108 protein-coding genes and 2 riboswitches (1 of these 110 only partly in view) are annotated in these 110,436 nt (G+C 67.2%); of the genes, 58 read left to right on the top strand and 50 right to left on the bottom strand.

From position 1 onward, the window contains the following. The 4 genes from DXK93_RS10050 to DXK93_RS10035 all read right to left on the bottom strand — a co-directional run. Nucleotides 1–2,790, bottom strand: the 5' portion of a protein-coding gene (locus DXK93_RS10050; protein ID WP_119449986.1) for a hypothetical protein. It extends 1,383 nt beyond the left edge of the window; 2,790 of the gene's 4,173 nt are visible here — the first part of the coding sequence; it begins with the start codon at nucleotides 2,788–2,790; the stop codon falls past the left edge of the window. 376 nt (nucleotides 2,791–3,166) lie between these two features. Beyond that, on the bottom strand, nucleotides 3,167–4,603 hold the full coding sequence (gene bioD / locus DXK93_RS10045; RefSeq protein WP_119449985.1) for a dethiobiotin synthase: 1,437 nt from the start codon (nucleotides 4,601–4,603) through the stop codon (nucleotides 3,167–3,169). Beyond that, nucleotides 4,600–5,256 (bottom strand): alpha/beta fold hydrolase, encoded by a 657-nt coding sequence (locus DXK93_RS10040; RefSeq protein WP_233564529.1) that lies wholly within the window; start codon nucleotides 5,254–5,256, stop codon nucleotides 4,600–4,602. Before DXK93_RS10040 ends, bioD begins: the two co-directional genes overlap by 4 nt. A gap of 26 nt (nucleotides 5,257–5,282) precedes the next feature. Then, nucleotides 5,283–6,470, bottom strand: a complete 1,188-nt coding sequence (locus tag DXK93_RS10035) for an aminotransferase class I/II-fold pyridoxal phosphate-dependent enzyme (protein WP_054452865.1) — start codon at nucleotides 6,468–6,470, stop codon at nucleotides 5,283–5,285. A 145-nt stretch (nucleotides 6,471–6,615) separates the two neighbouring features. On the opposite strand from DXK93_RS10035, the gene DXK93_RS10030 reads away from it, so the two are divergent. The 10 genes from DXK93_RS10030 to DXK93_RS09985 all read left to right on the top strand — a co-directional run bounded on the left by DXK93_RS10030 (nucleotide 6,616) and on the right by DXK93_RS09985 (nucleotide 14,671). Then, the gene (locus DXK93_RS10030; RefSeq protein WP_119449983.1) at nucleotides 6,616–7,884 is read left to right on the top strand and encodes an adenosylmethionine--8-amino-7-oxononanoate transaminase; all 1,269 of its coding nucleotides are present in this window, start codon (nucleotides 6,616–6,618) and stop codon (nucleotides 7,882–7,884) included. A 98-nt stretch (nucleotides 7,885–7,982) separates the two neighbouring features. Then, nucleotides 7,983–8,957, top strand: a complete 975-nt coding sequence (locus DXK93_RS10025; RefSeq protein WP_119449982.1) for a hypothetical protein — start codon at nucleotides 7,983–7,985, stop codon at nucleotides 8,955–8,957. Continuing rightward, nucleotides 8,954–9,115 carry a cbb3-type cytochrome oxidase assembly protein CcoS gene (ccoS, locus tag DXK93_RS10020; protein ID WP_042794347.1) on the top strand — a complete coding sequence of 54 codons (162 nt, stop codon included), beginning with the start codon at nucleotides 8,954–8,956 and terminating at the stop codon, nucleotides 9,113–9,115. Before DXK93_RS10025 ends, ccoS begins: the two co-directional genes overlap by 4 nt. A 149-nt stretch (nucleotides 9,116–9,264) precedes the next feature. Next, nucleotides 9,265–10,752: a cytochrome-c oxidase, cbb3-type subunit I gene (ccoN, locus tag DXK93_RS10015; protein ID WP_054452861.1), complete on the top strand. Its 1,488-nt coding sequence runs from the start codon at nucleotides 9,265–9,267 to the stop codon at nucleotides 10,750–10,752. Between the two features lie 10 nt (nucleotides 10,753–10,762). Next, a complete protein-coding gene (gene ccoO / locus DXK93_RS10010) occupies nucleotides 10,763–11,497 on the top strand; it encodes a cytochrome-c oxidase, cbb3-type subunit II (RefSeq protein WP_054453668.1) in 735 nt (244 codons plus the stop codon). Between the two features lie 2 nt (nucleotides 11,498–11,499). Next, entirely contained in the window at nucleotides 11,500–11,676 is a 177-nt protein-coding gene (locus DXK93_RS10005) for a cytochrome oxidase (protein WP_054452859.1), read from the top strand. Beyond that, nucleotides 11,673–12,623: a cytochrome-c oxidase, cbb3-type subunit III gene (gene ccoP, locus DXK93_RS10000; RefSeq protein WP_054452857.1), complete on the top strand. Its 951-nt coding sequence runs from the start codon at nucleotides 11,673–11,675 to the stop codon at nucleotides 12,621–12,623. The genes DXK93_RS10005 and ccoP overlap by 4 nt, the downstream gene beginning before the upstream one ends. A 75-nt stretch (nucleotides 12,624–12,698) precedes the next feature. Then, nucleotides 12,699–14,189, top strand: coding sequence for a cytochrome c oxidase accessory protein CcoG (gene ccoG / locus DXK93_RS09995; protein WP_054452855.1), 1,491 nt, complete (start codon nucleotides 12,699–12,701; stop codon nucleotides 14,187–14,189). Nucleotides 14,190–14,209: 20 nt separating this feature from the next. Further along, the gene (locus DXK93_RS09990; protein WP_054452853.1) at nucleotides 14,210–14,419 is read left to right on the top strand and encodes a FixH family protein; all 210 of its coding nucleotides are present in this window, start codon (nucleotides 14,210–14,212) and stop codon (nucleotides 14,417–14,419) included. 15 nt (nucleotides 14,420–14,434) lie between these two features. Continuing rightward, nucleotides 14,435–14,671 (top strand): hypothetical protein, encoded by a 237-nt coding sequence (locus tag DXK93_RS09985; RefSeq protein ID WP_054452851.1) that lies wholly within the window; start codon nucleotides 14,435–14,437, stop codon nucleotides 14,669–14,671. A 46-nt stretch (nucleotides 14,672–14,717) separates the two neighbouring features. On the opposite strand, the gene DXK93_RS09980 is transcribed toward DXK93_RS09985, so the two are convergent. Both DXK93_RS09980 and DXK93_RS09975 read right to left on the bottom strand, forming a co-directional pair. Next, nucleotides 14,718–15,059, bottom strand: coding sequence for a zinc ribbon domain-containing protein YjdM (locus DXK93_RS09980; protein ID WP_119449981.1), 342 nt, complete (start codon nucleotides 15,057–15,059; stop codon nucleotides 14,718–14,720). Between the two features lie 109 nt (nucleotides 15,060–15,168). Then, nucleotides 15,169–16,101: a LysR family transcriptional regulator gene (locus DXK93_RS09975; RefSeq protein WP_054452847.1), complete on the bottom strand. Its 933-nt coding sequence runs from the start codon at nucleotides 16,099–16,101 to the stop codon at nucleotides 15,169–15,171. A 125-nt stretch (nucleotides 16,102–16,226) separates the two neighbouring features. Between DXK93_RS09975 and DXK93_RS09970 the strand changes: the two genes are divergently transcribed. The 6 genes from DXK93_RS09970 (at nucleotide 16,227) to DXK93_RS09945 (ending at nucleotide 22,179) form a co-directional block, all read left to right on the top strand. Further along, nucleotides 16,227–17,201, top strand: a complete 975-nt coding sequence (locus DXK93_RS09970) for a tripartite tricarboxylate transporter substrate binding protein (RefSeq protein ID WP_119449980.1) — start codon at nucleotides 16,227–16,229, stop codon at nucleotides 17,199–17,201. 7 nt (nucleotides 17,202–17,208) lie between these two features. Continuing rightward, a complete protein-coding gene (locus tag DXK93_RS09965; RefSeq protein ID WP_119449979.1) occupies nucleotides 17,209–18,243 on the top strand; it encodes a 4-hydroxythreonine-4-phosphate dehydrogenase PdxA in 1,035 nt (344 codons plus the stop codon). A 45-nt stretch (nucleotides 18,244–18,288) separates the two neighbouring features. Beyond that, on the top strand, nucleotides 18,289–19,461 hold the full coding sequence (locus tag DXK93_RS09960; RefSeq protein ID WP_118932506.1) for an L-rhamnonate dehydratase: 1,173 nt from the start codon (nucleotides 18,289–18,291) through the stop codon (nucleotides 19,459–19,461). Between the two features lie 2 nt (nucleotides 19,462–19,463). Continuing rightward, the gene (locus DXK93_RS09955) at nucleotides 19,464–20,393 is read left to right on the top strand and encodes a dihydrodipicolinate synthase family protein (RefSeq protein ID WP_119450098.1); all 930 of its coding nucleotides are present in this window, start codon (nucleotides 19,464–19,466) and stop codon (nucleotides 20,391–20,393) included. 104 nt (nucleotides 20,394–20,497) lie between these two features. Beyond that, nucleotides 20,498–21,421, top strand: a complete 924-nt coding sequence (locus DXK93_RS09950) for an ABC transporter ATP-binding protein (protein ID WP_054452839.1) — start codon at nucleotides 20,498–20,500, stop codon at nucleotides 21,419–21,421. Continuing rightward, nucleotides 21,418–22,179: an ABC transporter permease gene (locus tag DXK93_RS09945; protein ID WP_042794334.1), complete on the top strand. Its 762-nt coding sequence runs from the start codon at nucleotides 21,418–21,420 to the stop codon at nucleotides 22,177–22,179. Before DXK93_RS09950 ends, DXK93_RS09945 begins: the two co-directional genes overlap by 4 nt. 25 nt (nucleotides 22,180–22,204) lie before the next feature. Here DXK93_RS09945 and DXK93_RS09940 read toward each other — a convergent pair whose 3' ends face one another. From DXK93_RS09940 to DXK93_RS09930, 3 genes are all read right to left on the bottom strand, one after another. Continuing rightward, complete coding sequence (locus tag DXK93_RS09940; protein WP_119449978.1) at nucleotides 22,205–22,903, bottom strand: glutathione S-transferase family protein; 699 nt, start codon at nucleotides 22,901–22,903, stop codon at nucleotides 22,205–22,207. Nucleotides 22,904–22,992: 89 nt separating this feature from the next. Further along, nucleotides 22,993–23,544, bottom strand: coding sequence for a GNAT family N-acetyltransferase (locus DXK93_RS09935; RefSeq protein ID WP_233564528.1), 552 nt, complete (start codon nucleotides 23,542–23,544; stop codon nucleotides 22,993–22,995). 82 nt (nucleotides 23,545–23,626) lie between these two features. Continuing rightward, nucleotides 23,627–24,121 (bottom strand): DUF2938 domain-containing protein, encoded by a 495-nt coding sequence (locus DXK93_RS09930; protein ID WP_119449977.1) that lies wholly within the window; start codon nucleotides 24,119–24,121, stop codon nucleotides 23,627–23,629. Nucleotides 24,122–24,201: 80 nt separating this feature from the next. Here DXK93_RS09930 and DXK93_RS09925 point away from each other — a divergent pair, with 80 nt between their 5' ends. Then, on the top strand, nucleotides 24,202–24,642 hold the full coding sequence (locus DXK93_RS09925; protein ID WP_119449976.1) for a helix-turn-helix domain-containing protein: 441 nt from the start codon (nucleotides 24,202–24,204) through the stop codon (nucleotides 24,640–24,642). A 40-nt stretch (nucleotides 24,643–24,682) separates the two neighbouring features. On the opposite strand, the gene DXK93_RS09920 is transcribed toward DXK93_RS09925, so the two are convergent. Both DXK93_RS09920 and DXK93_RS09915 read right to left on the bottom strand, forming a co-directional pair. Continuing rightward, complete coding sequence (locus DXK93_RS09920) at nucleotides 24,683–25,096, bottom strand: DUF4168 domain-containing protein (protein WP_119449975.1); 414 nt, start codon at nucleotides 25,094–25,096, stop codon at nucleotides 24,683–24,685. Between the two features lie 209 nt (nucleotides 25,097–25,305). Next, nucleotides 25,306–26,118: a sulfite exporter TauE/SafE family protein gene (locus DXK93_RS09915; protein ID WP_119449974.1), complete on the bottom strand. Its 813-nt coding sequence runs from the start codon at nucleotides 26,116–26,118 to the stop codon at nucleotides 25,306–25,308. A 151-nt stretch (nucleotides 26,119–26,269) separates the two neighbouring features. Between DXK93_RS09915 and DXK93_RS09910 the strand changes: the two genes are divergently transcribed. Both DXK93_RS09910 and DXK93_RS09905 read left to right on the top strand, forming a co-directional pair. Further along, entirely contained in the window at nucleotides 26,270–27,037 is a 768-nt protein-coding gene (locus DXK93_RS09910) for a helix-turn-helix domain-containing protein (protein WP_119449973.1), read from the top strand. Nucleotides 27,038–27,100: 63 nt separating this feature from the next. Continuing rightward, the gene (locus tag DXK93_RS09905; protein WP_119449972.1) at nucleotides 27,101–28,288 is read left to right on the top strand and encodes an NAD(P)/FAD-dependent oxidoreductase; all 1,188 of its coding nucleotides are present in this window, start codon (nucleotides 27,101–27,103) and stop codon (nucleotides 28,286–28,288) included. Between the two features lie 18 nt (nucleotides 28,289–28,306). Here DXK93_RS09905 and DXK93_RS09900 read toward each other — a convergent pair whose 3' ends face one another. Further along, nucleotides 28,307–28,951, bottom strand: a complete 645-nt coding sequence (locus tag DXK93_RS09900) for a hemolysin III family protein (protein ID WP_119449971.1) — start codon at nucleotides 28,949–28,951, stop codon at nucleotides 28,307–28,309. A 209-nt stretch (nucleotides 28,952–29,160) separates the two neighbouring features. Between DXK93_RS09900 and DXK93_RS09895 the strand changes: the two genes are divergently transcribed. Then, complete coding sequence (locus tag DXK93_RS09895) at nucleotides 29,161–30,243, top strand: PHB depolymerase family esterase (RefSeq protein ID WP_054452817.1); 1,083 nt, start codon at nucleotides 29,161–29,163, stop codon at nucleotides 30,241–30,243. 113 nt (nucleotides 30,244–30,356) lie between these two features. Then, the gene (locus tag DXK93_RS09890; protein ID WP_119449970.1) at nucleotides 30,357–30,878 is read left to right on the top strand and encodes a DUF1993 family protein; all 522 of its coding nucleotides are present in this window, start codon (nucleotides 30,357–30,359) and stop codon (nucleotides 30,876–30,878) included. Here the strand turns inward: DXK93_RS09890 and DXK93_RS09885 are convergent. Together DXK93_RS09885 and DXK93_RS09880 are read right to left on the bottom strand one after the other, a co-directional pair. Continuing rightward, the gene (locus tag DXK93_RS09885) at nucleotides 30,875–31,378 is read right to left on the bottom strand and encodes a VOC family protein (RefSeq protein WP_119449969.1); all 504 of its coding nucleotides are present in this window, start codon (nucleotides 31,376–31,378) and stop codon (nucleotides 30,875–30,877) included. The genes DXK93_RS09890 and DXK93_RS09885 overlap by 4 nt on opposite strands. A gap of 51 nt (nucleotides 31,379–31,429) precedes the next feature. Beyond that, on the bottom strand, nucleotides 31,430–31,786 hold the full coding sequence (locus tag DXK93_RS09880) for a DUF1428 domain-containing protein (protein WP_054452811.1): 357 nt from the start codon (nucleotides 31,784–31,786) through the stop codon (nucleotides 31,430–31,432). A gap of 170 nt (nucleotides 31,787–31,956) precedes the next feature. On the opposite strand from DXK93_RS09880, the gene DXK93_RS09875 reads away from it, so the two are divergent. Then, nucleotides 31,957–32,937 (top strand): GlxA family transcriptional regulator, encoded by a 981-nt coding sequence (locus DXK93_RS09875; protein WP_054452809.1) that lies wholly within the window; start codon nucleotides 31,957–31,959, stop codon nucleotides 32,935–32,937. Between the two features lie 64 nt (nucleotides 32,938–33,001). Here DXK93_RS09875 and DXK93_RS09870 read toward each other — a convergent pair whose 3' ends face one another. Beyond that, nucleotides 33,002–33,556, bottom strand: a complete 555-nt coding sequence (locus DXK93_RS09870; RefSeq protein ID WP_054452807.1) for a hypothetical protein — start codon at nucleotides 33,554–33,556, stop codon at nucleotides 33,002–33,004. 360 nt (nucleotides 33,557–33,916) lie between these two features. Here DXK93_RS09870 and DXK93_RS09865 point away from each other — a divergent pair, with 360 nt between their 5' ends. Then, complete coding sequence (locus DXK93_RS09865; protein ID WP_119449968.1) at nucleotides 33,917–34,396, top strand: thioesterase family protein; 480 nt, start codon at nucleotides 33,917–33,919, stop codon at nucleotides 34,394–34,396. 27 nt (nucleotides 34,397–34,423) lie between these two features. Here the strand turns inward: DXK93_RS09865 and DXK93_RS09860 are convergent, their stop codons facing one another. Then, entirely contained in the window at nucleotides 34,424–35,299 is an 876-nt protein-coding gene (locus DXK93_RS09860; RefSeq protein ID WP_054452803.1) for a TauD/TfdA family dioxygenase, read from the bottom strand. Nucleotides 35,300–35,313: 14 nt separating this feature from the next. Beyond that, entirely contained in the window at nucleotides 35,314–36,282 is a 969-nt protein-coding gene (locus DXK93_RS09855) for a tripartite tricarboxylate transporter substrate binding protein (RefSeq protein WP_119449967.1), read from the bottom strand. 94 nt (nucleotides 36,283–36,376) lie between these two features. Here DXK93_RS09855 and DXK93_RS09850 point away from each other — a divergent pair, with 94 nt between their 5' ends. Further along, nucleotides 36,377–37,024 (top strand): IclR family transcriptional regulator, encoded by a 648-nt coding sequence (locus DXK93_RS09850; RefSeq protein WP_225589268.1) that lies wholly within the window; start codon nucleotides 36,377–36,379, stop codon nucleotides 37,022–37,024. A 15-nt stretch (nucleotides 37,025–37,039) separates the two neighbouring features. On the opposite strand, the gene DXK93_RS09845 is transcribed toward DXK93_RS09850, so the two are convergent. Then, entirely contained in the window at nucleotides 37,040–37,444 is a 405-nt protein-coding gene (locus DXK93_RS09845; RefSeq protein WP_054452797.1) for a RidA family protein, read from the bottom strand. 140 nt (nucleotides 37,445–37,584) lie between these two features. Between DXK93_RS09845 and DXK93_RS09840 the strand changes: the two genes are divergently transcribed. Beyond that, complete coding sequence (locus tag DXK93_RS09840; protein ID WP_119449966.1) at nucleotides 37,585–38,505, top strand: LysR family transcriptional regulator; 921 nt, start codon at nucleotides 37,585–37,587, stop codon at nucleotides 38,503–38,505. A 34-nt stretch (nucleotides 38,506–38,539) separates the two neighbouring features. On the opposite strand, the gene DXK93_RS09835 is transcribed toward DXK93_RS09840, so the two are convergent. Together DXK93_RS09835 and DXK93_RS09830 are read right to left on the bottom strand one after the other, a co-directional pair. Further along, nucleotides 38,540–40,255, bottom strand: a complete 1,716-nt coding sequence (locus DXK93_RS09835; RefSeq protein WP_119449965.1) for an amidohydrolase family protein — start codon at nucleotides 40,253–40,255, stop codon at nucleotides 38,540–38,542. 28 nt (nucleotides 40,256–40,283) lie between these two features. Beyond that, entirely contained in the window at nucleotides 40,284–41,294 is a 1,011-nt protein-coding gene (locus tag DXK93_RS09830; RefSeq protein ID WP_119449964.1) for a tripartite tricarboxylate transporter substrate binding protein, read from the bottom strand. Between the two features lie 160 nt (nucleotides 41,295–41,454). Here DXK93_RS09830 and DXK93_RS09825 point away from each other — a divergent pair, with 160 nt between their 5' ends. Further along, nucleotides 41,455–42,411, top strand: coding sequence for a LysR family transcriptional regulator (locus DXK93_RS09825; RefSeq protein WP_054452788.1), 957 nt, complete (start codon nucleotides 41,455–41,457; stop codon nucleotides 42,409–42,411). Between the two features lie 38 nt (nucleotides 42,412–42,449). Here the strand turns inward: DXK93_RS09825 and DXK93_RS09820 are convergent, their stop codons facing one another. Beyond that, nucleotides 42,450–42,905 (bottom strand): DUF1801 domain-containing protein, encoded by a 456-nt coding sequence (locus DXK93_RS09820; RefSeq protein WP_054452786.1) that lies wholly within the window; start codon nucleotides 42,903–42,905, stop codon nucleotides 42,450–42,452. 125 nt (nucleotides 42,906–43,030) lie between these two features. Between DXK93_RS09820 and DXK93_RS09815 the strand changes: the two genes are divergently transcribed. Continuing rightward, nucleotides 43,031–43,615 carry a cyclopropane-fatty-acyl-phospholipid synthase family protein gene (locus DXK93_RS09815; protein ID WP_119449963.1) on the top strand — a complete coding sequence of 195 codons (585 nt, stop codon included), beginning with the start codon at nucleotides 43,031–43,033 and terminating at the stop codon, nucleotides 43,613–43,615. A gap of 19 nt (nucleotides 43,616–43,634) precedes the next feature. Here DXK93_RS09815 and DXK93_RS09810 read toward each other — a convergent pair whose 3' ends face one another. The 3 genes from DXK93_RS09810 to ppk2 (DXK93_RS09800) all read right to left on the bottom strand — a co-directional run bounded on the left by DXK93_RS09810 (nucleotide 43,635) and on the right by ppk2 (DXK93_RS09800) (nucleotide 45,334). Next, a complete protein-coding gene (locus DXK93_RS09810; protein WP_054452782.1) occupies nucleotides 43,635–44,081 on the bottom strand; it encodes an SRPBCC family protein in 447 nt (148 codons plus the stop codon). 133 nt (nucleotides 44,082–44,214) lie between these two features. After that, entirely contained in the window at nucleotides 44,215–44,469 is a 255-nt protein-coding gene (locus DXK93_RS09805; RefSeq protein WP_054452780.1) for a hypothetical protein, read from the bottom strand. A 43-nt stretch (nucleotides 44,470–44,512) separates the two neighbouring features. Further along, a complete protein-coding gene (gene ppk2 / locus DXK93_RS09800; RefSeq protein WP_119449962.1) occupies nucleotides 44,513–45,334 on the bottom strand; it encodes a polyphosphate kinase 2 in 822 nt (273 codons plus the stop codon). A 246-nt stretch (nucleotides 45,335–45,580) separates the two neighbouring features. Here ppk2 (DXK93_RS09800) and DXK93_RS09795 point away from each other — a divergent pair, with 246 nt between their 5' ends. The 7 genes from DXK93_RS09795 to nadB all read left to right on the top strand — a co-directional run bounded on the left by DXK93_RS09795 (nucleotide 45,581) and on the right by nadB (nucleotide 53,540). Further along, on the top strand, nucleotides 45,581–47,128 hold the full coding sequence (locus DXK93_RS09795) for an efflux transporter outer membrane subunit (protein ID WP_054452776.1): 1,548 nt from the start codon (nucleotides 45,581–45,583) through the stop codon (nucleotides 47,126–47,128). Beyond that, complete coding sequence (locus tag DXK93_RS09790; protein WP_054452774.1) at nucleotides 47,121–48,230, top strand: HlyD family secretion protein; 1,110 nt, start codon at nucleotides 47,121–47,123, stop codon at nucleotides 48,228–48,230. The genes DXK93_RS09795 and DXK93_RS09790 overlap by 8 nt, the downstream gene beginning before the upstream one ends. Then, complete coding sequence (locus DXK93_RS09785; RefSeq protein WP_119449961.1) at nucleotides 48,220–49,278, top strand: DUF2955 domain-containing protein; 1,059 nt, start codon at nucleotides 48,220–48,222, stop codon at nucleotides 49,276–49,278. The genes DXK93_RS09790 and DXK93_RS09785 overlap by 11 nt, the downstream gene beginning before the upstream one ends. A gap of 13 nt (nucleotides 49,279–49,291) precedes the next feature. Next, nucleotides 49,292–49,789: a transporter suffix domain-containing protein gene (locus DXK93_RS09780; RefSeq protein ID WP_119449960.1), complete on the top strand. Its 498-nt coding sequence runs from the start codon at nucleotides 49,292–49,294 to the stop codon at nucleotides 49,787–49,789. Between the two features lie 93 nt (nucleotides 49,790–49,882). Further along, nucleotides 49,883–50,671, top strand: a complete 789-nt coding sequence (locus DXK93_RS09775; protein ID WP_119449959.1) for a PhzF family phenazine biosynthesis protein — start codon at nucleotides 49,883–49,885, stop codon at nucleotides 50,669–50,671. Between the two features lie 146 nt (nucleotides 50,672–50,817). Beyond that, nucleotides 50,818–51,957 carry a quinolinate synthase NadA gene (gene nadA / locus DXK93_RS09770; RefSeq protein ID WP_119449958.1) on the top strand — a complete coding sequence of 380 codons (1,140 nt, stop codon included), beginning with the start codon at nucleotides 50,818–50,820 and terminating at the stop codon, nucleotides 51,955–51,957. A gap of 20 nt (nucleotides 51,958–51,977) precedes the next feature. Next, nucleotides 51,978–53,540: an L-aspartate oxidase gene (gene nadB, locus DXK93_RS09765; protein WP_119449957.1), complete on the top strand. Its 1,563-nt coding sequence runs from the start codon at nucleotides 51,978–51,980 to the stop codon at nucleotides 53,538–53,540. Between the two features lie 34 nt (nucleotides 53,541–53,574). Here the strand turns inward: nadB and DXK93_RS09760 are convergent, their stop codons facing one another. Continuing rightward, nucleotides 53,575–54,429, bottom strand: a complete 855-nt coding sequence (locus DXK93_RS09760; protein ID WP_054452761.1) for a helix-turn-helix domain-containing protein — start codon at nucleotides 54,427–54,429, stop codon at nucleotides 53,575–53,577. A gap of 258 nt (nucleotides 54,430–54,687) precedes the next feature. Here DXK93_RS09760 and DXK93_RS09755 point away from each other — a divergent pair, with 258 nt between their 5' ends. After that, entirely contained in the window at nucleotides 54,688–55,470 is a 783-nt protein-coding gene (locus tag DXK93_RS09755; protein ID WP_119449956.1) for an alpha/beta fold hydrolase, read from the top strand. A gap of 65 nt (nucleotides 55,471–55,535) precedes the next feature. Continuing rightward, the gene (locus DXK93_RS09750; protein WP_119449955.1) at nucleotides 55,536–56,846 is read left to right on the top strand and encodes an amidohydrolase family protein; all 1,311 of its coding nucleotides are present in this window, start codon (nucleotides 55,536–55,538) and stop codon (nucleotides 56,844–56,846) included. 37 nt (nucleotides 56,847–56,883) lie between these two features. On the opposite strand, the gene DXK93_RS09745 is transcribed toward DXK93_RS09750, so the two are convergent. Then, entirely contained in the window at nucleotides 56,884–58,113 is a 1,230-nt protein-coding gene (locus tag DXK93_RS09745; RefSeq protein WP_119449954.1) for a D-amino acid dehydrogenase, read from the bottom strand. Nucleotides 58,114–58,157: 44 nt separating this feature from the next. Next, nucleotides 58,158–58,249: riboswitch (glycine riboswitch) on the bottom strand. A gap of 1 nt (nucleotide 58,250) precedes the next feature. Continuing rightward, nucleotides 58,251–58,342: riboswitch (glycine riboswitch) on the bottom strand. 128 nt (nucleotides 58,343–58,470) lie between these two features. On the opposite strand from DXK93_RS09745, the gene ampC reads away from it, so the two are divergent. Continuing rightward, complete coding sequence (gene ampC / locus DXK93_RS09740; RefSeq protein WP_370126432.1) at nucleotides 58,471–59,631, top strand: class C beta-lactamase; 1,161 nt, start codon at nucleotides 58,471–58,473, stop codon at nucleotides 59,629–59,631. A 5-nt stretch (nucleotides 59,632–59,636) separates the two neighbouring features. On the opposite strand, the gene DXK93_RS09735 is transcribed toward ampC, so the two are convergent. The 3 genes from DXK93_RS09735 to DXK93_RS09725 form a co-directional block, all read right to left on the bottom strand. Beyond that, nucleotides 59,637–60,632, bottom strand: a complete 996-nt coding sequence (locus tag DXK93_RS09735) for a 3-hydroxybutyryl-CoA dehydrogenase (protein WP_119449952.1) — start codon at nucleotides 60,630–60,632, stop codon at nucleotides 59,637–59,639. A gap of 16 nt (nucleotides 60,633–60,648) precedes the next feature. Further along, complete coding sequence (locus tag DXK93_RS09730; protein ID WP_119449951.1) at nucleotides 60,649–61,746, bottom strand: NAD/NADP-dependent octopine/nopaline dehydrogenase family protein; 1,098 nt, start codon at nucleotides 61,744–61,746, stop codon at nucleotides 60,649–60,651. A 116-nt stretch (nucleotides 61,747–61,862) separates the two neighbouring features. Next, nucleotides 61,863–62,873 (bottom strand): AraC family transcriptional regulator, encoded by a 1,011-nt coding sequence (locus DXK93_RS09725; RefSeq protein ID WP_225590295.1) that lies wholly within the window; start codon nucleotides 62,871–62,873, stop codon nucleotides 61,863–61,865. Nucleotides 62,874–62,995: 122 nt separating this feature from the next. Here DXK93_RS09725 and DXK93_RS09720 point away from each other — a divergent pair, with 122 nt between their 5' ends. The 7 genes from DXK93_RS09720 to DXK93_RS09690 all read left to right on the top strand — a co-directional run bounded on the left by DXK93_RS09720 (nucleotide 62,996) and on the right by DXK93_RS09690 (nucleotide 69,834). Further along, entirely contained in the window at nucleotides 62,996–64,372 is a 1,377-nt protein-coding gene (locus DXK93_RS09720; RefSeq protein ID WP_082400869.1) for an MFS transporter, read from the top strand. A 137-nt stretch (nucleotides 64,373–64,509) separates the two neighbouring features. After that, entirely contained in the window at nucleotides 64,510–65,340 is an 831-nt protein-coding gene (locus DXK93_RS09715; protein WP_119449949.1) for a DUF2242 domain-containing protein, read from the top strand. 93 nt (nucleotides 65,341–65,433) lie between these two features. Continuing rightward, nucleotides 65,434–65,859 (top strand): CopD family protein, encoded by a 426-nt coding sequence (locus DXK93_RS09710; protein ID WP_054453660.1) that lies wholly within the window; start codon nucleotides 65,434–65,436, stop codon nucleotides 65,857–65,859. A gap of 155 nt (nucleotides 65,860–66,014) precedes the next feature. Then, nucleotides 66,015–66,830, top strand: a complete 816-nt coding sequence (locus DXK93_RS09705) for a MetQ/NlpA family ABC transporter substrate-binding protein (RefSeq protein ID WP_054452716.1) — start codon at nucleotides 66,015–66,017, stop codon at nucleotides 66,828–66,830. Nucleotides 66,831–66,845: 15 nt separating this feature from the next. Then, entirely contained in the window at nucleotides 66,846–67,952 is a 1,107-nt protein-coding gene (locus tag DXK93_RS09700) for a methionine ABC transporter ATP-binding protein (protein WP_119449948.1), read from the top strand. Further along, nucleotides 67,933–68,589 (top strand): methionine ABC transporter permease, encoded by a 657-nt coding sequence (locus DXK93_RS09695; protein ID WP_054452712.1) that lies wholly within the window; start codon nucleotides 67,933–67,935, stop codon nucleotides 68,587–68,589. The genes DXK93_RS09700 and DXK93_RS09695 overlap by 20 nt, the downstream gene beginning before the upstream one ends. A gap of 54 nt (nucleotides 68,590–68,643) precedes the next feature. Continuing rightward, nucleotides 68,644–69,834, top strand: coding sequence for a PLP-dependent aspartate aminotransferase family protein (locus tag DXK93_RS09690; protein WP_119449947.1), 1,191 nt, complete (start codon nucleotides 68,644–68,646; stop codon nucleotides 69,832–69,834). Here DXK93_RS09690 and DXK93_RS09685 read toward each other — a convergent pair. Beyond that, nucleotides 69,809–70,270 (bottom strand): hypothetical protein, encoded by a 462-nt coding sequence (locus DXK93_RS09685; protein WP_175163106.1) that lies wholly within the window; start codon nucleotides 70,268–70,270, stop codon nucleotides 69,809–69,811. The two genes, DXK93_RS09690 and DXK93_RS09685, sit on opposite strands and share 26 nt — an antisense overlap. A 187-nt stretch (nucleotides 70,271–70,457) precedes the next feature. Here DXK93_RS09685 and ppk2 (DXK93_RS09680) point away from each other — a divergent pair, with 187 nt between their 5' ends. Then, a complete protein-coding gene (ppk2, locus tag DXK93_RS09680; protein WP_119449946.1) occupies nucleotides 70,458–71,690 on the top strand; it encodes a polyphosphate kinase 2 in 1,233 nt (410 codons plus the stop codon). A gap of 4 nt (nucleotides 71,691–71,694) precedes the next feature. On the opposite strand, the gene DXK93_RS09675 is transcribed toward ppk2 (DXK93_RS09680), so the two are convergent. From DXK93_RS09675 to DXK93_RS09665, 3 genes are read right to left on the bottom strand one after another with little or no spacing between them, the layout of a single operon-like run. After that, nucleotides 71,695–72,048, bottom strand: coding sequence for a DOPA 4,5-dioxygenase family protein (locus DXK93_RS09675; RefSeq protein WP_119449945.1), 354 nt, complete (start codon nucleotides 72,046–72,048; stop codon nucleotides 71,695–71,697). 19 nt (nucleotides 72,049–72,067) lie between these two features. After that, on the bottom strand, nucleotides 72,068–72,427 hold the full coding sequence (locus DXK93_RS09670; RefSeq protein ID WP_054453658.1) for a translation initiation factor Sui1: 360 nt from the start codon (nucleotides 72,425–72,427) through the stop codon (nucleotides 72,068–72,070). A 57-nt stretch (nucleotides 72,428–72,484) separates the two neighbouring features. Then, nucleotides 72,485–75,181 carry a LuxR C-terminal-related transcriptional regulator gene (locus DXK93_RS09665; protein ID WP_054452697.1) on the bottom strand — a complete coding sequence of 899 codons (2,697 nt, stop codon included), beginning with the start codon at nucleotides 75,179–75,181 and terminating at the stop codon, nucleotides 72,485–72,487. Between the two features lie 179 nt (nucleotides 75,182–75,360). Between DXK93_RS09665 and DXK93_RS09660 the strand changes: the two genes are divergently transcribed. From DXK93_RS09660 to DXK93_RS09650, 3 genes are read left to right on the top strand one after another with little or no spacing between them, the layout of a single operon-like run. Beyond that, a complete protein-coding gene (locus DXK93_RS09660; RefSeq protein ID WP_054452695.1) occupies nucleotides 75,361–76,584 on the top strand; it encodes an ABC transporter substrate-binding protein in 1,224 nt (407 codons plus the stop codon). Beyond that, nucleotides 76,581–77,657, top strand: a complete 1,077-nt coding sequence (locus DXK93_RS09655) for an alcohol dehydrogenase catalytic domain-containing protein (RefSeq protein ID WP_054452692.1) — start codon at nucleotides 76,581–76,583, stop codon at nucleotides 77,655–77,657. The genes DXK93_RS09660 and DXK93_RS09655 overlap by 4 nt, the downstream gene beginning before the upstream one ends. Nucleotides 77,658–77,661: 4 nt before the next feature. Next, the gene (locus DXK93_RS09650; RefSeq protein ID WP_181953319.1) at nucleotides 77,662–79,095 is read left to right on the top strand and encodes an aldehyde dehydrogenase family protein; all 1,434 of its coding nucleotides are present in this window, start codon (nucleotides 77,662–77,664) and stop codon (nucleotides 79,093–79,095) included. A 54-nt stretch (nucleotides 79,096–79,149) separates the two neighbouring features. On the opposite strand, the gene DXK93_RS09645 is transcribed toward DXK93_RS09650, so the two are convergent. Further along, the gene (locus DXK93_RS09645) at nucleotides 79,150–79,530 is read right to left on the bottom strand and encodes an RNA-binding S4 domain-containing protein (protein WP_054452689.1); all 381 of its coding nucleotides are present in this window, start codon (nucleotides 79,528–79,530) and stop codon (nucleotides 79,150–79,152) included. A 184-nt stretch (nucleotides 79,531–79,714) separates the two neighbouring features. Between DXK93_RS09645 and DXK93_RS09640 the strand changes: the two genes are divergently transcribed. After that, nucleotides 79,715–81,571: an ABC transporter ATP-binding protein/permease gene (locus tag DXK93_RS09640; RefSeq protein WP_119449944.1), complete on the top strand. Its 1,857-nt coding sequence runs from the start codon at nucleotides 79,715–79,717 to the stop codon at nucleotides 81,569–81,571. Between the two features lie 18 nt (nucleotides 81,572–81,589). Here the strand turns inward: DXK93_RS09640 and DXK93_RS09635 are convergent, their stop codons facing one another. Next, nucleotides 81,590–82,393 (bottom strand): aspartate dehydrogenase, encoded by an 804-nt coding sequence (locus DXK93_RS09635; RefSeq protein ID WP_119449943.1) that lies wholly within the window; start codon nucleotides 82,391–82,393, stop codon nucleotides 81,590–81,592. A gap of 176 nt (nucleotides 82,394–82,569) precedes the next feature. On the opposite strand from DXK93_RS09635, the gene DXK93_RS09630 reads away from it, so the two are divergent. After that, nucleotides 82,570–83,067 (top strand): GNAT family N-acetyltransferase, encoded by a 498-nt coding sequence (locus DXK93_RS09630; protein ID WP_054452677.1) that lies wholly within the window; start codon nucleotides 82,570–82,572, stop codon nucleotides 83,065–83,067. Here the strand turns inward: DXK93_RS09630 and DXK93_RS09625 are convergent. The 4 genes from DXK93_RS09625 to DXK93_RS09610 all read right to left on the bottom strand — a co-directional run bounded on the left by DXK93_RS09625 (nucleotide 83,040) and on the right by DXK93_RS09610 (nucleotide 88,145). Next, on the bottom strand, nucleotides 83,040–83,996 hold the full coding sequence (locus DXK93_RS09625) for a BMP family ABC transporter substrate-binding protein (protein ID WP_054452675.1): 957 nt from the start codon (nucleotides 83,994–83,996) through the stop codon (nucleotides 83,040–83,042). The genes DXK93_RS09630 and DXK93_RS09625 overlap by 28 nt on opposite strands. Beyond that, complete coding sequence (locus tag DXK93_RS09620) at nucleotides 83,993–84,970, bottom strand: tripartite tricarboxylate transporter substrate binding protein (RefSeq protein WP_054452673.1); 978 nt, start codon at nucleotides 84,968–84,970, stop codon at nucleotides 83,993–83,995. The genes DXK93_RS09625 and DXK93_RS09620 overlap by 4 nt, the downstream gene beginning before the upstream one ends. 148 nt (nucleotides 84,971–85,118) lie before the next feature. Next, the gene (locus tag DXK93_RS09615) at nucleotides 85,119–86,507 is read right to left on the bottom strand and encodes an amidohydrolase (RefSeq protein ID WP_088156934.1); all 1,389 of its coding nucleotides are present in this window, start codon (nucleotides 86,505–86,507) and stop codon (nucleotides 85,119–85,121) included. Between the two features lie 144 nt (nucleotides 86,508–86,651). Next, on the bottom strand, nucleotides 86,652–88,145 hold the full coding sequence (locus DXK93_RS09610; RefSeq protein WP_119449942.1) for an MFS transporter: 1,494 nt from the start codon (nucleotides 88,143–88,145) through the stop codon (nucleotides 86,652–86,654). Nucleotides 88,146–88,289: 144 nt separating this feature from the next. Between DXK93_RS09610 and DXK93_RS09605 the strand changes: the two genes are divergently transcribed. Beyond that, a complete protein-coding gene (locus DXK93_RS09605) occupies nucleotides 88,290–88,922 on the top strand; it encodes a TetR/AcrR family transcriptional regulator (RefSeq protein WP_119449941.1) in 633 nt (210 codons plus the stop codon). Between the two features lie 38 nt (nucleotides 88,923–88,960). Here DXK93_RS09605 and DXK93_RS09600 read toward each other — a convergent pair whose 3' ends face one another. The 4 genes from DXK93_RS09600 to DXK93_RS09585 all read right to left on the bottom strand — a co-directional run bounded on the left by DXK93_RS09600 (nucleotide 88,961) and on the right by DXK93_RS09585 (nucleotide 93,343). Then, on the bottom strand, nucleotides 88,961–89,911 hold the full coding sequence (locus DXK93_RS09600; RefSeq protein ID WP_119449940.1) for a tripartite tricarboxylate transporter substrate binding protein: 951 nt from the start codon (nucleotides 89,909–89,911) through the stop codon (nucleotides 88,961–88,963). A 73-nt stretch (nucleotides 89,912–89,984) separates the two neighbouring features. After that, nucleotides 89,985–91,253 carry a carboxylesterase family protein gene (locus tag DXK93_RS09595; protein ID WP_119449939.1) on the bottom strand — a complete coding sequence of 423 codons (1,269 nt, stop codon included), beginning with the start codon at nucleotides 91,251–91,253 and terminating at the stop codon, nucleotides 89,985–89,987. Between the two features lie 145 nt (nucleotides 91,254–91,398). Then, nucleotides 91,399–92,349: an adenosine deaminase gene (locus DXK93_RS09590; RefSeq protein WP_119449938.1), complete on the bottom strand. Its 951-nt coding sequence runs from the start codon at nucleotides 92,347–92,349 to the stop codon at nucleotides 91,399–91,401. Between the two features lie 58 nt (nucleotides 92,350–92,407). Next, a complete protein-coding gene (locus tag DXK93_RS09585) occupies nucleotides 92,408–93,343 on the bottom strand; it encodes a LysR family transcriptional regulator (RefSeq protein ID WP_054452654.1) in 936 nt (311 codons plus the stop codon). A 207-nt stretch (nucleotides 93,344–93,550) separates the two neighbouring features. Between DXK93_RS09585 and DXK93_RS09580 the strand changes: the two genes are divergently transcribed. From DXK93_RS09580 to DXK93_RS09555, 5 genes are all read left to right on the top strand, one after another. Beyond that, complete coding sequence (locus tag DXK93_RS09580) at nucleotides 93,551–94,228, top strand: hypothetical protein (RefSeq protein WP_082400867.1); 678 nt, start codon at nucleotides 93,551–93,553, stop codon at nucleotides 94,226–94,228. Nucleotides 94,229–94,282: 54 nt separating this feature from the next. Continuing rightward, entirely contained in the window at nucleotides 94,283–95,668 is a 1,386-nt protein-coding gene (locus DXK93_RS09575) for an MATE family efflux transporter (RefSeq protein WP_119449937.1), read from the top strand. A 415-nt stretch (nucleotides 95,669–96,083) separates the two neighbouring features. Next, complete coding sequence (locus tag DXK93_RS09570; RefSeq protein ID WP_119449936.1) at nucleotides 96,084–97,724, top strand: lytic murein transglycosylase; 1,641 nt, start codon at nucleotides 96,084–96,086, stop codon at nucleotides 97,722–97,724. 203 nt (nucleotides 97,725–97,927) lie between these two features. Then, nucleotides 97,928–98,500, top strand: a complete 573-nt coding sequence (locus tag DXK93_RS09560; RefSeq protein ID WP_119449935.1) for a GNAT family N-acetyltransferase — start codon at nucleotides 97,928–97,930, stop codon at nucleotides 98,498–98,500. 9 nt (nucleotides 98,501–98,509) lie between these two features. Further along, nucleotides 98,510–98,695, top strand: a complete 186-nt coding sequence (locus DXK93_RS09555) for an oxidoreductase-like domain-containing protein (protein ID WP_054452636.1) — start codon at nucleotides 98,510–98,512, stop codon at nucleotides 98,693–98,695. Nucleotides 98,696–98,718: 23 nt separating this feature from the next. Here DXK93_RS09555 and DXK93_RS09550 read toward each other — a convergent pair whose 3' ends face one another. The 7 genes from DXK93_RS09550 to DXK93_RS09520 all read right to left on the bottom strand — a co-directional run bounded on the left by DXK93_RS09550 (nucleotide 98,719) and on the right by DXK93_RS09520 (nucleotide 106,963). Then, a complete protein-coding gene (locus DXK93_RS09550) occupies nucleotides 98,719–99,156 on the bottom strand; it encodes an acetyltransferase (RefSeq protein WP_054452633.1) in 438 nt (145 codons plus the stop codon). Between the two features lie 63 nt (nucleotides 99,157–99,219). Next, the gene (locus DXK93_RS09545) at nucleotides 99,220–100,959 is read right to left on the bottom strand and encodes a peptidase M14 (RefSeq protein WP_119449934.1); all 1,740 of its coding nucleotides are present in this window, start codon (nucleotides 100,957–100,959) and stop codon (nucleotides 99,220–99,222) included. 34 nt (nucleotides 100,960–100,993) lie between these two features. Further along, the gene (locus DXK93_RS09540; RefSeq protein WP_118934718.1) at nucleotides 100,994–101,863 is read right to left on the bottom strand and encodes an ABC transporter permease; all 870 of its coding nucleotides are present in this window, start codon (nucleotides 101,861–101,863) and stop codon (nucleotides 100,994–100,996) included. A gap of 5 nt (nucleotides 101,864–101,868) precedes the next feature. Continuing rightward, nucleotides 101,869–102,792 (bottom strand): ABC transporter permease, encoded by a 924-nt coding sequence (locus DXK93_RS09535; protein ID WP_054452620.1) that lies wholly within the window; start codon nucleotides 102,790–102,792, stop codon nucleotides 101,869–101,871. Between the two features lie 207 nt (nucleotides 102,793–102,999). Further along, nucleotides 103,000–104,532: an ABC transporter substrate-binding protein gene (locus DXK93_RS09530; RefSeq protein WP_054452617.1), complete on the bottom strand. Its 1,533-nt coding sequence runs from the start codon at nucleotides 104,530–104,532 to the stop codon at nucleotides 103,000–103,002. 55 nt (nucleotides 104,533–104,587) lie between these two features. After that, nucleotides 104,588–106,441: a dipeptide ABC transporter ATP-binding protein gene (locus tag DXK93_RS09525; RefSeq protein ID WP_119449933.1), complete on the bottom strand. Its 1,854-nt coding sequence runs from the start codon at nucleotides 106,439–106,441 to the stop codon at nucleotides 104,588–104,590. 9 nt (nucleotides 106,442–106,450) lie between these two features. Further along, a complete protein-coding gene (locus DXK93_RS09520; protein ID WP_035360603.1) occupies nucleotides 106,451–106,963 on the bottom strand; it encodes a winged helix DNA-binding protein in 513 nt (170 codons plus the stop codon). A gap of 445 nt (nucleotides 106,964–107,408) precedes the next feature. On the opposite strand from DXK93_RS09520, the gene DXK93_RS09515 reads away from it, so the two are divergent. Together DXK93_RS09515 and DXK93_RS09510 are read left to right on the top strand one after the other, a co-directional pair. Next, nucleotides 107,409–109,115, top strand: a complete 1,707-nt coding sequence (locus tag DXK93_RS09515; RefSeq protein ID WP_119449932.1) for a ShlB/FhaC/HecB family hemolysin secretion/activation protein — start codon at nucleotides 107,409–107,411, stop codon at nucleotides 109,113–109,115. A 55-nt stretch (nucleotides 109,116–109,170) separates the two neighbouring features. Then, on the top strand, nucleotides 109,171–110,436 hold a 1,266-nt coding region (locus DXK93_RS09510), incomplete at its 3' end, for a filamentous hemagglutinin N-terminal domain-containing protein (protein WP_233564527.1).

Raw genomic sequence — 110,436 nt, 5'->3', positions numbered from 1 at the left:
CGATTGCCGCAGGCCATCAGGCAAGTGCGCGCCGTTCACCTGCGCGTCCGCCGCGGTGCTCAACGCCCGCGCGGCATCGCGCGCGGCGGTGAGCACGGCGGGCAATCCCGGCAGCGCGGGCGCGGCGTCGAAGGACAGTCCGGCCAGCAGCGCGACCTGCGCGCGCACGGCGTCCAGCGCGGCGATCAGATCGTTGACGCGGGCCTTTGCGTCCTGCACCAGGTTCTGCGCGTAGGCCTGCGCCTGGCCGAGCAGATCCTGCAAGGTGTCTTTCAACACCTGCAACGCGGCCTCGGCGATGCGGCCTGGTTGCTGCGCCAGGTCCGCCACCAGGGCGTAGAGCCGGCCCATTTCGTTGACCAGGCTTTCCAGCTGGGAGCAGGCTTCCGATACGAAGCGCGGCACCCGCTCCGGCGTGCCGGCGGCGTTGGACACCGCTTCAATCACGTCGCCCAGCGGTATGCAGCCGAACAGCAGCGGAAAGGGCAGGTCCGAGGACATGACCTTGGGGAAGATATCCGGGCCGCTCATCTTGCCGGCGACGAAGTCCGAGACCTTGCCGCTGACCGGACCCGCCATGCGCGACAGCGCCGTGGGGCGCAGATTCGGCTGGACGAAGCCGCCCGCGCGGTCGCCCTGCGCGGAGAAGTTCAGCACCGCGTCGCCGCGATAGCCGGGCTCGGCGTCTATGTTGCCGAAGACCTGGCCGACGTTGCCGGAATCGAATCCGAACCGGAGGTAATGGTCGTTCCAGCTCAGCACGCTGTTGCTGTCGCTGCCGGTCAGTTCAGCCAGCGCGGCGATGCGGATCTCGGCGCGCTTGATGCCGGGATAGAACAGCGGGCCGTTCAAGGAGTCGCTGTAGGCGCGCAGCTGGGTATTGCCCGGATCGACCAAACCGTCGAACTCGATCGTCTCCGCTTGCGCGGCGGTATCGCCGGGCTTGAGCGGGGAGGCGAACGTGACGCGCTGCTGCTTGAACTGCGCGGTGCGGCGGCCGGATTCGGCATCGCGCCAGGCCTTGCGCGTCTGCTTCGCGAAAATCTCCGCGTTCACGTAGTCCGGCGTCAGCCATTGGCCGCTGAGCTTGCGCGGGCAGGCATGGCCGCCGTCCATGAAGATCATGGGCAGGTCGAACTGCACGATGCGGCCATCGATGTCGGTGGCCGAACAGGCGAAGCGGAAGGGGGTTCCGCCTATGCACGGCCAGAACAGCAATTGTCCCAGGCCATCGATGTTGCTGGCCTGGGAGGTAGGGGCATCCAAACTTGGCGTGACGGTGGTCAGGATGCGCACGCTGGAGAATGGCATCTGCCGATGCAGGAAGATCACGTTCCCCGAGTCGTCCCGCGCCTGCAGTTGCGGATCGGCATACACGCGTTCGCGCTGGCGCACGATGATGAACAGGCGTTGGCGCAGGTAGGCCGGGTTACCCGCCCTGGCCGTATGGAACTTGCGTTCGCTGACCTTCACCAGCGAAGCGCGGTGGCCGAAGGGGAACAGCAGGCCCTTGTAGACCACGCGGACGTAGTGGTCGCGGCCCATGGCGCCGCGATGCGTCCATTCTTCCAGCGACAGCCCGGGCGCGTCCCAGTTGCCGCGCGAGTCCAGCCAGGCGCCCAGCGCGGACAGCATCAGCAGCTTGGCGTCCACCGGCTGCGGCGTGTAGTTGGCGACGGAAAAATTCGACGACAGGTGCGCGATCTGGAACCGGTCGAAATCGTCCATCGGCATGCGGAAGGGCGAGGTGTTCGGTTGCGGCAGATAGGTCGTCGCCGGCACGGGAAACGCTGCCTGCATGGGCTTGGTCGTGCCTTCGCCGCCCAGCGCCCAGATGGCGCGCAGGGTCGGCTTGGGATCGTCCGCCTGCGGCGCCGTTGCGCTGTTCTGCGGCTGCGCGGCCAGCAGCTGGGTATGCCAGAGCTCGGTGTGCTGCGTGGCGGCGGAAGTCGCTGGCGCCTTGGCGTGGCGCCAGCGTTCGTCCGCATGCGGGCTGAGGATCAGCCGCCACGGCAGTTCTATCGCCGTCTGCTGCGCGGCGGGCAGCGCGGGTTTGGGGCCGCGCCTGAGGATTTCGATCAGGGCGCTGGTGCGCTGAACCTCACGGACCGGCGCGCCGCCGCCCAGGCGCAATGCGCGCAGGCCTGGCGCGCCGCCGGCCTGCCGCAGCAACAGCGCACCGGGCGCGTTCTGCTGCGTGGCGATGCGTGCGCTGCGCAGCGCGAAGCTCGATAGCGCGGCGCGTTGCACCGGCGAGAGCTTGTCGATGCGGGTGTCGAACAGATCGCGCAGGTTCAGGCGCGGCGCGCTGGGCCCGGGCGGGCGCGCATTGGCGGCCACGGTCAACGGCAGCGACTCCATCGCGGCCAGCACGCCTTCCAGCGTGTAGGGCACGTCGAAGCCGTCGGGAACGTCAAAGGCCAGCCGCGATTCGCCGGCGATACGCGCGCGCACCGGCGGACCGGTGGGATCTTCCACGCCGCCTGGTTCCGGCTTGCCCGGCGTGGGACGGGGCGGCGGCTGGTTGGCGGTGCCGGGAGGCGGACGTTCGAAGAACGTCTCTTCGCTGATCGACTGCGGCGGGAAGTGGACGATGAGCGTGGCGGCCCCGTCGCCAGCCTTTTTCAGGCGAGGAGGTTGGCCCGGCGTGACCGTCAGGTTGCGCAGCTCCAGCCGCAAGGCCAGCAGATCGGCCGGGCGCAGCACGGCATGGCCGGGGCGGGTGCCGTCGAAGAAATTACGGTTGGGATTGGGGGCCAAAACAGGAATGTTCAGCCTTCTGGTGACCATGCCAGTTCTCCTGCAAATAAGGAAACCCAGGAACGAAATCCTGCACGTCCAGCTACCTGCGAATCGAACTGCCAATGTGGCGAAAATTATCGTTGTGTTGCGTTAGTAGTCAACAACGCACGAGCATGCGGCCGCCGTCGCCGCGGCCGCGCCGGCTTGAGAATCCGGATGTGGCTGAAAGATGTAGGAGAGGCATGCTTACGCGGGGGAAGTTCATGCTTTGCATGAGACTTTTGCCGCCATCCTTAGCCACGCGAAGTGCTGCGGCGGAACCTGTCCGCGTGGGGGACGGGTGGCCGTCAGCGGAATTTATTTTGTACGAATGCGTAACGGCTACGGCCCCGGAAATCACGCCATCCGCGGCCGCGCCAGGATCTCAACTGGCGACCGCGGGCGCACCGCCCAGCGCCTGCAGGCATTCCGCCAGCGGAGGAATGGCGCTGGCCAGGGCCTGGACGGTTTGCGCGTCGACCTTGGCCAAGGGCGGAATCTCGGCCAGCACGCGGACGTCGCCAAAGCGCTCGATGGCTTCCTTGTTGCCGGCCGAAAGCGGTCCGCTCATGATCACGCCCAGAACCGGAATGCCGCGGCGCTTGAGGGCCTCCAGGCTGAGCAGGGTGTGGTTGATGGTGCCCAGTCCGCTGCGGGCGGCCAGCACCACCGGCATATCCAGCCTGGCGATCAGGTCGATCATCATGTGGGTGTCGTCGATCGGCACGTAGAGGCCGCCCGCGCCTTCCACGATCAGCGGCGCCTGCGTGGCCGGCGGGACGATGCTGGTGGCGTCGACGATGGTGTCTTCCAGCGTGGCCGCGGCCCAGGGCGACAGCGGCGCCTGCAGCACGTAAGCGGGCAGGTGCAGGCGTTCGGGCGGCAGCCCGGCCAGTTGCGCCACGGTCTCGGTGTCGCCGGGTTCTTCCGCCACGCCCGTCTGTACGGGCTTCCAGTAGTCGGCGTTCCAGGCGCGCGCCAGGATCGCGGACACCAGGGTCTTGCCGATGCCGGTATCAGTGCCGGTCACGAAAACGCCGGCGGGGGACTGGTTCGATTTTTTCCACATACCGTAGGCCAGGTGATAGGTCACCCCGGCTCCTTGTTCGTCAAACGCCGCCAGCACCCGCCGCAGTTGCGCCGCGCCCAGCGGCGCGCGTCCTGGAGCGGGCGTGGTGGCGCCTATGCCTTTCAGGGCGCGCAGGAAATGCAGCCCGTCAGGATGATTTTGTATCAGCCGTTCGCTGCGCACGCCACCCGCCAGATTGCCCCTGTCCGGATGGATGGAGGCGGCGGCCGGGTAACGCGGCGTGGCGGCGGCAAGCCCTGCCGCAGCATGGGCGGCCTGCCATTCCTGGAATGTGCCGTCCGCCAGCGTCGCCACGGCCAGGCAGCCGCCCGGGGCGAGCAGCGCGGCCAGCCGGCCCAGCCCGGCATTCAGGTCGGAAAACCATTGCACCGCCAGGCTGGAGCAGATCAGGTCGTAGCCGCCTTCGAGCCCCGCGGGGTGCTCGCCGTCCAGCAATTGATAGCGGGCCTGGCCTGGCAATGCGGGGCCGCGCTGCGCGGCCGCGAGCATGCCGGCAGCGATGTCGGTGACGGTCCAGTCGGCGGGACCGATGCGGCGCGCCAGCGCCTGGGTCAGCAGGCCGGTGCCGCAGCCGATCTCCAGGATGCGCGGGCGGGATGGCAGGGGCAGCAGCGCGATATCGCCGGCCAGCCGCTCGGCTGCCAGCCGCTGGACGGACGCGTGGTTTTCATAGGCGGGGGCGGCGGCGCCAAAGCGCGCGCCGATGCCAGCGTTGCGGGGGGCTTGCGTCATGCGGCGTGCGCCAGTCCGGCAACGAAGGCGCGGATCCGCTCCGCGCACCAGGGCGCATCCGACGCCGGCAGCAGGTGGCCGCCGCCAGCCCGCTCATGGATCTCCGTGTCGGCCTTGCCGGCAAAAACTGCCTGCGTCATGGCCGGGGGCACGATGGGATCGTCGGCGCCAGCCAGGACCAACAGCGGCACGGGCAGCGCCGCCAGGGCCTCGCGCCGGTCCTCGTCGCGCAGGGCTTGCAGGTCGCGCGCCAGCGGCGCCAGCTGCGGCTCGCTGAAATCGGTGGCGTCGCCGCAGCGCTGGCGGAAGTCGCCCAGCACCGCCGCGGGGTCGGAGGACAGGCGCCTGGACATGCGATCCAGCACGCGCGGCGCCACGCCGGCCTCGAAGCCGGGGCCGGCGGAAAAGCGGGCGAAGCCGTTGATCGACACCAGGCCGAGGCAGTCTTGCGGCAGTTCGCGCAACAGGCGCAACACGCCCAGCGAATGGCCGATGGCGATCACCGGGCCGGCCATGGCAGGCCCCTGCGCCAGCCCGAAGTAGCCCGCGTCGAAGACGGCTTGCGGCCAGTCTGCGAGTTCGGCGCGCAGCGGCGTCCAGACGGAGGCGTCGAAGGCCCAGCCGTGTACGAACAGCAGGGTGGGGCGGGGCATGCCGGCTTGCATGGGAACGGCGGCCATCACGCCAGCGCGGCGGCGAAACCGTCGATCAGCCGCGCCACGTCCACGTCGCGGTGCGCGGCGCTCAGCGTGACGCGCAGGCGGCTGGTGCCGGCGGGGACGGTGGGCGGGCGGATCGCCACGGCCAGCAAGCCGCGCTGTTCCAGTCCCGAGGCCAGCGCCAGGGCGCGGGCTTCGTCACCCACGATGGCCGGCACGATCTGGGTGGAGGATGCCCCCGTGTCCAGCCCCATGCCGCGCAGCGCGGCGCGCAGGTTGTCGCCCGCGGCCGCCAGGCGGGCGCGTTCGGCGTCCAGCGTGGGCACCAGGTCCAGCGCCGCGTCCATGGCGCCCAGCACCGCGGGCGGCAGCGCCGTCGTGTAGATGAAGCCCGAGCAGGCGTTGACCAGGTAGTCGCACAGCGCGCGCGAACCGGCGACGTAGGCGCCGAATCCGCCCAGCGCCTTGCTGAACGTGCCCATGGCCAGGTCGATGCGGCCGGGCGCCAGCCCTGCCAGCCCCATGCCGCGGGGGCCCAGCACGCCGGTGGCGTGCGCTTCGTCCAGGTAGACGAAGGCGCGGTAGCGGTCGGCCAGGGTTGCCAGCCGTTCCACGTCGGTCCGGTCGCCGTCCATGCTGAACACGCTTTCGGTGACGATGAATCGCGATACAGGCTGGCCGGCCGCGCTGTCCGCCCTGGCGGCCAGCAGGCTTTCCAGATGGTCCAGGTCGTTGTGCCGGAAGCGGATCTGCTTCACGCCCGCCGCCTGGCAGCCATGGTGCAGGCTGGCGTGGTTGAGCTTGTCGGCATACAGCTCGACCTCGCCCTGGCTGGCGGCCGCGCGCAGCAGGGCGGGCAGCACGGCGGCGTTGGCTTGCCAGCCCGAGGCCAGCAGCAGCGCGGCTTCGGTGCCTTTCAGCCGGGCCAGCTTGGCTTCCACCTGTTCGTGCAGGTCCAGGTTGCCGGTCACCAGGCGCGACGCCTGGGCGCCCGCGCCGTGGCGGGCTGCCCATTCGCGCGACCGCTCGACCAGCAGCGGATGCCGCGACAGGCCGAGGTAATCGTTGCTGGAGAAGTTCAGGACCGGCTCGCCCTCGAGGACGAGGCGTCCCGGGGCGGCGGCGGAGGCCGTGCGCAGGCGGCGGCGCACGCGGCGCGCTTCCGCGCGCGCCAGCTCGGAGGAGAAAAGCGGATCCAGCTTGGACATCTATATTTCCGGCAGCGGCCGGGCAGGGGGAGGCCGCGCCAGGCCGTAGAATGCGGGCCATTGTAGTGGAGGCGGACGCTGCCCCCGTTCCGGCCGGATGCGCCGGGCGGACCCGGCTCGCGCCGCCGGTATCGAGAGGTGAATCATGCACACGCCCGACTGGGTGGCCCAGGGCCAGCCCCATATCTGGCTACCCTATGCCCAAATGAAGACGGCCACGCCGCCGCTGCCCGTGGTGCGCAGCCATGGCAGCCGGCTTGAGCTGGCCGACGGCCGCAGCCTGATCGACGGCGTCGCGTCCTGGTGGACGGCCTGCCACGGCTACAACCACCCGCACATCGCCCAGGCGGTGCGCGCGCAGCTGGACGCCATGCCGCACGTCATGTTCGGCGGACTGACCCATGAACCCGCATTGACCCTGGCCCGCCGCCTGGCCGGCATGCTGGGGCCGGGACTGGACCGCGTCTTCTATACCGATTCCGGCTCGGTGGCGGTGGAAGTCGCCATGAAGATGGCGTTGCAGTTCTGGCTCAACCAGGGCGAACGCGGCCGCAGCCGTTTCCTGGCGTTCCGCGGCGGCTATCACGGCGACACCTTCGGCACCATGGCGGTGTGCGATCCGGACGAGGGCATGCACAGCCTGTACCGCGGCATGCTGGCCGAACACGACATCGTCGACCTGCCGCGCGGCGAAGCGGAGCTGGTCGCGCTGGAGGCCCACCTGGAATCCCATGGCTCGCGGCTGGCCGGCATCCTGGTCGAGCCGCTGGTTCAGGGCGCGGGCGGCATGCTGCTGCACGACCCGGAAGTACTGCGCCGTCTGCGCCGTTTGGCCGACCGGCACGGCCTGCTGCTGATCTTCGACGAGATCTTCACCGGCTTCGGCCGCACTGGCACCATGTTCGCCTTCGAGCAGGCCGGCATCCGGCCGGACATCGTGACCTTGTCCAAGGCGCTGACCGGAGGCACCCTGCCGCTGGCCGCCACGGTGGCCAGCGGCCGGGTATTCGAGGCGTTCTGGTCCGACGATCCTTCGCACGCGCTGATGCACGGCCCCACCTTCATGGGCAATGCGCTGGCCTGCGCCGCAGCCAACGCCTCGCTGGATCTCTTTGAGACCGAACCGCGGCTGGCCCAGGCGCAAGCGATCTCCGCGAGCCTGACGGCCGGCCTGGAACCGTGCCGCGAGCTGCCCTGGGTGCGCGACGTGCGCGTGCTGGGCGCGATCGGCGTGGTGGAACTGGACGGCATCGCCGACCGCGAGGGCCTGAAGCGGCGCCTGGTCGAAGCCGGCGTGTGGGTGCGGCCGTTCGGCAATGTGGTCTATCTCACGCCGGCGTTGACGATCGCCGACGGCGAACTCGCCAGCCTGATGCGGGCGGTAGTGGACGTGCTGCGCCGCCAGCGTCCCTGAGCCGGATCGCGCCCGGTCGGCGTTGCCGGGGCAAACCCGCCAGATCCGCCTTGATCCAGATCAAGGCGGCTTTGTAACGCGCTGAGTAACATCGGCGCATGCGAGCAAAATCGATCTTCGCCGTCCCGGCCGGCCTGTCCGACGCCGACCGCCAGCAGCGCCGCCATGCGCTCGTGCGCCTGTCGCTGGCGTGGCTGGCGATGATGCAGGTGATGATGTTCGCCTGGCCCGGCTACCTGCGGCATGAAAGCATGCCCGCCGATGCGCTGGAAACGCTGGACTGGGCCATCGTGCTGATGAACTGGGCCAGCTTTGCGCTGACTGTGCCGGTCGTGGTGTATTCGGCCTGGCCGATCTGGCGCCACGCCGGCGACAACCTGCGCCATGGCCGCGCCGGCATGGACGTGCCGGTGGCCCTGGGCATCGTCGCCGCCTTCATTCCCAGCGTCCACGCCACCTACACGGGGCGCGGCGAGGTCTACTTCGATTCGGTCACGATGTTCGTGGCCTTCCTGTTGACCGCGCGCTACCTGGAGCTGTGCGCCCGCCAGTCCTTCGGCGGCGCGGCAGGCGGCTTGCGCCACGAGCGCGTGGAGGCGCAGCGCCTGGAACTGGGCGCGCGCGCCGACCGGCTGGCCTCGCGCTTCGTCATGGTCCAGGTCGCGCTGGCGCTGGCCGCCGCGGCCGCCTGGGCCTACATCGATCCGGCGCACAGTATCCCGGTGATGGTGGCGCTCCTGGTGATGAGCTGTCCCTGCGCCATGTCGATGGCGGTGCCCACCGCCATGGCCTCCGCCCATTCGGCGCTGGCGGCCCATCCCAACATGTCCGATGCGGCGCTGGACGAACTGCTGGGCGAGGCGCGCCGCCGCGCTCGCCAGAACCTGAACGGATCGGTGGTCTGGCACCTGCTGATGACCCCGCTGGCGTTGGTCGGCTGGGTCACGCCATGGCTGGCCGCGATCACCATGCTGGTGTCCTCGCTGGCGGTCGCCTACAACTCGTGGCGCCTGTGCCGCCGCGACTGGGCTGGCGCGCCCGCGCCCGCCGCCGCGCTGGAAGCGGCGCAATGACCATCCTCTATCTGCTCCTGCCCCTGTCCCTGCTGTTCGTGCTGGCCATCGGGGTGTCGTTGTGGTGGGCCGTGTTCAACGGCCAGTATGACGACACCGATGACGCCGGCCGCGCCATCCTGCTCGATGACGACAGCGGCCCCGCCAGCCGCGGCTGAGCGGCGCGCTTGATTTCGCGCCTGGACCCGTTGCGCCGGCGCCGCGTTCCCCGCCGTGTAACCAGATGCTTGATCCAGATCAACGCTGCCTTGTTTGACTAGTCCCATCATTGCAGCCTGGAGCTATCTGTAACTTTAGGGGAAGGGCGATGAACGATTGCGCCGCAATCGCAAGCAAGGCCGATACCTTCAACTACAAGATCGTGAGGCAATTCGCGCTCATGACGGTAGTGTGGGGCATCGTCGGCATGGCTGTGGGCGTTTTTCTCGCTGCGCAGCTTATCTGGCCGCAGCTGAACTTTGACACCGCATGGCTGAGCTACGGCCGCCTGCGCCCGCTGCACACCAACGCGGTGATCTTCGCCTTCGGCGGCAGCGCGTTGTTTACGACGTCGTACTACGTGGTCCAGCGCACCTGTCAGGCGCGCCTGTTCTGCGGCCCGTTGGCCGCCTTCACGTTCTGGGGCTGGCAGATCGTCATCGTCGCCGCCGCCATCACCTTGCCCATGGGCTTCACCAGCAGCAAGGAATACGCCGAACTCGAATGGCCCATCGACATCCTGATCACCCTGGTCTGGGTGGCCTACGCCATCGTGTTCTTCGGCACCATCATCAAGCGCCGTTCCAAGCACATCTACGTGGCCAACTGGTTCTTCGGCTCGTACATCCTGACCATCGCCATCCTGCACATCTTCAACAACATTGAAATGCCGGTGTCGATGTGGAAGTCCTATTCCGCCTACTCGGGCGTGCAGGACGCCATGGTGCAGTGGTGGTACGGCCATAACGCCGTGGGCTTCTTCCTGACCACCAGCTTCCTGGGCATGATGTATTACTTCGTGCCCAAGCAGGCCGGCCGTCCCATCTATTCCTACCGCCTGTCCATCGTCCACTTCTGGGCGCTGGCCTTCACCTACATGTGGGCGGGCCCGCACCACCTGCTGTACACCTCGCTGCCCGACTGGACCCAGTCGCTGGGCATGACCTTCTCGCTGATCCTGCTGGCGCCGTCCTGGGGCGGCATGATCAACGGCATCATGACCCTGCAGGGCGCCTGGTACAAGCTGCGCACCGATCCGATCCTGAAGTTCATGGTGACGGCGCTGTCGTTCTACGGCATGTCGACCTTCGAAGGCTCGATGATGTCGATCCGCACGGTCAACGCGCTGTCGCACTACACGGACTGGACCATCGGCCACGTGCACTCCGGCGCGCTGGGCTGGGTCGCCATGATCTCCTTCGGTTCGCTCTACTACCTGATCCCGCGCCTGTACGGCCGCGAGAAGATGTACAGCGTCAAGGCCATCGAACTGCATTTCTGGATCGCGACCATCGGCGTGGTGCTGTACATCGCCGCCATGTGGATCGCCGGCGTGCAGCAGGGCCTGATGTGGCGCGACACCGCCAGCGACGGCACGCTGGTCTACAGCTTCGTGGAAGAGCTGAAGACGCGCGTCCCGTACTACCTGATCCGTTTGCTGGGCGGCACCTTGTTCCTGTCGGGTGTGTTCGTCATGGCCTGGAACGTGTGGATGACGGTGCGCGGCGCGCAGCCGGTCAACCCCGCCATTCCGCAAGACGATCCCCATGCCGCACGCCAGCCGGTTCCCGCGACCGCTGTGCCGGCCACTGTTTGACGAGGACATCATGGCCAACAATAAATCTGGTTTCTTTTCGCACCAGACGCTCGAGAAGAACATCGGCTGGATGATCATCGCCAGCATCCTGGTGGTGTCCTTCGCGGGCCTGGTCCAGATCGTGCCGCTGTTCTTCCAGCACAGCACGACCCAGCCCATCGCGGGCGTGGAACCCTACAGCCCGCTGCGCCTGATGGGCCGCGACGTCTACATCCGCGAAGGCTGCGTCGGCTGCCATTCGCAGCAGGTGCGGGTGCTGGCGGCCGAAGTGCAGCGCTACGGTTCGTACTCGCTGGCCTCGGAATCGGTCTTTGACCATCCCTTCCTGTGGGGCTCCAAGCGTACCGGTCCCGACCTGGCGCGCGTGGGCGAACGCTATTCCGACGATTGGCACCGCATCCACCTGCGCGACCCGCGCAAGGTGGTGCCGGAGTCCAACATGCCCGCCTATCCCTGGCTGGAAAAGACCGTCATCACTGGCGAGAACGTGAGCGACCGCATGCGCGCCCTGCGCAAGCTGGGCGTGCCCTACACGGACGAGGAGATCGCCGAGGCGCCCAAGGCCATCGAAGGCAAGACCGAGGAAGACGCGCTGGTCGCCTACCTGCAAGGGCTGGGCGTGGGCGTGCGCAAGGCCAAGCAGGCCGAGCAGGCCAAGAAGGCGGAAGAGGCCAAGAAGGCCGCCGCACAACCTGCGGCGCAACCCGCCACCCAAGCCGCCGCGCCCGCGGCCGCGGGAGGCTGACCATGCTGGGCTATCTGAGCGCCGTCGTCACCGCCATTTCGATGGCAACTTTCTTCGGCATCGTCTGGTGGGCCTGCTCGCGCGGCCGCCAGAGCGCCAACCGCGAATCGGCCATGCTGCCGTTCGCACTGCCCGATGAGTTCGGGCAGGGACAACAAGATGGAGCGAATCGGTCATGAGCGATTTCGTTAGCGGCTTCTGGGGGTATTTCATCTCGATCGTCGCCGTGGGCGGCGTGGTCTGGTGCGTGTGGCTGCTGTACACGCAGCGCCGCTGGCTCAGCACCAAGCCGGCCAACGGCAAGGTCGAGGACACGGGCCACGTCTGGGACGGCGACCTGACCGAGCTGAACAACCCGGTGCCGGGCTGGTGGACCTGGATGTACCTGCTGGCCTGCGCCTTCGCGCTGGGCTATCTGTTCTTCATGCCGGGCCTGGGTGAGTACAAGGGCCAGCTGGGCTACAGCAGCACCGAGGAAGTGGCCAGGCAGCAGGCCAAGATGGCCGAAGCCGTGCGTCCGATCTACGCGCGCTTCGAGACCATGGACATTCCGCAGATCGCCCAGGATCCAGGCGCTCGCGAAATCGGCCAGCGCCTGTTCCTGAACACCTGCGCGCAATGCCATGGCTCGGACGCCAAGGGCGGCCCCAGCTTTCCCAACCTGGCCGACGGCGACTGGCTGCACGGCGGCTCGCCTGAAGCCATCATGCAGACCATCACGCAGGGCCGCGTGGGCGTGATGCCGCCCTGGAAGGCCGCGATCGACGCCAAGACGGCTGCCGATATCGCCCAGTACGTGCGCTCGCTGTCGGGCCTGACGGCGGATCCGGTCCGCGTGTTCCGCGGCAAGCGCGAGTTCGCCAATTACTGCGTGGCCTGTCACGGCGTCGACGGCAAGGGCAACCAGGCGCTGGGCGCGCCCAACCTGACGGACGACGTCTGGCTCTACGGCAGCTCTGAAGCGACCATCGTCAAGACCATCCTGGATGGCCGCGACAATCGCATGCCGGCGCATGGCGACATCCTGACGCCGGAGCAGATCAAGATCCTGACGGCCTGGGTCTGGGGCTTGTCGAACAAGCCCGAAGCGACGGCCAGCGCCGCGCCGGGCACGGCAACGAAGTAAAGGCTTTACAGCGCGTTTTGGGGGCCGCGCCTGGCGTGGCCCCCATATCACTGGACATACAGCAGGGAGCAGGAAATGGAAGATGGGTCAGCCGCAAGGGTCGGCACTACGCCTGACGGTGACCCGCCGCCCTGGCGGCCGCATGTGAGGCCGCCGCGTCCGGGGACGGAAACCCTGGAGCAGACGCTGGCGGGCGTGCGCAGCAAGATCTACCCGCGGTCCGTCAGCGGCATCTTCGCGCGCTGGCGCATCGCGTTCGTCTTTCTGACCCAGCTGATTTTCTACGGCCTGCCATGGCTGCAATGGAACGGCCGCCAGGCCGTGCTGTTCGACCTGGGCGCGCGCAAGTTCTATCTCTTCGGCCTGGTGCTGTGGCCGCAGGACGTGGTCTACCTGGCGGTGCTGCTGGTGATTTCGGCGCTGGCGCTGTTCCTGTTCACCGCGGTGGCGGGGCGGCTGTTCTGCGGCTACGCCTGTCCGCAGACCGTGTACACCGAGATCTTCATGTGGATCGAGCGCAAGGTCGAAGGCGACCGCGTCGCGCGCATCCGCCTGGACGAATCGCCCTGGACCTGGCGCAAGGTGCGCCTGAAACTCACCAAGCATTTCCTGTGGATCGCGCTGGCCTGGTGGACGGGCTCCACCTTCATCGGTTATTTCGCACCCATCCGCGAACTGGGCCATGAGCTGTTCGCGCTGCAACTCGGCCCCTGGCAGTGGTTCTGGATGCTGTTCTACGGCTTCGCCACCTGGGGCAACGCCGGCTTCATGCGCGAATCCGTGTGCAAGTACATGTGCCCGTACGCGCGCTTCCAGAGCGTGATGGTGGACCCCGACACCTTCGTGGTCACCTACGACAAGCGCCGCGGCGATCCGCGCGGCGGCCGCTCGCGCAAGGTGGACCACAAGGCCGCCGGGCTGGGCGACTGCGTCGATTGCAGCCTGTGCGTGCAGGTCTGTCCGACCGGCATCGACATACGCGACGGCCTGCAATACATGTGCATAGGCTGCGGCGCCTGTATCGACGCCTGCGAACAGGTCATGGACAAGATGCAGTACGAGCCCGGCCTGATCCGCTATACCTCGGAACGCGCCATGTTGGACGGGCTGTCCGCCAAGAGCGCCCGCTCCCATCTGCTGCGTCCGCGCGTGCTGATCTACGGCACGCTGATCCTGGCGCTGGCCATCGCTTTCGTGGCGTCGCTGGCCATGCGCAACCCCTTGCGGGTGGACGTGATCCGCGACCGCGGCGCGCTGGGACGCGAAGTGGCCGGCGGCATGATCGAAAACGTGTACCGCCTGCAGATCATCAATACTTCCGACCAGCCGATGCGCCTGCAGCTCTCGGTCGAGGGCATGCCCGGCCTGAAGGTGATGATGGGACAGCAGGGCTCGGACACGGTCGACGTCGAGGCGGCGGCCAACAAGCTGGTGCCCATGGTGATCCGCGCGCCGGCTGGCGCCGAGCCGGGCGCCCATGCCATCACGCTGCGCGCGCGCGGCCAGGACGGCGAGAGCCGTCCGGTCGAGACCGACGAGCCCGCCAGCTTCTACGTACCCGATTGAATACTGAAAAGGACAAGCCCATGACCGCCGCCCAACCCGCCAAGACCGCCAAGCCCTGGTACCGCGAGCCCTGGCCCTGGATCCTGATGGCCGGCCCGTTCGTGGCCATGATAGGCTGCTTCGTCACGATCTATTTCGCTTTCACCAACTTCAGCAATCAGCCGATCCAGGAGGGCGTGGTCAAGCGCGGCCTGGTCATCGAGCAGGCCGCGTCCAGCGCCAATCCGTAATCGGGGAGAACACAGATGGGCTTGCGATCATTGATGTGGATCCTGTGGCCGTCCTTCATGGCGGCCGCGGCGGGGAGCGCGCTGATCTTCGCCCTGATCGACCCCCTGGATGTGGCGATCTTCGGGCATGTGCCTACCGGACGCACCGGCTTCTACACCGTGTCTTTCTTCGTGCTGTGGGTGATGGCGGGGTTGTCCAGCACGCTGACCGCGTACCTGATGCCCAAGGCCGAGGAACCCGAGGACCTGTAGCCGGGGCGCGGCGTGGCCGCGGCCCGGGGCCGTCGCAAGCGGCGGCCTATACCTTCTTCACGAACTCCGACTTCAGGCTCATCGCCCCGAAGCCGTCGATCTTGCAATCGATGTCGTGGTCGCTATCGACCAGGCGGATGCCCTTGACCTTGGTGCCCATCTTGACCACGCCGCCGGAACCCTTGAGTTTCAGGTCCTTGATGACAGTGACGGTGTCGCCGTCCTGCAGCACATTGCCGGCCGAGTCGCGGTAGACGCGCGCGGCTTCATCGGCAGATTCCGCGGCCTGCGCCGGCCATTCATGCGCGCATTCCGGGCAGACGTAGAGGGCGCCGTCTTCATAGGTGTATTCGGACTGGCATTTGGGACAGGCGGGCAGTGCGCTCACGTGTGGACCTCAGTGTAAAAAACGCGCGATGCGCAACACGCGATTGTACTGCGCGGCATGCTGTTTTCCCCTGCGCCGCGAGAGTTTTCCCCCTTTGCATTGCGCGCTCTCAAGCTGTTGCGTCGCCATGCAGCAAGCCCACGAAATGCCGCGCGGCGGCGCTCAGCGGACGGTCGCGCGGCACGATGCTGCCGAAGGCCGTCAGACTTTGCCGGATCTGGTAGGGCAGTATCGCCAGCAGGCCATGCGCCGCGTAACGGCTGGCCACCGATTCCGGAATCACGCCCAGCATCGTCGATTTCATCGCCAGGTTCGTCGTGGTCAGGATGGACGCTGATTCGATCAGGCCCCTGGGCGTGGAGGCGTTGTGCGAACGGAACTCCTGTTCGATGACGTCGCGCATCGGACTGCCATGCGGCTGCAGCACCCAGGGATAGTCCAGCATGGCGTCAAAGCTCACGCGCTTGCGGCCGGCCAGCGGATGGTCCACCGACGCGATCACCGACAGCGCCTCGTCGCCGATCGGGCGAAAGACGTACTGGCTGTCCGACAGGGTCAGCATGCGGCCGATCACCACGTCCAGCTTGCCTTCGTTCATGCGGCCGATCAGCAGGTCGCTGGTGCCGGTGGAGATTTCTACCGCCAGCAGCGGATAGGTCTGTTTCAGGCGCAGCAGGGCGTCGGTCAGATGGCCGGGCGATGCGGCCATGATGCTGCCGATGAACAGCTTGCCCGCGCTGCCCAGGCGCAGCTCCTCCAGTTCGCGCGCCAGCGACGAGACCGTGCCGCGCATGCCCCGGAAGTACCCCATCACGCATTCGCCCGCCGCGGTCAGCGCCAGCCCGCGGCCGACCCGTCCGTATAGAGGCTGGCCGATGGCCAGTTCCAGCTCGTGCAGCATCTTGCTGGCCGCGGACTGGGTCATGTTGAGCTGGCTGGCGGCGGCGCGCAGCGTGCCGCGTTCCTCGATCGCCAGCAACAGGACGATCTGCCGCATGCGCAGCCGGGCCAACAGGGAAGGGACGTGGATCGCGCGTTCCATGATTGATCGCCTCAGGTGAACGATTAGTGCAAAAGTTTCATTTTACGGAAACAGCGCTTCTTTCTAAGATGGACTCACAAAAGATTGCCTCTTCAACGGGCAAAAAACCAACCAAGGAGACAACCATGAAGACTAGGCTATTGGCCGCGATGGCGGCCGGCGCCCTGTGCCTGTCGGCCCTGGCGCCCGTCCAGGCGCAGACCGCCGACTGGCCCAACAAGCCCCTGCGCCTGCTGGTGGGATCCGCGCCGGGCGGCGGCACCGACGCCATGGCGCGCGCCGTGGCCGACAAGCTGGGGCCCTTGCTCAAGCAGACCGTGGTGGTCGAGAACAAGCCGGGCGCGTCCAATACGCTGGCGGCCGACCTGGCGGCCAAGTCCACGGACGGCCACACCATGGTGATGGGGGTCTCGACCGCCCATGCCATCGCGCCGCACCTGCTGAAGCTGGGCTATGACAACGACCGCGATCTGACGCCGGTGGTGTTCGTGGGCGCCGTTCCCAACATCCTGGTGGTCAACAACGACGTGCCGGCCAAGTCGGTGCAGGAACTGATCGCTCTGCTCAAGAGCAAGCCTGGCACCTACAACTTCGCCAGCAGCGGCTCGGGCAGCACCCAGCACATCGCCGCCGAGCTGTTCAAGGACGCCACCGGAGTGCAGATGATCCACATCCCGTACCGCGGCAGCGGCCCGGCGCTGGTGGACCTGATGGGCGGGCAAGTGCAGATCGCGTTCGAGACCGCGTCTTCCGTGATCCCCCACATCAAGAGCGGCAAGGTGCGCGCGCTGGCCGTGCTGAGCGCCAAGCGCAACGCCCAGTTGCCCGACGTGCCGACGATGGCCGAGGCCGGCGTCCCAGGCGTGGAAATGAGCGCCTGGTACGGCATCTACATGCCCAGCGCCACGCCCGCCGCCAACCAGAAGCGCATCCATGACGCCGTCAACGGCATCCTGGCCCTGCCCGACACGCAGGCCCGCCTGCAGGCGATCGGCGCTGACATCAACCCGATGAGCCAGGAGCAGTTCGCGCAGTTCCATAAGAGCGAAAACCAGCGCTACGCCGGCGTCATCAAGAAGAACAACATTTCCGTGGAATGACCCAGACATGAGCAAGCAGCAGAAACCCGTCATCGCCCTGACCCTGGGCGACCCCGCAGGCATCGGCGCCGAACTGATCGCCCGCCTGCTGGCCAGACCCGAAGCCATGCAACAGGCGAACATCGTGCTGGTGGGCGACGAGTGGCTGTGGCGCGAAGGCCAGCGGGTGGCAGGCGTGCAGGTCGCCACCCAGCCCGTGGACAGCATCGAGGCGGTGCGCGGCCGGCCGGACACCGGCGCGCCCGCCTGGCTGGGGATGGATACCATCGACCCCGGCCAGGTGCATGTCGGCCAGGCCGAGGCCGCGGGCGGCGCGTCGGTGCTGCGGGTGCTCAACGCCTGCATGGACGCCGCGCGCGACGGCCACGTCGACGCCATCTGTTTCGCGCCCCTGAACAAGTACGCCATGAAGCTGGGCGGCCTGGGACACGACGACGAACTGCACCACTTTGCGCAGTACCTGGGCGTGACCGGCTATTTCTGCGAGTTCAACACCCTGGGCGACCTGTGGACTTCGCGCGTGTCCTCGCATATTCCGTTGAAGGACGCGGCGGCGGCGCTCAGCATCGACGGCATCAAGGACGCTACCCGGCTGATCTACCGTTCGTTGCAGGCCAACGGCATTGCCGAGCCGCGCGTGGCGGTGGCGGCCTTCAATCCGCATGGCGGCGACGGCGGCACCTGCGGCCGCGAAGAGGTGGACATCATCGCGCCCGCCGTGCGGCAACTGAACGATGAGGGGCTGCCGGCGCAGGGCCCGTTCCCCGCCGACACCATCTTCCTGAAGGCCCAGGCCGGCGAGTTCCAGGCCATCGTCACCATGTACCACGACCAGGGCCAGATCGCGATCAAGCTGCTGGGCTTTTCGCGTGGAGTGACGGTGCAGGGCGGCCTGCCCATTCCCATCACCACGCCGGCCCACGGTACCGCCTACGACATCGCCGGCCAGGGCCGCGCCAATCTGGACGCCACCTGGCAGGCCTTTCTCATCGCCTGCCGCATGGGCCTGTCGCACCGCGCATCGCGCACGCGGGCGGGCTGATCCGCCGCTTTCATTCCATACCCTTATTCCAAGCAGGAAATCCTCATGAAGATCAAATCCGTCCGCGCCCGCGTCTACGAGTGGACCGGCAAGACCGTGCCGCCGCAGGGCAATTTCTGCTCCAACGCCATGGACCTGCTGTATTCCAAGCAGGAAACCATGAGCACCTTCCGCTTCCACGGCTGGACCGTGGTCGAGGTGGAGACGGACGACGGCATCGTGGGCCTGGGCAACGTGGCGCTGGCGCCGCGCGTGGCCAAGGCCATCATCGACCAGTACCTGGCCCCGCTGGTGATCGGGCAGGATCCCTGGGATTACGAATACCTGTGGCAGCGCATGTACCGCTCCACCCACGCCTGGGGCCGCAAGGGCGTGACCATGGCCGCGATTTCGGCGGTGGACCTGGCCATCTGGGACATCCTGGGCAAGTCGGTGAACAAGCCCGTCTTCAAGCTGCTGGGCGGCCGAACCAAGGAAAAGATCCCGGTCTACTACTCCAAGCTCTACCGCACCGACCTGAAGGCCATGCAGGAAGAGGCCCAGACCTATCTGGACCAGGGCTTCACGGCCTTCAAGATGCGCTTCGGCTACGGTCCGGCGCACCTGCAGAAGGGCGTGTCGGAGAACCTGAAGTCGGTGGAGGCGGTGCGCGAGGTGATCGGCTACGACACCGACCTGATGCTGGAGTGCTATATGGGCTGGAACCTGGAGTACGCCAAGCGCATCCTGCCCAAGCTGGAAAAGTTCGAGCCGCGCTGGCTGGAAGAGCCCGTCATCGCCGACGACATCGACGGCTATGCGGAACTGAACCAGCTGACCTCGATCCCGATCTCCGGCGGCGAACACGAATTCTCGCTCTATGGCTTCAAACAGTTGCTGGACCGCAAGGCGGTGTCGGTGGTGCAGTACGACACCAATCGCGTGGGCGGCATCACGGCGGCGCACAAGATCAACGCGCTGTGCGAGGCCTACAGCGTGCCGGTGGTGCCGCATGCCGGCCAGATGCACAATTACCACCTGACCATGAGCACGCTGGCCTCGCCCATGAGCGAGTACTTCCCCATGTTCGACGTGGAGGTCGGCAACGAGCTGTTCTATTACATCTTCGACGGCGAGCCGGTGGCCAAGGAAGGTTTCATCGACCTGGACGACGACAAGCCCGGCCTGGGCCTGACGTTGAAGACGGAATACCTCAAAGACTTCAACATCATCGAATGAACATGGCTACCTACCAGAACCCGCGTTATCGCGGCATATTCCCGGTCGTGCCCACCACCTTCACCGAATCCGGCGAGCTGGATCTGCCCAGCCAGAAGCGCGCGGTGGATTTCATGATCGACTCGGGCGTGGACGGCCTTTGCATCCTGGCCAATTTCTCCGAGCAGTTCGTGCTGTCGGACGACGAGCGCGAAATCCTGACGCGGACCATCCTGGAGCACGTCGCCGGCCGCGTGCCGGTGATCGTGACCACCACGCACTTCAGCACCCAGGTCTGCGCCGCGCGCAGCCGGCGCGCGCAGGAGCAGGGCGCCGCCATGCTGATGATCATGCCGCCTTACCACGGCGCGACGATCCGGGTGTCCGAGGAACAGGTGGTGGGATTCTTCCAGCGCGTGTCGGACGCGGTGGATATCCCCATCATGATCCAGGATGCGCCGGTCGCAGGCACGCCGTTGTCGGCGGCGGCGCTGGCGCGGATGGCGCGCGAGATCGAGCACGTCGCCTACTTCAAGATCGAAACCGCGGGCGCGGCCAGCAAGCTGCGCGACCTGATCGCGCTGGGCGGCGAGGCCGTGGAAGGGCCCTGGGACGGCGAGGAAGCCATCACCCTGCTGCCCGACCTGGATGCCGGCGCCACCGGCTCCATGACCGGCGGCGGCTTCGCCGATGGCCTGCGGCCCATCATCGAGGCCCATCGCGCAGGCAGGCGCGACGAGGCCTACCGCCTGTACGAGCGCTGGTTGCCCCTGATCAATTACGAGAACCGGCAGGGCGGCATCCTCACGGCCAAGGCCTTGATGAAGGCCGGCGGCGTGATCGCGTGTGATGCGCCGCGCCACCCTTGGCCGGCCATGCGCGCGGAGGTCCGGCAGGGCCTGCTGGAGACCGCGAGCCGCCTTGATCCGCTGGTCCTGCGCTGGGCACGCTGAGCAGGGATTGATCAGCCTGCCAAACACACTGTTCCGTCACGGCGAACAAGCCTGTCACGCGTGACGGTTAAAATCCCTGGCTATCCATCCAGTCGGGGGCGCGTGTGCAGCCGGTCATTTCAGTTCAGGATCTATCCAAACGGTACGCATCCGGATTCCAGGCGCTCAAGAGCGTGAACCTGGATATCCGGCGCGGCGAGATCTTCGCCCTGCTCGGGCCCAACGGCGCGGGCAAGACCACGCTGATCAGCATCATCTGCGGCATCGTCAATCCCACCGCCGGCCGCGTGCTGGCAGACGGCCACGACATACTCACGGAGTTCCGCGCGGCCCGCGCCAAGATCGGCCTGGTGCCCCAGGAAATTTCCACCGACGCGTTCGAAAGCGTCTGGAACACCGTCAACTTTAGCCGCGGCCTGTTCGGCAAGCCGACCGACCACGCCTACATCGAAAAGGTGCTGCGCGACCTGTCCCTGTGGGACAAGAAGGACAGCCGCATCATGGCGCTGTCGGGCGGCATGAAGCGCCGCGTCATGATCGCCAAGGCGCTGTCACACGAACCCGCGATCCTGTTCCTGGACGAGCCCACCGCCGGCGTGGACGTCGAGTTGCGGCGCGGCATGTGGGAAATGGTGCGGCGCCTGCGCGAAAGCGGCGTCACCATCATCCTCACCACGCACTACATCGAGGAAGCCCAGGAAATGGCCGACCGCATCGGCGTGATCCGCAAGGGCGAGATCATCCTGGTCGAAGAGAAGCACGCGCTGATGGCCAAGCTGGGCAAGCGCCAGCTGGCGCTGACGCTGAAGGCGCCGCTGCCGGGCATCCCCACGGCGCTGGACGCCTTCCAGCTGGACCTGTCCGACAACGGCCACAAGCTGGTCTACACCTACGACAACCAGGGCGGCGGGGAAATCTCCCGGCTGCTGCATGAGCTCTCGCGCCTGGAGATCGAATTCACCGACCTGAATTCGTCGGAAAGCTCGCTCGAGGATATCTTTGTCAGCCTGGTGCACGGTCAATCATGAACTTCTACGCCATCCGCGCTATCTACCTGTTTGAAATGGCCCGCGCGTGGCGCACGCTGATGCAAAGCGTGCTGTCGCCCGTGATCTCCACCTCGCTGTATTTCGTGGTGTTCGGTTCCGCCATCGGTTCGCACATGGTCGAGATCGACGGCGTGAGCTACGGCGCCTTCATCGTGCCCGGCATGATCATGCTGTCGCTGCTGACGCAAAGCATCGCCAACGCGTCCTTCGGCATCTACATGCCGCGCTTCTCGGGCACCATCTACGAAATCCACTCGGCGCCCATCTCCTACGTGGAGATCGTCATGGGCTATGTGGGCGCTGCCGCCAGCAAGTCCATCATCCTGGGGCTCATCATGCTGGCCACGGCGCGCCTGTTCGTGTCGTTCGAGGTCGCGCATCCGTTCTGGATGCTGGGTTTCCTGGTGCTGACGGCCGTGACCTTCAGCCTGTTCGGCTTCATCATCGGCATCTGGGCGGATGGCTTCGAAAAGCTGCAGATCATCCCGCTGATGATCATCACGCCGCTGACCTTCCTGGGCGGCACCTTCTATTCCATCAAGATGCTGCCTCCGTTCTGGCAGACCGCCACGCTGTTCAATCCGGTGGTGTATCTGGTCAGCGGCTTTCGCTGGGCCTTCTATGGCGTGGCGGACGTCAGCGTCGGCGTCAGCGTGGGCATGACGCTGGTGTTCCTGCTGGCCTGCCTGATCGGCGTGCGCTGGATCTTCAAGACCGGCTACCGGCTGAAGACCTAGCGCAGACGGACAGGGGGACGGTGGCTCAGGCTTGGGCCGCCGGCGCGCGGCGGGCCAGGCCGTCATGGGCATCGAGCAGGCGCTCGCGCCAGGCGTGGACCGGATCGTCCTGGGCCAGCAGTTCCAGCGTGCTGGTGCAGCGCGCCCACATGAACATGCCAAACACCGCGTAGTCGGCATAGGCCGGCTGCGCGCCCGCCAGATAGGGCTGCTTGCCCAGCATCTGCCGCAAGGGCAGCAGCGCCGCGCGCAGCGCGGCGATCTGGTCTTCATAGCCCGCCGGCAGGTCTTCCAGCCGGCCGAAGCGCTTCTCCCGCGTGGCGCGGAAATAGTCCCGGTCCTTTTCATGGATCAGGCCGTGGATGCTGGGCAGCAGCAGCCGCGCCAGCGTCGGCACCAGGGTCGTGTCCGACCATGAATTCACGAACAGGCTCAGCGCGCGGCCGCTGGCGCCGCCGAACAACGAGGGGCGCTCGGGGAAGGTGTCTTCCAGGTAGCAGGCGATCTGCCAGGAATCGCTGACCACATGTTCGCCATGCACCAGCACCGGCACCAGCTTCTGGCCGGAAAAGTCTATGGCTTCCTTTTCGGTGAAGCGCCAGGGTACGGTCGCCGCGGTCAGGCCCTTGTGGGCCAGGGCCATGTGGGTCTTCCAGCAATGCGGGCTGAAGCGCAGCGAGGCGTCGGCGCCCGCCAGGTCATAGAGAGTGAGATCCGGGGTCAAGATACTGCGCTCCTTCTACGTGTCGGTGAGGGAATCCGGAACAGGATAACCGGTTGCGCAGGGCGGGTGGCTCAGGCTTGCCGGACCCGCTATTTGCCGGCGTCGGGCCGGGCCAGCGTGCGGCCTAGCAATTGGCCGGGCCAGCCATTCACGTCGAAGGTCGAAATCCGTTCGTAGCCGCAGGATTCGTAGAAGCGCACCAGAGCGCCGCTGCCGCCGCCGTAGCAGTCCACCCGCATGCGTTCCACGCCGGCGGCGCGCGCCTGCTCATCGGCAAATGCCAACAGGCGCCGGCCCAGGCCGCGCGCCCGGTCGTCGCGCGAGGCCACCAGCAACCTTACGTAGATTTCTGGTGCGGTCGCCGCAGGCACATAGGGCATGGATGCGCCCAGCACCAGCGCGCCATGGATGCCCCCGCCCGGTTCCTCGGCGACCCACGCCCCGGGCAGCGCGCAGGCTTCGGTCACGTTGGCGATGCGCTTGGGCAAGGCCGACCAGGGCTCGCTGCCCCATTGCCCCTCATTGCCCATGTCCACGAACCAGGCGATCACTTCGTCGAAGACCCGCAATACTGCGGGGGCATCTTCCACGCGTGCGCGGCGGATCGTCAGCTGGTTTGTCTCGTTTGCCGTCAAGGTCACAACGCCTCCTGGTTCCTTTCGCTCGGGTATCCCGAACTGGCGTCATCATAGTTGCGCCGCCAGGAGCCTGGGCGATTCGCGCTCAGTTCCACAGCAGCCTGAGCGCCGCCGCCGACAGATAGAGGCCGCAGCCGAACACCGCATGCGTCGCCAGGCTGCGCAGGCGGTTCCTCCAGGGCGTGGGCGTGCGGGACGCTGCAATCCCCGCGCCCATGGCGGGCTGCATGACGAAAAACGGCATGACGACGGTTGCCACGCCCACGGCCAGCGCGGGCAGCCATGTGGGATCACGCAACCATGCCGCGCCCTGGATGCCGACGAGCAGCGCGGCGAAGGCTACGCCCACGGCGTAGTGGATCGTCCACCCCAGCGCCGATTCGCCCGCGATGGGCTCGGCCCGGCCGATATTGGCGTGGGCGAGCTTGCCCCGGCACAGGTGGCCGGCCCACCGGCCGACCAGCGCGTAGCCCAGCGTGGGCATGCCCAGCGCTTTCTGGAGCATGCCCCACAGGTCCATCACGACCGTCGCGCCGATCCCGATCAAAACCACTTTCGCCGCCAATTCCATCGATTCCATGTCCTGTTCCTTCCGTTGATGACCGCATCGTTTGCAGGCATGATAGAAGTTGAAGTCAACTTCAAGTCAAGGAGGATGCCATGGATATCTCGGAAGTCGCCCGGCGCACGGGCCTGCCGGCCTCCACGCTGCGCTTCTATGAAAACAGGGGCTTGATCGCGGCGGTCAGCGCCGCCGGCGAGCGCCGGCGCTTTGCGCCCGGCGTGCTGGATCAACTGGCGCTGATTGCGCTGGGGCAGGCCGGCGGCCTGTCGCTGGACGAGATCCAGGCCATGCTTGCGCCCGACGGCGCGTTGCGGGTGGACAGGCAGTTGTTGCTGGACAAGGCCGACAGCATAGATGCGACCATCAAGCGCCTGCGGGCGATGAGTCAGGGCCTGCGCCATGCGGCGGTATGTCCTGCCGCCAACCATGCGCAATGCCCGACTTTCCAGCGCTTGCTGAAGGCGGCTTCCGGCAGGGTGAAGCAAAGCAGAACGGCTCCGGCCGCCGCAAAGAAAAAAAACGCCATCCGTTCCTGAGGACGGATGGCGCCAACACTAGCTCTCGGAGAGCCTTACCCTACTTCGCGGCGGGGGCGCCCTTGCCCATGCTCATCAAACGTTGCTTGAGCTGGGGGTCCTGCTGGATGGCCTGGCCGATGCCGTTGAATTCCTCGACGCTCAGGCCGTCGGCCTGCACCAGCTTCACCATCTTGGCGTCGGCTTCCTCGACGACCTTCTGCTTGGCGGCATCTGTCTTGGCGGCGTCGACCTTGGGACGGTATTCGTCGACGACGCCGGAAATCTTCTGCGAAGCCGAAGCGAAACGCTGCAATTGCTGGTCGGTCGGCTGGATCGCGGGTGGGGGCGCCATGCGCGGTTGAGCCTGGGCCTGGCCTTGCGCCTGGCTGGCTTGCTGCGCAAGGGCGGGAGCACCGGACAGCGCCGTCGCCAGCACGGCGGCGGACAGGAATGCATAAGTGGAACGCTGCATGAAACCTCCTTGTTCCGGTTGAATGTCGGGCCATGATGACGACCGGGGCGGTGCGGGGGCAAGTTTCGCGATGTGTTTTCCTGTTTCGGCAGGCCACGGGATCGGCGCGCGCCCCGGGAGGGAGTCCCCCGGGGCGCGGCGGAAACGTTTTGCGCGGTTTCGTAGTCGCTGCTGGCCGCGATGTTTCCTTAAATTTATGCGGGACGGGTCTACACGATCAGCATGCTCAGCATTACCAGCGCCAGCAGCAGCACGTAGACGCGGGCGTGCAGGCGGTCGGGGATGCGCGGGATCAGCGGCGCGGCCAACCGGATGCCGACCAGCGAGCCCAGCGCCAGCGCGGCGAAGGCCAGCAGGTCCACATAGCCCACGATCCAGGGCGCCAGCGGTTCGGCCAGGCCGCCGGCCGCAGCCATGTAGGCCAGCGTTCCCACCACCGCCACCGGCAGCGTCAGCGGGTTGGCCATTGCCGCCGCCTTGGCCATGGGCAGGCCGCGACGGCGCAGCAACGGCACCGTCATGACGCTGCCGCCCACGCCCAGGAAGGCCGCCACCGCACCGATGATCACGCCGCCGCCGACCAGGACGCCACGGTCCAGGGGCTGGGGAGACGCGTCCTGCTGCGCCATGAAACCCTGGCGCAGCAGGCAATCCAGGATGGTCACGCCCAGGTAGGCGATGAAGGCGTAGCGCACGAAGTCGCCGCTGGCGCGCGTGGCGGCGAGCGCGCCCAGCGCCGCGCCTGCGGCGATGAAGCCGGCCAGGGGCCAGACATAGGCCCGCAGGATGTTGCCGGCGCGCTGGTGCTTGCGCGTGGCCGCCACCGAATTCACGATCATGACGCAGGTGGAAGTGGCCACCGCGATGTGCATGGCCGCCAGGCCGATGGCGTCGTGCGCGCCGTGCGCGGCCGTCAACACCGCATACAGCACCGGCACCACGACAAAGCCGCCGCCAAAGCCGAACAGCACGGTCGTCACGCCGCTCAAGCAGCCGAACAGGGCCAGAACTAGATAAAGCATTGCTGCGTCCTTCCAGGGGAAAACGCCACGATACGGCGGCCGGCCTTGGCCCGCTTTCGAGGATGAGACAATAATGTTCGAGTTTCGGCCAATCGACCCGCCGTGAAGGCGCTTGAACGGGCCATGATTCCCAGGCTATGCGCCCCAGGCTATGCGCAATACCCACATCGACCGCTACGACCATCTGAACCGCGCCGTCGTCGCCATCGGCAACGACTATCCGCCTGGCCGGCTGCTGCCGGCCCACGCGCACCGCCGCGCGCAACTGCTGTATGGCGCCACCGGCGTCATGCACGTGGTCACGCGCGACGGCAACTGGGTGGTGCCGCCGCAGCGCGCGGTGTGGATCCCGGCGGGCGTGACGCACCAGGTCCGCATGCTGGACGTCAGCACGCGCAGCGCCTACATCGAGCCGGGAGCGGCGCGCGCGGACCGCGAGGCCTGCGAAGTGATCGAGGTGTCGCCGCTGCTGCGGCAGCTGCTGCTGGACGCGGTCGACATGCCACCCGCCTACGATCTGGCGGGGCGTGACGGCGCGCTTGCAGCGCTGCTGCTGCACGAGGTCGAGCGCGCGCCGGTGCTGCCGCTGCATATCCCGCTGCCGCGCGACAGGCGCCTGGCGCCCTTGTGCAAGGCCTTCATCGCCGCGCCTGACGCGCGCGCGGCGCCGCAGGCCTGGGCCGAGCGCCTGCACATGAGTCCGCGCACCTTCAGCCGCCATTTCCGACAGCAGACGGGCATGGCGTTTTCGGAATGGCGGCAGCGCGCCTGCGTGGTGCTGGCCCTGGCCCGCCTGGCCTCGGGCGAGTCGGTAACCGCCATTGCGCTGGATTTCGGCTACCAGAGCCCGGCGTCGTTTTCGACGATGTTCCGGCGGGTGCTGGGCCGTCCGCCCACGGAGTATCTGCGCGAGGGCTGAGGGCAGTTGGTACTATGCCGGCTCCCGTGGCGGCCCCTTCGGGCCGCCGGGCCACGCCATTCCATGACCATTACACATACGCCGCTATCCATCGGCATCGCCGGCGCGGGCAGCGCCGGACTGGCCGCCGCGCTGGCGCTGGCGCAAGCTGGCCATCAGGTACGCGTCTTTGAAAAGCACCAGGGGTTCACCACCCTGGGCGCGGGGCTGCTGCTGCAGCCGCCCGGCGTGCGCGCGCTCAAATCGCTGGGCGTCGACGTCGCGGCGCTGAACGTAGGCGCGCCGATCGACCGCCTGCTGGGCCTGTCGCATCGCGGCTGGCGGGTCGTGGACATCGATTACGTGGGCGACGGCGCGCGGGCCGTGACGCGGGCGGCGCTGGGCGGGGTGCTGTTCGAGGCCGCGCGGCGCGCGGGCGCCGAGTTCTCGTTCGGCTGTCCGGTCGAGACGCTTGCGACCCGCGAGGGCAGGGCGCACGTGACGCATGGCTCGGGCGCAGCCCGGGCCGAGTCCAGTTTCGATGTGTTCGTGGTGGCCGACGGCGCCGCGTCCGCGCTGCGCGAGCAGGTCGGATTGGCGGCAAGTTCGCGCGCCTATGCCTGGGGCGCGTTGTGGGGCCAGTTCTGGACGCCCGGATGGCACGGCGCGACGCAGCTGTTGCAGCGCTTTCGCGGCACCCGCGAAATGATGGGCTTGCTGCCCACCGAGGTCGGCCCGCAGGGCGTGCGGCTGTCGCTGTTCTGGAGCATCCGGCACGACGCCTTGCCGGCCTGGCGCGCCGCGCCCATCGGCGCCTGGAAAGACCGCATGCTGTCGCTGTGGCCGGAGGCCGCGCCCGTGGTCGATCAGATTTCGCGGCACGACGACCTGGCGGTGGCCACCTACCGGCACACCTGGCCGCGCGGATTGGCGGCGGGCCCGTATTGCGCCGTGGGCGATGCGGGCCACGCGATGAGTCCTCAGCTGGGATTGGGAACGACGCTGGCGGTGCTGGATGCGATGGCGCTGGCGCGGGCCCTGGGGCAGCATGGCGCCGCCGCGGGACCCGCGCGCTACGCCCGCAGCCGCTTATTGCCTTCGCGCCTGTACCAGAGCCTCAGCCGGGCGCTGACACCGTGCTTCCAGGCTTCAGGGCCGGGGTTGTGGCGCGACCTGCTGTTCGGCGGCGGGCTGCTCGTGCCGGGGATGAAGTCATTGATGAAGCGCGGCCTGCTCGCCATGCCGCAGCCGGGGGAATCGGGCCGCGGCTGAGCGGCCGCGCGGCGGCCCTCAGGCCGCGTACCAGAGCACGGCGAAGAAGTGGCACACGGTGCCGGCGAGCACGAACAGATGCCAGATGAAATGGCTGTAGCGCCAACGGTTGTCGAGCACGAAGAAGGCCACGCCGCCGGTGTAGGCCAGTCCCCCCGCCACCAGCCACCACAGGCCGCCCGTGGGCACGCGCTCGATCAGCGGATTGACTGCGATGATCACCAGCCAGCCCATCGCCAGATACAGGCCCGTGGAGATGGCCGGGCGGTTGAGCCGCTTGCTGGCTTTCAGCCCGACTCCCAGCAGGGCCATGCCCCAGACCAGGCCGAACAGGGTCCAGCCCCAGGGGCCGCGCAGGGCGCCCAGGGCGAAGGGCGTGTAGGTGCCCGCGATCAGCAGATAGATGGCGGAATGGTCCAGCACGTTGAAGAGCTGCTTGGCGCGGCTTCTGGGCAGCGCGTGATAGATGGTGGACGCCAGGTACAGCAGGCACATCGTCGCGGCGAAGACCGCGGCGCCCGCGATGAAGGCGGCATCGCCCTGGCGCACGGCGGCCAGGATCAGGATGGGGGCAGAGGCCACGGCGCCCGCGGCGCCGACGCCGTGGCTGATGGCGTTGGCGATTTCCTCGCCCAGGGTCTGGGGTCTGTCGTTGGGAAACATGAATGCGTCTAGGTTGGTTTAGCCTACACCTTAGGCGCTTTGGGGCGGCGGCTCAAGGCGGCGTGCCGGTTGGCCGCGGTCGAGGCGGTATCCGTTTGATCTACTGCAAATCGACCTGCGCGTCGGCGTCCCGAAAGCGCTGCCTGGAAGTTACTCTGTGATACATTCAGCGCGCAAGCAAACGCAGGTTTACTGGCCGAGGCCCAGCAATGGCGCGCAGTTTCACCAACTTGTTTTTCAAGGCCGCGAAGAAAATCGGCAAGCTGCAGCGCGCCGCCATGCGCATGGCCACGCCCAAGGCCGCCAAGAAGCGCAGCGCGCCCAAGCGCCGGGCCGCCAAGCCCGCTGCGGCCTCCGCTTCCCGCAGCGCCGCCGCGCCTTCGCTGGGGACGGGCCGCTGGGAAGCCTCCCGGCAATTCTCCGACGCCCAGGGCCGCCGTCTCACCTTCGCGCGCTACACGCCCGCCGCGGCGCCGCGCGCCGGCATGCCGCTGGTGGTGATGCTGCACGGCTGCAGGCAGACGGCGCTGTCGTTCGCCCGCGGTTCGCGCATGAATCAATGGGCCGACGCGGGCGGCTTCATGGTGCTGTATCCGCAGCAATCCATGACCCGTCAGGTGCAGCGTTGCTGGCGCTGGTTCCAGCCCGACGACGCGCACGGCGGGGCGGAAGCCGACCTGATTGCCGCCCTGATCCGCGCGGAGTGCGCCAGGCATGCGCTGGACCCCGAACGCGTCTACATCGCGGGGCTTTCGGCCGGGGCCGGCATGGCCGCGCTGGTGGCATTGCGGCATCCGCGCCTGATTGCCGCCGTGGCCATGCATTCCGGGCCGGTCGCGGGGGACGCCCACAGCGCCACCGGGGGCATAGGCACCATGCGGCGCGGCGCGCTCAAGCCGTTATTGCCCTTGCTGGAAAAGGTCGCGGACCCGGCGGTGTTCCGCCTGGGCATGCCCGCCATGATTCTGCAGGGGCAGCTGGATCCTACGGTGGCGCCGCGCAACGCGCGGCAGTTGTTCGAACAGTTTCGCGCCGTGAACGATCTGCCGCCCGAAAGCGTACCGGTCGAGCGCGTGCTGGGGTTGGGCACGGATAAGTCATACCGCCGCGTCGACATGCTGCGCGGCAGCCGCACGCTGCTGCGGCTATGCGAAATCACGCTCGTGGAGCACGCCTGGAGCGGCGGCGACGCCTCGGTACGCTATCACGCGCGCAGCGGGCCGGATGCCTCGGCGCTGATCTGGCGCTTCTTCCAGACGCACCGTCGCGTGGCGCGCGGGCAGGCGGAATAGGCCTGGGGCAGCCCGCGCAGCGGGTGGCGGTTCCGTAACCGCCTCGGCAGTAAGATCAGCGTGTTCCCGGCGTATTCCGCGCCAACCGCCTCGTCCCTGTAGGGAGCTCCGACATGTCACTATCCATGTATCAGGCCAGCGTGCCTGCCTTCGTCCGCGGCCTGAAGGTGCTGGCCGCGCTACTGCAAAAGGCCGCCGACCACGCGGCCGCCGCCGGCATGGATCCGGCCGAACTGATCAATGCCAGGCTGGCGCCGGACATGTATCCGTTGAGCGGCCAGATCCAGCGCGCCAGCGATGCGTCCAAGTTCGCGGTGCAGCGCCTGTCGCGGGTGGAAGCGCCCAAGTTTCCGGATGAGGAAACCACGTTCGAGCAATTGCAGCAGCGCATCGCCGCCACGCTCGCGTATCTGCAGGACGTGCCGGCGGACCGGCTGGATGGCGCCGAAGGCCGCAAGGTTTCGCTGGCGTTCGGCGACTTCAAGCAGGAGTTCCGCGGCGACGACTACCTGCTGACGTTCGCGCTGCCGAACTTCTACTTCCATGTCACGACGGCCTACGCCATCCTGCGCCACGCGGGCGTGAAGATCGGCAAGCTGGATTTCCTGGGGCCGTATCCGCAGCCGGCCGCTTAACCCTGTTTCTTGGACGCGTCGCCGCAGCCTTCCATCGGTCCCATCTTCGCCATGTTCTCCTGCACTTCTTGCGGCGTCAGGTCGAACTTGTGCGTGGCGATGGACCAGCGGTGCCCGCAAGGGTCCACCACCTGGCCGTAGCGGTCGCCCCAGAACATGTCCGCCACGGGCATGGTCACCTGGGCGCCGGCCGCCACCGCCTGTTTCATCGCCGCGTCCACGTCGGCCACGTACAGGTGCAGGGTGACGGGCGTACCTTTGAGCGCCTTCGGGCCCAGGCTGCCCCATTCGGGGAAGTCGTCCATCAGCATCATGACGGAATCGCCGATGCGTATGGCGGCATGCATGATCTTGCCGTTGGGGCCGGGCAGCCGGGCCAGCTCCTCGGCGTTGAAGGCTTTCTTGTAGAAGTCGATGGCCTGCGCCGCGCCTTCGCACACGATGTGCGGGGTGAGCGTATGCATGCCTTCGGGTATGGGTTTGCTTGCAGGGTTAGCCATGAGGTATCTCCAGATTGTTGCGTTTGAACGGGCGGGAAAGATCCTGCCGCCTCAGTTGCCTACCAGTGTGGCGAAGCCGCCCCAGCACATGCGCTTGAAATCGAACACGCCTTCGCAGCAGTTCTCGGCCAGGCGCGGGTCCGACATGACCTTGGCGTTGATCCGGTCGCGCTCCGCCTTGTTGGCGTAGGTGATCCAGGCGAACACCACCGTCTCGTCCTCGCGCGCGCCGGCAGCGGCGCTGAATGCGGCGAAACCTTCCTTGTCGATCTCTTCGGCCACGCATTCCCGGTAGTCGAGGGCGCCGTGCTCCAGCCACACTGTCTGCGCCTGCTGCGCCATCTTCCGGTAGGTTTCGAGGTTGGCCTTGGGCACGGGCAGCAGGAAGCCGTCTACATACTTTTCCATCAGTAACTCCTTGATCCACGTTGTTCTGTTCCGCGCCAGGACGCCCCGCAAGCCGCCCCTGGCGCTGCCCGGATCTCATTCCGGTAAGTGTCACTGTATCGGGATCGGCGGCGATCTCAGATAGGCGATTGCGACAATCTTGAGGGTGGATTGCGACAGCTGGCAGGCGTATGCTTTGCAGGATGAAAAACGTCGCCTTCCTACTGCCCCTGGGGGCGAACATCGCCTCGCTGGAAACCGCCAGGCATGGCTTCCTGGTCGCTAATGAATACCTGGCTGCGCATGGGCGCGAACCCCGGTTCACGGTGCGCACCCTGGCCGTGAACCGCGAAGTCCGCCTGGACCAAGGCCGCATCACGGTGCAGGCCGACATGGTCCTGGCCGATGCCCACGACATCGACATCTGCATCGCGCCGCCGCTGCTGGGCTCGGTGTCCGACGCGGTGTTGTCCAACCGCGAACTGATCGAATGGCTGTCACGCCATCACCGCGATGGCGGCGAAGTCGCCAGCCTGTGCATGGGCGCCGCGTTGCTGGCGGCGGGCGGCGTCCTGGACGGCCAGCAGGCGGTGGTCCACTGGGTGGCGCAGAACCTCTACGCCAGCCTGTTTCCCAACGTGCAATGGGTCAGCGACCGCGTCGTCATGGCGGACAACGGTATCTACACCAGCGGCGGCGCGTTCTCAGCCGCGCACCTGGTGCTGCATCTGATCGAAAAATACACCGACCGCGACACCGCCATCTGGTGCGCCAAGTACTTCCAGCTGGACTGGAGCCGCCAGAGCCAGTTGCCATTCGCGGTGTTCGTGGGGCAGAAGGCCCACGCAGACGAGGTCGTGCGCGCGGTGCAGGATTACATCGAAGGCCGCTACACGGAAAAAATCACCGTCGAGGAACTGGCGGACCGCCACGCCATGGGACGCCGCACGCTGGAGCGCCGCTTTCGCCAGGCAACCGGCAACAGCATCGTCGAGTACGTGCAGCGGGTGCGCGTGGAAGCGGCCAAGAAGCGCCTGGAGACCTCGCGCAAGAGCGTGGCCGAAGTCATGTACGAAGTCGGCTACAACGACACCAAGGCCTTCCGGGATATTTTCAACAAGTACTGCGGCATGTCGCCGGTGGGCTATCGCGAGCGCTACCACTTCCAGTAGCGGCTTTAGCGCAATGCGGTGCGACCGCGTATCGCGCGCCGCGACATCTGCGGGTTCGGGCGCGCTACCTTAGCGTGGTCGCCGACACCCTGTCCGGATACCAAGCGGTGAATTTCATTGCGCCGGCCAGCGCCGCCACCGTCACTGCGATGGCGACCGCCTGCGGCAATTGGGGCTTGTACAGCAGCAGCGCGTCGGCCGCCACCATGCTCGCAAACGCCAGCGCCCAGGCCGTGGCCACGGCATAGTTCATGCGGGCATAGCGGCGGTTCTTCCAGACGTATTCCGGCTCTTTTTCCCGCGCATATTCCAGTGTGAACGGCCGGCGCAGCGCCAGGGTCAGCAACACCAGGACCAGTATTCCGGCGTCGACCCGCAGGCGCGCCTGGGCGATCGTCCAGGAATCCCCGTCCGCCATCGGGGCATACAGGGTCAGTCCTGTGAACAGCAGCAGCGTGCCGGTTTCCAGGATCTTGATGCGCCGTTCGGGGCTGAGCCAGTCGCGAAGCACCAGCCCGGCGGATACGAAGGTGCCGGCAGCAAGCCCTTCCAGCACACCGACGGTTCTTTCAATGATGACAAACACGATGAACGGCGCGAACGCCAACAGGATATTCATCTTGGTTCCCCGACCTCGAGCGCGCGCCCCCGCGCGTTGTCAGCGTCGCCTTGAGAATCAAGACGCGAACTTGTCTATTTACGCCTGTCCGCCAGGGTGCGGGATATGACGCCGTTCGCCTATCGGCAAGGTGACCGTGTTCGTATGGACTATTGTTCCGGCGGCGCAGCGATGCATCGGCCGTCTGGCCGGCGCCGGCTGGCGCAAAGAAGTAGTTCGATGGGCGATGGCCGGCTGGCGCGCGGCGCACAGGACGGACCACCTTCGGCGGACCTTCCGCCGCGACGACGCAGACGTTGATCCGCCAGCGGACGTCGGCTAAGGTCATGGGCTGATTACAACCCCGCCGCCGAGGAAACCATGACATCAGCCCTTCCGTCCACGACCCTGAGCGTGGATCCCGCCTGGATCGACGAGTACGGCCACATGAATGCCGCCCATTACGTGGGCATCTTCGACCGCGTCGGCTTCCAGTTGCTGCGCGAGGTCGGGGTGGGGCTGGACTACACCGAGGCCACGCGCTGCGGCATCTACACGATGAACGTGCACGTGGCTTATCTGCGTGAAGTGCTGGCGGGCGATCCGCTCGCGTTGCGCATCCGGCTGCTGGAAGCGGACGACAAGCGCCTGCTGTGCCTGATGGAGCTGATGCAGACCCGCGACGGTTACGTCGCGGCCACCATGGAGCAGCTGTCGCTGCATGTGGATCTGGAAACGCGGCGCGCCAAGCCGTTTCCGCCGGAGTTGGCGCAGCGGCTGGCGCGCACCGTCACGGAGCACGCCGCCCAGCCGCTGCCGGCGGGCTACCGGCGGCTCTTGCCGCTGAAGCCGCCGCGTTGAGTCATCCCGCCTGACCGGCCCGACCGTTCAGCGCGCGACCGCGATCGGCCGGTCGCCCGAGATCGTGGTGCGGTGCATCTCGCGGTCGAAGCCGTCATAGTCGTTCATGGCCAGGTGCTGGGTGCAGCGGTTGTCCCAAAGCGCCAGCGAGCCCGGCGCCCAGCGGAAGCGGCAGGTGAACTCCGGCCGCGCCGCGTGGCGGTACAGGAACTGCAGCAGGGGTTCGCTTTCTTCCTGGGTCATGCCGTCAAAGCGCAATGTATAGGTGCTGTTCACATACAGCGCCTTTTTGCCGGTGGCCGGGTGCACGCGCACCACGGGGTGGACCACTTCGCTGGCGGCGCGGTCGTCGGTGCGCACGTCCATCTTGTGGGCCGGGTCGCCGTTGTTCACCACCGCGCCACCCGCGCCATAGGAGCGCACCGCGCTGTGCACAGCGCCCAGCCCGTCCAGTATCTGCTTCAGCCGGTCCGACAGCGCGTCGTAGGCGCGGTACATGTTCGCCCACATGGTGTCGCCGCCGTAGGGCGGAATGACGCGGCCGTATAGCGCCGAGCCCAGCGGCGGCTCTTCGGCATAGCTCATGTCCGTGTGCCACAGGCCGCCGAACAGGCGCCGGGTGGTTTCCGCGCGGCCTTTCATCACGGGCAGGATGGTCGGGTGTCCTTCCAGCGCCCGCACGAAGGGCACTTCCAGCAGCTCGCCGAAGCGCGAGCTGAAGTCGATGTGCTGCTGCGGCGTCAACTGCTGGTCGCGGAAGAACACCACCAGGTGCTCGTGCAGTGCGTTGCGCACTTCGTCGAACTGATCGTCCGATAGCGGCCGCGACAGGTCGATGCCGCGGATCTCGGCGCCCAGCGCGCCGGCTATCGGTTGGGTTTCCAGATGGCGATACGTGGTCATGCTTGTCTCCTTGCCTATTGAAGCTTGATCTGCGCCTTGCTCACCAGCGCGCCCCACTTGTCGGTTTCCGCCGCGATGTAGCGGCCGAAGTCCGCCGGCCCTTCGGCCGAAATGATGCCGCCCATGGCGCCTATCTGTTCGCGCACGTCGGGCATGGCCAGCACGGCCAGCAGTTCCTTGTTCAGGCGTTCGATGATGGGCTTGGGCGTGGCGGCAGGCGCCAGCACGCCGAACCATCCGGCGATCTCGTAGCCCGGCAGGCCTGCCTCGGCCATCGTCGGCACGTCGGGCAGCTGCGGCGAGCGCGCCGTGCTGGTGATCGCCAGCGCGCGCAGCTTGCCGGCCTTCACCAGTTGCAGCGCCGAGGGCATGTTGTCGAACATCATCGGCACGTGGCCCGCCACGGTGTCGTTCAAGCCCGGCGCGCTGCCGCGGTAGGGCACGTGGGTCAGGCGCACGCCCGCCGACGCGGCGAACAATTCGCCCGCCAGGTGCAGCGAGGTGCCCGCGCCGGGGGTGGCGTAGTCCAGCGGCGCTTTCGATTTCTTCGCGTAGGCGATCAGTTCCTGCACCGAACGCACCGGCAACGCGGGATTGACCACCAGCAGGTTGGGCACGCTCATCAGCATCGTGACGGGCGCCAGGTCCCGCTGCGGCTTGTAGGGCAGGTCCGGGTAGAGGGCGGGGTTGATGGAAATGGGGCCGATATTGCCCATCACGATGGTGTAGCCGTCGGCCGGCTGCTTGACCGCGAAATCGGTGCCTATGTTGCCGCCGGCCCCGGCCTTGTTCTCGACGATGACTGGCTGGCCCAACCGTTCGCCGAGCTTGTGGCTGACCAAGCGGGCCAGCATGTCGGTCGATCCGCCCGGCGGGTAGGGCACGATCCATTTGACCGGCTGCGCGGGCCAGCTTGCTTGCGCTGCGGCGGATCCCGTACAGAACACGAGACCCGCCGCCAAGGCGAGTGCGATGCGTTTCATAGCTATGTCTCCTTCCCGGGCTCGCCGGTCTTGCCGGGAGCATCGTTTATGTGTATTGTTCACCTAGTGATCAATACGTTTATCAGGTGAACGATTGAAGAATAATAGATCGATTCAGCGGTGTCTATCCATCATGCGGGCCTTCCGCGGCAACGGCCGACCCACGCTGGCCGAACTTGCGCGCGCGGTCGACCTGCCGCACGCGACCGTGCTGCGGTTTCTGCAGACGCTGGAAGAAGAGGGCTACGCGGCGCGCGAAGACAGCCGCTGGCGGCTTACGCCGCTGGTTTTCGAGCTGGGGTTCGCGGCCATGGAGAGCCTGGGAGTGACGGACGCCGTGCAGGAGATCCTGCAGAACCTGGCCGACGCCTATTCAGGCACGTCCAACCTGGGCGAGGCCAACCCCGAAGGCGTGATCATCATCGGCCGCGCCATGGCGCCGGCCGAGCGCCGCCGCCTGGTGGTGATGAACCTGCGCGTGGGCAGCGTGCTGCCGCCGGCGAGCGCGTTGGCCGGCGGCTTGCGCCTGGGGCCGGGGGAGTGGACCCGGTTCGACTACCCGGACAGCAACCAGGTGTCGGTGGCCGTGCCCGTGCCGCAGGCCGGCTCGCGCCTGTTGTCGGTGGGGATTTCGGTGGCCGCCCCGGAAGTGGCAGGGAACCGGCTGGAAGCGGACATGGTGCCCGCCTTGCAACAGGCGGCGCAGACCATCGCTGGTGTGATCCGGGTCGGCGTGGTGTGAGCGCGACGGCCCGGATCAGTCCTGGGCCGTCTGCGGCAGTTTCGCGATCACCTTGATCTCGAAGTCGAAACCATTGAGCCAGGTCACGCCCACCGCGGTCAGGGCCGGGTACGGCGCCACGCCCCAGAATTCCGGCACCACCTGCCAGATCGTCTCGAACCGGGATGCCGGGTCGACCATGAACACCGTCACGTCGACCACGTCATCGAAGCTGCTGCCGGCCGCCGCCAGGATGGCTTGCAGATTGCGGAACGCAAGCCGCACATGCTCCTGCAGGTCGGGCTCGGGCGTGCCGTCCTCGCGGCTGCCCACCTGTCCCGAGACGAACAGGAATCCATTGGAACGAATTGCGGGTGAATAGCGGTCGCGCTCATACAAGGCGTGACGCCCCGGGGGAAAAACAACGTCGCGTTGGGTCATGGCTATCTCCATCTATGGGCCGCATCCGGCCCGGGATTGACGATGTAGGCACTTTAGGTGCCCCCGTTGCCGCGATAAACGGGCAAGTCCGTCCATCACTGTTTGTAGAATCCAAATAATCAGGAAGAGCGGGAGCAGAGATGGACCGTTTCGACGCGATGCAGGCCTTCGCCCGCGTGGTGGAATCCGGCAGCTTCACCAAGGCGGCCGAGACCTTGCACATGAGCAAGACCAGCGTGACGCAACTGGTGCAGCAGTTGGAGGCGCGCTTGCGCGTCAAGCTGCTGAACCGCACCACCCGCAAGGTCAACGTGACCGCCGACGGCGCCGCCTACTATGAGCGCGTGCTGAGGCTGCTGGCCGACATGGACGATGCCGAGACCAGCCTGTCCGGGGCGTCGGCGGTGCCGCGGGGGCGTTTGCGCGTGGACGTGCCCAGCCCGCTGGCGCGCATGATCCTGGTGCCGGCCTTGCCGGCGTTCCATGCGCAATATCCCGACATCCAGCTGGACATGGGCGTGAGCGACCGGATCGTCGATCTGATCGGCGAGAACGTCGACTGCGTGGTGCGCGGCGGCGAACTCACCGACCAGTCGCTGATGGCACGGCGCGTGGGCGACTTGCTGCTTGGCGTGTACGCGGCGCCGGAGTACCTGAAGCGCGCAGGCACGCCGGCGCATCCGCGCGAGCTGGAGGACACGCATCACCGTATCGTGGGCTTTCTGTGGGCGCGCAACGGCAAGGCTTTGCCCTACGCCATGCGCCGCGGCGGCGAAAGCCTCAAGGTGCACGGGCGCTATGTGCTGGCGGTCGACGACGGCAACGCCTATCTGGCGGCCGGCCTGGCCGGGCTGGGCGTGCTGTGGTTGCCGGACTACATGTCACGCGCTCACGTCGACAGGGGCGAGCTGGTGCCGCTGTTCCAGGACTGGCGCCTGGATTCCATGCCGATGTACGTGGCGTTTCCGCCCAACCGGCACGTGAGCGCCAAGCTGCGCGTGTTCATCGATTGGGTCGCCGGGCTGTTGGGGCAGTACACGCCGGACCGACCGCGCGCCTGAGACTGGCGCGCGGCGCGGGCCGGCTTCGCGTCTTTCAAGCCTGCTGGCTGCGCGCTCCGCGCAGCAGCTTGCCCGGCAGTTCGCCGGTGGCCGCGCCGCCTTCGAAGATGGGCAGGCCATTGACCAGCGTGGCCACGTAGCCGTCGGCGCGCTGGATCAAACGGCGGCCGCCGCCCGGCAGGTCGAACACCATCTCCGGGCAGTGCACGCGCACCGCATCGGGATCGATGATGTTGACGTCGGCCTTGTAGCCGGGCTGCAGCAGGCCGCGGTCCAGCAGCCCGTACACGCTGGCGGTGTCGCGCGTCTGGCGCTTGACCACATGCTCCAGTTCCAGCAGCGGGCCGCGGCGGCGGTCGCGGGTCCAGTGGCTGAGCATGAAGGTGGGCATGCTCACGTCGCAGATGTAGCCGCAATGCGCGCCGCCGTCGGACAGGCTGTTGACCGTGTAGGGCTGCTGCATCAACTGGTGCAGGTGGTCCAGGTTCTCGTACGAATAGTTGAAGGACGGGTAGTAGAGGATCGCCTGGCCCTCGTTCTCCAGCATCAGGTCATAGACGATCTCCAGCGGCGCGCGGCCGCTGCGTTGCGCCATTGCGGCCACGCTTTCCTCGGGCAGCGGTTCGTAGTCGGGATCGCTGCCCAGGCGGAAGATCTTGTGGAAGCTGCTGAACAGCGTTTCAGCGCGGCGGTCCAGAAGGCCGCGCTGTTCGTTCATGATGCGGCTGCGCGTGGCGGGGTCGCGCAGGCGGGCCAGCTTTTCCGCCAGCGGCAGGGCATGCAGCGCCTGATAGCTGGGATGCGCGATGAACGGGTGCAGCGTGCTCTGCCACGAAAACAGGATGCCCAGCGGACGTCCGCTGATGCCTGCCAGCAGCGGCACGCCTGCGCGGTGCGCGCGGTCCAGGCTGCCGGCGATCTGCTTCCAGACGTCGGGCGCGGCGTCGGTCTGCTGCAGGTTGAACAGCACGGGCAGGCGGTTGTGGCGCGCCAGCTGCTCCAGCCACGGCATTTCGCCTTCCATGGCGGGATGGTTGGCGGTCATCTGGAACACGCCATGCCCGACTTCGCCCATGACCGAGCCCAGGGCGGTGATCTCCTCGCCGGTGGCGAAGGTGCCGGGCGGATACTTGCGTTCGTCGTACTTGTGCAGGAAGGTGCGCGAGGTGGAGAAGCCCACCGCGCCGGCGGTCAGCGCTTCGCGCACCACTTCGCGCATGGCGATCAGGTCGCTGGGCGAGGCCTCGTCGTGGTGGATGGCGCGTTCGCCCATCACGTAGGCGCGCACCGCGCTGTGCGGGATCTGTGCGCCCACGTCCAGGGCCTTGGGGCGGCGGTCCAGCGCGTCCAGGTATTCGGGAAAGGTCTCCCAATCCCACTGGATGCCTTCGGAAAGCACCGAGCCGGGTATGTCCTCGACGCCCTCCATGACCTTGATCAGCCATTCGCGCCGTTCGGGTTTGACGGGGGCGAAGCCCACGCCGCAGTTGCCCATGATGGCCGTGGTGACGCCGTGCCAGGTGGAAGGGCTGAGATACGGGTCCCAGGTGGCCTGGCCGTCGTAGTGGGTGTGGATGTCCACCCAGCCCGGGGCCACCAGGCAGCCGTCGGCGCGGATCTCGCGGCGCGCCGCGCCGGCCCGGCCTTCGGCCTGGACCACGCGTCCGTCCTCGATCGCCAGGTCCGCCTGGTAGCGGGGCCGTCCCGATCCATCGACGATCGTGCCGCCGCGTATGACCAGATCATGCATTGCGCTCTCCTTTCGATACGTGCCGCGGTTACTGGAGGACCAGGCCGATGCGCTTGATCACCGCGCCCCAGCGTTCGCTGTCCTGCTGGACGATCTGCGCGAACTCCTTGGGACCCGCGCCGCTGACTTCATTGCCCTGGGACACGATGCTCTGGGTTACGTCGGGCGAGTCCAGCGCCTCGCGGAACACCTGGGCCACGCGCTCGGCCAGCGCGGGCGGCATGTCGCCGGGGCCGAAGATGCCTTGCCAGCCGACGATGTCCAGCCCGGGTATGCCTTGCTCCTTCAGGGTGGGCAGGTCCGGCAGCACGCTCAGGCGGCGGTCGGTGGCCGGGCCCAGCAGCTTGACCTTGCCGGCGCGCGCGTTTTCCACGGCGGTGGCCGTGCCGTCGAAGTAGACCTGGACCTCGCCCGCCAGCAGCGCGCGGCTGGCGTCGGCCGTGCCCTTGTAGGGGACGTGCACGATGTCGATGCCGGTCTGCTGCTTGAGTATTTCGCCGTTCAGATGCGAGGTGGACCCCGGGCTGTAGGAAGCGAAGTTCAGCTTGCCAGGATTGGCCCGCGCGTAGTCGATCATCTGCGCCGTGGTCGAAAAGGGCGCGTCCTTGTTGGCGACCAGCACGGTGGCCGAGCGCACCACCTGGATGACCGGAGTGAAGTCCTTGACAGGGTCGTAGGGCAGCTTCTTGTACAGATGCGGATTCTGCGTGTGCGTGACGACGATGGTGTAGAGCAGGGTGTAGCCATCGGGGTTGGCGCGGGCCACTTCCTGCGCGCCTATCATCGTGCCCGCGCCGGGCTTGTTGTCGACGATGACCGGCGCCCCGGTGCGTTGCGTGACCTTCATCGCCAGCATGCGCGCCAGCGCGTCGGACCCGGACCCGGCCGGAAACGGCACTACCAGGCGGATGGGCTTGCCGCCGCCAGGCCAGGGCGGCGCCTGGGTGACGGGGGCGGCGGCCGCCGAAAGACAGGCCAGGGCGCCCAGCATGGCAGCCCCGCCGCTACCCAACAGCTTCAAGAACGACTTGCGGTTCATCTTGTCTCCTCCTGGGGGTAGGCAATGTCTGGCATTGCTCTGGAATGAGGTTCACCACAGGGCGCCGGTGCTGCAATCTTCCGTCGCTGCAAGTCTTTTGTAGTCTTGCCTTTGCGCTCAATCAAATGCATATTTGGCGCAATATTGATGAGAAAAATACATGAGCCTCACAATACGGTCGCTCCAGCACTACGCCGTGCTCGTCGAGGAAAAGCACTACTCCCGCGCGGCGCAGCGGCTGCATCTGACGCAGTCCGCGCTGACGCGCAGCATCCAGTCGCTGGAGGACTCACTGGGCCTGGTGCTGGTGGACCGGGCGTCCACGGGCGTCACGCCCACGCAGGCCGGGTGCATGGTGCTGGAGCGCGCGCAGCGCATCCTGGCAGAAACCCGCGACCTGCGGCGCGAAGCCGAGTTGATCCGCGGCCACGACACAGGCCGGGTGAACCTGGGCGTGGGGGCGTTTCCGGCGGCCGGATTCCTGTCGCCGCTGCTGGTGCGCATCGCGCGCGAGCATCCGGGCCTGAGCGTGCACGTCGAGATCGAAAGCTGGCAGCGCCTGCTGGACAAGCTGCTGCAGGACAAGCTGGATTTCGCGGTGGCCGTGACGCACAGCCTGCCGCCGCCCGACGACTTTTCGGTGCGGCCCTTGCCTCCGCAGCATGGCGGCCTGTTCACGCGCGCCGGCCATCCGCTGCAGGGCCTGGGCAAGCCGCGCCTGCGCGCCGCGCTGGCGCAGTACCGGCTGGCCGCCACCGACCTGCCGCTGCGGGCGCGCGAGTACCTGGCCCGGCTGTATCAGGTGGCACGGCCGGAAGACCTGCCCATCGCCTTCGAATGCGATAGCGTCGCGACGTTGCGCGAGGTGGCGCTGGGCAGCGACGTGGTGCTGTTCTGCACGCGCGAGGCTATCGCGTCCGAACTTGCGCAGGGCGTGCTGGAGCCCTTGCCGCTGTCCTATCCCGCCGCCGGCCCGCTGACCTACAGCGTCATCCACCGCGCGCGCCGTACCCTGTCCCCGACCGCCGAGCGGGTCATCGAGCTGGTGCAGGACCTGCTGTCGGGCGCGGCCGCGCCGCAGGCCGTCTCCGGGAAAACGCGCCGGGCGCGGCGCTAGCGTCGCGGCCCAAGGGGGCTGAATGCCTGGGGCCGCGCCTACATCCGCTCGCCGGGCAGCGCGCTGGCCTGCTGCACCCAGTCCATGAACTGCGCTTCGTCCAGCTCATCGTCCTCACGGATATCCAGATAGCGCGTGTCCTGGCTCTTGGACGGTCCCGGCGGCACGGGCCGCAGCTGCGCGCCGCGAAAGAACGCCACCTTCACGTACTTGGTAAAGCAATGGATGCTCAGGAACCAGGCCTGGCCGTCCATGCCATACAGCGGCGAATTCCACTTGACCGCCTTCTGCACGCCGGGCGCTGCGCGCTCGATCAAGGCGTCCAGGCGGCGTCCGAGATCGCTCTTCCAGCCAGGCATGGCCGCGATATAGGCCTGCACCGGCGCGTCGCCCGCGCCCTTGGCGATCTGCGGATTGCCGCCGGACAGCAGGACGGGTTGCGAATCTGCTTTCTTGGTGGCCTTCACGGATTTCGCCGTGGATTTTTCTGCCATGCGTGGGCTCCTTTCGCTTGACCTCAAGTCGACTTTAAGTGAAAGACTATCTGCATTCCGGCACGAGACGGACGGGAGTGTTCCCTTGCCCTGAGCCGTGACCAACAACCTGGGAGTTCAAGCATATGTGGGATGAACGCTACGCCGTCGACGAATACGTGTATGGAACCGAGCCGAACGCTTTCCTGGCGGAAAACGCCGGCTTGCTGTCCGGGCCGGTGCTCAGCCTGGCCGAGGGAGAGGGGCGCAACGCCGTCTTCCTGGCCTCGCTGGGCCTGGACGTGCTTGGTGTGGACGGTTCCGCCGTTGGACTCGCCAAGGCGCGCAGGCTGGCGGGGGCGAAGGGCGTATCGATCCGCACCGAAACGGCGGACTTCGCCGGGTACGAGCCGCCGCCGGCATCCTTCGGCGCGGTGGTGTCGATCTTCGCCCACATGCCCAGCCACGTGCGCAGGAGGCTGCACCGCCTGGCGGAACGCTCCCTGCGGCCAGGCGGCATCATCCTGCTGGAGGCATACCGGAAAGCGCAGTTGGGTCGCGGCACGGGCGGGCCTCCAGATGCGGACATGCTCATGGCGCGCGAGGACCTGGAGCAGGACTTCCCGAATTGCCAGGTGCTGCTTTCGCAGGAAATCGAACGCGACGTGGTCGAAGGCATATTCCACACGGGTCCGGCATGCGTGGTGCAGTTCATCGCCAGAAAGACGTGAGGGCGGCCAGGCCCACTCCTCAATCGGGAATCTCCGGTTCGACCAGCCGCATCAGCTGCGCCAGCGATTCCTGCCAGCCCAGGTAGCACATCTCCGGCGGTATCGCCGCCGGTATGCCTTCCTGCACGATGCTTACCTCCGTGCCGCAGGCGACCTGCCGCAGCGTAACGGTGGTCTGCATGCGGCCGGGCAGGTTCGGATCGTCGAACTGGTCCGAGTACCGGATCTTCTGGCCCGGCGACAATTCCAGGTACTCGCCGCCGAAGTCATGGCTGTGGCCCGTGCCGAAGTTGCGGAACGACATCTTGTGCATGCCGCCGACCTTTGCATCCAGTTGATGGACCTGGCAGGTGTAGCCGTAAGGAGGGAGCCAGCGCGCGATCGCGTCGGGTTCCAGGAAGGCCCGATAGATGCGTTCGGCCGGCGCGCGCATGACGCGATGCAGGGTTACGGTTCCGGTAGTCATGGTAAGTCCGCCTTTCAGGAAAGTTGTGCGTACTGACACGACGTACGAGTTGACCGGAAATCGACAACCGAAATCCTGGGGGAAACCCTTAAACGGCACATCTGGTCACGATTGACCGGCCCGATGCGGCCCTTTATTCGATGGGCTCGCGCATCACCAGCACGGCGATCGTGTGGTTCTTCCAGAACACCTGATGTATGCGGGGCGCCAGCGCGCGCAGCTCCTCGGGCCCGGCGCCATCGAACGTCACCAGGACCGCGGGCCGTTCGCCCTCGCTAGGCACCCGCTGGATGCGGTCGCAGGATGGAAAGCCGTATTTCATGAGAAAACCGCGGATGTCCTCGTCGGAGGTGCTTTCTTCCACATGGTTGATCAGCAGGGCGGCCATGAGCGTTCTCCTTGGAAGCCTGCGGGCGTCAGAGGCGCACCGCTCAGAATTTGGCGGGGACCATGCGCAAGGGATGTCCCGGGTCGCGGTAGCCGCCGGCTTTCTGCCGCTTGGGCAGCTTCACCTTGGCCCGCGGCATGCGCTTGTAGGGGATGCGGGCGAGCAGGTGGCTGATGATGTTCAGGCGCACCTTTTTCTTGTCGTCGGATTGCGCAACATACCAGGGCGCCACGCCGGTATCGGTGGCCGCGAACATGTCGTCGCGGGCGCGAGAGTAGTCGTACCAGCGGCTATACGAATCCAGGTCCATTTTGGTCAGCTTCCAGATCTTGCGCTCGTCGTTGATGCGGGCCTGGAGCCGGCGGGTCTGTTCTTCTTCGCTGACTTCCAGCCAATACTTGAGCAGGATGATGCCCGAGCCCACGATGGCCCGTTCGACCAGCGGCACGCCTTTCAGGAAGATCTTGACGTCGTCCTTGGAGCAGAACCCCATTACCCGTTCGACGCCGGCCCGGTTGTACCAACTGCGGTCGAAGATCACGACCTCGCCCGCCGCCGGCAGGTAAGGCAGGTAGCGCTGCATGTACATCTGGGTTTTCTCGCGGTCCGAAGGGGCGGGCAGGGCGATCACGCGGAAGACGCGCGGGCTGACCCGCTCCGTGATCGCCTTGATCGTTCCGCCTTTGCCGGCGCCGTCGCGTCCTTCGAAAATGATGCAGACCTTGGCGCCCGTCTGGCTGACCCATTCCTGGAGCTTGACCAGCTCCACGTGCAGCCGGGCCAGTTCCTCGGCGTATTGCTTTCCCGAAAGCTTGGCTTGCGCCGGCTGCTTGTCCTCTGCTGCTGCCTTCTTCTGAGCGTTCATGATGGCACTCCAGAATATGCTGCGGGGAAACGGTCGGAACGTTGGAATTTTTCACTTTAGCGCCGACCGTTGCCCCTTGTACACAGGCAGGTAGGAGCAGTTCGTTTTATTTAGTGCTTGCGTCGAAACTATCCTCTGGCGAGAAGCGGAAAAGGCCAATAGAATCAATTCGCGCACAGCGCTCCGGCAAGGTCGGAGCTGCGTCGTGGACCATGGCGGTCAGGCTCTACACGGACCCGATAACCGATGTCGCCGCTGATCTGTTTGAATCGGCTGTTGCTGATCGGCATGCTCTGCCTGGGCGGCTGCATGCGTGTGGGGCCGGACTTCGAGCCCCAGCGCACCAGCTGGGTCGCGGACTGGAGCACTCCCGCGCTGCAGCAGGCCAGCCTCCAGCAACAGCAGCCGGACGCCCGGCAGTGGTGGCAGATTTTCGGCGACCCCGTCCTGGAAGCCCTGATCGCCCAGGCCGATGCCAACAACGCGGGCCTGCGCATCGCCGGCCTGCGCATCATGGAAGCGCGCGCGCAGCTGGGCATCGCCCAAAGCGGACGCTACCCGCAATCCCAAGTGATCGGGGCCAATGCCCTGTATCAGCACCGGTCCTCGCGCTCGGCCGAAGGCAATCCGCGCCCCAGCAGCTTCTGGCAATACAGCGCCGGCTTCGACATAGGCTGGGAGCTGGACTTCTGGGGCCGGTTCAGCCGCGCCATCGAGTCGGCCGACGCCCTGTACTTCGAGGCCCAGGCCAATCGCGACGACGTGCTGGTGCTGCTGCACGCCCAGGTGGCCGAAAGCTACTACGCGCTGCGCACCGCCGAGGCGCGGCTGCGGATCGCCCGCGACAATGCCGCCATCCAGAAGCGCAGCTACGAGATCACGCAAAAGCTGTTCCGCAGCGGCGAGACCGACGAACTGGACCTGCAGCAGGCCCGCACGCAGTACCTGAGCACGCTGGGCACCATTCCCGAATTCGAAAGCCAGATCATGCGGACCCGCAACGCCCTGGCGGTCCTGGTCGGCCGGCCGCCCGGACCCATGCCGGAACTGGACAACAAGACGGCGGAGGTGCCGCTGATCGACCGCGCCGTGCTGCAGGACGTGCCCGCCAACCTGCTGCTGCGCCGTCCCGACATCCGCGCAGCCGAACTGCGCATCGCCGCGCAGTCGGCACAGGTGGGGGTGGCCGCAGCGGACCTCTATCCTTCGCTGACCCTGCTGGGCAGCATCGCCTGGTCCGCCACCTCGCTGGCGGGCACGGCGGGCGGCGCGGCGCTGCTGGCCGGCCCGGTCCTCAGCTGGAACGTATTCGACCACGGCCGCCTGCAGAACAATGTGCGGGTGCAGGATGCCCGGCTGCAGCAACTGATCGTGGCCTACCAGGACGACGTCCGGCAGGCGGCGCGCGAAGCCGACGACGCGGCCAGCGGCCTGATCAAGGCGCTGGAGCGCGACGGCATCCTGCAACAGTCGGCGCAGGCCGCGGGGCGTTCGCTCACGCTGGCCAACGCGCTCTACCGCGAAGGCTATACCGATTTCCAGCGGGTGCTGGACGCGCAGCAGGCACTGGCCGTCCAGCAGGACGCCTACGTCGTGAACCGGGGCGGCGCCGTAAGCGATCTCATCGCGCTGTACAAGGCGATGGGTGGCGGCTGGTATAGCGCGGAACCGGTGCTCGACCCGGCGACCCGCGAACAGATGCGGCAGCGTACCGATTGGGGCGATCTGCTATCCGAGCCGGCGCCTGCTTCCCCAACTGCCCTGTCCGCGCAAAAGGTGCGACCCGATGAGTGACTCGCCGTCCCAGCCCGCCGCAGCCCCCGCGCCGGATCCCGCGAAAAAGGGCGTCCGATGGACGGTTCTGTTCATCGTGCTGAGCCTGGCCTGGTATCTGCTGGCCGACCGCTATACGCCTTACACGCAGCAGGCGCGGGTGCAGGCCTTTGTCGTGCCGGTGGCTTCCGAGGTATCGGGGCGCGTGACCCGGGTGTACGTGCGCAACAACCAGGATGTCGAGGCCGGCGCGGCGCTGTTCGACGTCGACCCGGAGCACTACCGCATCGCCGTGGATCGCGCCCGCGCCGACCTGGAGTCCACGCGCCGGCAGATCGGCGCCGGCACGGCGGGCATCGATTCGGCACAGGCTTCCTTGCGCGCGGCGCAGGCCAATGAGCTGAAGGCCCGCCAGGACAGCACGCGGCTCGAACGGCTGTACCGCGAGGACCAGGGCACCGTATCGCTGCGGCGGCTGGAAATCGCGCGGGCGAATTTGACGCAGGCCATCAGCCAGGTCGCGGCCGCGCGCGCCGAGGTGCAGCGCGCGCGCGAACAGGAAGGCGGCAGCGAGGAAGACAACGCCAAGCTGCGCAGCGCCGCCGCTGCCCTGGAAAAGGCCGAGCTGGACCTGGCCAACACGCAGGTGCGGGCGCGTTCGGCGGGCCTGATCACCGACCTGCGCACCGACACCGGGCAGTTCGCGGCCGCCGGCAACCCCGTCATGACGCTGATCGCGATCCACGACGTCTGGATCAGCGCTGAAATGACCGAGAACAACCTGGGCCACGTAGAGCCCGGCACGCCGGTGTCCATCATCCTGGACGCGCTGCCCGGGCAGATCTTCAAGGGCCGCGTGCGCAGCGTTGGGTATGGCGTCAATGTGGGACCGGGCACGCCGCCCGGCGCCTTGCCCACGGTGCAGAACAGCCGCGACTGGCTGCGGCCCGCGCAGCGCTTCCCCGTGATCGTGGAATTCGATCGCGACGACCTGCCGGCCTTGAGCGGCGTGCGCGTGGGCGGCCAGGCCGAGGTCATGGCGTTTCCCAGCTCCGGCAATCCGCTCAACCTGCTGGGCCGCGCGTACATGCGGCTGATGAGCTGGCTTTCCTATGCGTACTGATCCCGATCCTCGCGGACGCCGCGCGCTGCGTGTGGGCGCGGGCGCGGCTTTCTGCACGGCCATCAGCTATGGCCTGGACCTGCCCATCGCCATGGTCGCGCCGGTGCTGGGCGTCATGTTGCTGGCGTCGATGAACCGGCCCCTCTCGTTCAAGAGCGGGCTGGGCCTGATGCTGATGGCGCTTCTTACCACCGCGATCGGATTGCTGCTGAGTCCCTTGCTGCGCTACTACCCCTTTAGCGGCGTGCTGCTCATCGCGCTTTGCCTTTTTTTCGCTTTCCGCCACGGGCTGCGCGGCGGCAATGGACTGTTGTCGACCTTCCTCATCATCGGGCTGACCATGATCTCCGCCGCCGGCACCGTCGACTTCGCCTTGGCTTCCCTGGTGATCGAGGCGCTGGGCAAAGGGTTGCTGGTCGCGGTCCTGGTGTTGGGCGGCTGCCACCTGCTGTTTCCCGAGCCGGCGGCCGCGCCCGCGCCGCCGGCGGCGCCCGTGCTGCCGCCCGACCAGGCCAGCCGCCTGGCCTTGCGCGCCTCGCTCGTTGTGATGCCGGCGTTCCTGCTGGCGCTGACCGACCCGCTGGGCTACATGCCCATCATCCTGAAATCGGTCAGCCTGGGGCGGCAGAGCTGCGTCACCGCCGCGCAGGGCGCGGCCCGCGAACTGCTGGGCTCGACCCTGCTGGGCGGCGCGCTGGCAGTGGCTTTCTGGTGCGCCCTCAGCCTGTTCGTGAATCTCTGGATGTTCTTTCTCTGGATGCTGCTGTTCGGCCTCATCGCCGCGCGCAAGCTCTACCGGCTGAGTCCGACCCGCCATCCCCCCAGCTTCTGGCTGAACACGCTGGTGACGCTCATCATCCTGCTGGGCCAGTCGGTGCAGGACAGCGCCGCCGGCAAGGACGTCTATACCGCGTTCGCGGTGCGCATGGGCTTGTTCATCGGCGTCACGCTCTACGCCTGCCTGATGCTGCGCCTGCTCGAATCGCGGGCGTCGGGCAGCCCGAAGCCTGGGGCGAATCCTTCAACCGCAGTCCCCTCAAACGCTTGACCAGGAGGCAGCCATGCCATTGCCAGACGAACCGGTCCAACCCGCGCCCGCAGCGGGCTGGCGCTTCAAATGCGGGATAGGTTTGTTCATCATCGCCTTCGCCCTGTGGTTCCTCATCCCGGTGGCGGGCTACCTGGACGTGCCAGGCCCGCGCATCGCCGCGCTGACCGGCACCATCTTCATCGCCAACAAGGTGCTGCTGCTGAGCTGCATCGCCGTCATGGGCAAGGAAGGCTTTCAGCGGCTGAAGTCCATCGTGTTCGGCCATGCCAAGAAGCTGGCACCCGTGCAGAAGGTCGGCCCCGTGCGCCATGCCATCGGCCTGGTCATGTTCTTCCTGCCCATCCTGACCTCGGTGCTGGAACCCTACATCGACGAAATGTGGCCGGGCCTGCGGCCCAATCTGTGGCAGGCCCAGCTGGTCGGAGACATCATGCTGATCGCCAGCTTCTTCGTGCTGGGCGGGGATTTCTGGAGCAAGCTGCGCGGCCTGTTCGTGCGGACGGTGTAGCGGGCGGGCCGCCACGGCCGGAGCCGGCGTTTTCATAGGAAAATGCCGGCTTGCGTTCCGACGCGTAACCTCAGCCATCAACCAGGATCCGCTATGCCGCAACTCGACATCTATCAGGTAGACGCTTTCACCGCCGCGCCCTTTGGCGGCAATCCGGCGGCGGTCGTGCCGCTGCAGGCATGGCTGCCGGACGAAACGCTGCAACGCATCGCGGAAGAAAACAACCTGTCCGAAACCGCCTACTTCGTGCGCAAGGGCGATGTCTACGAGCTGCGCTGGTTCACGCCCGCGGTGGAGGTGGACCTGTGCGGCCATGCCACGCTGGCGTCGGCCTGGGTGCTGTTCGAACAGCTGGGCGCAACGGAAGACGTGCTGCGCTTTGCCACGCGCAGCGGCGAACTGCAGGTGCGCCGCGCGAGCGACCGGCTGGCGATGGATTTTCCGGCCAAGCGGCCCGAAGCGCAGGAGATCCCGCCGGGTCTGCTGCAGGCGCTGGGCCTGCCGGGCGCGCAGGCGTTCTACAAGACGGACGACTATCTGGTGGTGATCGACGATGAAACGCGGATCGATGCCTTGAAGCCGGACTTCGCCGCGCTGGCGGCTTTCGAGACGCGCGGCGTGGCGGTGACGGCGCCGTCGGCGCAATTCGATTTCGTGACGCGCTGGTTCGGGCCGCGGGTGGGCGTGAACGAGGATCCGGTGACCGGATCGGCGCACACCTCGCTGGCGCCGTACTGGGCCCAGCGCCTGGGCAAGCGCAGCCTGAGCGCGCAGCAGGGCGGGGCGCGCAAGGGCCAGTTGCAATGCGAGGTGCTGGATAACGGCCGGGTGATCATCAGCGGCCAGGCGGCGTTGTACCTGCGCGGCTCGATCTTCATCTGAGGCCTAACGGGCCGCGGCGCAGGCGCGCGGCGGCGTAACAAAAGAGACGTTGACACGGTTTATGCTCAACACTAGCATAAACCGTGCTCTTTTTTTGACCATTAAATGCTCAATATGAGCATAATATTTCGCGAGGAGACGCGTCCATGGACACCCCCAACCGCCGGTACGTCGAATTCGATCTGCCTGCCACGACTAGCTGCCCCAGCGCCGTCGGCCAGGCCTGGGCCCGCGTGCCCGAACCCTTGCCAGCCAATGAACGCGCCGCCTGCGTGGCGCGCATACGCGAACTGCTGGCGCGTGAACGCGCCGTGCTGGTCGCCCACTATTACGTCGATGCGGAGTTGCAGGAGCTGGCCGAACAGACCGGCGGCTGCGTCGGCGACTCGCTGGAAATGGCTCGCTTCGGCCGCGACCACGAGGCCCGCACGCTGATGGTGGCCGGCGTGCGCTTCATGGGCGAGACCGCCAAGATCTTGAGCCCGGACAAGCGCATCCTGATGCCGGACCTGGACGCCACCTGCTCGTTGGACCTGGGCTGTCCGGCCGCCGATTTCGCCGCCTGGTGCGATGCCCATCCGGACCGGACGGTGGTGGTCTACGCCAATACCAGCGCGGAGGTGAAGGCGCGCGCGGACTGGGTCGTCACCTCGTCGATCGCGCTCGACGTGATCGCCGACCTGCATGCGCGCGGCGAGAAAATCCTTTGGGCGCCGGACCGCCATCTGGGCGACTACGTGCAACGCCAGACCGGCGCCGACATGCTGCTGTGGCAGGGGTCCTGCCTGGTGCATGACGAGTTCAAGGGCACCGAACTGGAGCTGCTGCGCGCCGAGCATCCCCAGGCCAAGGTGCTGGCGCATCCGGAATCTCCCGCGGCGGTGCTGGCGCAGGCGGACGTGGTGGGCTCGACCACCCAGCTGATCGAGGCCGCGCGCAAGTTCGACGCCGGGCTGCTGATCGTCGCGACCGACCAGGGCATCCTGCACAAGATGCGCGCGCAGGCGCCCGGCAAGACCTTCCTGGCCGCGCCCACCGCGGGCAACAGCGCCAGCTGCAAGAGCTGCGCGCATTGCCCCTGGATGGCGATGAACGCCTTGGGCAACCTTGCCGAGACACTGGAGCACGGCCGCAACGAGATCACGCTGGACCCCGCGCTGGGCCTGCGCGCCAAGGCGCCGATCGACCGCATGCTGGACTTCGCGGAACAACGCAAGCGCCGCGTGCAGGCCAGCGGCGACTTCGCACGCGACACGGCGCTATACGCCAGCGTCGGGCCGGCCTAAGGACTACCGGAGGTCCGCTCATGGAATTCGACGTCATCATCATCGGCAGCGGCCTGGCCGGCATGGCCGCGGCGCTGGAACTGGCCCCGCGCAGGCGGGTCGCCCTCGTGTCGAAGGGCGAGTTGCGCGACAGCGCCAGCAACCGCGCCCAGGGCGGCATCGCCGCGCCGCTGGGCGCGGACGACAGCATCGAGGCGCATGTCAGCGACACCCTGGTCGCGGGCGCAGGCCTGTGCGACTTGCCGGCCACGCGGCACATCATCTCCCGGGCCTGCGGCGCGATCGTCTGGCTGCAGGAGCAGGGCGTCGCGTTTACCCTGGAGCAAGGCGGCTTGCATCTGACGCGCGAAGGCGGGCACGGCCTGCGCCGCATCGCGCACGCGGCGGACGCGACCGGCAGCGCCATCGTCGCGGCGCTGGAGGACCGAGTGCGGCGGCAATCCGGCATCACGCTGCTGCAGGCGCATTGCGCCGTGGACCTGATTCTGGACGGCGCCGCGGGTACGGCCGCGGCGCGCTGCCGCGGCGTGCGCCTGCTGGACCTGCGCAGCGGGCGGATCTTCGACGCAACGGCCGGCCATGTCGTGCTGGCCACGGGGGGCGCGGGGCAGGCATACCAGACGACGACCGCGCCGCCGGCCGCGACCGGCGACGGCATCGCCATGGCCTGGCGCGCGGGCTGCCAGATCGCCAACATGGAGTTCACGCAATTCCATCCTACCGGCCTGCACCACGCGCAGGCGGGCGGATTCCTCATCTCCGAGGCCGTGCGCGGCGAGGGCGGTGTGCTACGCCTGCCCAACGGCGCGCGCTTCATGCCGGCGCACGATGCGCGCGCCGAGCTGGCGCCGCGCGACATCGTGGCCCGCGCGATCCAGGGCGAGATGGAACGCCATGGGTTGGAATGCGTGCAGCTGGACATCAGCCACCAATCGCCGCAATTCCTGCGGGAACACTTTCCCACCATCCGGGCGCGCTGCCTGGCGCTGGGCATCGACATCACGACGGCTTCCATCCCGGTTGCGCCCGCCGCGCATTACACCTGCGGCGGCATCGCCGCCGACATGGCCGGGCGCAGCAACCTGCCCGGCCTGTACGCGGTGGGCGAGGCCGCCTGCACCGGGCTGCATGGCGCCAACCGCCTGGCCAGCAATTCGTTGCTGGAATGTGTGGTGACGGGGCGGGCTGCGGCGCAAGACATACTCGGGCAGAAGCGGGCCGATGTTTCCCGCAGAACTCCGGCACCCGACGCAATCGCCGTGCCGGCGTCGCCCGATCTGGCGCGGCTGCGGCGCGACCTGCGACAACTGATGAGCCGGGACGTGGGCGTGCTGCGCAGCGATGCATCGCTGGCGCGTGCGGCGGCCTTCATTGGTCCGCTGCGAGCACAGACGGAAGCGCGGCTGTTGCGCGAGGGCTTGAGCCTGGAACTGCTGGAGCTGCGCAACCTGGCTCTGGCGGCTGATCTCATCGTGCGGGCGGCGAGTGCGCGGGGTGAAAGCCGCGGGGCGCATTTCAACCGCGATCGTCCGGGCCAGGACGCCGTGGATTTGCGGCTGCGCGCGCCTGCCGCAACCGCCTAGGCGCGGGCAGGGCAGTGTCCGGCCGGCCAGCGGCTCAGGAAACCCCGGTCAGCAGATGCTGCGCCGCGCCCGTCGCCGCGCGCCTGAAACGCGACGGCGACACGCCCATGTGCTCGCGGAAGAAGCGGGAGAAATTGCCGGGCGTGGAGAAGCCCAGGTCCAGCGCTACGGAGGTCAGGGGCTGCTCCTGGTGTACCAGCAGGCGCACGGCTTCTTCGACGCGCACGGCGCTCCAGAAAACTTGCGGCGTGGTGTTGAGCTGATCGCGGAACAGCGCGAAGAAATGGCCGCGCGACAGGCCCACGCGGCTGGCGACTTCTTCGGCCGTGATGGGTTCATGGGCGTGCTCGCGCATGTAGGCGATCGCCGCGCGCAGCCGGCGGTCCAGCGCCGGCGTCGCGGGCATCTGGTTGCGTGGGCGCTCCGGTTCGATCGACGATTCGATTGCCGCTTGCAGCAAGGCCTCGACTTCGGCATCCAGGTCCGCGCCGGGGTGGTCCTGCGGCGCCACGATCTTGTCCAGCAAGCGCCAACAGCCCTGGCGCACCGCCGCGTCGATGGGCACGCCCGGCGCGGCGAAGTGGAATGGCCGCCCCGTGGCGGCCCGCCGTTCGTCCAGCCAGGGCTTGGCGATGTAGAGCACCAGGAAGATGGCCGGGCCCGACCGTTCGAGCAGCCTGGCGTCGTGCGATTCGTACGTATTGGTGCCTAGCGCCAGGTGTTCGCTGTAGGGGACCGGAGTCTGGCCGACATGCCCCAGCACGCGCGCGCCGCCCAGCCACAGGGCCAGCTGCACTTCCGCATGCGCGTGCGCGATCAGGTCGTCGCGCAGTTCCAGCACAACGGCGCGGCCGAACGCGCCTTCGTGCAAGGCGTAGGTCTCCTGCATGTCTGTCTCCCGTTTTTCTTATCGCCTCGTCGCGCAAGCCAGGGCCTGCGTGCGGGCGGGTGCGGCGCTCAGGGAATTTTATGGGCGTTTACGCGTTTGTCCGCGCTAGGTGTATTCACTAGGCACAAAATCTGACTCTGCGATAAGTCCGCGCACGCAGCGATAAGCGCGCCACCGCCTGCGCCGATACAGTCCTGAAAAATTGCCGGCGCGGTGCCGATGCAAACAGCGACTGTTCAGATAAAGGGAGGCGGCAGCATGAGCACGCAACACGTCAACGGCATGGCCGTGGAAATCGACGGCGAAGGGCCGGCACTGTTGTGCATACACGGCCTGGGCGGTTCATCGAATACCTGGACGCCCGTCATGGGCGCCTTCGACGGTTTCCGCGTGATCCGTCCTGATCTACCGGGCAGCGCTCGTTCGCCGCTGGGCGAAAAGCGCCTGTCCATCGCTATCTACGTGGACGCGTTGGTCGGACTGCTGGACGCATTGGATATCGATGTGGCGCATGTCGCCGCCCATTCGCTCGGAACCGTCGTGGCCCAGCATCTTGCCGTGGTGCATCCGGGCAGGGTCAAGTCGCTGGCCCTGTTCGGCCCGCTGGCCGCTCCGCCCGACGCGGGCCGGCCCGGCATCCGCGCGCGTGCGGAGCTGGCGCGCGGCGGCGACGCGGCCATGCAGGAGATCGCCGACGCCATCGTCAAAGGCGCGACCAGCGCCCAGACCAAGCAGGATCAACCCGCCGTGCTGGCGCTCGTGCGCGAGAGCGTGATGCGCCAACCGCCGCAAGGCTATGCGCAGAGCTGCGAGGCGCTGGCGGATGCGCAGCCGGCCGCCGTCGAGACTATCGGCGCGCCGGCCCTGCTGGTCACCGGCGATCAGGACGGCGTGGCGCCGCCCGGCAATGTCGAGGCCCTGGCCGCGCGCATGCCAGGCAGCCGCCGCATCGTGCTGGACGGATGCGGCCACTGGACCACCTACGAAAAGCCCCAGGCCTGCACCGAGGCCCTGCGGGAGTTCCACGCGGCGCTGCGCTAAGCCACGTTTTCCTGGCGTTTCAACATAAGAAATCGGCCCCAAACGCGGGCCGGAGGAGACCTGTCATGTCCAGAATTGCCATTACCAACGTCGTCATCTTCGATGGCAGCGGCAAGCAGCCTTTTCAAGGCGAGGTGCTGATCGACGGCGCGCGCATTTCGCAGGTCGCGCGCACGCCCGAGCAGGTGAGCCGGGAGAGCGCGCGCATCATCGATGGGCGCGGCCGCTTCCTGATGCCGGGCATGACGGAAGCGCATACGCATTTTTCCTGGAACGACCAGCCCACGCTGGCCGCGATCCAGTTCATGCCGCCGGAAGAGCACATACTCTGGTGCGTGCGCGTGGCCAAACGCTATCTGGAAATGGGCTGGACCTCGGCCATCGGCGCGGCCGCGGCCAAGCCGCGCCTGGACGTGGTGCTGCGCAATGCCATCAATGCCGGCGAATGCCCGGGGCCGCGCTACCTGGCGGGCAGCCAGGAGATCACCACCATAGGCGCGCTGGGCGACAACTCGCTGCCGCACATGCCGTTCGACGAACTGAGCTTCGGCAGCGTGTGCTGTGGCCCCGAAGAGATCCGGCGCTCGGCGCGCACCTTCATCAAGTACGGCGTCGACCACCTGAAGATCAACCTGTCGGGCGAGTACATCGCCGGCCTGCCGGCCGAGATGTCGCCCTTCGCCGAAGACGAGATCGCCATGCTGGCGAACGAGGCCAAGCGCTATGGCAAGCGGGTTGCGGCGCATGCGCGCTCCAGCGAGTCAGTCAAGCAATGCGTGCGCCATGGCATCGAGATGATCTACCACGCCAGCTTTGCCGACGAAGAGGCCCTCGACATGCTGGAAGCCAACAAGGACCGCCATTTCGTTGCGCCCGGCATAGGCTGGCTGATCCGCACCGCCTTCAACGCTTCCGAATACGGCATCACGCCCGCCATCGCCGAACAGATGGGCTACAAGCGCGAGCTGGAAATCGCCTCGGAGTCGCTGCGCAAGATGCACAAGCGCGGCATCCGCATCCTGCCCGGCGGCGACTACGGTTTTGCCTGGATGCCCCACGGCACCAACGCCCGCGACCTCCAGTACTTCGTGGACTACATCGGCATGACCCCGACCGAAGCGCTCGTGTCCGCCACCCGGCTGGGCGGCGAGATCATGCAACGTCCGCACGAATTGGGCATGCTGCGCCCTGGCTATCTGGCGGACGTGGTCATGGTCGATGGGGATCCGCTGAAGGATCTGTCGTTGCTGGTGGATCCGGAGCGGATCTTGCTGGTGATGAAGGATGGGGAGGTGTGTAAGGACATTTCCCGGCAGGGGTTGGATGCGGAGCCGCTGCGTGCCGAGGCGGGCAGGGAAGCTGCGCTGGTGTTGTGAGTCTGGCGGCGCCTTTCCAGGCGCCGCGTTCACCCGCTCAAGCCTCTCCCACCCCCTCCCTCACGCTAGCTGCCAGCATCTGCGCCGTCGCCGCCGACAAGGTCCAGCCCAGGTGCCCATGCCCCGTGTTGTAAAACACGCCGGGCCGCCTGCCCGGGCCGACGCGGGGCATCATGCTCGGAGTCATGGGCCGCAGCCCGCACCACGGCACCACGCGCGAAGTTCGGATGCCGGGGAAGTGCTTGCGGGTCCAGTCCACCAGGGGCTGCACGCGCTCCGCGCGGATGTCCATGTTGAAGCCATTGAACTCCGCCGTGCCGGCCACGCGGAAGCGGTCGCCGAGGCGGCTGGTGACGATCTTGGCGGCTTCGTCCAGCAGGCTGACGCGCGGCGCGGCCGCCTGGCTGGCGGCGTCGTCCAGATGCACGCTGATGGAGTAGCCCTTGACCGGGTAGATATTGAGCGTGTCGCCCAGCTGCCTGGCGAACTGCCGGCTGACGGCGCCGGCGCAGACGACGATGGCGTCGGCCTCGTGCTGTTCGCGGCGCGTGCCGCCTTCGCGTACGACGTCGAGCACGTAGGGCGCGCCGTCCAGGCTGATGTTGCGGATGTCCGCGTCCTGCGCGAAGCGCACGCCGCGGCGTTCGCAGGCGCGAGCCAGGCCGCTGGTGAACTTGTGGATGTCGCCGGTGGCGTCCGAAGGCGTGTAGAAGCCGCCATGGCAGGCGGTTTGCAGCGTGGGCTCGATGCTGCGCGCTTCCTCGGGCGAGACCGCGTAGCGCTCCAGCCCGCCTTCCTGCAGCAGGGCATTGGCGCGGCGCGCGGTCTCGAAGCTGGCGGCGTCGTGGTAGATGTGCAGGATGCCGCGGCGCTCCAGGTCGAAATCTATGCCTTCTTCTTCCGCCATGGCGTACAGATGCTGGCGCGCGGCGATGGCCAGCCGGGTGGTCTCGATCGTGTTGCGGCGGTAGTTGCGGATCTGTCCGATGAACTGCGCCAGCCAGGAGTACTTGTGCCAGCTGAAGCGGGGATTGAGCAGCAGCGGGGCGTTGTGGCGGCCGAGCCAGCGCAGGCCTTTCATGATGGTGGCGGTGCTGTTCCAGACCTCGGCGTTGCTGGCCGACAACTGGCCGCCGTTGGCGTAGGAGGTCTCCATGGCCGGATAGCGCTGGCGGTCATAGACAGTGACGTGATATCCCAGTTTGCTCAAGGCATAGGCGGACGTGACGCCGGTGATACCGGCGCCAATGATGGCGATGCGGGGCATGATGGCTCCAGATTGAGTGGCCGCGGCCACCCGGCCGCAGCACCCCATCTGTCTCTGTACCTGAGAGCTTCACCCGCGGCGCAGACGGCGGCGGGTTCCCCTTCGGTGGGCGCGCTTGGCGCCTCTCTCCAGATTGTCTAGACCGCGCAGTCCTGTTTGCCTGAGAGTTTCCGGGGCGGTTGCTCCGTCGGCGCCTGCCGCGGGGGCAGGTCTCTTCTGCGGGGTTTTGGATCGACGAGGCGAGAATAGCCAAAATCCCCTGGGATGAGACTAAGGGTTAGTACCAATAAGGCGTCGCATCGCGCTACGATGCATGCGCGCCGCCGTCGCGGCGCCACGGATCCGACACGACAGGGAATGACGAGAATGCGCTTGAACAGCATGCTGCGCACGGGATTGTTTGCGCTGATGGCCGCAGGCTGCGCGCTGGCGCAGGCCGGCCAGGCAGAGACGGACCGCAAGGTCGACGAGGCGGTCCAGGCCGTCATGCGCGAACACGGCATTGCGGGCATGTCGATCGCCGTGACCCGCAACGGGACACAGCATTTCTACAACTATGGAGTGGCGTCCAGGCAGACCGGCAGGCCTGCCGGCAGCGATACGCTGTACGAGATCGGCTCCATCAGCAAGACCTACACGGCAACCCTGGCAGCCTATGCACAGGTGCGCGGCCGCCTGGCCTTGAGCGACAGTCCGGCCAAGTACCTGCCGGAGCTCGCCGGCAGCGACTTCGCCAAGCTGAGCCTGATCAACCTGGGAACGCACACGACCGGCGGCTTCCCCTTGCAGGTGCCCGACGCGATCAAGAACCAGGCGCAGCTGATGGCCTATCTCAAGGCCTGGAAGCCTGAGCATGCCGCTGGCACGTATCGCACCTACGCCAACCCCAGTATCGGCATGCTGGGCATGGTGGCGGCCAAGAGCCTGAACCGGCCGTTCAAGGCGGCCATGGAGCGGGACCTGTTTCCCAAGCTGGGCCTGACCAGCACCTACATCGACGTGCCCGCCGCCAGGATGGCGGACTACGCGCAGGGCTACAACAAGCAGAATGCGCCCGTGCGCGTGAATCCGGGCGTGCTGGCCGACGAAGCCTACGGCGTGAAGACCAGCGCACGCGACCTGATCCGTTTCGTCGACGCGAACATGGGCTTGAACCTTGCGGATGCCGGACTGCGCGGCGCAATCGCGCAGACGCACGTCGGTTATTACCAGCTGGGCGACATGACCCAGGACCTGGCCTGGGAGCAATTGCGCTATCCGGCAACGCTGGACGCGCTGTTGACGGCCAATGCCGGCAACTACAACAGCCAGAGCCAGCCTGTGGCGGCGTTGAGCCCGCCGCTGCCGCCGCAGGAGGCCGTGTGGATCAACAAGACGGGTTCGACCAATGGCTTCGGCGGCTATGTGGCGTTCGTGCCGTCGAAGAAGCTGGGCATCGTGATACTGGCCAACCGGAATTATCCCAACGAGGCCAGGGTCCGCCTGGCGTACCGGATCCTGGGCGAGCTGGAGCAATAGGCCCGCTATCGCGCGGGCGGCTGCCTCGCCGCGCCGTAGCGGGGCAGCAGGTCCATCACTTCCAGGCGCTTGCACAATTGCGCCAGCCGCTCCATCTTGTAGGCATTCACGTCCATGCCGGCGTAGTCATAGAAGCCCTGGCCGTCGCGCAGCCCGTTGCGCCCTTGTTCCATATTGCGGGCGATGACCGCAGGCGAGGCGAAGCGCGGGTCGATGGCATCGGCGAGGTAGCGCGAGGCGTAGTAGAGAATGTCGCCGCCGCCCCAGTCGATGAACTCCAGCAGCCCCAGAACCGAAAAACGCAGGCCGAAGCCCAGGCGCACGGCCGTGTCGATGTCTTCGGCGCTGGCCACGCCTTCCTCCACCATGCGGGCCGCTTCGTTCATGGCCAGGGCCTGGATGCGGGGCACGATGTAGCCCGCGGCGGGGGCGCACTGCACGGGCTTCTTGCCCGCCAGGCGCAGCGCTGCCAGCAGCCCTTGCATCGCGGCCTCGCTGGTCTGCGGGCCGCGGCTCACTTCCACCAGCGGTATCAGGTAGGCGGGGTTGAGCCAGTGCGCGTTCAGGAAGCGCTGCGGGTTTTGCACCAGTTCCGCCAGCTCGGTGACCAGAAAGGTGGACGTGGTGGACGCGATGATGCTGTCCGGCGCGCAGGCCGCTCCCAGCCATACAAAGGCATCGCGCTTGGCGTCCAGGCGTTCAGGCACGGCTTCGAACACCACGCGCGCCTGCCGCAGGTCTGCCTCCGCATCCTCGCGCGTGCATAGGCGCACGCGCGCCAGCGCAATCTCCGCCTGCGCGGCGTCGAGCAAGCCCAGGCTGCACAGGATGCCGAGCTCGCGGCGCAGATCGTCCCGCACGCGGGCGAAGTACCCGGCCTGCTCGGCGGGCGTGCGCGATTTGATGTCTATCAGCGTGACGTCCAGTCCGGCATGGATGTATGACAGCGTGATGCCCACGCCCATGCGGCCGGCGCCGACTACGCACATTTTTTCATTCATGGCTTGTATCTCCGTGTCAGCAGCCTTCGGCCAGAAGCTGGCGCATGTCCGCGTGCGACAGGCGGTCCAGGCCCAGGCGTTCGAATGTGCGTCCTTCCGCGTAGAGGTCGCGGCCGGTGACCGCGCTGGCCAGGCTCAGCAGGCCTTGCGCGACCGGCGTCGGCACGCCCGCCCAGCGGCCGGCGGACACCAGGAATGACAGGCCGAGCCGCGTGTCTTCGAGCATGTAGCGGTGCGTGTGCAGGTCTATGTCCTCGCGCCAGTCGCCGCTGTCGGTGAGCTTGCCATGGGCGCCGCGGCCGTACATCCATTCATCGCCTTCGGCGGCATAGTGGTCGGCCAACGGGAAGTGGGGCGCGGCATAGCCCAGGGCCACACGGATGGCGATGCGCTCCGCGTCCAGCGCGTCGGTCACGCGCCGTATGGAGGCCTGGGTGCCTTCGTTGTGGATGTCCCATTTGTCGAAGTGTTCCAGCGGCCCTGCATTCATCATGATGAGCGGCGGATGGATGATGGGGCCGGCGTTCATCAGTGCGCCCGAAAGTCCGTCCTCTATCGGTTCGATGCTGGGGTAGGCGCGCTGGACCACGGCCAGCGCCTGCTTCGACAGCCGCCGCGGAAAGACGCCGGTGGGCAGACGGGTGGCGTAGCCGCTGATCACGACCTTTTCGCCATGCTTGCGGGCCAGATAGGGCAGGGTGCCGGTTTCGGCGAAGGCCGTATCCGCGACGTTTCCCGCGTCTTTCATGGCGCGGGCGAAGACGTAGCAGCCGAAGGTGCCAGGCGGCAGGAACACGACCTGGCCGTCGCGCAGCAGCGGCGCCAATTCCCGCGCCAGCGCTTCGTGGGTGGTGGAAGGCAGGGGAATGACCAGCAGCTCCGCATGCTCCACGGCTGTGGCCAGGTCGCGCACCAGCTGCAACTGCCGCGGTCCGTCGCCCAGCGGAACCTGGCGGCTGCCGCGATAGTCGGTGACCGTCAGCGCGCCCGCATCCCGCAAGCCCTGGAAGGCCGACCAGTCCCTGCGCCACCAATGCACGTGATGGCCTTTTTCAAACAGCTCGGCCGCTGCCGCGTAGCAGCCGTGGCCGCCGCCTATGACGCTGATTCTCATGGTCAAGCTCCGTCAGATGGAGCCTTGATCCTAGCGGCGGCGTGCAGGCGGGGCTGCGCCGAACGCGCAAGCGGCGTTCCGATCCGGCAAGCGAATCCGGCGCTGCCGTGCGACGCCTAATGCCTGCTTTGGCGCAGGGTGTCCGACGGCAGGCAGCCGTAGCGCTTGCGGTAGTGGGTGGCGAAATGCCCGAAGCTGGAAATGCCGTGCCGCAGCAGGATGTCGGTGACGCTATCGCCTTCGCCGGCTTGCGCAAGCGCCGCGTGCACCTGGGCCAGCCGCTGGTTGCGCACGTAGTCGCTGGGACTCTGCTTCAGGAACTGCGAAAAGCCGTTTTGCAGCGTGCGCACGGAGACGCCGCAGTAGGCCGCCAGGTCCATCAGCGATAGCGGCTGGTCCAGATGGCTTTCTATGTAATCGCGCGCGCGCCGCACGTGCAGCGGCAACGGCTGGCGGCGGTCTGCCTGCAAGGCCTCGGAGTAGTTGTGCGGCAGCTGGGTCAGCAGCAGCGTCAGCAGGTAGTCTGAAAAGCCGGCGGCCAGCGTTTGCGTGACGCCTTCAATGGCGGGATGGCGGTACAGCCGGCACAGATAGTCCAGCGTTTCGCGCACCGCCACCGGTCCGGAAGCGTCGGCATCCATTTGCAGGTCGAACACCAGCGCCTGCTTGATAGGGCGTTCAAGCAGCCGCTGCAGCTGGCGCTCCAGCGCCTCGCGCTCGATGCGCAGGATCAGGTTGCGGCAGTCGCGGCCGATGCGGATCACGCTGCGCTCGGACGGCGAGGAAATGGTAAGGCTGCCCGCGCTCATCGACGCGCTGCGCTTGCCCAGCGTGATCAGCCCGGAGCCTTGCAGCGTGATTCGGATCAGGTAGTAGCTGGCGATATCGCCGGCGTCGATCTCGACTTCCGCGCCATAGTGCAGATCGAACAAGGCCGCATTGCCGAAGAAGACGCCGTACAGGCGGGATTGCAGGGGTTTTCCCGGGGGGACGCACATGCGGTGCGACCAGAGGTGCTGGCTGACCTGGTCCTTGATCTCGGCGATGTTGCCCGAGTCCAGCAAGCAATGGCGGTCCAGCGGATTGGTGTCGTTGAACATGCTTTCCTGCGCAGCGGGAACAGTCATTGCGTCAGGCGTATAGAGGCTGGCTGCGCAAAGACCTACAAAAGATGGGCCTGCAAGCAAGTGAGACGCGACCCGGTCCTTGGGCATGGGCAGATCTCACCACCATACAAGGGAAACAAACCATGACTGACGGCAGCCCGCGGCACGGATCAAAACCTAGCTACGCCTACGAGTGGTACGTCGTGGTGATATGCATGCTAGCGTACATATTTTCCTTCGTCGACAGGCAGATCCTGGCGCTGATGATCGAGCCCATCAAGCACGACCTGCAGCTGTCCGACACGCAATTCAGCTTGCTGCACGGCCTGGCGTTTTCCTTGTTCTACGCCTTCATGGGCATACCGATCGCCTTGCTGGCGGATCGCTATTCGCGGCCCAAGATCATCGCGATCGGCGTCGCATTCTGGAGCCTGGCCACGGCGGCCTGTGGCCTGTCGCGCAATTTCGCGCAGATGTTTCTTGCGCGGATCGGCGTGGGCGTGGGCGAGGCGGCGCTGTCGCCTGCCACGTACTCCATGCTCAGCGACATGTTTCCGCGTGAAAAGCTGGGGCGCGCAGTCGGGATATATTCGATCGGCTCGTTCATCGGCGGCGGCATGGCATTCCTGATCGGCGGCTACGTCATCAACCTGCTCAAGAGCGTGGATACCGTTGCCTTGCCCTGGATAGGCGCGATGCGGCCCTGGCAGGTGACCTTCTTCATTGTGGGATTGCCAGGCCTGCTGATCGCGCTGCTGATCCTGCTGACGGTGCGAGATCCGCAGCGGCTGGGCTTGCGGCGCAATGCCTCGGGGCAGGTGCAGAAGCCCGCCATGAAAGATACTTTCCGCTTCCTGGGCCGCCACCGCAGCACCTTTTTCTGCCACTACCTGGGCTTCTCGTTCTATGCGATGGTGCTGTTCGCGCTGCTGGGCTGGACGCCCGCGTTCTACATGCGCAAGTTCGGCATGTCGCCTTCGGAAGCCGGCTACATGCTGGGCGTGGTGGTGCTCGTCGCCAACACCGCCGGGGTGTTCTGCGGCGGCTGGCTGATGGACTGGCTGGCCAAGCGCGGCTACAGCGATGCGCCGCTGCGCGCCGGCGTGATCGGCGCGGCCGGCATGGCCTTGCCGGCGGTGATCTTCACCCAGGTCGATTCCCTGTGGTGGTCGGTGGGCTTGCTGCTGCCGGCCATGTTCTTTGCCTCGTTCCCCATGCCGACCTCGACGGCTGCGATGCAGATCCTGCCCCCCAATCAGCTGCGCGCCCAGGTGTCGGCGCTATTCCTGCTGATCTCGAACCTGATCGGGCTGGGCCTGGGCACCACCGCCGTGGCCATGCTGACTGATCGGTTGTTCAAGAACCCGGCGGCAGTCGGGCAATCCATCTCGGTCCTGATTGGCGTGGCCGCGGTGTTGTGCATCGGCCTGCTCGCCGCTGGCTGCAAGCACTACCGGCGTAGCCTGAACCTGGAGGCGCAGGAGGCGCCGCCGCTTGCGCCGGCGCGCGTGTCGCCCTGAACGTGGCTGCCCGGGTCGCGATGCGGCCCTTTTTTGAACTCTGTTACCTCTCCGTTGAACTGCACATTCCTCGTAAAAGAAATGGTGCCGGGGATGCGCTATAACGGACGCTTGACGCATTACTGTTCCTCCAATTCATGCCCCGTTTTTCCCGCAGTTCGTCGCTGGCCCTGTCCGTTGCCCTGGTGGGCGTCCTGGCGGGATGCTCATCCCCCAAGCCAGAGTTCGAAAAAGAAGACTTCACCCAGAACAACACCTACTCGCGCACCGTCGAAGCAAGTAACGTCGCCGCCTGCGACGCGGGCCGCCGCGCCTTGCTGAGCCAGGGCTACAACATCGACAAGTTCGAGGGTTCGCGGGTCACGGGGCACAAGAATTTCCAGGACGAGAACGGCCAGCATACGCAGATCGCCTTCAACATCGAATGCGCCTCCGACGGCAGCGCGAACGAGCGCGCCACGGTGTTCGCCAACGCGGTGCAGGACCGCTATTCGATCAAGCGAACCAACAGCTCGGCCAGTGTGGGGGTGAGCGTGCTGGGGCAGGTGTCCATGCCGTTCGGCTCCAGCGACGATTCGCTGGTGAAGACGGGCAGCCAGACGGTTGCGCGACCCAAGTTCTACGAAGGTTTCTTCCAGTTGCTGCAGCGTTTCCTGCCGGACGCGCAGGCGGCCGCCGCGCCTCATCCGCCCGCGAGCCGTGCCAAGGCGCAGCCCAAGGCCGCGCCGGCCGAGCCCGCGGAATCTCCGGACAAGCCAGCCGATACCCTGAATCCGGCCGCGGCCAACGGCGGTAGCGAATCTCCAAAAGCGCCTGCACCTGGTGGGCCCGCGTCCGCCGCTCCGGCAAGCGCCGCGCCGGCAAGCGCCGCGCCGACATCCGCCGCGCCCGCTTCGACCGCTCCCGCTCCGGCGTCGGCCCCTGCATCCGGCGCGGCCGCCCCGGCCAGCCCCGAGGCGGCCAAGTAAGGCAGCCTTGCCGGGCACCGCTTGCCGTAGCGCAAACGGATGCGCCGCGCCGACTCGCGGCGCGGTCCGCATCCGGCGATAATCGCGGGCATCATGACCTATCAACTCCTGAAAATGCTCCACGTGGCGGCCGTGGTCGCCTGGCTGGGCGGATCGCTGTTCGTGTCCTTGTTCCTGCTGTCCTCGCAGCCGCAGGACAGCGAAGAAGCGCCCAAAGAACGCAAGATGCTGGGCGCGTTGCGCCGTTGGACGCTCTACGTGACCACGCCGGCCATGGTGCTGACCTGGCTGGTCGGCCTGCACCTGGCCATGACTTTCGGCTGGTTCGCGATGACCTGGATCTGGGTCAAGGTTGGCTTCGCGCTGGCGCTGTCGGCGCTGCTCGGCATCCAGAGCGCGGCATTGCGGCGCATGGCCAATGGCAGCGCCAAGCGTCCGCCGCTGGTGGATCTGTACGCGCCTTTCACCGTCATCGCTTCCGCGGCCATCGTGACGCTGGTGGTCGTCAAACCCTTCTGATCTGCGCGGCGGCGCATGTGCCGGGACCATATGCCCAGCCGCCATAACCAAACGCCCCTGTAATAAGGACTCAACGAACTATTCGTTCGCGGGGTCCGTCCCCCTCCCTAGAATCGTTTCTCTCATAACCGCATAGCCTGAGAGGCGATTCCAACATGACTTCCCGTTTCTTCAAGCGCCTGCTGGGCGCGGTGCTGGCTTCGGCGGCAATGTTCCATGGCCCGGCATTCTCGGCCGATCCCAAACCCCTGAAGGTGGGCGTGCGCGGTGGCGTCGACGAGCAGATCTGGGAGGTGGTGGCCCAGGTCGCCAAGAAGAACGGCCTGGCCGTGGAGCCCGTGGTGATCACAGGCACCGCCAGTCCGAACGAGGCGCTCAACAACGGCGACCTGAACGCCAACGCTTTCCAGCACATCCCCTTCCTGAACGACCAGATCAAGCAGCGCGGCTACAAGCTCGTATCCGTGGCCAACACGCTGATCTCGCCCATCGCGTTCTACTCCAGGAAGTACAAGTCGCTCAATGAGCTGCCCGAAGGCGCCCGCGTCGGCATTCCCAACGACCCCAGCAACCAGACGCGCGCGCTGGTCATCCTGCGCGACCAGGGCCTGATCACGTTGAAGGACGGTTTCGATCCGGCCACCGGCACGGCGACCTTGGCGGACGTGACCTCCAACCCCAAGAAGCTCAATTTCGTGGAAAGCGCCTCCGTGGTGCTGGCGCGCTCGCTGCCGGACGTGGACACCGCGGCCATCGTCAACAGCTTCGCCTATCAGGCCGGGCTGATCGCCACGCGCGACGGCATCGCGGTGGAGAAGAAGGAAAACAACCCCTACGTGAACATCATCGCGGTTCGCGAACAGGACAAGAACGCGCCCTGGGTGCCTGAACTGGTCAAGGCCTATCACTCCGAGGAAGTGCGCCAGTTCATCCTGAGCAAGTACGAAGGCTCGGTGATTCCGGTTTTCTGAGATCGGAATCGGGCAATGATGCAACACGAATTCTCCATGGCCGAGCTGGCCGACGCCGCACCGCGACCGCAGGCCGTTGGTGCGCACATCGTGTTCGAAGGGCTGCAGAAGCACTACGAGGGCGCGCAGGGGCCGGTGGCCGCGCTGTCCGATGTGTCGTTTTCCATCGCCCGCGGCGAGGTCTTCGGCATCATCGGACGCAGCGGCGCAGGCAAGTCCACGCTGCTGCGTTCCATCAACATGCTGGAGCGGCCCAGCGCCGGCCGGGTGCGGGTGGACGGCGTGGATGTGGGCGGCCTGGACGAGAACGCGCTGGTGGGGCTGCGCCGTCGCATCGGCATGATCTTCCAGCACTTCAACCTGCTGTCGGCCAAGACCGTGGCCGAGAACGTGGCCTTGCCTTTGCGCGTGGCGGGCGTCAGGCCCGCCGCGGCGCGGGCTCGGGTGGAGGAACTGCTGGAACTGGTGGGGCTGCGCGACAAGGCCGATGTCTATCCGGCCAAGCTGTCCGGCGGCCAGAAGCAGCGGGTGGGCATCGCCCGCGCGCTGGTGCATGAACCGGAGATCCTGCTGTGCGACGAAGCCACGTCGGCGCTGGACCCGGAAACCACGCAGTCGATCCTGGCCTTGTTGCTGGACATCAACCGCAAGCTGGGCCTGACGGTGGTGCTGATCACGCACGACATGGCGGTGATCCGCGAGGTCTGCCACAGGGTGCTGGTGCTGGACGGCGGCCGCAAGGTCGAGGAAGGCGAGGTCTGGCGCGTGTTCGGCAATCCCCAGGCCGATGCCACGCGGGCCTTGCTGCGGCCCTTGCAGCACGACTTGCCCGCCGATCTTGCCGGCAGGCTGGTGCCCGACCTGCAGGGCCGCGCGGGCGTAGCGGTGCTGCGGCTGCGCTTTACGGGGCAGGGGCGTCCGGATGGCGTGTCCCTGCAGGCGTTGGCCGCGCTCGGCGCCGGTGCGACGTTGCTGCATGGCGGACTGGACCGCTTGCGCGGCCATGCGCAGGGCAGCCTGCTGGTGTCCGTGCCTGCGGACGCATTACAGGAAGAGGCCGCGCGCGCCGCGCTGGTGGCCGATCAGATCAAGGTGCTGGGTTATGTCGCTGCCGATGCTTGATAAATACCTGCAGGCATTCCTGCAGACCCTGGCGATGGTGAGCGTCTCTGCCGTCATCGCCATCGTTTTGGGCCTGACGCTGGCTGTGGTGCTGACCGTCACCGCGCCGGGCAATCTCTATCCCAGGCCGCGCTTCAACAAGGTCCTGTCGGTGACGGTCAATACCTTCCGCGCCATCCCCTTCATCATCCTGCTGGTGGCGATGCTGCCGTTCACGCGCTTCCTGGTGGGTACCACGCTGGGCACGTGGGCCGCCATCGTGCCGCTGTCGGCCAATCTGGTGCCGTTCTTCGCGCGCATCGCCCAGGTCAGCCTGAACGACGTGGACCACGGGTTGGTGGAGGCCGCCAGGGCCATGGGGTGCCGTCGCTGGCACATCGTGCGCCACGTGCTATTGCCGGAAGCCTTGCCGGGCATCATCGGCGGCATGACCGTCAGCGTCATCGCAATGATCAACGCCTCGGCCATGGCAGGCGCCGTAGGCGCCGGCGGCCTGGGCGATCTGGCGATCCGCTATGGCTACGAACGCTATGAGACGCGCGTGATGTTCGAGGTGATCGTGATCCTGATCGCGCTGGTTTCCATCGTGCAATTCACCGGTGAATGGCTGTCGCGCCGCGCCGACCACAAACGCTGATTCCGCGCCGGGGCTGTGCGCCCCGGCCTTACCCGAACATACAGGAACGCTGAAATGTCCGAGTCCCCGCAACACGGTTTTGCCACGCGCGCGATCCACCTGGGCTATGACCCGCTGGACGAGCAGGGCGCCTTGGCTCCGCCCCTCTACCTGACTTCCACATACACCCAGGACAGCATCGAATCCTTCGACCAGATCCGCCTGGGCGAAAAGCAGGGTTACGTCTACGGCCGCACCCGCAATCCGACGCAGGCGCTGCTGGAAGAGCGCCTGGCTTCGCTGGAAGGCGCCGAAGCCGGCGTGGTGACCGCGTCCGGCATGGCGGCGATTTCGGCGACCCTGTTCTCGCTATTGCAAAGCGGCGATGAAATCGTCGTGGACCAGATCGTGTACGGCACCGCCTTCACCCTGTTCACGCAGGGACTGGCGCGCTTTGGCGTGCGCGCGGTATTCGCCGACTTCACCCGCCCCGAGACCGTAGCCGCGGCCATCGGTCCCAAGACACGCGCGGTCTATTTCGAGACGCCGGCCAATCCCAACCTGCGCCTGGTGGATATCGCGGCGGTGTCCGCCATTGCCCGCGGCAAGGGGCTGCTGACCATCGTCGACAACACCTTCGCGACGCCGGTGCTGCAGCGTCCGCTGGAGCATGGCGCCGACATTGTGCTGCATTCGGCCACCAAGTACCTGGGCGGCCACGGCGACCTGCTGGCCGGCGCCGTGCTGGGGCGCAAGGAACACATCGACGCCATCCGGCTGCAAGGGCTGCGCTACTTCACGGGCGCCACCTTGTCGCCGTTTACCGCCTTCCTGGTGCTGCGCGGCATCAAGACGCTGGAGCTGCGCGTGGCGCGCCACAGCGAATCCGCCTTGAAGGTGGCCAGGCTGTTGCGCGAGCATTCCGCGGTGGCCGACGTGTTCTATCCCGGCTTGGCGGATACGGCGGGCGCGGAGATCGCGCGTCGCCAGCAATCGGCCGGCGGCGGCCTGGTCGCGTTCGAACTCAAGGGCGGACTGGCGGCGGGGCGCGCGCTGCTCAACAACCTGAAGCTCGCGCGCATCGCGGTCAGCCTGGGCGATCCCGAAACCCTGATCCAGCATCCCGCGTCCATGACGCATGCCAGCTACTCGGCCGAGGATCGCGAACGCTACGGGCTGTCGGAGGGCTTGCTGCGGCTGTCGGTGGGCCTGGAGACGCCCGAGGACATCCTGGCCGATCTCAAGCAGGGCCTGGACCGGGTGTAGCGGCTGCGCGCCGCCACGCCACCCATTCCCCACTGTCCTCGAAGTTGCGTGGCCCGCGCGCGGCGGCGGCCAGCCCCGCGCGCAGTGCGTTCATGTCCAGCCCGGGCATGTTCCGTTGCAGGGCGGGAGGCAGCCGTTCGGCGTCCAGCGTGGCCTCGTCGAACTCCATGGCCATCAGCCCGCCGCCGTCGCTGGGCACGCGCAGGAACCACAGGCCTTCCATGTAGTCGCCCGACCAGGGGTCGGGAAAGACGGCCTGCGTATAGCGGAAGCCGAATTCATGGATCTCGCTCCAGGGCCAGAATTCCCGCTGGCCCAGCGCGCGCGCCAGTTCGCTGCTGCGCGTGAAGCCGGCTTCATCGAAGCTCAGGGTTTCGCGCAGGGGATCTTCGGGCGGGGTCGGGCCGGCTAATAGCCGTTTGATGAATGACCACATGGCGCAGGGGCGGGTGACGGGAGGCCAGTGTAGCGGCTGTGCGCTCTGCAAAAATGTTACAACGTTTGATCGAAGTCAAATCCGCAGGGCAGGGCTCGGAGTAGCGTTTGCGCTTTTCCCGACAGCGGCCCCAGGCGCAAGCCTGACAGGCGCGGACAGGACGATCAGCGTAGCGAGGACAGGATCGATGACAGACAAGACAACGCCAGCCACCGAACAAGCCGTAGCCGAGACGCCGCGCAAGCGCGCGGCCAAGCGGACCGCAGGCGCTGCCACCAGGGCGGTAACCAAGCCGGCCGTCAAGACGGTAGTCAAGACCGTCGTCACGCCAGTGACCACCAGCCGCAAGCCGCGCGCGGCCAGGACGCCCGCGGCTGGCGACGCCGTGTCGGCCGCGGCCGCCGCCGAGCCGGCTCTCGATGTGCGCAAGCGCGTCGTCGCGCGCCAGGACGCCGCGCGTCAGGAGACGGTGGCCGTGCTGGCCGATATCGCCCGCCGCTACAACGTCAGCGCACCGGCCCAGGCGCGCGAGGCGCTGCGCTCGGTCATCGAGGAACTGTCGCCGGACGACGCGCAGGCCGTGCATCGCGCGTTGCTGGAAGCCAATTCGGCAGCGCCGCGCACGCGCCGCAATCCTGACGATGAACTGGCCGCGGACTGGCGCGAAGGCATCTATCCCTATCGCCACCGCATGCTGCGCCGTAACTACGAAAAGCAGAAGTACAACCTGCAGGTCGAACTGCTGAAGCTGCAGGCCTGGGTCAAGGCCACCGGCCAGCGCGTCGTGATCCTGTTCGAAGGCCGCGACGCCGCCGGCAAGGGCGGCACCATCAAGCGCATGATGGAACACCTGAACCCGCGCGGCGCGCGCGTGGTCGCATTGGAGAAGCCCTCCGATACGGAAAAGGGCCAGTGGTACTTCCAGCGCTACGTGCAGCATCTGCCCACCGCGGGCGAGATCGTCATGTTCGACCGCTCCTGGTACAACCGCGCCGGCGTGGAGCGCGTAATGGGCTTCTGCACCCAGAACGAATACCTGGACTTTCTGCGCCAGGTGCCGGATTTCGAGCGCCATCTGGTCAGCAGCGGCATTCACCTGATCAAGTTCTGGTTCTCGGTCAGCCAGGAAGAGCAGCGCCGCCGTTTCCTGCAGCGCAAGGTGCATCCGCTCAAGCAGTGGAAGCTCAGCCCGGTGGACCTGGCCTCGCTGGACAAATGGGACGACTACACCCGGGCCAAGGAGGCGATGTTCGCGCACACCGACACGGCCGATGCGCCCTGGGTGGTGGTCAAGTCCGACTGCAAGAAGCGCGCGCGTATCAACGCGATGCGCTACGTGCTCAGCCGCCTGCCGTACGAAGGCAAGAGCAGCGATCCCATGATGGCGCTGGATTCGCTGATCGTGGGCCGCGCGCTGTAGCTGCTCAGGCGCCCAGCGCCTGCAGGTTCAGCGTGTAGCTGCGTCCGATCCACACCGCGCAGTCGCGGTGGTCGCGCAGGGAGTCGCCTGTGTTGGGATGCATGAAGACATCCAGCGCCCCGTGGTGCAGCGTCAGCCAGGTGGCGATCTCCGCGAAGCGCTCGGGCGTGAAGGCAATCTGGTAGCTCCACTGGGGATGCGGGCCGACGGGGCGCTCATGGAAGCGCCCCAGTTCCATCTGGCCGGCAAAGCGCGCGGCGATCCGTTCGCGCAGGGCGTGGGCGGCGTCGCGGCTGGCGGCGTCGAAATAGACATGGGCGTGCCAACTGGCGACGGCGCTGGTTTGGGGTTCGGTCATTGCTGGTGCTCCGTCGGTGTCAGCCGCCCGCGCGCTTGGCGCGGATGCCTTGTTTTTGCAGGGATTCCATGACGCGCTCGCAGTGGTCGCCCTGGATTTCGATCACGCCGTCCTTTACCGTTCCGCCGGAGCCGCAGGCGTTGCGCAGCTGTTTGCCCAGCGCATTCAGCGCCGCGCCGTCCAGCGCCAGGCCCTTGATCACGGTGACGCTCTTGCCACCGCGCCCCTTGGTTTCGCGCGACACGCGGGCCACGCCATCGCCGGCGGGAATCGTCTGTGCCTGTTTGCACAGGCACTGCGCCAGCGGCTTGCGGCATTCGGGGCACATGCGGCCGCCGTCTGTGGAATAGACCAGGCCGCCTGTAGAACTGCTTTTCATGATGGACACGCGCAAAAGTCCCTATCTTAATCGCCGGCAGGCCAGCCAGTCCCGGCCTTACAGCAGACCGGCTTCGCGCGCCAGGGCCACGGCGCGGGTGCGGCTGTCGGCGCACAGTTTTACGTTCAGGTTGCGCAGATGGGTGCGCACGGTGCTTTCGGATACGAACAGGCGCTGGGCGATGGCGTTGTTGGAATGGCCGTCCGCGACCAGGCGCAGCACGTTCAGTTCCTTGGCCGTCAAGGCGTCGGCCGGCGCGCGCTCGGCGGCTGGCGCGGCCGGGCTGGAGTCCACGGGCATCCCGGCATGGCGTTGGAAACGGTTGAACCAGGCCTGGGCTGACGCGCAGCCATTCAACCATGCGCAGCCGACTGGCGAGGAGAAAAAGCGCGGCAATAGCGAGAGGAAGGCGCTGCCTTCGTCAGCCAGCACGCGGCATAGTCCCTCGCGCTGCGCCGTGTCCAGCAAGGTTGTCAGCTGCTGGTGGGCTTGCGCTTCATCGCCCGCGCGCGCCAGGGCGACGGCGCGGAATATCCCCAACTTGTAGGCGCGCCGGACGCGGCGGGCCGATACGGCGCGCGCAATGTCCGCATCCAGCTGGCGCAACGCATCCCCGGGCCTGCCCGTGTAGGACTGCACGCGCAGCATCCCCAGCCGCGGGTACAGCAAGTCGTTGGAAGGCAGGCGCAGCGTTTCGATGCGAGCCCACAGATCGTCGTCTTCCGCGCGCCTGAGCTCGTCGTGCGCGGCCTGCGGGTGTCCTTGCAGCAGCAGCACGCGCGCGCGCTCCACGCGAGCGCTGCCTGCAATCCGGGGCAGGCGGCGTTGATGGCCGAGGTACTCCAGTTCGCCCAGCAGATAAAAGGTCTGCACGATGTCGCCCGACAGAAAGGCGATGCGCGCCAGCATCACATAACCGAGTATCAGATGGTCCGGGTGTCCCGTGTCCCGCCCCAGCGGCACGTAGACGCGCAACAGCCGGGCAGCCTGCTCCAGATCGCCGGCTTCGTATACCCCGGCCGCGTACAGCACGCCGGCCCAGGCGTTGCCGTTGGCCTGGCCGTACGCGCCTTTGCGGGTGGAGTGGACCGCCATGCGGAAATGCGCGCCAGCCTGACGCATGCGGCCCTCCTGCAAGTCGATGATGCCCTCCACCGCTTCGGAGTACATCTGATTGAAGGCGCTGGCGGCTAGGCTCTGCGCGCGGCGGGCGGCATCCAGCAGTTGTTGCGCTTCCTGGTAGCGGCCAAGCACGGCTGCGACGTTGGCCATGGCGTTGGCCAAGGCAGTCGCGGCGAAGGTGGATGCGTTTGCCGCGGCGGCGATGCCGGGCATGCCGAGCGCGTAGGCCTCTTCGTGGCGATCGGTCATGGAGAGCAGCAAGGGCCGCAGGGCCTGCACATGCGCGCGGACGTCGGGATCGGGGCTGCAAGCCAGCCTCAGCTCGTCCATTTGCAGCGAAGCCTCGCTGGCGCCCCGCGTAAAACAGGTTGCCCACACCTGCACCGCCTGCAGCGCCGGGCGGCGGGCCAGGACGGCCGCGGGCAATTGCGTGAACCAGCGGGAGAGCAGCCGCATGCGCCCCTCGGCCAGCAGCGCTTCCGCGTGTGTCGCCAGCAAGGCGAGGGCCTGATCGAAGTCGCCGCCTTCGATGGCATGATCAATGGCAGGAACGGGACGGCCCTGCTCGGCGTACCAGCGGGAGGCCGCCAGATGCAGCGCGGGAATGTCCGCTGGATCCTGCTGCCGCAGTCTGGATTGCAGATAGCTCGCGAACAGGCCGTGGTAACGGTATTGAGCCGCATCCGCGGAGGAGCGCGACAGCAGGATCTGCCCGTCTTCGAGTTCGCGCAGGATGCTGCCGCAGTCCAGGTCCGGCAGCAAAGCCTGGCATAGCGCCGCGTTCAGTTGCTTCAGGATGCTGGTGCGCAACAGAAAGCGCCGCAACTCGGGCGTCTGTCCGGCGAGCACATCCTGAGCCAGATAGTCAGAGACGGACTGGTCGCTGCCCGAAAAGCGTTCGATGAACGCCGAGGCGGAGTCCTGTCGCGCCAGTGAGGCGCAGGCCAGCCAGAGCGCGGCGATCCAGCCTTCGGTCTTGTGATGAAGCTGGCCGATTTCGGCGCGCGTGATCGCAGGGTTGCGCCGGGCGAAGAACAGGGTGGTCTCGTCCAGCGAAAAGCAAAGCTGGGCGGCGTCGATTTCCAGCAGCCGGCCGTCGGCCCGCAAGCGTCCCAGTTCCAGGCCGGTGGCGTGACGCGACCCGATCAGCAGCCGGCCCTGTGGCGGCAGGCGGTTGATCAGGTTCTGCACGAAGTCCAGCACGCCTGGCGCGACGATGGACTCGAACTCGTCCAGCACCAGCGCAAAGGGGGCGGTTTGCGTAGCGATGGCTTCGATGAGGGCGAGCGCCAGCGCGTCGTCGGCCTCCATGTCCGCCAGCGCCCCGGGCGGTGCGGCCAAGGGTTCCAGCGCGGCGGTCAGGCATCGCAGAAAGCGCGGCAGATCGTTATCGCCGCGGTCCAGCGTCAGCCACGCACCGCGCACGGATTGCGCGCTCAAGCGGGCCAGGCACTGGGCTAGCAGCGTGGTCTTGCCATAGCCGGCGGGGCCGCGCGCGAGGACGATCTTGGGACTGCCGGGCGCACAGACCAGCGCGCACAGCGATTCACGCGGGATGTGGTCGGCGTGGGCAGCGGGGATGCCGAGCTTGCCGCTGGCCAGCGCATGTCCGGGCGAAAACAGAGGGCGCATGATCTGCCTGTTGGGTGAGGAACGACTGCGCGCCGGCTCGGGGGAAACCCGCAAGCAACACGAAAATCGTCGCTTTGGACGAAGCTGAAAAATGCGTGCCTACGATACAAAAGGACTCGGGCCGGGGCAATAGGCCAGTTGCTGCGCAAATGGCGTTTACTCATAACGGAGACATATCGATGGCAATCGTGAAAACGGTGTACGCGTTGGCGGGCGCCGCTATCGTTGCGGCAGGCGCACAAGCGCAGCCAGCCGGCGGCCCAGTGAAGATCGGCGTAATGGCGGACATGAGCTCGGCGTATTCCGACATCGGCGGCAAGGGCCTGGTAGAGGCCGCGCGCATGGCGGTGCAGGATTTCGGCGGCAGCGTGTTGGGCCAGCCGGTCGAGCTGGTGTACACCGATGGCCAGAACAAGGTCGACGTCGCCAGCGCGGCGACGCGGCGCTGGTTCGACCAGGATGGCGTGGACATGGTCACCGACTTGCCCACGTCGGCGCTGGCGCTGGCCATCAGCGAACTCGGCCGCGAAAAGAAAAAGATCGTCATGGTGACGAGCGCGTCGACCTCGGAATTGACCGCCAAGGCGTGTTCGCCCTACACCGTCCATTGGACCTACGATACCTACGCGCTGGCCAACGGTACGGGCGCGGCGGTGTCCGCACAGGGCGGCAAGGAATGGTATTTCATGACCGCGGATTACTCGTTCGGCTACGCGCTGCAGGCCGACGCCTCCGCGGTCATCGAGAAGAACGGCGGCAAGGTGCTGGGGGCTGTGCGTTCGCCCCTGAATACGCCGGACTTCAGTTCCTATCTGCTGCAGGCGCAGACTTCCAAAGCGGGCATCATCGGCCTGGCGCTGGGCGGCAACGACGTGATCAGCGCGATCAAGCAGGCGGCGGACTTCGGTATCGGCCGGCCGGGCGGCCAGCAGAAGCTGGTGGCGCTGCTGGCGTTCCTCTCGGACGTGAAGTCCATCGGACTGCCCCTGGGCCAGGGGCTGCTGTTGACCGAGGCGTTCTATTGGGACCAGAACGACGCCACGCGGGCCTGGTCGCAACGCTTCCAGGACAAGGTCGGGCGCAAGCCGACCATGACCCAGGCCGGTACCTACGGCGCGGTGCTGCATTATTTGAACGCGGTCAAGGCGGCCGGCACCAAGGACGCCGACGCCGTGATGGCCAAGATGCGGGAGACGCCCATCAACGATTTCATGACGCGCAACGGACGGCTGCGCGCGGACGGGCGGGTGGTGCGCGACATGTATCTGTTCGAAGTGAAGAAGCCGGAGGAATCCCGCGGCGAGTGGGATCTGTACAAACAGGTGGCGGTCATCCCGGGCGACGTCGCATTCCGGCCCGAAGACCGCGGCGGCTGCCCATTGATCAAGCAGGCGATGCGATGATCAGCTATGACGTAACCGACTTTGGTCAGCCGCTGGTTCCCATCGAGCGCCCGGCGCCCGAACCGCAAGGCGCGCAGGTGTTGCTGCGGGTGCTTGCCGCGGGCGTATGCCATACCGACGTGCATACGTGGGAGGGCTACTACGATCTGGGCGGCGACAAGCGCCTGCGCGTGGAGCAGCGCGGCGTCACGCTGCCGTTGACTCTGGGCCATGAGACAGCGGGCGTGGTGGTCGCCGCCGGGCCAGATGCAAATGGGGTTGTCGCGGGACAGCGCTTTCTGGTGTATCCATGGATCGGTTGCGGCGACTGCAAGGTCTGCCGGCGCGGTCGCGAAAACCTGTGCGCCGCACCGCGCTTCCTGGGGATCTTTCGGCCGGGCGGCTATAGCGACCATATTCTGGTGCCGGACGCCCGCTACCTGATCGATATCGGCGACCTGCGACCAGAGCAGGCCGCGCCCTACGCATGCTCGGGCCTGACGTCCTACAGCGCCATCCGCAAGATTGCGCCGGAGGTGCTGCAGGCGGAAACGGTCGTAGTGGTCGGCGCAGGCGGCCTGGGCCTCATGTGCGTGAGCTTGCTGCGCGCCTTGGGGTGTCCGCAGGTGATCGTGCTGGAACCCGATGGCGCGCGCCGGGGCGCCGCGCTGGCCGCCGGCGCCAGCCTTGCCGTGGACGCGCATGCCGCAAACGCGCTGGACGAGGTTCGACGCGCCGCGGGCGAGATCTGGGCGGTGATCGATTGCGTGGGCGCGGCGGGCACGGTGAAGCAGGGCATGGATCTGCTGGCCAAAGGCGGGCAATTGATTTTGATCGGGCTGTTCGGCGGGGAATTGCCGCTGTCGCCGGCCTTGGTGCCCATGCGTGCCATCAGCATCGAAGGGTCCTACATCGGCACGCTGGCCGAATTGCAGGAACTCATGACCTTGGTGCGGGAACGCGGGCCGCGCGCCATTCCGATTTCCTGCCGCTGCCTGCAGGACGCCCAGGCAGCGCTACTCGATCTGGCGGCTGGGCGCGTGGTGGGGCGCCAGGTCCTTTGTCCCGAACAACCCAACGCGAAACAGGCATAGAACCATGCAGCTGAATCTGGATTCCGGTTACACCATGACGGTGGATGGCCGCGCGGAAACGTCGGTGCAAACCTTCGATGTGCTCAATCCCGCCACGGAGGAACGCATTGCCACCGTGCCGGACGCGTCGCTGGCGCAGTTGAACGAAGCAGTTGCGGCTGCGACGCGCGCATTTGCGCAATGGAGCGAGACGGCCTTGGAACGGCGCCAGGCAGCGCTTCTTGCCATGGCTGACAGACTGGAGGAATACACCGAAGGCTTCATGCGCCTGCTCACGCGCGAGCAGGGCAAGCCTCACGCCGACGCGCGTGCCGAGGTCGGCCGTTGCGTCGCCTGGCTGCGCGCGACCGCGGCGCGCGATCTGCCCGCCACGCGGCTGAACGACGGCGCCGGCCGCGTGTTCGAGACTCGCCATGTGCCTATCGGCGTGGTGGCGGCGATCGCGCCTTGGAATTTTCCGATGACGCTGGCCATCTGGAAGATCGCCCCGGCCTTGCTGGCGGGCAACACCGTCGTGTTGAAGCCGTCGCCATTCACGCCGCTGACTTCGCTCAAGATGGGCGAACTGTTTCGCGACCTGCTGCCGCCAGGCGTGCTGAACGTGGTGTGCGGCGGAGACCGGCTGGGGCCCTGGCTGACCGAGCATCCGGGCATCGACAAGATCGCCTTTACCGGCTCGACCGCGACGGGCAGGCGCGTCATGCAGAGCGCATCCGGCAGGCTCAAACGCATCACGCTGGAACTGGGCGGCAACGATGCCGCCATCGTGCTGCCGGACGTGGACGTGCGCGAGACGGCTGCCAAGCTGTTCTGGGGAGCGTTCCGAAATTCCTCGCAGTTTTGCCTGGCCACCAAACGGCTGTATGTGCATGAATCCATCTATGACGAGTTCGCCGCGGCGTTGGTGGAACACGCACGGGGCGTGGTCATGGGAGATGGCGCGCAGCCGGGGACAGGGCTGGGGCCGATCCAGAACCGCCCGCAGTACGAGCGGGTCAAGGATCTCATCGCGGATGCGCATCGCAACGGCGTGCGCTTTCTGGCCGGTGGCGACATTCCGCAAGGCAAGGGCTATTTCGTGCCGGTCGCCATCCTGGACAATCCGCCGGACGATGCGCGCAGCGTGGTGGAAGAGGCGTTCGGACCGGTGCTGCCCTTGCTGAAATACCGGGACATCGACGAGGTCGTCCAACGCGCCAATGACACAGACTATGGACTGGGCGGGTCGGTGTGGTCCAAGGACCTGGCGCTGGCGCGGTCCATCGCGCGGCGCCTGGAAACCGGCACGGTATGGATCAACCATATCCACGCCATGTCGCCGGACGTGCCGTTCGGCGGGCGCAAGCAGTCCGGCCTGGGCGTGGAGAATGGGCTGGAAGGGCTGCTGGAGTACACCAGCGTGCAGACAGTGGCGGTGTTGGCGGACGAGGCTGCTTGAGCGCCGTGGAAGGCGGCCGGGACATGCGTACGCGTTCCGGCGGCGCCCGGGGAATTACTTGCCCCGCATCTGGTCTATCAGCCGCCGGTCGCGCTTGGTCGGGCGTCCGGCTTCTATGCCCAGCGCGGGCTCGGGCGCCAGGCGGCGCATTTCCGCTGCGCGCTCACGCGCCGCCACGCTTTCGGGCGTTTCCTCGTAGAGCTGGCGCGCGACGGGGGCGGGGCCGCGCACGCCGCTGACGGCCATCACCCGTACATGCAGCGCCGGGTCCTCCTTGCGCACTGTGACCAGATCGCCTGGCGCGACTTCGCGCGCGGGCTTGGCGGGCTGGTCGTTCACCAACACCCGGCCCTTGCCGATTTCCTGCACGGCCAGGCTGCGCGTCTTGTAGAAGCGCGCGGCCCACAGCCACTTGTCTAGCCGGATCTTGTCCATGGTTCCTTACCTGCCGGTATTGCTGCTCAGGCGCTCATGATAGCCGCCGTGGCCCGTCTTGCTGTCAGACGGCTTTCGATCGCCCCGCCGGAACGCTTAAGCCAGGCTTAAAACGGCTCCTGCGCCGGAACTCGATGCGTGCGTCTCGTCTAACCAGAAACGCGTATCGGAGGGCAATCGACTCATGGACCTGAACTGGCAGCAGCAACTGGCGGAAAGCGGGCTCTGGTTGGCGCGCGCGTTCGGCATTTCGGCCGTCGCGCTGGTGCTGGTCGGGGGCTTGCTTGCGCGCTACACGGACTGGGGACGCAAGTTCTGGCGGTTGGCGCGTCCGTATCTCGATCCCAGGCGCAGCTGGCGGCCCTTGGTGACGCTGGCGCTGCTGTTGTTCCTGGCGATGTTCGCCGTGCGCATGACGGTGTTGTTTTCGTTTTGGTACAACGGCTTCTACAGCGCGTTGCAGGCATTGGATCAGAGCGCCTTCTGGCGCTTTTTGGGCATCTTCTCGGTGCTGGCCTGTGTGCACGTGATGCGCACCCTGGCCGACAGTTATGCCGGGCAGGCTTTCGACATCCGTTGGCGCGTGTGGCTCAACGACAGGCTGACCCGCGACTGGCTGGGCGCGGGCGCCTACTACCGCGGCCATTTCGTCGACTCTCCGGTCGACAACCCCGATCAGCGCATCGAACAGGACATCGCCATGTTCGTGACGGGGTCGCGCACGCTGGCGATCGGCGCGCTGAGCGCGGTCGTCTCGCTGGTGGCGTTCACGTCCATCCTGTGGGGCCTGTCCGGCGCCTTGACGGTGGCGGGCGTGGAGATCCCGCGCGCCATGGTGTTCATGGTGTACCTGTATGTGATCGTGGCGACGCTGTTCGCGTTCAAGATCGGGCGTCCGTTGATCAAGCTGAATTTCCTGTCCGAGCGCCTGACGGCGAACTTCCGCTACGCGCTGGTGCGCCTGCGCGAGAACGCCGAGAACGTGGCGTTCTATCAGGGTGAGAACGTGGAGCGTGCCACCTTGTGGACGCGTTTCTCGGCCTACATCGCCAACTTGTGGGCGCGCGTGTACCGGGGGCTGAAGTTCGACGGCTTCAACCTGTCGGTGAGCCAGGTGGCCGTGGTGTTCCCATTCATCCTGCAGGCGCCGCGCTTTTTCAGCGGCGCGATCAAGCTGGGCGACGTGATCCAGACTTCGCAGGCCTTCGGGCAGGTGCAGGATTCCTTGTCGTTCTTCCGCACCTCCTACGACACCTTCGCGCAGTACCGCGCGACGCTGGACCGGTTGAACGGTTTTCTGGACGCCAACGAAGCTGCGCGCGTGTTGCCTTCGGTGCGGACGGAGAGCCTGCCGGACGGCCTGGATATCGAATCCGTCCAAGTGTCGCGCCCCGACGGCACGGTGCTGTTGCGCGACCTGAACCTGAACTTGCGGCCGGGCCAGGCCCTGCTGATCAAGGGACCGTCGGGCAGCGGCAAGACCACCTTGCTGCGCGCGCTGGCGGGCCTGTGGCCCTATGCGCAGGGTGCGGTGCGCCGGCCGCAGGGCGCCTCTGCCTTGTTCCTGTCGCAGCGGCCCTATCTGCCCCTGGGCGACTTGCGCGGCGCGGTCGCGTATCCGGGATTGGCGCAGCCCGAGGACGATGCGCGCCTGGCCGACGCGCTGCGGCTGGTCAACCTTGGACATCTGGCCGGGCGCCTGGATGAAGTCGCGGATTGGTCGCGCATGCTTTCCATCGGCGAACAGCAGCGCGTGGCGTTCGCGCGCGTGCTCTACAACCGGCCCGCCATCGTGTTCCTGGACGAGGCCACGTCCGCTACCGACGAAGGGTTGGAGCATGCGCTGTACAGTCTGCTGCGCGAGGCGCTGCCCTCATGCATGCTGGTCAGCGTGGGACATCGCAGCACGCTGGACGTGTTCCATACGCACAGGCTGGACCTGGATGGCGCCGGGAACTGGCGGGCGGGACCGATGGCGCGGGCGGGCGCTCCGGTAGAGCGCTTGCGCCCGGTGGACGGGCCGCGGCGGGCGGCGGCCTAGCGCGGCGCCCGCCGCGATTCAGGTACCCACGCGCAGCGGACCGGTCAGCTTGCGCAGCGCGGCGACCACGCTTTGCGCGGTGATGCGGCCGGTCTTGGGATTGGCCGACGGAATGTTCTGGATTTCCATCGAAAACGAGGCCGAGTCGGACACGACCTCGACGCGGTGCAGATTGCGTTCCAGCGAGGGATCGGCCCAGATTTCCAGCGTGGTCTTGTCCGGGCCGATGCCGGCCAGCGACACGCTGACCGCCACGTTCAGGTTGGCCGGAAAGCCCACCGCCGCTTCCCGTGGCGAGCCGCGGAAGATCAGGCGTGGCTCGGTGATGTCCGCGATATCGATGTTGTTGTCCGTCAGGTAGGGCGCGCCCAGCAGGCCGCGCACCGGCTTGCGCGTGATCATGGTGACGGAATGGATGACGCCCTCGGCGGCGGCCGTGATGGCGTCCAGGCCCAGGATGGCGCCCGAGGGCACCAGGATCTGGCCGTGGTGCTGGCGGGCCAGTTCGATCAGGTCGTCATGGCGCAGCAGCGCGCCCGAGCTCAGCACCACCATCTTCTTGCCGGCGCGCAGCACGGGTTCGGCGATGTCGCGGAACACCGCGGCGGGGGCGCATTCCACGACCACGTCACAGTGTTCGTGCAGCGCATCGATGGTGGTGTAGGCGGGCGCGGCCTGAGTCCAGGCAAAGGCCGGCGGAGCCTTGGGATCGCGCACCGCGACGGCGGTGAGCGTCAGGCCGGGCACGCCGGCATCCAGGGATTGCGCCACGGCCTGGCCGATGGCGCCGAAGCCGGCGATGCCGACACGGTAGCTTTTCATAGGGGTCCAGAGTAGGGCCGCGGCGCGCCGCGGGCGGTTCGGAAAGGGGCTGGGCGCCGATGCGATGACGCGGCGCCGGGCTGCCGGCCACTGTAGCCACCGTGCCGGCAGGCGTCAATGCGGAATGGCGACTATGCCCGGCTACACTTTGCGCTTGAGCCTACAGGAGTCGAGGCATGCACATCCTTCCCGAAACACCGGACGACCGCGAGGCGATCTTCACGCTGACGCAGGCCGCCTTCAAAGACAATCCCCACAGCCAGCAGACCGAGGGCCACATCACCAACGCGCTGCGCGAGGCCGGCGCGCTGACGCTGTCGCTGGTGGCGCGGGTGGACGGGCGTGTCGCGGGCCATGTCGCGTTTTCTCCGGTGACGATCAGCGACGGTTCGGCGGACTGGTACGGCCTGGGGCCGGTCGCGGTGCTCCCGGAACTGCAAGGCCGGGGCATAGGCGCGGCCTTGATCCGGGACGGTCTGGCGCGCTTGAAGGCATTGGGTGCGGCGGGCTGCGTGGTGATGGGCGATCCGGCGTACTACACGCGATTCGGTTTTGCGCAGACGCCCGCGCTGACGTATCCCGGCGTGCCGCCTGAGTACTTCATGGCGCAGGCCTACACGGGTGCGGCGCATGGGGACGTTTCCTATCACCAGGCGTTCGAAGCGACCGCGTAGCCGGCGCGGGCAGGGGGCGGCAGCGTGAATTCCGGCCCCGCGTAGTCGGATGCAATGTCCAGGGTTCCCGCTGCGAGCCGGCCCGCCCACTCATCCAAAATACGGCGTTCTTCCGCGCCGACTTTCGTGCCCAGCACCAGCCGCAGCGACGCGGCTTCCTCCAGGCCGTAACGGGTCACGCGGCTCACCGCCAGCGCGCCCGCGGCATGGTCGGCGGCGGCGCGCTGCACGCACAGTCCCGAATCGGCCAGCGCCGATGCCAGATAGACCTGCGGGTCGCGCGCCACCCAGTCCAGCACATTGCCGATCTGCCACACGCCCGTTTCGCGGCACACGCGCGTCACGCCATCGCGGCCGCCGTCCATCATGGCAAACAGTACGCGGGCGTCGCGGGCGGACAGCGCGCGGGCCCATGCCGCGCCCAGCGCCGGGTCGTGCTGGTTGCCGCAGAAGGCGGTCAGCGGATCCTGGCCCGTGACGCGCCGCACGCCATCGGCATAGGCGGCGCGGCCCTTCAGGCCGGGCCGCACTTTTTCGCCGGACAGATGGGCGGCCCGCCCGTTGGCCGCGCGCAGGCCCGCCAACACCCCGGCAAGAAAAGCCGAGTGCTCTTGCTGGATCTCGTATGACGCGACGTTGGCGGCGGTGTGGTGCCCCTGCGTGATGGCGAACTGCGTGCGCGGATAGCGTGGCGCCACCTCGGCCACGGGCGCATCGCCCTGGCCGCCATGCACGATGACCAGGTCGGGAGCGGTGGCGCAAAGCTGTGCGAGGCGCTCGGCGCGCGCGGCGGCGTCGTGGTCGGCGATCCATTCCAGCTGCAAGGGCTGGCCCGCCTGCGCGGCGCGTTCCGCGCCACGCACGGCCGCTTCGTTGAAGCCGCCGCGGCCCGGATGGCCGAACAGCACAAGCGTGCGGCGGGCGCTCACAGGCTGGCTCCCGTGGCGCGCACCACCGGTCCCCAGGCTGCGGCTTGGCGGCGGACGAAGTCGGTGAACTCGGCGGGGGATTTTTGCGCCAGCACGAAGCCCTGTCCCTCCAGCCTGGCGCGGATGTCCGCGCTGGCCAGCGTCTGCGCAATGGCGTCGTTCAAGCGCTGCGAGACCGCGGCCGGCAAGCCGGCGGGACCGGACAGGCCGACGAAGTTCTCGGCGATCAGGCCCGGATACCCCAGCTCGCCCACTGCGGGGATGTCGGGCGCCTGCGGCACCGGCTTGCTTGTGGTGACCGCCAACAGGCGCAGTTGGCCGGATCGCAGGAAGGGCAGGTTCTGCGGCAACGCGTCCACCGCGAAGCGAATCTGGCCGCCCAGCAGATCGTTGCGCATGGCGCCAGATCCCTTGTACGGAATGTGCTGCAGGCGCGCGCCGGTTTGCCGGGCATACAGCTCGCCCACGATCTGGCCCACCGACGCCAGTCCGCCGCTGCCGTACTGCACCGGCTGGTCCTGCGCGCGGATCCAGGCGGTCAGCTCCGCAAAGCTGGATACCGGCACGGAAGGATGGACGACGAACACGGTGGGCACCGCGCCCAGGTACGCGATATGGTCGAAGCTGGCGAGCGCGTCGTATCCGCCTTGGGGCATCAGGGCGGGAGAAATGGACAGCGGCGCCGAGTTCGACATCAGCAGCGTGTAGCCGTCGTTGGGCGCCTGCGCGACCAGGCTCGCGCCTATGGTCGAGCCCGCGCCGGGCTTGTTTTCGATGACGATGGGCTGGCCCAGCCGTTCGGCCAGCGTGGGCGCGATGAGGCGCGCGGCGATGTCGCTCGCGCCGCCGGGCGGGAAGGTGACGATGAGCCGGATCGGACGCTCGGGCCAGGCGGATGCGCGCGCGATGCGCGGCCGCGCCAGCGGCAGCGCCAGTGCGCCGGCAAGCATGAAGGTTCGACGGGAGATCGGCATGGCGTGGCTTCTACGTGACTGCCGCGGGGGCGGCAAAGGGGCGTACTGTAGAAAGCCGGGCCGGGCCTGACAAAGAATTTGTAGCCGTTTGCTTATGCCCGCCGCATCGCGCGGCGGGCATTTTTCAAACGCGCGCGGGGCGCGTGGATCAGCTGCCTTTCTGCGCCTGCGCCATGTAGTCCACGGTCAGGTTCGACAGCGCGCGCACGCCGTTGATGAGGCCGGACTCATCGACGTAGAAGCGCGGCGAATGGTTCGGCGCAGCCTTCTCGACGTCGGTGCCCTTGGGCGTCACGCCCAGGTAGAAGAACATGCCCGGCACCTTCTCTTGATAGAACGAGAAGTCCTCCGACGCGGTGGACTTGGGCTGCAGGCCGTAGTTGCCTTCGCCCGCCACCCGCCGCAGCGTCGGGCCCATCTGCTCGGTCAGCGCGGGATTGTTGACGGTGGCGTTGTACAGCTCCACCACGCGCACGTCCGCCTTGGCGCCCGCGCTCTGCGCGATCATGTCCGCGGTGCGCGCGATGCGTTGGTGGATGTCCTTCTTCATGCCTTCGTCATACGTGCGGATGGTGCCGGTCATGGCCACGTTGTCCGGCACGATGTTCATGCGGTTGCCGCCGTGGATGGCGCCCACGGTGATGACCGCCGGCTCCAGCATGCTGTTGATCTGGCGGCTGGGGATGGTCTGCAGGCCCAGGATGATCTGCGAGCTGACCACGATGGGGTCGATGCCGGACCAGGGCCGCGCGCCGTGCGTCTGCTTGCCGGTGACGTCGATCCAGAACTGGTCGGCGGCGGCCATGGCAGGGCCGCTGCGCCAGCTGAGCTTGCCCGCCGGATAGGCGCTGGACACGTGCAGGCCGAAGATGGCGTCTACCTTGGGATTCTCCAGCACGCCTTCCTGCACCATCATCTTGGCGCCCCAGATCTTCTTGCCGTCGGGCTCGAAGTCGGCGGGGCTTTCCTCGGCGGGCTGGAAGATGAACTTCACGCTGCCGGGGAGCTGGTCCTTCATGCCGGCCAGGACTTCGGCAGTGGCCATCAGGATGGCGGTGTGGGTGTCGTGGCCGCAGGCATGCATCACGTCCACTTCCTTGCCCAGGTAGGTGCCCTTGGCCTTGGACGCGAAGGGCAGGTCCACTTGCTCCTTGACGGGCAGCGCGTCCATGTCGGCGCGCAGCGCCACCACCGGCCCGGGCTTGCCGCCCTTGAGCACGGCGACCACGCCAGTGCCGGCAACGCCGGTTTTCACTTCCATGCCAAGCGCGCGCAGGTGATCGGCGACCAGCTTGGCGGTGCGGTTTTCCTGGTTGCCCAGTTCGGGGTGTTCGTGGATATCTCGGCGCCAGGCGATGAGCTTGTCTTCGATGGCCTTGGCGCGTTGATCGATCTGCGCGGCCAATGCCGGATTGGGCGCGGGGACCAGCGGGCCTTGCGTGCCGGGCGCGCTTTGCGCGGCGGCCGGACCCGCCATCAGCAGGTGGGCGGCGAGCGCCAGCGGGGCCAGGCGGAACAGGGGTTTGCGGTAAGGCATGCTTTGCTCTCCTCGTGGTTGTTAACCTGTTATTGGACGAGGATCTTACCGAAGCGCAAGACGGCGCGAGCGTTTGTTACCAACGCTTAAAAACAGGCTGTTTTGATTCCGGCCGATGGAATTCCGCGCGCCGGAATCCGCGAGTCATGCGGCGTGCAGGACGTTCTTTGCGCCGCGCGCGAGGAACAGCAACAACAGTGCCGCCAGCAACGATGCGGCGCCCGCGAAAAGCATGGCGGCATGGAAGCCGCCGGCCAGCGCGGCGGCGGCCAGTTCGGCCGCATTGGCGGGTTGCGCCGGCAGTTCATGCAAGGTGATGGCGGCCCGCGCCAGCGCCCGCGCGTCGGGCGCGCCCCGTTGCGCGAGCGAGGCCGTCAGCGCTTCGATGGCGCGTCCGCTCATCAGCGCGCCCAGGAGCGCGATGCCTATCGTCATGCCGGTCTGGCGCAGCGCGTTCATGGTGGCCGAGGCCATGCCGGAACGCTCGCGCGGCACTGTGGCCATCACGGCCATGCTGGTCGATGGCACGGCCAGGCCGGTGCCCAGGCCCAACAGGACCAGCAGGGAGCCGGACACGAGGTAAGGCGTGTGCGCTTCGAAGCGCGTCATGCCCAGCATGGCCAGGCCGATGAAGGCGAAGCCCGCGATCATCAGGCGCGGCAGGCCAAAGCGCAGGTTGAGCCGGCCGAACACCAGCGACACCAGCCCGGCCGCGGCGAACTGCGGCGCCAACTGCCAGCCAGTGGCCAGTGGCGACAGTCCTTGCACGTGCTGCAGGTAGAGCGAAAAGAAGAACAGGCTGCTGTAGGCGGAAAAGCCCAGCACGAAGGAGGCGAAGTTGGTGATGGCGAAGCCTGCGTCGCGGAACAGCCCCAGCGGCAGGATGGGCCGCGCGGCGCGGTGCTCGACCCACAGGAAGGCGAGCAGCCCGGCGGCGGCGATGGCGAGCGCGACCGTGGCTTGCGGTGCAGCCCAGCCGTGTTCGCCGGCGGCGATCAGCCCATAGGTCAGCGCGCCCAGCCACAGCACGCTAAGCGCCTGGCCCGCGGGATCGAAGGCTGCGTGTTCGGGATGGGCGCTTTCCGTGATGCTCCAGGCGCCCAGCGCGATGGCCAGCGCGCCCACCGGCAGGTTGATGAGGAAGATGCTCTGCCAGTTGAAGTGGGCGACCAGCACGCCGCCCAGCATGGGCCCCACGATGAGCGAAATTGCGTTGCACGAGGCCCAGATGCCGATGGCCTGGGCGCGTTCCTTGGGATCGGGAAAGGCCTGGGTCAGGAGCGACAGCGCGCCTGGAACCAGCAGGGCGCCGGCCACGCCCTGCACGGCGCGGCCGATCAGCAGCGCTGTAAGGTTGTCCGCCAGCCCGCAAAGCGCGGAGCCCGCCGTGAACAGCAGCACGCCCGCCAGCCAGGAACGCTTGCGGCCATAGCGGTCGCCCAGAGGTCCCGCCGACAGCATGAAGGCCGACAGGAACAGGGCGTAGGCGTCCACTACCCATTGCAGCCCCGCCATGTCGATGCGCAGGGCCGCCTGCATGGTGGGCAGCGCCACGTTGACGATGCTGATGTCCAGGATGGTGATGAAGCTGCCCAGGTTGACGGCAAGGACCAGGGCGCGGCGGCGTGCGGGATGCATGGCGGGACGCAGAGTGGGGGAAGGCGTATTCTATGCATCGACCGACCGTCGGTCAATGAAAAGAAGAACGATTCTCAGCTTTTGATCGCGGCCCTGTGCCTCCTCTACACTGGCGCCTTGCTGCTGACCTGACCCCTGGACGATATGCCCGCTGCTCCCGACGACCCGCTTTCCCTGCCTGGCCCGGACGCCGCTCCCAAGCCCCGCACCAAGCCGGCCGCCGTGCGGCTGGACGAGTTGATGGCGGCCGCGCAAGCGCTCTTCATCCAGAAGGGCGTCGAGGCCACGACCATCAACGAGATCGTGGAACGCGCCGGCGTGGCCAAGGGCACCTTCTATCACTACTTCACGTCCAAGAACGACATGCTGGCGGCGCTGCGGGCCAAGTTCTCGCAAGGGTTCCTGGACCATATCGACCGCGAAGTGCAGGCCTGTGCGCCGGAGGACGGCGTGGCGCGGCTGCGCGCCTGGACTCGCGCCGGCGTCGAGGCTTACTTCGACGGCTACGAACTGCATGATGTGGTGTTCCACGACGCCCAGCATCCCGACCGCGGCGTGGCCGAAAAGAGCGCCGTGCTGGAACAGCTGGAAGCCATACTCGAGGCCGGCGCGCGCGCCGGCTGCTGGAAGCTGGACGACGCGGCGCTGGCCGCCATTGTCCTGTACCACGGCATGCATGGCGCGGTGGACGCTTCCATCGCGCAGGGCCGGCGGGACGCGCAAGCGCTGTCCGGCCCCTTGTCGGCGATGTTCCTGCGCACGCTGGGAGCGGGCTGAGGGGCGTCGCACCGAACTCAGCGCCGCCGCATGCGCCGCTATTGCAGCTTGATGCCCAGCTCCTTGATCAGCGGTCCCATGTCGGCGCGGTCGGCTTCGATGGTCGCGGCCAGTTCCTCTGGCGTGCTGCCGATGGGAATCATGCCCAGGGTTTCCATCTGCGCGCGCATCGCGGGTTCCTTCAGTATGTCCGCCACTGATTTCTGGATCAGCGCCACGCGGTCGTCCGGAATGCCGGCGGGCGCCATCAGTCCGATCCAGGGCTGCGGCGCGTAGTCCTTCAGTCCGGATTCCTTCAGCGTGGGCGTGTCGGGCAGGCCGCCGAAGCGCTCCGGGCTGGTGATCGCCAGCGCGCGCAGGCGGCCGCTGTCGATCAGGCCCTTGGAACTCGAAGGCGCGTCCAGGCCCACGTCGAGCTGGCCGCCGATCAGGTCGTTCTGCGTCTTGCCCGACGAAGACGAGGGCACGTACAAGGCCTTGATGCCGGCGCGCCGCGCCGTCTGTTCCCAGACCAGGTGGAACGCCGTGCCGATGGAGAACGAGCCCACGCTGAGGTTGCGCGTCTTGCTTTCGCGCACGAAGTCTTCCCAGGTCTTGAGCGGACTGTCCTTGGGCACGATGAAGATGAAGGGCGTGCGCGCCACCAGCGAGATCGGCTTGAGGTCCTTCTGCGTATCGAATGGCAGGCTGTCCACCGCGAAGGGCACGATGGTGACGGACGAGGCCACGACCATGCCCAAGGTGTAGCCGTCGGGCGCGGACTTGACCAACGCGCCGGTGCTGATGATGCCGGACGCGCCCGGCTTGTTCTCCACCACCACGGGCTGGCCCCAGGCAGCGCCCAGTTTGCTGGCCAGCACGCGCAGCATGACGTCCACGGGACCGCCGGGCGGGTTGGACACGATGATCTTGACGGGTTTGTCGGGATAGGCGGCGGCAGCCGCCAGCGGCGCCAGCAGCGCCAGCGCGAGCGCGGTTTGCTTGAACATGGAATTCCCCTTGTTTTGGTGTGTTTGATGCGCGGGCAGCGTCCGCCCGCGGCCCCGCACATGCCGTCCCGGTTCAGGCCAGGATCTGCATGTGGGGGGCCGGCGGCCAGCCTGGCGCGTCGCCGCGGATGAACGCGATCCACGCCTGCTGCGTGGCGTGAGCAAGCTGCCGCGCCTGTTCCGCCGGCAGGCCGGCAAGCATGGGCGCGCCGGCGAATGCCGCCAACGTGTCGAAGACGAAGGGCAGCTCGATGCAATGGCAGGCGCCGAAGGCCGCCGTGGGCGCCACGTCAAAGCGCGCCAGCCAGGCTTGGCGGCCTTGGGCCGCGGCGTCGGCGGCCCACTGGCGCGAGGGCGCGCCGAATACCTCGTCGCCCAGGTCCTGGTCGGCAGCTGTGCGGCCATTGCCGGGAAAGGCGGCCATTTCGTCGCGCGTGTAGCAGACCAGCACGTCCGCGCGGGACGAGGCCCGCTTGAGCGCGGGGGCGATATCGTGCGGCAGTATTGCGCCGTCGAGCACCGGCGCGAACTGGCTACGGCTGCTGCCTTCGGCGCGCAGCGTTTCGGCGACGGCGGGCGCCTGCTGCGCCGCCAGCAATGCCGCCACGGGCAGTGCGCGCGCGGCATCCAGGGAATCGGCGCCCGCGGCCGCGAGGAAGGCCTGTCCCAGCGCATCGGCCTGCTTTGCGCTGCGAAACCCCCGGCCCAGCGCCGCGCTTTGCAGGATGGCGCGGGAGAAGCGCGGCTGGCGCGCCAGCATGGCGCAGATCGAGGATGCGCCCGCCGACTGGCCCATGACGGTGACTTGCTCGGGATCGCCGCCCAGGTCCTGGATGTTGTCCAGCACCCAATCGATGGCGGCTTCCTGGTCCAGCAGGCCTGCGTTGGCCGTCTGGCCAGGCACGTACAGCCAGCCCAGCGCGGCCAGCCGGTAGTTGACCGCGACCACCACCATGTCGCCGCGCTGCGCGAGGTTCGCGCCGTCATACCAGTCCAGCGCGCCGCCGCCGCTTTGCCAGGCGCCGCCATGCAGCCACACGACCACCGGCCGCCGCCTGCCGTCGGCGGCGGGCGTCCATACGGTCAGGTGCAGGCAGTCCTCGGATTGTTCGGCGTCGAAGTCGCCCATGGCGCCGCGCAGGCGCGAGGGCTGTTGCGGCGCGACCGGTCCCGGCCGGGTGGCGTAAAGCTTGCCGCGCCATGCTGCGGGCTGCGGCGGTGCGAAGCGCAGGCGGCCAACGGGCGCCTGCGCGTAGGGAATGGCGCTGTAGCGGCACACGCCGCTCTCCTGCACGCCGGTCAGCGTGCCTGCCTGCAGCGACGCTTCCACGAACTGACTCATATCCTGCCCCTTGTTTCTGGTCTGTAGCCCGGCCGCGGCAGGCGCCGCGGCGGTCGGACTATGGTAGGGAGGAATGGGCCGCGCCAGGCATGCAGGTTTTGAACATTGCCATGCGCAATCCGCATGGCTGGGGCCGGAGCGCCGGCTACTTGAGGATGCGCGCGTCCAGGCTGTTGTCCGCCAGGGCCTGGGCCTGCGCCCGCGACATGCCCAGATGCTCGTACAGCGCGTGGAAGTTCTCGTTGACGTAGCCGCCGAAATACGCGGGATCGTCGGAGTTGACGGTGACCTTCACGCCCGCGTCCAGCAGCGACAGGATGTTGTGGTCGCGCATGTGCTGGAACACGCGCAGCCGGGTGTTGGATAGCGGACAGACCGTCAGCGGGATCTGCTCGTCGATCAGGCGCGCAATCAATTTCGGGTCTTCGGCGGCGCGCACGCCGTGGTCGATGCGCAGCACCTTCAGCAGGTCCAGCGCTTCCCAGATGTATTCCGGCGGGCCTTCCTCGCCGGCGTGCGCAACGCCCGGCAGTCCCTCGGCGCGGGCGCGGTCGAACACGCGCTGGAACAGACGCGGCGGAAAGCCCATTTCGCTGCTGTCCAGGCCGACGGCGATGAACGTGTCGCGGTGGGGCAGGGCGGCTTCCAGGGTGCGCATGGCCTGCTCTTCGGGCAGATGACGCAGAAAGCTCAGGATCAGTCCGCTGCTTACGCCCAGCTGCTTGCGGCCGTCTTCGAGGGCCTGGTTGATGCCGGTCAGCACTACGTCGAACGGCACGCCGCGATCGGTATGGGTCTGCGGGTCGAAGAAGGGTTCGGTATGAACGACGTTCTGCTCGCGGCACTTGAGCAGATAGGCCCAGGTCAGGTCGTAGAAATCCTGCTCGGTGCGCAGCACGTCCGCGCCGCGGTAATAGAGGTCCAGGAATTCCTGGAGATTGCCGTAGTCGTAGGCCGCGCGCAGGGACTCGATGTCCGGCCACGGCAGCGCCACGCCGTTGCGCTGCGCCAGCCGGAACAGCAGCTCGGGTTCGAGCGAACCTTCCAGGTGCAGGTGCAATTCCGCCTTGGGCAGTGCGTTGAGCCAGTCGTACATGGGTGCTCCGATCAAAAAGTGTTGCCTGTCCAGAATAACGCGCAACGCGCCGGCAGGCTCAGGCCGTCAATGCGACGGCGTCGGCCTGGATGGCGAGCTGGAGCTGGGCGGCGAAGGCGCGCGCCTGCCGCGTGCTGGGGCGGTCGCGGCGCCAGATGGCCGCCAGCGGCGACTTGCGCAGGACCGGCCGGTCGGCCAGGACCACCAGCTCGCCGCGCGCCTGCCGGATAGCGGCCACGCTGCCGGGCAGCATCCACAGATACAGGCCGTCCAGCAGCATTTCGCGGCCGAATTCCAGCGACAGGGCGCCGATCATATCCGGAATCGCCAGCCCCGCCTGGCGCAGCGACATTTCCAGTTCGCCGCGGATGCGGCTGCCGGGCAGGGCGGTGATCCAGGGATAGGCCACGTAGTCGGCCAGCGTGGCGCCGGGCTGGCCGGCCAGCGGATGATGCGTGGCGCAGGCCAGCACTACCGGATCTTCCAGCAGCGTGGTGGAGCGGTAGACCTGCGGATTGACGGTGGACGAGAAGCGGCTGATCAGCACGTCCAGCGCGCCGGCGTCCAGGTCTTCGATCAGCCGTTCATGCGTGCCGATTTCGATGGTGAGCGTGATGCGCGGATAAGCCTGGCGGTAGGCGCGCGCGGCCTCGGCCACCGGCCAGCCCGCGAACATCGAAAAACAGCCTACCGTCAGGCTGCCCTCGTCGCCGCGCGAGACCGCGGCGAGATCGATCTCAGCCTTGCGGAAGTCGGTGAGCAGCAGGCGGGCATGGCGGCACATGGTTTCGCCCAGCGGCGTGCAGGTGGTGCCGCGGGCGGTGCGTTCGAACAGCCGCGCGCCGACCAGCTCTTCGATCTCGGCGATGGCGCGCGACAGCCCCGACTGTGTGCTGTGCAATTGCGTGGCGGCCTTGGACAGGTTGCCCAATTCGGCGACGGTCAGCACGATTTCCAGATGCCGGATGCGGAGCTTGCCTCGGAACGGTGTCATGGCGCGGGTCGGAAGGGAGTAGCCGATTATTCTCTCCCGGCGCGCGCTTGGCAACGCGGTGCGGGATTCGGCCGGCCGGGATTCGGCCGGCCGGGATTCGGATATAGTTCGCGCCAGACCGATAGTCGGACGCGCGGCCTGGGCCAGCGCGGCGGCCGGCAAGAGCAGAGGGCAGGCATGAAGGCAGCGGTGTGCGGCGCGTGGAGAGTGAGCAGGCTTGCAGCGGCGGCGCTGGCTGCGCTGGCTTTGAGCGGCTGCGGCGCATCCCGGGTCGACGGGGTGTCGGTTGCCTGGCCTCCGTTTCGGGACGGGACGCTTGCGGCGCTGCCATCGGATCCGGCCGAATGCCCGGATCTGGCCGGCGTCTATCGGGCGCAAGGCGAGTTCGTGTCTGGCGACCGCGAGGCCGGCGCATCGATGGACCTGCGCAAGTTCCTGCAGTATCCCCTGGACCTTCCGGGCATGTCCGACAACCCGTTGCCGGAATGGCGTTCCGGACCCGAGGCCACTGTGGCTTTCACGGCCGCCGCGGACGGATGGGAGATATTGGCGCTGGACGGGCAGGGCGCGCGCGCCTTGGGCCGCCTGCCGCAGTTGAACGGCGAGCAGGATCCTGCCGCCCTGCCTGGCGCGGCCCAGCCTTCCAGGCCGGATGGCATCCGGCGCCTTGGCGGTTGCACGCAGGGCCGGCTGTGGATCAGCGTGCGGCACGACTGGCGCCAGTACGAGTCCATGGGTGTGCGGCGCCACGTGGCGCTGCTGCGGCCCGAGGCGGGAGGCCTGCTGGTGACGGTGGGCCGGGAATCCGACACCATCGGCCTGTTGCCCTGGTATTCGAATGAGGGCAGCGTGTACCAGTATTGGTTCGCGCCCGCGGGCCGCTGAACGCGGGCCTGGCAATTCACCGCGCGGTCTGACCGCGCTCCATCCACGATCCTCATGACCTCTGAAAACCTGTCCACCGCCGCATCCGACCCGCGCGCCCGCTTCGTCTCCGGGCCGATGGGCCCGCATGTGCTGGAAATGGTCCTGACCGGCTGGGCCAGCATGCTGGCCGTGTTCGCGGTGGAGTTCCTGTCGCTGCTGTACCTGGGCACGCTCAAGGACGAGGCGGTGCTGGGCGCGGTGGGCTTCGGATCGATGACGCAGTTCACCATCATCTCGGTCTGCATCGGCGTGAGCGTGGGCGGCACTGCCCTGGTGTCGCGCGCGCTGGGGGCGGGCGATGCGCCGCGCGCCCGCGCGCTGGCGGGCGCCTCGCTGGTGCTGATGGTTGCCGCCGCGCTCGTGTCCGGCGCGTTGTTCCTGGCCGTGATCGGCCCCTACACGGCAGCCATCGACCTGGCGGAGGACGTGCGCGCGCATCTGCTGTCCTACGTGCTCATCACGACCCCGTTCGCGGTCGTGATGGGCGTGGGCATGATGCTGTCCAACCTGTTGCGCGCCGCCGGCCATGGCCGCCAGTCCATGTGGGTGCTGCTGGCGGGGACGGCGGCGGTCGCGGCGCTGGACCCGCTGGTCATCTTCGTGCTGGACGGCGGCATGGAGGGCGTGGCCTGGGCCGGCGGCATGGGCCGCCTGGTCACGGTGGCGCTGGGCGCCTGGCTGGTGTTCGGCAAGCATCGCCTGGTGACTTGGCCCGCCGGCGCCGCGCTGCGCGCGCACCTGGCCGCAATTGGGCGGATCGCCTTGCCTGCCGCGCTGACCACGCTGGCCACGCCCGCGGCAGTCATCTTCACCCTGTCCACATACGCCGGCTTCGGCTCCAGCGTGATGGCGGGCGCCACCGTGGTGGACCGGGTGCTGCAACTGGCCTACGCGCTGTTCTTCGTACTGCCCGGCGCCATCGGACCCATCCTGGGGCAGAACCTGGGCGCAGGGCAATGGGACCGCGTACAGGAGACGGCGCGCGTGACCGCGCGCTGGTCCTTGACGTATGGCTTCGGCGTAGCGGTCCTGCTGGCCTTGCTGGCGCCCTGGATGCCGGATCTGTTCCAGGTGACCGGACCTGGGCGCGACCTGATCGTTTTTTTCTGCCGCTACGGCAGTTTCGCCTGGGCGCTCAACAGCCTGTACTTCGTCGCCGTCGCGGTGTTCAACAACCTGGGCTATGCCACGTACTCCACCGCCATCGGCTGGCTGCGCGCTACCGTGGGCACCTTGCCCTTCGTCTGGCTGGGCGCGCATTACGGCGGCCCGGAAGGCGTGTTGGCGGGGCAGACCGTGGGCTTTGCCCTGTTCAGCCTGATCGCCATGCTGCTGTGCCGGCGCGTGCTGCGCGCGCCGCCCGCGAGCGCGGCGGCGCAAGCGCGGCAGGCTGCCTAATGCACGGTTTTCGGATCCCCTTCATGGGTAGATGCCGTGAGCCGGTGACCGGGCGGAGGGATCCGAAGCGCAGCCCCACCGGGGCGAGCATCGGAATCCCGCAGTCCGGACGCCGGCGGCTCAAGAACCGTGCTTCCCAAAACCGAAGTGCGGGTGGCAGGGATTCGAGCTTGCGGATGTCAGAGTCCTTTAGCCGCCGAGGCCACCCTGCGCCATTCCGATGCTCGCCCCGGTGGGGCTGCGCTTCGGATGGCTCCGGGCAGCCTCGGCTGAGAGTCGTCTAGGGCGCCGCGAAGTCGCTTCCAGCCTGCAAGGCGTTTGGGCGGCAATGCGGGCGGGCCTGCCCAGGAGGCCGTTCGATTTTGACGGTCGGTCGCGGTACGATCCCGGCTGACTTCGATTTTTCAGGATTGCCATGCGTCAGCGTTCCGTACGCCTTCGAATCGACACCTTCTCCCGTGTGCTGCTGGCCGCGGCTTTTGCCGCCGCCGCAGCCGGCGCCGCTCAGGCGCAGGGGCCTGCTTCAGCCACTGGATCGCGCGCCCAGCCGTCGGTGCCGGTGCAGACCCTGCCGGCCCTGACGCCCAAACGCAGCTTCGACGACGCTCCCGCGCCAGCCGCCACCGCGCCGGCGGCTCCGGCCGATGACCGGGCCGGCCAGGTGTTGCCTCCCAGGTCGGCTGCGCCCGCGCCGGCAAGCTTGCCCGCGCCCGCGACCTTGCCTGCGCCCGCGGCGGCTCCGGCCGCTGCCGTCCCGGCGGCGACCGCTGCGCCTGCCGCAACGGCTGCGCCGGCTGCCACCGCGGCGCCCGCCGCCACCGCCACCCCCGCGCCCACGGTCATCATCCCGACCGAACTCGACACCAAGGCCTGCATCGCCAAGCTGCGCAAGGGCGCCACGGCCAACGGCCTGACCGTGGCCGATTGGGACAAATACACCGCCAACGCCAAGCTGCTGCCCACCACGGTCGCATCGGCCAAGGGCCAGCCCGAGGGGCGCGAGGCCTGGTGGGACTACATCGCCAAGACCGTGGACGAAGAGCGCGTGCGCGACGGCCTGGGGGTGCTCGCCAAGTATGGTCCGCAACTGTCGGCCATCAGCCAGCAATACCAGGTGGATCCGGCCACGCTGGTCGCGATCTTCGGCATCGAGACCAACTACGGCCGCCAGGTCGGCAGGACCAATGTGCTGGACGCCTGGCTGACGCGCGCCTGCACCGAGAACAAGTCGCTGTGGGAAAAGAACGCCTACGCCTCGGTGCGCCTGCTGCGCGACGGCGTGGTGCCGGCGGACAGCTTCGTCGGTTCCTGGAGCGGCGCCTTCGGCATGACGCAGTTCATCCCGACCTCGTTCTATGAACTGGCCGCCGATGGCGACGGCAACGGCAAGATCGATCTCTACAACTCGCTGCCCGACGCGTTGGCGTCGACCGCCAATCACCTGCGCAAGCGCCGCGCCAAGTGGACGCACAGCCTGCCCGCCGTGATCGAAGTGCGTGTGCCGGCCGAGCTGGCCTCTGCCATTCCGGCCTCGCCCGAAGCCGAATACGTGGGCTCGCAGGACCGCCGCACGATAGCCCAGTGGGCCCAGGCCGGCGTGAAGCAGGGCAACGGCTCGGCCTTGAAGTTGGCGTCGGGCAACGAGGAGCAGGCCTATCTGTTCGCGCCCACGGGTTCCGCTGGCCCGGTGTTCCTGGCGACCGTGAATTTCGACGCCATCCTGCATTACAACCAGTCGCGCCGCTATGGCTTGGCGGTGTCGATGCTGCTCAATCGCCTGCAAGGCGGTCCGGATCTCGTCGCGGCCTGGCCCACGGACGACCCCGGCCTGTCGCGCGCGCAGATCAAGGAGCTCCAGGAGATGCTCTACGGCCTGGGCTATGACGTAGGCGTGGCCGACGGCATCCCGGGCAGCAAGACCCGCGATGCCGTGCGCGAAGAACAGGTCAAGCGCAAGCTGCCGGAAGACGGCCGCGTGGGCAAGCGCATCTACGACGCCATCAAGGCCACCTGGCCGCCCGCGGCGATCCAGGCTCGGCCTGCAGCCCAGCAATGACAGAGGCTTCCGGCACGCAGGGCTACGGTGAAAACGCCGCGGCCCTGGCGGACCAGTACGAGAGCATCGCGTTCGCGGACGTGCACCGCAGCTGAAAGCCACGCCCCGGGGCCGGCCTCGGCCCGGGGGATTCGTCCGTTGGACGATGGGCCGGCGGGCCGTCCGCCGGTATCATTTCCGTCACGCCATTCCTTCCGCCCGCCATGTCCGCCGCACTGCTCCCCGACACTTTCCAGACCGCCCGGCTGCAAGCCCGGCGCATGGACGAAACTGATTTTTCCTTCATTGCCGCGATGCATGCGGACGAGCGCCTCATGGCCACCATGGGAGGCACCCGGACGGACTCGGCCAGCCGCCGCTATCTGTTGCAGAACGTCGAGCATTGGGCCGAGCTGGGCTACGGCATGTATGTGCTGGCCGACCGCGCCAGCGGCGCGCTGGCGGGCCGCGCGGGCTTGAAGCGCACCCAGTCGCGGGGCTGCGACGAGGTCGAGGTCGCCTATGCCTTCCTCCCCGCGAGCTGGGGCATGGGATATGCCACCGAAATCGCCCAGGCGCTGCTGTCGTTGGGATTCGGGCGCTTGCCGGTCGAGGCGCTGTCGGCCGTGGCGCTGGAAGAGAATGCCGCGTCCTGCCGGGTGCTGGAAAAATGCGGCATGCGCCAGGTTGGCGGGGCGGGAGCGGGCGGCGCTGGCAAGCGTCGCTACGAAATCCGCCGCGCCGAATGGCCGCTGCCAGAGGCGGACGCGGCGGCTGGCGCCGGGCTTCGGCGCTAAGATTCGGGTATGAGCACCAAGCAGATCCCCGACGACGACCCGCAACCCGTTCCGCCCGTCGCGCCCGAACCCGAAGAGTGTTGCAACAGCGGCTGCATCCCCTGTGTCTATGACACCTACAACGAAGCCATGGACGATTACCGGGAAGCGCTGAAAGCCTGGCGGGCCAGGCATCCGGAGCAATCCAAAGGCTAGGCGCCTGGCGGGGCGGGCAGGCGTCAGCCCGCCAGCTTCATGTGGATGATGGGACGAGGGCGACCCGCGTCGTCGTGCTCCGAGCGGCCCACGTCCTCGAACCCGTAGTGCTTGTAGAAGCCGTGGGCCTGGGGATTCTGTTCGTTGACGTCCACCACCAGGGTGCCGTGCAGCGAGCGCGCGAAGTTCAGCAGGCGCCGGCCAGCTCCCTTGCCGCGCTTGTTGGCATCCACGAACAGCATCTGGACCTTGTTGCCGTTCAGGCCCATGAAGCCAGCGACTTCGCCGGCATCGTCCTCACAGACCCAGACCCGCACCGAAGGCAGGTCGGTATTGAGCACCTGCGGGTACATGGCCTGGATTTCCTTTTCCGTCAGGAACGTGTGGGTGGCGCGTACCGAACGGAGCCAGATGTCCACCAGGGCCAGGTCATCGCCGTGGTTGCGTTCTCGGATATTCATTTTTCTAATGGTTTTACAGGTCGGGTGCCGGCGCGGTCCTTGGCTACGCCGGTCTTTTTGCCGCTAGAGCCCTGCGCGGTAGAGCTCGGTCGCCGCCAGGACGGTTTCCATCTGCACAGTATGCGCGAAAACGAAGCGCTCGCCGTAGACGGTTTCATCCGGAAACTCGGAAATCAACGCCATGGGCAGGTCTTCGCGGTCGCTTTCGCTGATCTGCACCGGGATGCCGTTAAGCACGTCGAATCCGGTTTCGAGCGCGTGCGCCTGGAATAGTTCAAGTTGTCGCGCATTGAACTCGACCAGGCCGGGAACGGTGCGGGCCAGCCTGGCGGTAACGCCCTCGATCAGGCGGCGGGCGCGGTCGCCCCAGCCCGGGTGATGGCGTAGCACCAGGAAGAAGCCCTTGGGGATGGTCCACAGCTCGAAATGGCGAGGCAGGTAGCCGGACAGCGGCCGGGTCCATTCATGGGCGGGATAGCCGTGCAGGTTGATGTGCAGCTGCGCGCCGCTGATCGCATGCGCCTGGTGGCGGCCTTCGCGTTCGAAGAACGGGGCGCGCTCGCGGTAGGCGATGTCGTCGCCCAGCGCGCTGTAGCGCGAGGCGTGCAGCATGTGGCGCGGGTGGTGCGCGCGCAGGCGGTTGAACAGCGCGTAGCCATCGGGATTTTCGGCGGCGATCAGGGCGAAGTGCGCGTCGCCGCGCTCGGCCAGCGTTTGCGCCGCGCGCAGGGCGCCGACGACGCCAGAGGTTTCGTTGGCGTGCTGCGCGCCCGAAATGAAGACCGCGGGACCGGGGCCGCGCAGGTAGGTGCCCAGCACCGGACGGCCCTGGCGCGATACGGCCTGGAAGGAGTCTCCGCCGAACGCCGCCATACAGCTGGCGATCTGGCCTGCCGACAGCGGTTCGCGGGCCTGGGCCAGCGGTGCAGCCAGCGGCGCGGGCGCAACGGGCGCCAGGGCGCCGAAATGCTCCAGCGAGATCTGCACGCGCGCCGCGCCGTCGTGGCGGCGGATGTCGGGAATGATCTGGCCGGGTTGCAGGCCGCGGTCGCCGGACGGGCGGCCCGAGTGTTTCTGGAAATGTTCCAGCAGCGAAAAATAGATGTCTTCGTGCAGCGCCTCGAAGGTGCTGACGATTTCCTCGTCCACCGGCAGGGCGAAGTCGATGCCCGGCAGATCCACGCGGATTTCCAGGCGTTCGAAATAGGGCTCGTGCGCGCCCCAGGCATGGTTGCGCACCGTGTCCAAGATGGCGCGGAACGCCTGCTGGTATTCGGTGGCCTGGGCGGCATCGGTCTGAAGCGCGCCTTCGGCGTCGCGCACGCGCAGCCAGCCGGTGGGCGACAGTTCGGGCGTGCCGTCCTGGGCGTACCCGACCTGGTTGGGCGCATAGACGCGGGTATCGAGCTCGCGGCCATCGGCGTAGCGCAGGCTGACGTCATAGTGCAGGTCATCGGCGCCGGGCTGCATGGCGACGTCCACGCCTTGCAGCAGCGCGATGAGCGGATAGGCTTCCAGCGTGAAGCGCTTGGCCTGTGCATGTTCGTGCAGCGGATAGCGCACCACGACGGACGCCAGCCCTTCGCGCTCGACCTCTTCCAGGAAGTAGTGCAGCAGCGGCTTGTACGCGCTGCGAAAGCGCGCCGTGACGCCGGCTTGCGCCAGGCGTTCCTGGGCCGCGCGGCGCGCTTCCACGCCTTCGAACAGCCAGCCTTCCACGACCGCGCCGCGCCAGGCCGGCGCCATGTAGGCGTGGGTCCAGGCGTCCAGCGTGCGGTCGAATGTTTTTTCCAGCAAAGACATACTCGATATTCCTTTCAGGCGGACCGGGGCGGCTTCAGACCTTGCCGGTCGGATCCAGGCGGTCGCGCAGCCAGTCGCCCAGCAGGTTCAGGCCCAGCACCGTCAGCATGATGGCCAGGCCCGGGAAGACGCTGACCCACCAGGCCGTCTGCATATACGTGCGGCCGTCGGCAAGCATACCGCCCCAGCTCGGGATCATGGGGTCCACGCCCAGGCCCAGGAAGGTCAGGCTGCTTTCCAGCAGGATGTTGTTGGCGACGTTCAGCGTCATCAGGATGACCAGCGGACCCAGCAGATTGGGCACGATGTGGTGGCGGATCATGGCCAGGTCGCGCACGCCGAAGGCGCGGGCGGCCAGCACGAACTCACGCTCGCGCAGGGCCAGGACCTGGGCGCGCACCAGGCGCGCGTATTGCACCCACTGCGACACGATCATGAAGAAGATGACGTTGAACAGCCCGCCGCCCAGGATGGCGATGAAGGTGATGGCCACCAGGATGAACGGCAGCGCCAGCTGCACGTCGGCAAAGCGCATGACGATCATGTCCCAGAAGCCGCGGTAGTAGCCGGCGATCAGGCCCATGACGATGCCCAGCAGCGCGCCGCCGACGACCGAGGCGAAGCCCACCGTCAGCGAGATCTTGCCGCCGACGATGACGCGGGCCAGCACGTCGCGGCCCAGCGGGTCGGTGCCGAAGGGGTGGGCCGCAGAGGTAAAGGGAGCCATCAGGCGGGCGGCCAGGTCCATGGCTTCGCCGCCGTCGGGAAACAGCCAGCCGGAGGTCAGCACCAGCACGATCATGGTGCCAGTCAGCAGCGCGCCCAGCACGAATTCCAGCGAGCGGTAGCGGCTGCGGGGCTTGGCCGCCTTGGGAGCGGCGGCGGTGGGGGTAGTAGTCTGCATAAGGCTCAGCGCGTGCGGATGCGGGGGTCGACGATGCCGTAGGCGATGTCGACGATCAGGTTGACCAGGACGATGACGGAGGCCAGCACGGTGACCGTGCCCTGCAGCACCGGGTAGTCGCGGCCGGAGATGGCGTCGAACGCCAGCGTGCCCAGGCCGGGCCAGTTGAAGACCATTTCAATGACCACGATGCCGCCGATCAGGCCGCCGAACTGCAGGCCCAGGTAGGTGATGAGCGGAATCGCGCAGTTGCGCAGCGCGTGCTTGTACAGCACCACGCGTTCCTTCAGGCCCTTGCTGCGCGCCACCATGATGTATTGCGCCGACAGCGTTTCCAGCATGGTGGTGCGCACCAGGCGGATATTGGTGGCGCTGAGGATGATGGCCATCGTCAGCGACGGCAGCACCAGGCTGGCCGGCCCGCTCCAGCCGGACGGCGGCAACAGCGGGAAGGTGATCGACAGCAGCAGCACCAGCATCAACGCCAGCCAGAAGTTGGGAAAGGACAGCCCCACCAGCGACAGGATGCGAATCGCCTGGTCCGTGGTCTTGCCGCGCTTGATCGCGGCCTGGATGCCCAGCGGCAGCGAGATCAGGATCGACGCCAGCAGCGAGGTGAACGCCAGCATCAGCGTGGCGGGCAACGCATCGCCGATCAGCTTGGCGACCGACGTGCCACCCATGAAGCTGCGGCCGAAATCGCCATGCAGCAGCCCCTGCATATAGGACAGGTACTGCTCGTAGAAGGGACGGTTCAGCCCCAGCGCCTGGCGGATATTGGCCAGGTCCTGCTCGGTGACGCTGCCCGAGCCCTGGCTGAGCATCAGCGCAGGGTCGCCGGTCAGGCGCACGGCATAGGAGACGAGCAGCGTCACGGCCACGATCACGAAGACGGCCTGCAACACGCGTTTGATGAGAAATCCGGTCATAAATCACCGTCCCGGCTTGCGCCGGAACGGGTCGGTAAGGTTAATGCCTCAAGGCAGCGCCAAAAGCATTCCAAAAAAGTGCCGGTTGTTCATAGCGTCATCACGCCAATAGCAACCGGTCCTCCCCCAGCGGGATGCCGCGGAGCCGGCTTTGCCGGTCCGCAGGCATGCCCCCTGGGGGGAAGCGCGCAGCGCTTCGGGGGGGCGTCAGTCCACAGAGGCGTTCAGGAACCGGAAGCGGATGTCGCCCGGAACCTCCAGATCCTTCACGCGCTTGTTCACCCCGACGATCGTGTTCAGGCTGTACAGCGGCATTTCCAGCGCCTGGTCGGCCACGTAGCCGGCGATCTCCTGCAGCATGGCTTCGCGCTTCTTCACGTCATAGACCGTGCGCTGCGCTTCCAGCATGCCGTTGAGCTTGGCGTCGTTGTCGTACGGGTTCCACTTCTGGCCCGTGTGGTACATCAGGTAGGCCGTGTTGTCGTAGTCGTAGGTCCAGCCGCCCCACTGGTTCTGCCACATTTCGCCGGTCTTGCCGCCGGGGATGATGTCGTTGAGCAGCACGCCGGTTTCATACGGCTTGATCGTGGCGCGCACGCCCACGCCTTGCAGATAGCCCGACACGGCCTGGGCCACTTCGCGGAAGTTCGAATCGCTGCCGCGGACGTCGATCTGCACGGTGGCGCCAGGCTTCACGCCAGCGGCGGCCAGCAGCTTCTTGGCTTCGGCGGGGTTGAAGGGCAGGGGCTTCTGCTCGGGGTTGTAGCCGAAGGACTGCGGACCCTGGAAGCTGGCGATGGTCTTGGCCTGGCCCAGCAGCAGTTGCTTGACGATGGCGTCGCGGTCCACGGCCATGATCAGCGCGCGGCGCACGTCGCGGTTCTGCGTGATGCCGCTCTTGGTGTTGTAGCGCAGCGCGAAAGCGACCGGGCCGCCGGTGGAGATGACATCGGCGTTGCCGGACTTCTTCACGGTTTCGATCAGGCCCAGCGGGATCAGGGTGGCGACGTCGATGCGGCCAGCCTGCAGCTCGGCGACTTGCGTGCCCGGCTCGCCGATGAAGCGGTAGACCACCTTGTCCAGCTTAGGCTTGCCGCCCCAGTAGTCGTCATTGCGCGCCAGCGTCACGTTGACCTTGGGCTGGTAGCTTTCGAACTTGAACGGGCCGGTGCCGACCGGGTTGGTGTTGAAGTTGTCTTCGCCCTTTTCCTTGATGTACTTGGGCGGCACGATCATGGCGCCATAGCCGGCCAGCTTGGTCAGCAGGACCGGATCGGGCTGCTTCAGGATGAAGTCCACGGTGTATTCGTCCACCACCTTGATCTCGCCGATCGAGTCGTAGTTGGACTTCTGCGGACCCTTGGCGCCTTCCGCGCCCAAGAGGCGCTCGAAGGTGAACTTCACGGCTTCGGCGTTGAAGGGTTCGCCGTTGTGGAACTTGACGCCTTCGCGCAGCTTGAAGCGCAGGCGCTTGTTGTCGTCCAGGTATTCCCAGCTGGTGGCCAGCCCCGGCTGCAGCTTCAGGTCGGCGCCGCGCATGGTCAGGCCGTCATACAGGTTGCTGCCCACCGAACCCCAGAAGGTCACGAAGGTGTCGATCGGGTCCCAGCTGCCCGGGTCCTGGTTGATGGCGACATTGAGCGTGCCGGCGGCGTGAGCGCTCGTGAAGACTGCGGGCAGCGCGCCGCCCAGCGCCAGAGCCAGGGCGGTGGCGGTGTAGGTTTTGCGTAGGGAGAGCATGTTCAACTCCAGGAACGGGAAGCCGGACGGGCCGACGTGAAAAAGGATATGCGGCTCAAGCCGCGCGGGCCACCTGGTGGCCGGGCGCGAATTCAACCAGGGGAATGATGGCGGGTTCGTCGCCGACGCGCCGCACCGGGCTGGGAATCTCGCCTTCGATCAGCGAGGTGTCGATGTGGCGGCCGGGCTCGGCCACCGGCACGGCGGCCAGCAGCTTCTTCGTGTACGCGTGTTGCGGCGATTCGAAAATCTGGCGGCGGGTGCCGAGTTCGACGATCTGGCCCAGGTACAGGACCGCGACGCGGTGGCTGACTTTCTCCACCACCGCCATGTCGTGCGTGATGAACAGATAGGACAGGCCGCGGTCCTTTTGCAGGTCCATCAGCAGGTTCAGGATCTGCGCCTGGATCGACACGTCCAGCGCCGACACGGATTCGTCCGCGATGATCAGTTTGGGATTGCTGGCCAGTGCGCGCGCAATGCAAACGCGCTGGCGCTGCCCGCCCGAGAATTCATGCGGGTAGCGCTTGGCGTGTTCGGGCTTCAGGCCGACCTGCTCCAGCAGTTCGCCGATGCGGCGGGCAATGGCGTCTTCGCTGGTCAACAGGCCGTGCGTGCGGATCGGTTCCGCGATGCTGAACGCCACCGTCTTGCGCGGATCCAGCGAGGCGTAGGGATCCTGGAAGATGTACTGGATCTCCTGGCGCAGGCGTTGGCGGCCGGCGCTGTCCATCGAAAAGATGTCCTGGCCGTTGTAGCGCACGGCGCCCGAGGTCGGCGCCACCAGCTGCTGCAGGGTCTTGCCGATGGTGGACTTGCCGCTGCCGGACTCGCCCACCAGCGCCAGCGTTTCGCCGGGATAGACGTCGAAGCTCACTTCCTCGACGGCGTGCACGCGGTGCGTGACCCGGCCGAAGAAGTTGTGGCCCACGTCGAAGCGGGTGGTCAGTTTTTCCACGCGCAGCACGGGCTCGTCGTAGCGCGCGGTGTCCTGCTCGCGCGTCTCGCCCACTTCGCGCAGCGTGTCGCCTTCCAGCACGGTCTGCGGCGTGCGCAGCGGCAGGTCGCGGCCCGTCAGGCTGCCCAGGCGCGGCACCGCCGCCAGCAACGCGCGGGTGTAGGGATGCTTGGGCGCGTTGAAGATCTCGTCCACGGTGCCTTGCTCGACCTTCTTGCCGCGCAGCATCACCACCACGTCGTCGGCCATTTCCGCGACCACGCCCATGTCATGGGTGATGAAGATCACCGCGGTGCCCAGGTCGCGCTGCAGTTCGCGGACGGTGTTCAGGATCTGCGCCTGGATGGTGACGTCCAGGGCCGTGGTCGGCTCGTCGGCGATCAGCAGGCGCGGCTGGCACGACAGCGCCATCGCGATCATCACGCGCTGGCGCATGCCGCCCGACAACTGGTGCGGGTAGCGGTCCAGCATTTGTTCGGCGTCCGGCAGGCGGACCTTCTCCAGCAGTTTGCGCGCCGCCTGGCGCGCGGCCGAGCGCGACAGCTGCTGGTGCAGCATGATGGCCTCGACGATCTGGTCGCCGACGGTGAACACCGGGTTCAGCGAAGTCATCGGCTCCTGGAAGATCATCGCGATGTCGTTGCCGCGGATGGCGCGCATGTCTTCGTCGGAAGCCGCGGTCAGGTCGATCTCGCGGTCGGCGCTGTCGCGGAACAGGATCTGTCCCGTGGCGATGCGCCCGTTGGTGTAGTCCGTCAGGCGCATGATGGCCATGGACGTGACCGACTTGCCTGAGCCCGATTCGCCGACGATGGCCAGCGTCCTGCCGGGGCGCACCTCGAAATCCAGGTTGTCGACGGCGCGGAACACGCCGTTTTCGGTATTGAAGTCGACCGACACGCCGCGCACGGACAGCAGCGGGGCGGAAGTAGATGCGGTGGTGCTAGACAACTTGGATTCTCACAGGGAGGTGGCGGCGCGGGCGGCCTGGTCGTACAGGCCCGAGAGGGCGCGCAGAGTGTTGGCCAGTTGATGGCTGGCGTCGTCCGCCGCGGGGGAGTCGATGAAGGGTTTGACGAGGCATTGCTCGCGCACTTCGGCGTAGCGCTGGATGGCGGCCGCGCCGGCGTCGGTCGCCGTGTAGATCACTTCCTTGCCCGTCTTGGCGCTTTGCACCACGCCCAGGCGCTCGAGTTTCTTCAACGAGTAGTTCACCAGATGGGTGTCCTCGACGTTGAGCGTGAAGCAGATGTCCGCCAGCTTCTTGCCCCGGCCGCGGTGGAACACGTGGTTGAGCACCAGGATGTCCAGCGAGGTCAGCTCGGGCAGTCCCGCACAGGCCATGCAGCGCACCATCCAGCGGTTGAACGCGTGCGAGGCGATGATCAGGCCGAATTCGACTTCGGAAAGCTCGGGGGCTGAAGAGGCCAGATGGGAGGAGGAAACAATGGCGTCCCGGACGGATACAGGCATGGGCTGGGAGGGGAAGGGGACGGATCGGCGATAAAACGTTGGCGAATTATTGACGATTTGTTGATATGCCCGTATCGGGGATAACCCGTGTGCAAGCGGCCGGTCCTAGGTTTTGCCGCCAGATCTCGAACTTCTCCTATTTGCCCGCGACGCGTGTCCGCGTAAAAAAAAGCTGCCGGCTCGCGAACTTCGAACTGCTTGCGATTTGTTTCACATCAAATCGCTTCTACTGCGATCGTGATAGTTCCGGGCTACGGAACTATGGCATTCACGCATGAATTTGCGCTTCTTTATGCTCTAAATTCCACCAATTCCGTTAATTTATGAGCTTATACATTCAGATATTTATTGTTATTAATTGTGTTTTAAGGCAAACTCGAAACACATTTGGTTTCATAAAGCGATAACAAGGAGCGCCGCGCACGTCCGCAGGCGCCATACCGGCATGAATCACTATTGGCGTCTGCGCATGGCCACGGGCATGTTGGCGGCTGGCTTTTTCCCGGCTGGATCCGGTGCGCAGCCGCTGCCCGAAGCAGCGGTGCGCGCCACCGAAATCGAACGTCGCCAAGAACAGGAACTTGGAGCGCAGCGCGCCCGAGCGGCCGAACGGCCGGACGTGCTGTCGCCCGCCGCGCCCGCCGCCGGCGGCCTGGTCCTGCCGGTCGAAACGCCTTGCTTCGCCCTGAAGGAAGTCGTCTGGGACGGAGCGCAGCCCGCTGAATCGCTGGCGCGCGCAGCCGATGCCGTCGTTGGCCATTGCGTGGGCGGCCTGGGGTTGCGGGCCTTGCAGGAACATCTGATCGGCCTGCTGATCGATCGCGGACTCGTCACGGCGCGGGTGGTCGTGCCGGAACAATCCCTGGCCGCGGGCACGCTGACGCTGCGCTACCTGCCGGGCCGCATATCCGCCGTCAAGGGCGAGGGCGCCATCGGCTGGTGGCGCACGGCCTTGCCCACGGGGCCGGGCGGCGAAGTGAACCAGCGCGACCTGGACCAGGCGCTGGAAAACATTCGCAGGCTGGGCAGCCAGGCCGATGCGTCCATCGACGTCGCGCCCGGGCCGGAGCTGGGCGATTCCGACATCCTCATCCGTCCCGGCACCGGCAAGCGCTGGCATGGATACATCGGCGGCGACAACGCCGGCATGGACGCCATCGGCAAGTACCAGGTCAACGCCGGCCTGACCCTGGACTCGCCCCTGTTCCTGTACGACCAGTTGTCGGTGTCGTGGAACAGCAATGCGCGCTGGCGTGACGCCGAGTCGAACACGCGCGCCGCCTCGCTGAACTACAGCATTCCCTTCGGCTACTGGACCTTCTTTGCCGGCGCCAGCAAATCCACCTACCGCCAGACCGTGGCCGGCTTCGATGAACCCATCATCTACGGCGGCACGACCAAGCAGGTGCAGGCAGGCGTCTCGGTGGTGCCGTATCGCAGCGCCACCTACAAGGGCACGGCATCGCTGACGCTGCTGCGCAAGCGCACCACCAGCACGCTCAACGACGTGGACATCGAGGTGCAGCGGCGCGACGTCACCGGCTACGAGTTCAACCTGGGGCATCGCCACTATCTGGGCCGCGCCGCGCTGGACGTCGGCGGGGGCGTGCGCGGCACGCTGACCGGGCTGTCCGACCAGCCGGGCTACGTCTATGGCGATCCGGATTGGAACGGCCGCAGCACCATACTTTCGGCCAATGCGGGCCTGTATCTGCCGTTCGAACTGGCGGAGCAGCCCTTGGCCTACCAGCTGAATTGGCAGATCCAGCACGCCAAGACGCCCATCGTGCCGTCCGACTACTTCACCATCGGCAACCGCTATGCGGTGCGGGGTTTCGACGGGCAGATGACGCTGGCCGCCGAGGACGGCTGGACCTTGCGCAACGACTTGTCGCTGGGCCTGGACAAGCTGCTGCGCGTGCCCGGCCACCAGTTGTACACGGGCCTGGACGTGGGCCGGGTGGGCGGTCCGTCGGCGGCGTCGCTATCCGGCCGCACGCTGGTCGGCGCCGTGGCCGGGCTGCGTGGACGGCTCGCCATGTCCTATGTCAATGCCAGCTATGACCTGTCTGCCGGCTGGCCGCTGAAAAAGCCCGAGTCCCTGAAAACCGCTTCGACCATGTTCGCGGCGGTGCTGATGTTCGAGTTCTGATCCGGCGGCCTTGCGCAGCCAAACCGCAGTCCATCCTTAGTCCAACCGGATACGCATGATGTCCAAGCTTCGCTCCCTGATAGTCTGGTCCGTCGTCTTCACCCAGGTCTGGTCGCCAGTATTGGCGCAGACCTTGCCGATTTCGGTGGACAAGAGCGTGGCGGGAGCGAAGCCCTCCGTCGGCGTCAGCAACGGCGTGCCGGTCATCAACATCGCGCCGCCGTCGGCGGGCGGCGTGTCCAACAACCGCTACACGCAGTTCAACGTCGGCCCGTCCGGCGCGGTGCTCAACAACAGCGGCGGCGCCAGCCAGACCCAACTGGCGGGGCAGGTCGGCGGCAACCCCATGCTGGGCAATCAGCGCGCCAGCACCATTCTCAACCAGGTCACCGCGCCCAACCCGTCGCAACTGCTGGGCACGATGGAGGTGGCCGGCAACCGCGCCAACGTGATCGTCGCCAACCCGGCGGGCATTACCTGCAACGGCTGCGGCTTTCTGAATGCGGACCGCGCCACCTTGACCACGGGCAAGCCCCAGGTCGGACCGGACGGCAGCATCGGCTTCGATATTGCTTCGGGCAAGATCCGCGTCGAAGGCGCCGGCTTGAACGGCGCCAACCTCAGCCAGGTGGACCTGCTGGCGCGCACGCTGGAGATCAACGCGGACGTGTGGGCCGACAAGCTCAACGTGACCGCAGGCGCGGCGCGCGTCGACTATGCCACGGGAGCCGTGTCCGCCCAGGCGGGCGAAGGCGCGGCGCCGGAGGTGGCGCTGGATACCGCGGCGCTGGGCGGCATGTATGCCAATAGCGTGCGCCTGATCGGCACCGAGGCCGGCGTGGGCGTGAACATCGGCGGCAACCTGGTGGCGCTGACCGGCGACCTGCAGGTCACGGCGGCGGGCGACGTCCGGATTGCGCCGCGCGGCACCGCGCAGGCGGCGGGCAATCTGCGCGTGGACAGCGGCGGCGATCTGTCTGTCCAAGGCGCGGCACAGGCCGGCGGGACTGCCGCGCTTGCGGCTACGCGCGACGTTTCCGTGCAGGGCGCGGCCGGCGCGGGCGGCGCCTTGACGCTCGATGCTGGCGGCGATGTGGCTGTCGGCGCACAGGGCAGCCTGCGCACGCAAGGCGCCTTGCGCATGGCGGCGGGCAAGGATCTCTCCTTGTCGGGAGGCTTGCTGACTTCGGATCAGGACTTGCGTGCGCAAGCCGGACGCAATCTGAAGGTGGCGGGCCAGGCGGTCGCGCCGCAGCCGGGGCAAGGCGGGAACACGGGTGGCGGGACCGGCGGGGGGGCAGGAACCGACAATGGTTCGGGC

The sequence above is a fragment of the Achromobacter sp. K91 genome, from assembly GCF_003576205.1.
Lineage (GTDB): Bacteria > Pseudomonadota > Gammaproteobacteria > Burkholderiales > Burkholderiaceae_B > Achromobacter > Achromobacter aegrifaciens.
Note: the sequence above shows the minus strand (reverse complement) of the source record. Positions and strands in the feature narration are given on the sequence as shown.

Coding starts and splice junctions, on each gene's coding strand:
- DXK93_RS09720 (WP_082400869.1), top strand. CDS start 62,996: ATGACTGACGGCAGCCCGCGGCACGGATCAAAACCTAGCTACGCCTAC.
- nadB (WP_119449957.1), top strand. CDS start 51,978: ATGGAATTCGACGTCATCATCATCGGCAGCGGCCTGGCCGGCATGGCC.
- DXK93_RS09730 (WP_119449951.1), bottom strand. CDS start 61,746: ATGAGAATCAGCGTCATAGGCGGCGGCCACGGCTGCTACGCGGCAGCG.
- DXK93_RS09820 (WP_054452786.1), bottom strand. CDS start 42,905: ATGGCAGAAAAATCCACGGCGAAATCCGTGAAGGCCACCAAGAAAGCA.
- DXK93_RS09710 (WP_054453660.1), top strand. CDS start 65,434: ATGACCTATCAACTCCTGAAAATGCTCCACGTGGCGGCCGTGGTCGCC.
- DXK93_RS09610 (WP_119449942.1), bottom strand. CDS start 88,145: ATGCATCCCGCACGCCGCCGCGCCCTGGTCCTTGCCGTCAACCTGGGC.
- DXK93_RS10035 (WP_054452865.1), bottom strand. CDS start 6,470: ATGTCCAAGCTGGATCCGCTTTTCTCCTCCGAGCTGGCGCGCGCGGAA.
- DXK93_RS09685 (WP_175163106.1), bottom strand. CDS start 70,270: ATGTGGTCATTCATCAAACGGCTATTAGCCGGCCCGACCCCGCCCGAA.
- ccoP (WP_054452857.1), top strand. CDS start 11,673: ATGAGCGATTTCGTTAGCGGCTTCTGGGGGTATTTCATCTCGATCGTC.
- DXK93_RS09755 (WP_119449956.1), top strand. CDS start 54,688: ATGAGCACGCAACACGTCAACGGCATGGCCGTGGAAATCGACGGCGAA.
- DXK93_RS09880 (WP_054452811.1), bottom strand. CDS start 31,786: ATGGAAAAGTATGTAGACGGCTTCCTGCTGCCCGTGCCCAAGGCCAAC.
- ccoN (WP_054452861.1), top strand. CDS start 9,265: ATGAACGATTGCGCCGCAATCGCAAGCAAGGCCGATACCTTCAACTAC.
- DXK93_RS09970 (WP_119449980.1), top strand. CDS start 16,227: ATGAAGACTAGGCTATTGGCCGCGATGGCGGCCGGCGCCCTGTGCCTG.
- DXK93_RS10040 (WP_233564529.1), bottom strand. CDS start 5,256: ATGCCCCGCCCCACCCTGCTGTTCGTACACGGCTGGGCCTTCGACGCC.
- DXK93_RS09520 (WP_035360603.1), bottom strand. CDS start 106,963: ATGCCTGTATCCGTCCGGGACGCCATTGTTTCCTCCTCCCATCTGGCC.
- DXK93_RS09775 (WP_119449959.1), top strand. CDS start 49,883: ATGCCGCAACTCGACATCTATCAGGTAGACGCTTTCACCGCCGCGCCC.
- ppk2 (WP_119449962.1), bottom strand. CDS start 45,334: ATGAACGCTCAGAAGAAGGCAGCAGCAGAGGACAAGCAGCCGGCGCAA.
- DXK93_RS09585 (WP_054452654.1), bottom strand. CDS start 93,343: ATGACACCGTTCCGAGGCAAGCTCCGCATCCGGCATCTGGAAATCGTG.
- ppk2 (WP_119449946.1), top strand. CDS start 70,458: ATGACAGACAAGACAACGCCAGCCACCGAACAAGCCGTAGCCGAGACG.
- DXK93_RS09715 (WP_119449949.1), top strand. CDS start 64,510: ATGCCCCGTTTTTCCCGCAGTTCGTCGCTGGCCCTGTCCGTTGCCCTG.
- DXK93_RS09620 (WP_054452673.1), bottom strand. CDS start 84,970: ATGCCGATCTCCCGTCGAACCTTCATGCTTGCCGGCGCACTGGCGCTG.
- DXK93_RS09900 (WP_119449971.1), bottom strand. CDS start 28,951: ATGTTTCCCAACGACAGACCCCAGACCCTGGGCGAGGAAATCGCCAAC.
- DXK93_RS09560 (WP_119449935.1), top strand. CDS start 97,928: ATGTCCGCCGCACTGCTCCCCGACACTTTCCAGACCGCCCGGCTGCAA.
- DXK93_RS09925 (WP_119449976.1), top strand. CDS start 24,202: ATGGATATCTCGGAAGTCGCCCGGCGCACGGGCCTGCCGGCCTCCACG.
- DXK93_RS09965 (WP_119449979.1), top strand. CDS start 17,209: ATGAGCAAGCAGCAGAAACCCGTCATCGCCCTGACCCTGGGCGACCCC.
- DXK93_RS09595 (WP_119449939.1), bottom strand. CDS start 91,253: ATGAGTCAGTTCGTGGAAGCGTCGCTGCAGGCAGGCACGCTGACCGGC.
- DXK93_RS09630 (WP_054452677.1), top strand. CDS start 82,570: ATGCACATCCTTCCCGAAACACCGGACGACCGCGAGGCGATCTTCACG.
- DXK93_RS09990 (WP_054452853.1), top strand. CDS start 14,210: ATGACCGCCGCCCAACCCGCCAAGACCGCCAAGCCCTGGTACCGCGAG.
- DXK93_RS09830 (WP_119449964.1), bottom strand. CDS start 41,294: ATGAACCGCAAGTCGTTCTTGAAGCTGTTGGGTAGCGGCGGGGCTGCC.
- DXK93_RS09885 (WP_119449969.1), bottom strand. CDS start 31,378: ATGGCTAACCCTGCAAGCAAACCCATACCCGAAGGCATGCATACGCTC.
- DXK93_RS09805 (WP_054452780.1), bottom strand. CDS start 44,469: ATGGCCGCCCTGCTGATCAACCATGTGGAAGAAAGCACCTCCGACGAG.
- DXK93_RS09960 (WP_118932506.1), top strand. CDS start 18,289: ATGAAGATCAAATCCGTCCGCGCCCGCGTCTACGAGTGGACCGGCAAG.
- DXK93_RS09865 (WP_119449968.1), top strand. CDS start 33,917: ATGACATCAGCCCTTCCGTCCACGACCCTGAGCGTGGATCCCGCCTGG.
- DXK93_RS09895 (WP_054452817.1), top strand. CDS start 29,161: ATGGCGCGCAGTTTCACCAACTTGTTTTTCAAGGCCGCGAAGAAAATC.
- DXK93_RS09905 (WP_119449972.1), top strand. CDS start 27,101: ATGACCATTACACATACGCCGCTATCCATCGGCATCGCCGGCGCGGGC.
- DXK93_RS09815 (WP_119449963.1), top strand. CDS start 43,031: ATGTGGGATGAACGCTACGCCGTCGACGAATACGTGTATGGAACCGAG.
- DXK93_RS09855 (WP_119449967.1), bottom strand. CDS start 36,282: ATGAAACGCATCGCACTCGCCTTGGCGGCGGGTCTCGTGTTCTGTACG.
- DXK93_RS10030 (WP_119449983.1), top strand. CDS start 6,616: ATGCACACGCCCGACTGGGTGGCCCAGGGCCAGCCCCATATCTGGCTA.
- DXK93_RS09545 (WP_119449934.1), bottom strand. CDS start 100,959: ATGTCTTTGCTGGAAAAAACATTCGACCGCACGCTGGACGCCTGGACC.
- DXK93_RS09840 (WP_119449966.1), top strand. CDS start 37,585: ATGGACCGTTTCGACGCGATGCAGGCCTTCGCCCGCGTGGTGGAATCC.
- DXK93_RS09530 (WP_054452617.1), bottom strand. CDS start 104,532: ATGCTCTCCCTACGCAAAACCTACACCGCCACCGCCCTGGCTCTGGCG.
- DXK93_RS10005 (WP_054452859.1), top strand. CDS start 11,500: ATGCTGGGCTATCTGAGCGCCGTCGTCACCGCCATTTCGATGGCAACT.
- DXK93_RS09810 (WP_054452782.1), bottom strand. CDS start 44,081: ATGACTACCGGAACCGTAACCCTGCATCGCGTCATGCGCGCGCCGGCC.
- DXK93_RS09760 (WP_054452761.1), bottom strand. CDS start 54,429: ATGCAGGAGACCTACGCCTTGCACGAAGGCGCGTTCGGCCGCGCCGTT.
- DXK93_RS09790 (WP_054452774.1), top strand. CDS start 47,121: ATGAGTGACTCGCCGTCCCAGCCCGCCGCAGCCCCCGCGCCGGATCCC.
- DXK93_RS09555 (WP_054452636.1), top strand. CDS start 98,510: ATGAGCACCAAGCAGATCCCCGACGACGACCCGCAACCCGTTCCGCCC.
- DXK93_RS09910 (WP_119449973.1), top strand. CDS start 26,270: ATGCGCAATACCCACATCGACCGCTACGACCATCTGAACCGCGCCGTC.
- DXK93_RS09875 (WP_054452809.1), top strand. CDS start 31,957: ATGCTTTGCAGGATGAAAAACGTCGCCTTCCTACTGCCCCTGGGGGCG.
- DXK93_RS09640 (WP_119449944.1), top strand. CDS start 79,715: ATGGACCTGAACTGGCAGCAGCAACTGGCGGAAAGCGGGCTCTGGTTG.
- DXK93_RS09975 (WP_054452847.1), bottom strand. CDS start 16,101: ATGGAACGCGCGATCCACGTCCCTTCCCTGTTGGCCCGGCTGCGCATG.
- DXK93_RS09780 (WP_119449960.1), top strand. CDS start 49,292: ATGCCATTGCCAGACGAACCGGTCCAACCCGCGCCCGCAGCGGGCTGG.
- DXK93_RS09785 (WP_119449961.1), top strand. CDS start 48,220: ATGCGTACTGATCCCGATCCTCGCGGACGCCGCGCGCTGCGTGTGGGC.
- DXK93_RS09540 (WP_118934718.1), bottom strand. CDS start 101,863: ATGCAGACTACTACCCCCACCGCCGCCGCTCCCAAGGCGGCCAAGCCC.
- DXK93_RS09690 (WP_119449947.1), top strand. CDS start 68,644: ATGTCCGAGTCCCCGCAACACGGTTTTGCCACGCGCGCGATCCACCTG.
- DXK93_RS09735 (WP_119449952.1), bottom strand. CDS start 60,632: ATGAATGAAAAAATGTGCGTAGTCGGCGCCGGCCGCATGGGCGTGGGC.
- DXK93_RS09660 (WP_054452695.1), top strand. CDS start 75,361: ATGGCAATCGTGAAAACGGTGTACGCGTTGGCGGGCGCCGCTATCGTT.
- DXK93_RS09860 (WP_054452803.1), bottom strand. CDS start 35,299: ATGACCACGTATCGCCATCTGGAAACCCAACCGATAGCCGGCGCGCTG.
- DXK93_RS09600 (WP_119449940.1), bottom strand. CDS start 89,911: ATGTTCAAGCAAACCGCGCTCGCGCTGGCGCTGCTGGCGCCGCTGGCG.
- DXK93_RS09835 (WP_119449965.1), bottom strand. CDS start 40,255: ATGCATGATCTGGTCATACGCGGCGGCACGATCGTCGATGGATCGGGA.
- ccoS (WP_042794347.1), top strand. CDS start 8,954: ATGACCATCCTCTATCTGCTCCTGCCCCTGTCCCTGCTGTTCGTGCTG.
- DXK93_RS09930 (WP_119449977.1), bottom strand. CDS start 24,121: ATGGAATCGATGGAATTGGCGGCGAAAGTGGTTTTGATCGGGATCGGC.
- DXK93_RS10025 (WP_119449982.1), top strand. CDS start 7,983: ATGCGAGCAAAATCGATCTTCGCCGTCCCGGCCGGCCTGTCCGACGCC.
- DXK93_RS09890 (WP_119449970.1), top strand. CDS start 30,357: ATGTCACTATCCATGTATCAGGCCAGCGTGCCTGCCTTCGTCCGCGGC.
- DXK93_RS09655 (WP_054452692.1), top strand. CDS start 76,581: ATGATCAGCTATGACGTAACCGACTTTGGTCAGCCGCTGGTTCCCATC.
- DXK93_RS09705 (WP_054452716.1), top strand. CDS start 66,015: ATGACTTCCCGTTTCTTCAAGCGCCTGCTGGGCGCGGTGCTGGCTTCG.
- DXK93_RS09535 (WP_054452620.1), bottom strand. CDS start 102,792: ATGACCGGATTTCTCATCAAACGCGTGTTGCAGGCCGTCTTCGTGATC.
- DXK93_RS09645 (WP_054452689.1), bottom strand. CDS start 79,530: ATGGACAAGATCCGGCTAGACAAGTGGCTGTGGGCCGCGCGCTTCTAC.
- DXK93_RS09845 (WP_054452797.1), bottom strand. CDS start 37,444: ATGACCCAACGCGACGTTGTTTTTCCCCCGGGGCGTCACGCCTTGTAT.
- ampC (WP_370126432.1), top strand. CDS start 58,471: ATGACGAGAATGCGCTTGAACAGCATGCTGCGCACGGGATTGTTTGCG.
- DXK93_RS09570 (WP_119449936.1), top strand. CDS start 96,084: ATGCGTCAGCGTTCCGTACGCCTTCGAATCGACACCTTCTCCCGTGTG.
- DXK93_RS09725 (WP_225590295.1), bottom strand. CDS start 62,873: ATGACTGTTCCCGCTGCGCAGGAAAGCATGTTCAACGACACCAATCCG.
- bioD (WP_119449985.1), bottom strand. CDS start 4,603: ATGACGCAAGCCCCCCGCAACGCTGGCATCGGCGCGCGCTTTGGCGCC.
- DXK93_RS09745 (WP_119449954.1), bottom strand. CDS start 58,113: ATGCCCCGCATCGCCATCATTGGCGCCGGTATCACCGGCGTCACGTCC.
- DXK93_RS09635 (WP_119449943.1), bottom strand. CDS start 82,393: ATGAAAAGCTACCGTGTCGGCATCGCCGGCTTCGGCGCCATCGGCCAG.
- DXK93_RS09575 (WP_119449937.1), top strand. CDS start 94,283: ATGACCTCTGAAAACCTGTCCACCGCCGCATCCGACCCGCGCGCCCGC.
- DXK93_RS09870 (WP_054452807.1), bottom strand. CDS start 33,556: ATGAATATCCTGTTGGCGTTCGCGCCGTTCATCGTGTTTGTCATCATT.
- DXK93_RS09550 (WP_054452633.1), bottom strand. CDS start 99,156: ATGAATATCCGAGAACGCAACCACGGCGATGACCTGGCCCTGGTGGAC.
- DXK93_RS09795 (WP_054452776.1), top strand. CDS start 45,581: ATGTCGCCGCTGATCTGTTTGAATCGGCTGTTGCTGATCGGCATGCTC.
- DXK93_RS09615 (WP_088156934.1), bottom strand. CDS start 86,507: ATGCCTTACCGCAAACCCCTGTTCCGCCTGGCCCCGCTGGCGCTCGCC.
- DXK93_RS09985 (WP_054452851.1), top strand. CDS start 14,435: ATGGGCTTGCGATCATTGATGTGGATCCTGTGGCCGTCCTTCATGGCG.
- DXK93_RS09695 (WP_054452712.1), top strand. CDS start 67,933: ATGTCGCTGCCGATGCTTGATAAATACCTGCAGGCATTCCTGCAGACC.
- nadA (WP_119449958.1), top strand. CDS start 50,818: ATGGACACCCCCAACCGCCGGTACGTCGAATTCGATCTGCCTGCCACG.
- DXK93_RS09700 (WP_119449948.1), top strand. CDS start 66,846: ATGATGCAACACGAATTCTCCATGGCCGAGCTGGCCGACGCCGCACCG.
- DXK93_RS09750 (WP_119449955.1), top strand. CDS start 55,536: ATGTCCAGAATTGCCATTACCAACGTCGTCATCTTCGATGGCAGCGGC.
- DXK93_RS09590 (WP_119449938.1), bottom strand. CDS start 92,349: ATGTACGACTGGCTCAACGCACTGCCCAAGGCGGAATTGCACCTGCAC.
- DXK93_RS09920 (WP_119449975.1), bottom strand. CDS start 25,096: ATGCAGCGTTCCACTTATGCATTCCTGTCCGCCGCCGTGCTGGCGACG.
- ccoG (WP_054452855.1), top strand. CDS start 12,699: ATGGAAGATGGGTCAGCCGCAAGGGTCGGCACTACGCCTGACGGTGAC.
- DXK93_RS09650 (WP_181953319.1), top strand. CDS start 77,662: ATGCAGCTGAATCTGGATTCCGGTTACACCATGACGGTGGATGGCCGC.
- ccoO (WP_054453668.1), top strand. CDS start 10,763: ATGGCCAACAATAAATCTGGTTTCTTTTCGCACCAGACGCTCGAGAAG.
- DXK93_RS09670 (WP_054453658.1), bottom strand. CDS start 72,427: ATGAAAAGCAGTTCTACAGGCGGCCTGGTCTATTCCACAGACGGCGGC.
- DXK93_RS09955 (WP_119450098.1), top strand. CDS start 19,464: ATGGCTACCTACCAGAACCCGCGTTATCGCGGCATATTCCCGGTCGTG.
- DXK93_RS09515 (WP_119449932.1), top strand. CDS start 107,409: ATGAATCACTATTGGCGTCTGCGCATGGCCACGGGCATGTTGGCGGCT.
- DXK93_RS09915 (WP_119449974.1), bottom strand. CDS start 26,118: ATGCTTTATCTAGTTCTGGCCCTGTTCGGCTGCTTGAGCGGCGTGACG.
- DXK93_RS09825 (WP_054452788.1), top strand. CDS start 41,455: ATGAGCCTCACAATACGGTCGCTCCAGCACTACGCCGTGCTCGTCGAG.
- DXK93_RS09665 (WP_054452697.1), bottom strand. CDS start 75,181: ATGCGCCCTCTGTTTTCGCCCGGACATGCGCTGGCCAGCGGCAAGCTC.
- DXK93_RS09605 (WP_119449941.1), top strand. CDS start 88,290: ATGCCCGCTGCTCCCGACGACCCGCTTTCCCTGCCTGGCCCGGACGCC.
- DXK93_RS09675 (WP_119449945.1), bottom strand. CDS start 72,048: ATGACCGAACCCCAAACCAGCGCCGTCGCCAGTTGGCACGCCCATGTC.
- DXK93_RS09945 (WP_042794334.1), top strand. CDS start 21,418: ATGAACTTCTACGCCATCCGCGCTATCTACCTGTTTGAAATGGCCCGC.